Genomic DNA, 113,239 nt, shown 5'->3' with positions numbered 1-113,239 from the left:
GAGTCGGCCCGCGTCGCGGCCGGCCGCGCGTCCGATATCCGGGGAGGTTCACGGACTCCATGAGGAAGAACAAGGTCATCTCGGCGGATGAGGCGATCGCGCTGATCCGCGAGAACGACGTGGTCACCACCACGGGGTTCGTTCAGAGCTGCATCCCGGAGGCGCTCCACGCCGCCCTGGAACGGCGGTTCGTCGACAGCGGCTCGCCGCGTGGGCTCACCCTGATCATGACGGCGGGCGCCGGCGACAGCAAGGGGCTCGGCACTGGGCGCCTGCATCACCAGGGCCTGCTCGCGCGCGTGATCGCGGCCAATTTCGGCCGCATGCCGAAGGTCGCCAAGGCGGCGCAGGACAATCTGATCCGCGGCTACAACCTGCCCCAGGGCGTGATCTCGCAGCTCTACCGGGCCTGCGCGGCGGGCCAGCCGGGCCTGTTCTCGAAGGTGGGGCTCAAGACCTATGTCGACCCGCGCCATGGCGGCGCCAAGGTCAACGAATTGACCACGGACGACATCGTCAAGCTGGTCGAGGTCGATGGCGAGGAGTGGCTGTTCTACACCGCCACCAAGATCGACGTGGCCTTCATCCGCGCCACCTCGGCCGATCCGTCGGGCAACCTCTCCTACGAGAAGGAGGCCCTGACCCTCGACTGCCTCGCCCAGGCCATGGCGGCCCGCAACAACGGCGGCATCGTCATCGCGCAGGTCGAGCGCATCGTCGACGACGGCTACCTCTTGCCCAAGGACGTGCGCGTGCCCGGCATCCTGGTCGACTGCGTGGTGGTCGCCGAGCCCGAGATGCACCGGATGAATTACGGCGTCATGCACGACGCCGCGCTCGCCGGCGAGATCCGCGTGCCCGTCACCGGCATCAAGCGGATGGCGCTCAACGAGCGCAAGATCATCGCCCGCCGCGCCGCGTTCGAATTGCCGCCGAACGGCGTCGTCAATCTCGGGGTCGGCGCGCCGGAGGGGATCGCGTCGGTGGCCAACGAGGAGAAGATCACCCCCTACATCACCCTGACCACCGAGGCCGGAGCCGTGGGCGGGGTCCTCGCCTCCGGATCGAGCTTCGGCGCCGCCACCAACGCCGACTGCATCATCGATCAGAACCAGATGTTCGACTTCTACGACGGCGGCGGCCTCGACATGACCTGCCTCGGCATGGCCGAGTGCGACGCCGCCGGCAACGTCAACACCTCGAAGTTCGGCGGCAAGCTTAACGGCTGCGGGGGCTTCATCAACATCTCACAGAACGCCCGCACGGTGGTGTTCGCCGGAACCTTCACGGCCGGCGGGCTGGAGATCGCCGTTCAGGACGGCCACGTCCGGATCGTGAGCGAGGGCAAGGCCCGCAAGTTCGTCACCCAGGTCCAGCAGAACACCTTCTCGGGGCCCTACGCGGTGGAGCGCGCCCAGCCGGTCCTCTACGTGACCGAACGCTGCGTCTTCCAACTGACCGCCGCCGGCCTGGAGCTGGTCGAGGTCGCGCCCGGGATCGACATCGAGCGGGACATCCTCGCCCATATGGACTTCGCCCCCGTGGTGCGGAATCCGGTGCCCATGGATCCGCGCATCTTCCGCGACGAGCCGATGGAGCTGATCTCAGACCTGCTCAACCTCGATCTGAAATCGCGTGTCAGCTACGACGGCGAGCGCAACATCCTCTTTATCAACCTCGAAGGCTGGTATTGCCGGGTGATGGGCGACATGGACGAGCTGCGCATGACCATCGTCGAGGCCTGCCGCAAGGCCGGCCAGCGGGTCAACGCCGTGATCAACCACGACGGCTTCCGGCTCAACGAGAACCTGGTCGATGATTACGCCGGGGTCCTGCAATACCTCCAGGCGAATTACTACGCGACCACGACCCGCTACGCGACGAGTGCCTTCCTGCGCCTGAAGATGGAGGAGGCGCTGACTCGGCGCGGCGTCGCCCCCCACGTGTTTGAGCGCAAGGAAGAAGCGCAGGCCTTCCTCAGCAGCACCGAGGACAAGAAGGCGCGCAAGCGGATCTCACCGGCGGTGGCGTCGGCGGCGTGAGGGTCGCGCGGCACGCCGGGATGCGGCGGATCGATCCTTCGGTATAAGCGCCCGAAACCGGCCCGGTCGCGGGCCGCGCCGACGCGTTTTGCCGGGAGCCTTCGATCTGCGCCAGCATCTGCACCGCGTCCCGTCGCCGTCCGGTTCCGAGGGCTGGGCCGAATGCGTCGCGACGCTCGCCCACGCGGCGCTGATCGACGAGTTGGAGACGTGGCCCAAGCCAGGCTTGGTAAGCTTGGTCGATTCCGGCAGCCACGACGACATGGATGCCGGCACCCTGCGCTGCAGTGCGGCGGCGATCCGGCCGTTTTTCGCCGATCTGGCCGCGGCCGGGGCCCGGGGCGCCGCCATGGCGGAGTTGCGCGCGATCGGGATCCGGGCCGAGGCGGCGATGATGCGGGCCACCGGCGGCGTCAACGCGCATCGCGGCGCCATCTTCTCCCTGGGCCTGATCTGCGCGGCGGCAGGCGTGTCCGGCGCGGCACCGGCCTCGGCCGAGGCCCACGCTGTGGCGGTGGGCGAACTCTGGGGTCCCGCGATCGCCGGGGCCCCCGCTTCGCCGATGAGCCACGGGGGGCGCGTCGCGCGGCGCTACGGGGTCGGGGGCGCCGGTGCCGAGGCGGCGGCCGGCTTCCCGACGATCCGTGACATCGGGTTACCGGCGCTGCGCCTTGGTCGGAGCCGGGCACCGGACGATCCGGAGGCTGCGCGCGTGGAGTGCTTCTTCGCCCTGCTCGCCGTGCTCGTCGATACGAACCTGCTCCATCGCGGCGGCACGGACGGGCTGGCGGCGGCGCGCGCGTCCGCCGGGGCCTTCCGGGCGGTCGGCGGGGTGGCGACCCCGGGGTGGCGCGACCGGGCGAAGCGGATCCACCACGATTTCGTGGCGGCGCGACTCAGTCCCGGAGGCTGCGCCGATCTCCTGGCCGCAACGCTCCTCCTCGACGCCCTCGCGGCCCCTGGGCCGCCGGCCGATACGGTCGCATTCCCCCGCGGCCGAGCGCTCCCTACATGCGACTGAGCTGGTATCCGCCGTGGCTTCATCGTGACTCTGATCAGGCTCGCGCTTCTCGCGCTCGTTGCCCTCTTCCTCGTGCCCGTCGCGATCTCCGCCACGCTCTACTGGCTGCGGGCCGGCGGTGACTGGCGGCTCGCCGACCGGTCGAGCGCGGGTCTGCTCCCGCCGGCCGAGGCCGAGCCGGGCGCGGTCGTGCGCATCTTCTCCGCCCGCACGGTGAGCTGGCGCGGCATTGTCGCGACACACAGCTGGATCGTCATCAAGGACCGCGGCGCGCGCGCCTACCGGCGCTTCGACTACACGGCTTGGGGGCAGCCGATCTGGGTCGACCGCTTCGTGCCGGATGGGCGCTGGTTCGGAAACGCCCCCGAAATCGTCTTCGCGGCGGATGGTCCGGAGGCCGAAGCGATGCTCCCGCGGATCCGGACGGCGGTGGCCGAGTATCGCTTCGCCCGCCCCGGCGACTACGTGGTCTGGCCGGGGCCGAACTCGAACACCTTCGTGGCCGCGATCATGGCCGCGGTCCCGGAGATCCGGGCCAGCCTGCCGACCACGGCGATCGGCAAGGATTTTCCCTATGACGGCCGTTGGGTCGGCTGGACGCCGTCCGGCACCGGCATCCGCATCAACCTGGGCGGCTATGCGGGGCTGACCCTTGGCTGGGTCGAGGGCCTGGAACTGAACCTGCTCGGCGGCGTCGCCGGTCTCGACCTGCGCCGCCCGGGAATCAAGCTGCCGGCTCTCGGACGGGTCGGTTTCTAGGGCATCGTTCCGGTCCCGAAGTCCCGGACGATGCGCTGGCGCGGTCGCCGGTCGCTCAGGGCGCGAGGTCGTGAACGGGCTCTGCCACCGGCGTGGCGCTGCTGTTCAGGACGGTGCCGCTGACCGGGACCGGCTTCAGAACGGAGCGGTCGATCCGGGGCGGCGTCGGAAGCTGAAGCGCGGCGCTGGTGGCGGCCCATTCCTGCGCGACGCGCTCGGGATCCTCGTTGAGCTTCGTGCCGTAGCTCGGGACGATCTCGCGGATCTTGGCCTGCCATTCCGGTGTCGCGACGTTCTTGGGGAACACCTTCTCCAGCACCTGTAGCATGATCGGCGCCGCCGTGGACGCGCCGGGCGAGGCGCCGAGCAGCGCCGCGATGCTCCCGTCCCGGGCATTGACGATCTCCGTGCCGAGCTTCAGCACGCCGCCCTTGTCCGCGTCACGCTTGATGATCTGCACGCGCTGCCCGGCCTGCCAGAGGCGCCACTCGTCCTTCTTCGCCTTCGGGAAATATTCCCGCAGCGCGGCGATCCGGTCGTCGTCCGACAGCATCAGCTGCCCGGCGAGGTATTCCACCAGCGGGAACTCGTCGATGCCGACGCGGACCATCGGCCAGACGTTGCTGCTCGTGGTCGAGCTGAGGAGGTCGAGATACGATCCCTGCTTCAGGAACTTGGTCGAGAAGGTCGCGAACGGCCCGAACAGGATCACCCGCTTGCCGCCGATCACCCGCGTGTCGAGGTGCGGTACGGACATCGGCGGTGACCCCACCGACGCCTTGCCGTAGGCCTTGGCAAGGTGCAGCGTGGCGACGTCCGGGTTGTCGTTGATCAGGAACGAGCCGCCCACGGGGAAGCCGCCGTAATCGTCGCCCTCGGGGATACCGGACTTCTGCAGTAGGTGCAGCGCGCCGCCGCCAGCCCCGATGAAGACGAACTTGGCGTCGACGCTCTGCCGGGATCCGTCCTTGAGGTTCTTGGAGGTCACCCGCCAGGAGCCGTCCGGGTTCTTGGCGATGCCCTCAACCTCGGTCGAGAGGCGCAGCTTGAAGTGCGGCTGCTTCTGCAGATAGGCGACGTATTGCCGGGTGACCTCGCCCCATTCGCAATCGGTCCCGAGCGGCGACCACGTGGCGGCGATCTTCTGCTTCGGATCGCGCCCGTCCATCATCAGCGGCACCCATTTGCGCAGCTGTTCCGGATCCTCCGAATATTCCATGCCGGCGAAGAGGGGACTGGCCTTCAGCGCCTCCCAGCGCCGCTTCAGATAGGCGATGTTGTCGTCACCCCAGACGAAGCTCATGTGCGGCGTGTAGTTGAGGAAGGTCTGCGGATCCTTCATCACGCCGGTCCTGACCTGATGGGCCAGGAACTGCCGGGTGACCTGGAACGCCTCGTTGATCTCCACCGCCTTGGCGATCTCGACCTTGCCGTTCTTCTCCGGGGTGTAGTTCAGCTCCGCGAGGGCCGAGTGGCCCGTGCCGGCATTGTTCCAGCCGTTTGAGCTCTCCATCGCGACCTGATCCAGGCGCTCCATCATCTGGATCGACCAGTCGGGCTGGAGCGCGTCCAGCCAGACGCCCAAAGTGGCGCTCATGATGCCGCCGCCGATCAGCAGCACGTCGACCTTGCCGTCCGCAGAATCGGCCATCGCCAGGGAGGTCGGCAGCGCAGCCGCCGCGAGACCGACCGCGGCTGTGCCGAGGATCTGCCTCCGGCTTAGCGGCAGCGCGGCCTGGGGGTGCCGGTGGTGGAAGCGCGCGGTCTCATCGTCGGCAGGCATGGTCGGATCCCGTATGTGCGAATCGGACGTGCCCGGCGAGCACCTCCGAGGTCTAGGAGACGTTTCCTCGCGGCGAGCGGGATTACCCCCTCACCGGCTTCCAGGATCGTTTCCTCGGGACCTTCACGGGGCGGCCGGACCGGGCCCGAATCGCACGCGAGACACACAACGTTACGCGCTCAGGCTCCCGTGCCTGCAAGAGCAGGGCAAGCATTGAACGACGGTCGGCGCATGTTGGATGGAATAACTTTGTTATTGCCCGTCGCAGACCGAAGTACCGGCGCCGTGGAGGCTGCCGGATCCGGTCCGAACGGTCGCACCACAACTGGCGACCATTGCGGGAGTGCGGGCGCTGGCCGGAACGGCTCAGCTCCTCGACACCGATCTCATAGAGGATGATGTGCCGCAGGACAATCACCAGAAGCCCGGGAAGTGGGCAGTCGCGGCCGGTCCTGTGCAAAGCCGCAATCGGTGCGGGCGAGGCGCCCCGCTCGGCGATCGGATGATTGGTTCGGCGCTTGGGACCGGCCGACGCTTCAAAGCCGGAACGCGGGCTGGTTCCGCAATGCTTTTAAAGACAAGCGCGACGACGTCCGACCTTGCCAGCAGCGTGGCAAGCCCATCCGAACGGACGCGCGCGTCGCAGGCTCAGTTGCCAGCGCGAGCCAGACGGGTGCGGCCGCCATCCGCCATCGTCGGCAACGAGTCCTGCGTGCCGGAGACGACGACGAGGCGCTGGACCTCGCCGCGGAGGAAGGCCTGGAGGAACCGGTCGTAATCGCGGAACGACACGCAGCCGTTCGAATCGCCCCGCGGTCCCAGCATGAAGGTATGGGCTAGCAACCCGACTCGCCCGTAGACCGCATCGCTGCCCCCGATCGGCGTGAGCCGGATCGCGCGCACGCCGTGAAACAGTTGCTCGCGCTCGGTCAGATCGTAGGTCCCGGGCGGCGTCGGCCCCCGCATCCGCACGTTGACGAGCCGCGGGTCGTCCAGACCCTCGCCGAGGCCGGAATGCGCCTCCAGGCGCTCGCCGCTCGGCAGGGTCACGGTCCGGGTGGCGATGTTGTAGACGGCGACGCCCGTCGTCGCGCTCGGCTCGCGCGTCATCGCCAGCGGCGGCGAGATCCGCCGTTGCGGCGCGACGTCGGCAGGCTTGCTCTCCAGGGCCGCGTAGGCCAGGGCCGGCGCACGCTCGATCCCGAAGAACTTTTCGAGGAACGACCGGTCATCCGCCGGCGGTGCCGCCGGCTGGACCGGTGGGAGGTCGCGTCGCGCCACGCGTCTCTCGGCCCGGCGGGTGAGCGCCGAGGCGCCGAGGCCCCGCAATTCCGGCGGCCGCGGGATCGGCAGCGGAACCGTGACGGCTACGCGCGGCGGCTCGCCGGTTCCGACCGTGGGGGCCGTCTCCGGGTTCGGTGCGGAGTCGAGCGGCGCGATCCGGGTCCAGGCCCAGCGCGACGGGCCGCCACCGGGGATGTCGCCCCAGGATCCCCCCGGTGCGGGCTCACCCGCCAGCGCGTCGGCGGGCGCAGGCTCCGCGCCCGAGGCCTCGGCGTTCCGATCGACGGCTCGTCCCTCGATTGTCGGCGTCATCGCGGCGCTGCGCGCTGCGGAATACCCGGTCGGGGCGGATAATTGCGGATCGCGGGTCAGGACACCGCTGCCGAGGAGCGCCATGGCCGCGGCCCCGGTCAGCACTGCGAGCGGTGCCAGGCAGGAACGCCGCGCCCGCCCGATCTCGATGTGGTCCAGCGGCGTAGAATCGATCGCCATGCGGGTGCCCATGCTCCTCGTCGCGGAACGGGCGTTCGTCCGACGTCAGCCTCCGGTGATCCGGAAACCGCACGACGGACCGATCTGCCCCGCTCATCCTGAGACAGCGGGGCCCGGCGGGCTTTTCTGGGGCGGCTCCATGGTCAATCTTGGATCGATCGGGACCATTTTCGGGCGCGGGGAAGCCAATTCCTCAAGTCTTCGGCATTCGTCTGTTTGTCGAAGACTGTGGATCCGGCCCGCAACGCCTCCGCGCCCGCCGATGCTGTTGCGCGTCCGCAGCCGATTCGGACGCGTCGCCCGCGGCCGGGCGCGCCCTACTCGTTGTCGATCTGACGCCCGAGCTGAGCGATGGCCCGCTCGTAGACGGACGCGGCGTTCCAACCCTGGATCGCGGCGAAGTTCGGCTCGCCGGGCTGATAGCCCGCACCGGCGCGCCATCCATGCGCCTTGAGGAAGTTGGCGGTGGACGACAGGGCGGCGCCGACGTTGTTGAGATCGCCGGTGCCGTAGGTCAGCACGTTCTTCGGCAGGAACTGCGTGTGTCCGACTTCGCCATGCGCGGCGCCGCGGGTATTCGCGGTGAGCAGGCCGCGATCGACGAGGGTCAGTGCCGCGTAGAGCTGGTCCGTGAAATACTCGGACCGGCGGCAATCGTAGGCGAGCGTCGCCACCGCCGAGAGGGTGTTGACGTTGCCGCGCACGGCACCGAATCCGGTCTCCATGCCCCAGATCGCCAGGAGCGGGCCGGGCGGCACCCCGTAGCGCTGCTCGATGGATTCGAACAGGGCGGCGTTGGTACGCTTGAGCGCCCGTCCCCGCGAGACGATCGCCGGGCCGCCGCGCTTCGCCAGGAACTGGTCCAGCGACAGCTTGAAGCTGTGCTGGCCCCGGTCGGCCGAGATCGTGGCCGTGGAGTAGGTGGTGCCCTGCAGGGCCGCGAGGCTCGCCGCGCTGGCCCGGCCGCGCGCTTCCTCGGCGAATTGGTGCTTCCACGTCTCGAAGCCGGCAGCATTGTTCCCGCATTGCGCGGCTCCGGCCTGGCCGGCGCTCAAGGCAAGCCCGGCGAGTGCCACCACCGCGAGGGTCTGGGGCCGCATCATGTCGATCACGCGAAACACTCCTCCGGCGCGTCCGCGCGCCTCATCCGCTTGGCGATACCCCGCCACATCTCGTCGATATCAGGGCGAGAAGATGTCGAAGAGGCGAACCCGGGTTTCGCGTCTTCACATCATCGCGCGTTCGCCGACCGGCCGCGGACCGGCACAGGTCGGTCGCCCGCCACCGGGGCGACCGATCCCCGTCGATACCGCCGTGGCATCCGGGATCGGAGCTGGGAGAGCGGCCTGGCTTTGCACGCCCCACCGCACCCGGAGTATTTCGACGGCGGCCGGTCCCTAGTGACGGGAAGATCAATGCGACTTTGATGCGTCGGCTAATCAGTATCGCTGCGTCGAGACGGACGCGAGAGAATTGATTTGCCAACGAAATTATCGCGTCGGAACGCTTCTTTCTGCCGTCACAACGTTGTCAAATGATGGTCATAGCTTTGCCGGCGGAAAAAGATCTCCGGAGAAGCGGTGTGGGACTCATGACGTACAGGGCGGTTCGACGTCCTCCGCTGTTCCGCGTCGCTTGATCACGTTTGGCGTCCTGTGATGTCGGCGATCGCATTGGCAGCCGGCCGGCCCACCTCGGCCGCTGGCGCGCGTGATGAACGGACCTCCTTCGCCGTTCTCGCGCAGCCGATTCGGTCGAATCGCTCCGTGTCCGGCGCAGACGCAGCGTTTCCGTGGCTCTCCGGCCGATGGTCCCGTCACACACGCCGGTAGGTCCGAACCGGATCGAACGTCCGACGCCGGTGACCGCGCGGAGACGCTGTCTCTCATCAACCTTCGACCTGACACAGAGCGAGACCGAACACCCATGGCCCTTGGAATGCACGGCACCGGCTCATCGCGCGCAGGCGCGCTCGGCCCCGACCTCGACCGCGACGGCGTCGCCAAGGCCTACGGGCGCTGGGCGCCGGTCTACGATCTGGTGTTCGGGCCGGTCTTCGCCCAGGGACGCACCCTGGCGGCGGCGGCCGCGGAGCGGATCGGCGGTCGCATCCTCGAAGTCGGCGTCGGGACCGGCTTGTCCCTGCCGGCCTATCGCCGCGCCCGCAGCATCGTGGGCATCGATATCTCGGCGCCGATGCTGGAGAAGGCGCGTCAGCGCGTGGCGCGGCTCGGCCTGCGCAACGTCGAGCGCCTCGCGGTGATGGACGCGGAACATCTCGACTTCCCGGACGCCTCCTTCGACGTGATCGTCGCGCAATACGTCGTCACCGCGGTGCCGAATCCCGAGGCGGCGCTCGACGAGTTCGCCCGGGTCCTTCGCCCCGGCGGCGAGATCGTCATCACCACGCGGGTCGGCGCCGAGGACGGCCTGCGCCGCACCGTCGAGCACGCCCTGGCGCCGATCACGAGCCGGCTGGGCTGGCGGACCGAGTTCGCCTGGAACCGCTACACCGCCTGGGCGGCCGGAGCCCCGGTGGAGATCGTCGAGCGCCGGGCGCTGCCGCCCCTCGGACATTTCTCCCTCGTCCGCCTGCGCAAGCACGACGCCTGAACCCCCGCCCCGTCTCTCTCAAACCCGCAATTCGACGAGGAAGCACATCATGGCGAGCTTTCTGGAAGCTCTGCGCGTCCAGCGCTGGGACGATCACCGGTACTACCACCACAACCGCGTCAATCAGAGCCTGCACGTCGTCAGTGCGATCAGCTTCCTGGTGGCCTATGCCCTGGCCTTCAAGGACCCGGCGACGGCGGCGCTCATCGGCTGGCTGATCGCCATGACTTCGCGGCAGGCCGGTCACCTGTTCTTCGAGCCGAAGGGCTATGACCACGTCAACGACGCCAGCCACGAGCACAAGGAAGAGATCAAGGTCGGCTACAACCTTCAGCGGAAGATCGTGCTTCTGGCGATCTGGGCCCTGTCGCCCCTGCCGCTCTACTTCGATCCGAGCCTGTTCGGGCTGATCTCACCGCACCAGACGACGGCGGACCTGATCCGCAACATCGGCTGGATCTGGCTGTGGCTGGCGGTGGCGGGCCTGCTGTTCCGCATGGTGCAGCTGTTCGTCCAGCGCGATGTCCAGACCGGCTTCGTCTGGGCCGCCAAGATCCTCACGGACCCGTTCCACGACATCAAGCTCTACCACAAGGCGCCGCTCGCCCTGCTGCACGGCGAGTTGGTCGAGGAGCATGAGCCGCACGAGCACGGCGCCTGAGATCGACGCGGGCGCCGGGCCGCGACGTGCCCGGCGCCTGCCGCCGGATCAGGCCCGGTCCGGCGCGTGCATGCCGAGCCGGGCGCCGAAGGCGCCGAGGCGAACCGCCGCCACTTCCCGGAGGATCGCGCGGCGGATCGCCTTGTTGCTCGGCGCCGCCGCATCCCACCAGCCATCGGCCCGCATGGCCTCGGCCGCCGCGATGAACCGCGTGGCCACCGCCTCGAAGGCCGCGTCGTCGTAGGCGAGGCTGAAGATCAGGCGGCCGGTCCCGACCCAGGACAGGGCCAGCCCCTCAGCGCGCAGGTAGAATTGCAGCATCCAATTGTAGCGCGACGGCTTGGTGTACAGGACCGTCCAGACGGTGGACATGTTGGCCACCCGGACGGGCAGGCCGGCCTGCGCGAGCAGGGCGTTGAGCCGCGCCGCGCGCCCGTCCCAGGTGGCGTCCAGGCTCGCGTAGAGGGCAGCGACCTCCGGCGTGTCCAGCCGGTCGAGGAACGCGCTCATGGCGCCCATCACGTAGGGATGGGCGTTGAAGGTCCCCCGGGCGAAGCAGATATCGACGGGCCGGTCGTCCCGATAGCGTCGCATCAGGTCGGCGCGTCCGCACAGGACGCCCACCGGCAGGCCGCCGCCCAGCGTCTTGCCGTAGGTGACCATATCGGCCCGCAAGCCAAAATACGCTTGCGCGCCGCCGCGGGCGAGGCGGAAGCCGAGGAAGACCTCGTCGAGGATCAGCACGATGCCCCGGGCGCTGCACACCGCCCGCAGCGCGTGCAGCCATCTCGTGTAGGCCGCACGGTCGAAGGCGGCCTTGCGGCCGCTATCGACCAGGGCCGAATCGGCCGGCGCCCCGGCATTGGGGTGCATGGCCTGGAGCGGGTTGACGAGGACGCAGGCCACGTCCTTCCGCCGCGACAGGACTCGCAGCGTCCGCTCGGACATGTCGGCCAGGGTGAGCGTGTCGCGGGTCGGCACCGGGTTGCCGATGCCGGGCTGCACCTCGCCCCACCAGCCGTGATAGGCGCCGCACAGGCGCACGATCCGGCGGCGTCCGGTGTGGTAGCGGGCCAGGCGCACCGCCTGCATCACCGCCTCGGTGCCGGACATGTGGAACGAGACCTCGTCGAGGCCGGAGAGCGCCTTCAGCCGCGCCACGTTGCCGGCGACCACCGGGTGCAGGGGGCCGAGCACCGGGCCGAGGGCGGAGACCCGCGCGCTCCCCTCCTCCAGGCAGGCCCGGTAGAAATCCACGCCGAACAGGTTCACCCCGTAGGACCCGGCGAGATCGTAGGCGACGTTGCCGTCGAGGTCCGTGACGGTGACGCCCTCCGCTGCGGTCGCCAGGGCGCCCGTCCCGAGATGCGCGCGGACGTGCCGGGCGTACTGGAACGGCACCCGGTAGAGCCCGGTGAATTGCAGGTCCGACAGGCCGTCGCGCATCGCCTCGGTCTCGGCGCGGGTGCGCGCGTACCGGGCCTGGAACAGCGCGGAGAGCCGCGCGAAGGCCGCCTCGCGCCGCAGCGCCACCGCCTCGTCCGGATCGTCGGAGCGGAAGAAGGCGCGCTCGGAATAGGCATAGCTCGGGATCAGCCCGGCGACTCGCCGCGCCATCCGGGCATGGCCGGTGAGCGAGCGGTGCTTCGCCCGGGACAGTTCCAGGCGCTGCGCGGCGCGCGGCAGAGCGAAGACCGCGGCGGCGGCGGTGGCGGACAGGGCGACGAGGAGTGCGGACATCGTCCCACGTCCTATCGGAGGCACTTCACGGCATGATGACGATTCCCGGAACGCCCCTGCGACGGGCCCTGGCGCGGGTCGGTGCTCAGGAAGACCTCAACTTCCTGCTGACCAACCGCCTGCCGCGCCGGCTCGCGACCCGGTTCATGGGCTGGTTCAGCCGGATCGAGCAGCCGCAGATCCGCGACCTGTCGATCGCGACCTGGCGCCTGTTCTGCGATGTCGACCTCAGCGACGCGCGCGAGACGCGCTTTTCGAGCCTCCATGCGGCCTTCGTGCGGGCGCTCCAGCCCGGCGCCCGGCCGGTCGAGGCCGATCCCGCGATCCTGACGAGCCCGAGCGATGCGATCCTCGGGGCGCATGGCCGGATCGAGGCAGGGCGTCTGTTCCAGATCAAGGGCCTGTCCTACCGGCTCGCCGATCTGTTGGGGGGCGACGCGGCTCTCGCGCACGCGCATGAGGGCGGCGCCTACGCCACCCTGCGGCTGACGGCGGGGATGTATCACCGCTTCCACGCGCCGCACGACCTGCGGGTCGAGTCGGTGCGGCACATCTGGGGCGATACCTGGAACGTCAATCCGATCGCCCTGAAGCGCGTCGAGGCCCTGTTCTGCCGCAACGAGCGCGCCGTGCTGCGCCTGCGGCTGGCGGAGGGCGGCCACGCGGTCACGCTGGTGCCGGTGGCGGCGATCCTGGTGGCGGGTCTGCGCCTCGGCTTCCTTCCGGAGGGCGCAGCCCTGCGCGGGACGGGGGGGCGGACGCTGCCGTGTTCCGCCACGCTCGCCAAGGGTGACGAGATGGGCTGGTTCGAGCACGGCTCGACCATCGTGGTCCTGGCGCCGCCGGGCTTCGGGCTCTGCCCGACGCTGCGCGAGGGCGACCGCCTGCGCATGGGCGAGCCGCTGATGCGGCTTCCCGCACCGTTGGTTGTCGTGGGGTAACGAAGCGCGGGTTCGGGCGGATCCCCACCTTCGGCGTCACGGCGAGGCTGTCAAACACCGCCCGTACGCGCGCGTAGCCCGGGATCGGCCGATCGCGACGCCGATCCAGTCGGACGAGGTGTCACTCTTTCTCGATGACGGACACCTTGCCGTCCCGCTCGACAATGGCGACGGCGACTTTGTCGAGGTCGTCGAGGCCCTGCTGACGCGCGGCCGTGCGTACGTCGGCCTGCTGCATGCGCAGGCGCCGCATGTTGATCTCGTCCCAGTCGCCGTCGCGGTAGACCACGATGGGGGTGCCATCGACGATACGTTCGAACCAGACGACGCGCAGCTTCAGCCACGACACCGAGACGTGCATGAGCCCAACGGTGAACAAGGCGCTCATCGCCCCGGTGAACGAGTGGTCGTCGCCCAGGATCGCGCTGACGCTCAGGCCGCCGAACAGGAAGAGCACCACCATGTCGATGGGCGCCTGCTGGCTGGCCGTGCGCCGGCCGATCAGGCGGATGACGAATAGGACGACGAGATAGGCCGACGCGGCCTTGAGGACGGTGTTCATGCTCAAGGCACCGCGTATTGCGACCAGGACAGGGTCTCGCCGGCGTCGAGGCGGGCGGTGAGGTTCACCCCGCCGCGGAACGCCGGAGACCCCGTGAAGCGGATCAGGGCATGGCTCTCGCCGGCCTGGACCGGGAAGACGAGGCGGATGTTGCCGCCGGCGATCTCCCAGGTGGCCGGCCGCGGCGTGATGCTCTCAAGGCCGAACTGGTCGACGAGGTCCTTGGCGATGGTCACCGCCACCTTGTCGCCGCCCGGCGGAACCTTGGTGTCGAAGCGGATGATCGTCGGGGCACCGAAGCGCACCACCGGCTCGTAGCGGATGCCGATCGACCCATCGGCATTGGTCAGGCCGTGCTCGCTGAACGGCCCATGTCCGAGCAGACCGCAGGCGCAGACCAGCACGAAGCCGAGCATGACGAGACGCCCCGCGACCTCGGCCTTCCGCCATCGGTCCTCGAAGACCGGGTAGAACCCGTTCGCGATCTCCTCCGGCATCGGCGGGTCGTCGTGGATGACGTCCAAGGCGGTGGTGCTCCCTTCTCGTCGCTCAAGCTCCGGCCCCGGCGAGGCGCGGCATCGGAAAGCCAAGGTCGGGTGCCGCGTCCGGTTCCGCCGGGGTGAAATACGCCATGGCTTCCGCCCGGCCGCGCAGGGGGGCGCGGCTGACCTCGCGCCAGTGACCCGCATCGCTTCCGGCCGCATGGCGGGCGGCGTCCGACACCAGGATCGGCACGCCATGCGCCTTCGTCGCCTGTTCCAGGCGGGCCGCGACGTTCACCGTGTCGCCCAGCACGGTGAACTCCAGCCGCATGTCCTCGCCGATGATGCCGCAGAACAGGTCGCCGTAGTGGATGCCGACCCCGATGCGGATTGCGGGATGCCCTTCCTCCTTGACGTTCCAGCGGGCGATGACCTCGACGAGATCCTTGGCGAAGGCGAGCGCCCGGGCGGCATCGTCCGGCCGCGGCTCGGGTAGGCCGAATACGACGAGGGCGCCGTCGCCCAGGAACTTGTCGACCACGCCGCCCCTCAGGCGAGCGATGCGCATCACCCGGCGCCGAAACGCGGTGAGGAAGAGCGACAAGTCGTGCGGATCGAGGTTCTCGGCCAGCGTCGTCGACCCCCGCATGTCGACGAACGCCACGGCCGCGTGCTGCCGTCGGCCGGCCCGGAGGGTGTCGTCCTCGTTGGCGAGCCGGTCGGACAATTCCTCCGGCAGGAAGCGGGCGAGGCTGGCCCGCCGCCCGGCCTCCCGGACGGCCGTGGTCGCGAGGACGGCGAGGAGGGTCACGACGCCGGCGACCGCCGCCCAGACGGCCAGGGCGATCCGCGAGACCGCCGCCTGCCGCTCGTCGAGCAGGCTCGCCTCATGCTCCTCCATCTCGCGGATCAGGCCGCGGATGGCATCCATGGTCGGCTTGCCCCGGCCCTCGGTGATGAGCCGCGCGCTGCCGGCCACGTCACCTGCGCGGCGCAGGACAATACTCCTGTCGAGTTCGTCGTCGAACCGCATCGCGAGCGCCCGCAGGCGCGACAGCTGGGCGAGCTGCTCCGGGTTGTCGACCACCAGCTCACGCAGCCGATCGAAGTGGCGGTCGAAGGCGTCCCGGCTGGCGAGGTACGGCGCCAGGAAGTCTTCCTGACCGCTGATGACGAAGCCGCGTTGACCGGTCTCGGCGTCCTGCAATGCGGACAGGACCCGGGAGAGGCGGGCATCGACCTCCACCGTGTGGCGCACCGCGTCGCTGCCGTGCTGACGGTAGAGGAAACCGGCGATCGCGAGCGCGGTCATCACGATGAGGGCGGCGAAGCCGGCGCTCATCCACGTGACGGTCCTGGACCGCACGATGGTGAAACGAAGCATGGTCTCCCAGAAACCTCTCATACCCGTCGGCCGCCTGTATCCGTCCGCCGCCTCAACGAAGTGGCCTGCCCGAAGCTCCACGATGGGGCATCACGTTGAGCGCCTGCGCTCGCCCTTCGGTCCGAAGTCCTCGCGGAAAAGTACCACCTCCCCTCGACAACGAGGCGATGGCCGAAGGGGGGCAGACGGTGACCGAGAGGTCCGACGTCTCCGTCATGTCAGGTGGTTCTCCTCAGGAATAGGAAGCGGGGCCGCAATTTGCTGCGCGGTCCCGGCAGATCCGGCATCTGCGGGCGTCGGACGGCCTCTGAATCGACAGCTTGTCGAGGCGTTGCAGGCAGATGTCAGCGCAGGCCTTCCAAGGGCGCGCGCAGCGCGCGAACCGACAGCATTGTTTTTTTTGGAAAGCCGAAGGCCCCTTCTCGGGATGAAGCCCTAGGCCCCGTCGGATAATCCGCCCTGAACCGCGCCGTTCAGCCCCGGATAGGAAAAATGCCGGGCCCAGGCAGCCGTTTATCCTTGCGCGGTGGTGCCTCAGATCGGTGAAGGGCTGTGTTGGTAGGGGCTCGGCCACCTTCGGCAGGCCGTCGCCGAAGCGGATGGACCGTCTCCGGCCAGGTTCGGTCGGCGGCTCCGCGCCGATTGCCGCCGCACTGCCGCACCCGGCCGCATCTCGGAGGCGAACGCCGGACCCGCCGGTTCGGTTCTGGCGCCGGCGAGCCCGATGCCGCCGTCACGCCTGGTCAACGTGGCCTCGCAATCGCCCCGGCCGCCGCCCGGCGAAGCGCGATTCTGGCCCCACGCCCCTTCGACGCCCCGGTGACGATCGCCGCCCTTCCTTCAAGCTTGCTCATTTCGTCCACCGACGTCACGTCGCGAGACCTGACGTGCTTCAGCCGTCCCACCTCGACAGCGCGGTCCCGTTGCGCATTCGGGGCGGACATCACCGTGAAGCTCGCGCAGCTGTTCTCAGGAGCGGCCCATCCTTCGAGGACGCCCCCTCCCGCCGTGACCATCGCCACTAGCTCGCCGGGTTGGAGCACGCGTCCGCCCGATATGATTTACGGTATCCGCTGGTCCGTCCGCGGTACGTGCATCGCGTACGAGAGCGCGCGGTCAAAGCGGCTCTCGGACACCGGTCCAACATCGACCTTCGCCACCACCGCCTCGAACTGTCCGTTTCGGGTTCGGCAAGACAGTGGGGCAGGCAATCAGGCCGCTTTGCCCCCGAGCACGAGACGGAGCGACCGGGCGAGTTCATCGCGCCGATAGGGCTTGCTGAGGACGGGAAGCTCTCCGCGTCCGATGACTTGGCCCTCGTCGAGGTCGGCGACATAGCCGGAGGTCAGGAGCACTTTCAGGCCGGGGCGGAGTTGCTGCGCCTCGACAGCGAGTTGCGAGCCGTTCATGCCGCCCGGCATCATCACGTCCGAGAACAGGATGTCGATGCGTTCGACGCCCTTCAGATGGGCGAGGGCTTCGGCGGCGTTCCGGGCGACGATGACCCTGTAGTGAAGCTCCTCTAGGCTTTCCACCGCCATGCTCAGCACTTGCTCGTCGTCCTCGACGAGGAGTACGGTGTCGCCCTCGGCGGCGCGACGCAGGGGGAGCGATCCCTCCCGGCCCGTGCCCGTCTCTTCCCCCGCCGGGTCGGCCGAACGCGGGACGAGGATGCGGAACGTCGTGCCTTCCCCCACCTTGGAGTCGATGCCGACAAACCCGCCGGCGCTCCGGGTGAAGCCGTAGACCTGGGACAGGCCGAGGCCGGTGCCCTTGCCGACCTCCTTCGTCGTGAAGAAAGGCTCGAACACCCGTGCCAGGTTCTCCGGCGCGATCCCGCTCCCGAGGTCGGTGATCGACACCTCGACGAACGCGCCCGGTGAGATGCCGCGGTCGGCCACCGCGGCCGTGTCGAGATGAACGTTTCGGCTGCGTATGACGATGCGGTTGCCATGGCCGTCCCCGTCCATCGCATCGCGGGCGTTGACCACGAGGTTCAGCACGGCGGCCTCGAACTGCGCCGGATCGATCCGGATGGGGTCGAGCGCGGGATCGAGGTCGAAGACGAGTTCGATGGCACCGCCCGCGGCCCGCTCAGCCAGAGACCGGAAATCCAGGAGGAGGCGGTTCGGATTGAGCGTCTGCGGTCGCAGCATCTGTCGCCGCGAGAAGGCCAGGAGTTGCTGGGTGAGCTGCTCGCCCCGGCGCGCCGCTCCCATCGCCGCCTCCGCCAGGCGCAGGACGCGCTCGGTGTTCTCGGGCCTGCGGATGACCATGTCGAGACCGCCGACGATGACCGTCAGGAGGTTGTTGAAATCGTGCGCGACGCCGCCGGTCAACTGGCCGATGGCCTCCATTTTCTGGGCTTGGCGCAACGCCTCTTCGGTATTCCGCTGATCGGTCGTGTCGAGGACGACGCCGGCCATGCGGACGGGCTTGCCGTCGGGGCGATACTCGGCTCGGCCCTTGGCCGCGATCCAGCGGACCGCGCCATCCGGACGCAGGATCCGGCATTCGAGATCCAGGGTGCCGATGTCCATCGCCGCGGCGAAGGTCGCCTCGACTGCTGACCGATCCTCGGGCACCACGCGGGACAGGAAGTCGGCCTGGCCCCAGGATGGAAGGGGTCGGTCGTATCCGAAGATGGCGTCGTGACGGCGGGACCGCCGTGCGGTGTCCTGGACCAGGTCGAGGTCCCAGGATCCCATCCCGGCGGAGTCGAGGGCGAACGCCAGGGTCTCGCGCGCGGCCTCGACCTCACGGGTGCGTTCCGCGACGCGGCGCTCCAGTGTCTCGTTGGCGATCCGCAACCGCTCCTGAGCTTCCTCGCGTTCCAGGATGTGCTCGCGGGCCTGGTACTGGCGCCGACGGACGCGGAGCGCCGATCCGACCGCGCTGACCAGGGTCTCGGCGTTGATCGGCCGTTCCAGCAGAACGACGTTGCCGAGCCGCTCGATCATGGCCGCGGCCCTGCCGGTTCTCCGTCCGGCCTGGCGGGTGGCCAGCACTATGAAGGGGAAATCCGACCAGGGGGGCTGGGCATCGACCCAGGCAGCGAGATCGGCGGCGCCGACGTCGAGGAGCGCTTCCTCGGTGACGATGGACGTGCCGGCGGCCGCCTTCAGGCTGTCCAGCCACGCCGTGACATCGGTGCAGATCGCGGAGGCGGTGCCGGCCTTGTCCAGCAGCGAGGCCATCACGGACGCGTCGCGGCCGCGCGGGGCCAGGATCAGGACGCAATCCTCGTCATTTTCCGGCCTCGCCATCACGCGGTCCCCGCGCCGGCCGGGCCATTTTCAAGCATCGCCACCGCGCCCCCGTAAGTCGGCAGGCCGGACAGGACGCCCTGAAAATCCGTCAGGGCTTCGCCGACCTGAACCCCGATCGGCGAGAGCTTCAGTTCCCGGATGGTTCGCTCATGGGCGTTGATCCGGCTCTTGACCATGGACAGTGCCGTCCTGACTTCGCCCTTCGCCTCGAAATATCGGAACAGGAGGATGGCATCGCTCAGGTAACTCAGGTCGACATCGGACCGCACGTCGCCGATGACACCGTGCTGACCCAGGATCAGGAGCGTCAGGATACCCCGCTGGTTCAGGTAGTTCAGGAGTTCGTGCATCTGCAGCACGAGGTATTCCTCGCCCGGCATCGCATGGATGTATGCGTTCAGGCTGTCGAGGACGACGAAGCCCGAGCCGCGTCCCTCGACCGCCTCGCGCACCCGGCAGGCGAATTCCCCCGGCGACAGGGCCGCCGGATCGATCTGGACGATGGTGAGGCGTCCGCTGTCCAGATGGGGCTGCAGGTCCATGCCGAGTCGGGATGCGCGGATCAGCATCGTCGCCTGACCCTCGTCGAATAGGAAGTACGTAGCGCGGCCGCCGCGCTCGAGGTCCGCCAGCATGCACCGGACGGCCGTGGTGGTCTTCCCAACGCCGGAAGGGCCGAGAAGCAGCGTATTGGTGCCGGGCACCAATCCACCGCCGATCAGAAGATCGAGTTCCTGCGACCCTGTGGAGGCGGACTGCGTATCGAAGGCGGCATGGTGTTCGGCCGCCACGAGGCTGGGGAAGACTTTGATACCCCCGGTGTCCAGGACGAAGTCGTGATAACCGCCGCGGAATTTCACGCCGCGCATCTTCAGGATGTTGAGGCGCCGACGCTCGGCACCGAATTCCCGCTGCGACTGCTCCAGCAGGATCACGCCGTGGGCGATGCTGTGCAGCTGCACGTCCGAGGTGCCGTCATCGAGCAGGAAGACCGTGCAGTTGCGCGCGGCGAACATCTGTTTCAGAGCCAAAATCTGACGGCGATACCGCAGCGGGTTCTGCGCGAGCAGACGAAGCTCTGACAGGCTGTCGAACACGACGCGATCCGGCTTGAGATCGTCGACCCGGTCGATGACTTCCCGCACTGTCTCGCCGAGTTCGACCTCGGAGGGGTGCAGGACCGATTGTTCGCTGTCCGGGTCGAGGCCGAGTTCGTTGACGAGTTCGTAGACCTCGATGCCGTCGAGGGACCAACCATGCGAAGCGGCCGCTGAATCGAGCTCGTCGGCATTTTCGGACAGCGTGATATAGAGGCCCTTCTCCCCGCGCCGCACGCCGTCGCGCAGGAACTGGAGAGCCAGCGTCGTCTTGCCGGTGCCGGGGGTGCCTTCGAGGAGGTAGAGGCGTCCGCGGGTGAGCCCCCCGGAGAGGACGTCGTCCAATCCTTCCAAGCCGGTCGACAGGATCGTCCGAACGAACGGGGCGGCGGGCGTCGGTCGATCAGTAGCCATAGCACCACGATGGGAAAACGGCCTCCGGCCGCCAAGTTGTCGGCTTCGCGACACCAGTGAAGCATGATCCGACCGATAACGCGGCACGCTCGGTTTGGTCCCATCGCCTGTCGATCAGGGTGCATCGCCCAGGATGGTCGTCACCCGGCTCCGCGACTTCGTATCACGAGGGTGCGCGGGGTTCCGGGATCGGTCCAGTCATTCCGTTATCCGGAGCGCTTCGCGGTCAGCGTAAGTCGATGATATATTTATGGTCTATATTACAATTCCGGTATTTTTTTAGTGTAATCAAAACGATTACAATAATCTCAGGCGGATTTGTATCTCGGATAAGATGGATTCGCATATTTTGCGATGATTGCTGGAAATCTGAGGGGCAACAAGGAGCAAATGCTGGCCAGCCTGCATCGTCCTGAGCCGATCCGCGATCGGCATCCCTTTTTCGGTGCAAGAATGTACGACCCCATCCACGAACGCTCGCGCAAGGAGTCTTCCGGATTCCGAGGCTGAAGGCGCGTCCATGATTTGAGGCCGCAAGAGATTCTCTGACATCATCCCGGATATCGGAACCGGCTTGATGCCGCAGGTCTTTGATTCGACATCATCTATTTCCGACCGTCCGCGGCCACCTTGCGGGTTAATGCTCCCGGGAACAGATCTTGGGCTTTGTCGACGAATCCGCACGCCGTCACAAGATCGCGAAGGGATTCCTGCACCGCCGAAGCGCTAGGCCGTCCCCTGGCCGGTAGCCAACATCGCCGCCGACGCCATAAAAATGTAAGTCTAGCTTTACGTCAAGCAAGCTTTACACGCACCGCACAGTCTGCCTATCGTGCGGCTCCGGGCGAGGACACGCCCGACGGCAGCGCGGGAGAGGGCGTGATGGTCGATCGGTGTCTCTATCTGGCGGCCGCTGCGGGATTGATCCTCTTCGCGGCGCCGGCTGGCGCTTTCATCGACCACCGGATCCGGTTCGGTCGCTGGCCCTATTGAGCCCGCACGGCGCTCAAGCGTGGTCCGGATCCGCGATCCCGCAGGGATCGATCGGATTCGGTTTGGTTCTCCAAGATTCGATCGAACATGCACGGCCTCCGGGCCGCACACGGAGGCTGAAGCCTTGACCCTGAGGCAGACGACGGCAGGGCGAGCACCCGTCGGCGTCGAACGCGGATCTCGACGCAGCCGCCGAGGCTACGCGCGCAAAGCGACGTCGACGCCGAATTCGAGCAGGCGCTGGGCGAGGAGGACGGCCGTCGCCGCGTCGACCGCAGAGGCATCCGCTCCAACCCGGGCGACGAGTTCTGGATGCTCGAGGAACACCGGACCGCCGACCATGACCCCGATGGTTCTGTTGCAAGAGGCTTCGCGCACGGAGCGGATTGCCTCCGCGAGCTGGTCGAGCCGCGTCGCGTTGCTCAGCGTCAGGCCCACGACGGCGAACCATTCGGACGCCACCAGAGCGGCGATCTCCTCCGGGCTGGAGGAGAGGCCGCTCGACACGATCCAGCCCGCTCTGCGCAGGAACTGCTCGACGATCCGCACGCCGAATGTGTGCTGCTCGCCGGGAGCGCCCATCAGCAGAAGGCGCCGTTTCCCATCGAGCGGGATTGCCTCGCCGTCGATCCGGAATCGGGTCACGAGATGCTGAAGGCGGGCGACGCCCGTCGTCACCTCGATGAAATCGCACAGATCGTCGTCCCACATCCGGCCCAGCAGCGCCGCCGCAGGTGCCAGGAGATCGAGGAACAGGCGATCCAACGGATGGCCTTCCGCCAGCAGGGCCGCGAAAGCCTCGATGACCGGCGCATCTTCCCGTGCGAGCGCCAGGTCGGTGAAGGCGGCGATCTGCTCAACGTCAGGCTTGAAGACCGGCTTCGACTCAGCCGTCACGAAACCGCGATGCAGCAGCATCAATTGCGGGAGGATCTCGGCCTGGACGACCTGCCCCAGGGCCAAGCACCGCGCTCTGGCGGCGTCGGCGGCGCGTTTGCGCGCATAGACTTGACGGGCTTCCGCCTCCCGCTCGGTTTCCGGGGGAGAGCTCTCGCCCCAGTGACCTTCGGACGAAGCAAGGTTCTGCATCGTCCCCCTCCCGGTGCCAATGCGTCGGTGGCCTTGGTGGCCAATCGATCGCGGGGTTGCATCAGAACCGGCATGCGGCGGAATGTAAAGGCCGACCGAATAGGGTCGGATTGGGCCTGCGAAACGCGCGCGCCGCGCGGATGCACGGGGTGTCAGCCGACCGGTTCACCCGCAGGCGGCCGCGGATTCCGGTCGCCCCGCGCGTTCATGCCAACCGGCTGCGTCACGGCGAGGCCGCTTGCCTGCCCCGGCGATGGGAGCGCCGCTCAAGGGCTACGAACTTCGCGATGACGGCCACAGACGCCTCGATCCACGGTCTCGATATGACCGGTACCCACCCTGCCTACCGTTCTTCGTGGCACCGGTCGCCCGGTCCGGCCGGCGACAAATAGCCGTGGCGTGCCGGCTCAAACTGTCGTGAGGTGGTTTCGTCCAACGACTTTTCGCGCGGTGGTGGCGGCCCTGGCGCTCGGCGCGATCACGGCAGCGCTCTGGCACCTGCACGCGGAGACCGACGGCCTAACCATCGAGACGGTCTCGATCGACGGGACCCCGGCGACGGTCTTCCGTGAACGGGTCGGGGCCGCCGGCCCCGTCGTGGTGATCGCCCACGGCTTTGCCGGATCGCAGCAGTTGATGCTGCCCTTCGCGACCACCCTGGCGCATGCGGGGTACGTCGCGGTGACCTTCGACTTTCCCGGCCACGGCCGCAACCCGGCACCGCTGACGGGCAGCATCACCCGGGAGGACGGCGCCACCCGCAATCTGGTGGAGGTGATGGAGCGCGTCGCCGAACGGGTCCGGGCGCGCGGGGACGGGCGCCTCGCCCTGCTCGGCCACTCGATGGCCTCGGATATCGTCGTGCGCGTCGCGCAGGTGTTGCCCGGCGTGGTCGCGACCGTCGCGGTCTCGATGTTCTCGCCGGCCGTGACGCGGGAGAGCCCGCGCGATCTGCTGATCATTGTCGGCGGCTGGGAAGGGGACCTGCGCCGGGAGGCCCTGCGGGCGGTCGGACTGGTCTCGGACCCGGAGCCACCGCGCGAGAACGTCACCTACGGTGACCCCCGCCTCGGCACGGCGCGGCGCGCGGCGGTCTCGGAGGGCGTCGAGCATATCGGCGTGCTGTATGCCCGCACGAGCCTCGAGGCGGCCGTCGCCTGGCTCGATGGGGCCTTCGATAGGTCGTCCGCGCCGAAGCCGCCCGATCGGCGTGGTCCCTGGATCCTGGTCCTGCTCGCGGGCGTCATGGCGCTGGCATGGCCGATCGCGCAATATCTGCCCGTGGTCAGCCCGACGCCCCGCGGCGCTGGCCTCGGCTGGGTGCGCCTGTGGCCGGCGCTCGTCGTCCCCGCCGTCGCCACACCGCTGATCCTGCGCATCCTGCCGACCCATGTCCTGCCGGTCCTCGTCGCGGATTACCTCGCGGCGCATTTCGCGGTGTACGGCCTGCTGACGGCCGGCTGCCTCTGGTGGCGGCGACAGCGATCCGCCCCGATGCCGGCCACCGCGCGACCCGTGGCGATCGGGGCGCTGACGGCCGGAGCGATGGCCGTCACCCTCTACGGCTTCGTCGGACTGGTGCTGCCGATCGATGCCTACGTGACGTCCTTCGTGCCGGGGTCGAACCGGGTCATTCTCATCCTGGCGATGCTCATCGGCACCATCCCGTTCTTTCTCGCCGACGAATGGCTGACGCACGGGCCGGGCGCCGGGCGCGGCGCCTACGCCGCCTCGAAGCTCGCCTTCCTGCTGTCGCTGGGGCTCGCCGTCGGGCTCGATTTCAGCCGCCTTTTCTTCCTCGTCATCATCGTGCCGGTGATCCTGCTGTTCTTCCTGGTCTATGGCACGATCGGCACTTGGGCTTACCGGCGCACCGGCCATCCCTGGGTCGCCGGGATCGCCAACGCGATCGCCTTCGCCTGGGCGATCGGCGTCACGTTCCCGTTGCTGGCCGGGTGACGGAGAGGGGCCGTTCTCGGGCCAGCCGCCGACCCGGCCTGTAAATCGGATCCGCTTCCGGACGATCCGGACCGCCCCCGTCCCTCCACCGCCCCGGAACGTGAGGAACGGCAGCCCGTGCCTCGAAGGCGAAGCTGTGAGCGAGGGTTTCCGCGTGGTATCGGCTGAGGATGGCCGTCCGTGAAACCCTCACCGCCGCGATATCCCCCGCGCCGCAGGCATGCCCGGGGAAATGGGCACAGTCCGGCCGAAGCGGCAGCGACGTGGCCAGATCGACCCGCCGGATGCGCGAACAGAACGCGTCGGACATCCTGAGGACGGAATGGATCCGACGCGCCGCCGCCGTATGCAAGGGCCGCTGACCCCATGCGACAGGCATCACGTTTCCCGATCGGCGGTGGAGCCATGGGTGATGCCATCCGCTCGCACGACTGGTCGGCGACCCCGCTCGGGCCGGTCGAGGGATGGCCGGCGGCGCTGACCGTCGCGCTGGAGATCATGCTGAACTCTGCGCAGAGCATGTACCTCGTCTGGGGTCCGGACCTGACGTTCCTCTTCAACGACGCCTACCGGACGATCCTCGGAGCATCCCGCGGCGACGCGCTCGGCCACCCGCTTCCGGCGGTTCAGCCGGATATGTGGGCCGTCGTCCGAGGCTCCGTGGAACGGGCCCTCACCGGCGAGGCCACCCGTCTCGTCGACGAACCGGTCGCGACGCAGCGGCACGAGGAGGGAGCGACCCACCGGTCTTATTCCTTCGCGCCGGTTCATGACGGGGCTGTCGTATCCGGCGTCCTCTGCCTCGCCACCGAAGCCACGGACCGCGTGCCCGCCCGGGGGGGCGGGCCCGCCCTTTATATTCCTACCGATCCGGCATCGGCCAGCGGCGCCGAGCGTCTCGAAGCCGCCCGAGCGGCCACCCGAGCAAGCCAGGCTCGCCTATCCCTGGCCGTCGATATCGCCCGCCTCGGCATCTTCGAATGGGACACCGTCACCGGCGGCGTCGAGATGGATGCGAGAAGCCGCGAGATCTTCGCACTGGCCCCTGACGGACCCGTCCATCAGGACGCGGTGTTCGCCCGGCTGGAGAAGGTGGACGTCGAGCGTGCCTATGCCTTGACGGAGGAGGCCCGCTCGCATGGTGCCGAGGTCGTGGCGGATTATCGTGTCATGCGCCCCGACGGCACGACCCGGACGATCCGGAGCTCCAATCAGCCGGTTCAGGAAAACGGTGGCCACCTGCGGATGGTCGGCGTCTTCCACGATGTCACCGGGCTGAGGCAGGTGGAGGCCGACCTGCGTGCCCTGAACGCGGATTTGGAGCGCAGGGTTATCGAGCGCACGCAGGCGCGGGGACGAACCTGGGCGGTCGCGCCCGACCTGATGGGGGCCCTGAACGAGCGCGGCTATTTCGAGACGTCGAACCCCGCCTGGGAGACGCTGCTCGGATGGTCGGAAGCCGACATCGCGCGCATTCCGATCTGGGATCTCCTCCACCCGGACGACGTGGAGCGCACAAGAACCAATTTTCGCGAGGTCTTCCAAGATCAGAGGCTCGCCAGGGAAGCGAACCGCTACCGGTGCAAGGACGGCTCCTACCGTTGGATCTCCTGGATCGGCGTGCCCGAGGACCGGCTCGTCTACTGCACCGGCCGCGACATCACGGTCGAGCGGGAGCGGGAGGCCGAACTCGCTGCCAGGACGGCCGAGCGCAACCTGCTCGCGACCATCGTCGAGAGCACCGACGTGATGATGATGGCCTGCGATCTGGACTACGGCATCCTCGCGCTCAACAGGGCCCATGCCGACACGTTCGAGCGTGTCTACGGCATCCGGCCAAAGATCGGCGATAACTTGCTGGCTCTGCTGGCCGACCAGCCCGAACACCTCGCCCGGGTCAGGCTCGGCTGGGCGCGCGGGCTCGCCGGCGAAGAGGGCACCTTCGTCGAGGAGTTCGGCGACCCGCGTCGGGAGCGTCCCTACTACGAGATCAGCTTCCGCACGTTGCGGGATGGAAACGGCCAACGCATCGGCTGCTACCAGTTCGTCACCGACGTGACCGAGCGGTTTCGGGAACAGGCCATGCTGGCCAAGACGCAGGAACACCTCCGGCAATCCCAGAAGATGGAGGCCGTCGGGCAACTCACCGGGGGCGTCGCGCACGATTTCAACAACCTGCTGACCGTCATCAAGTCGTCCACCGACCTGCTGAAGAGGCCGAACCTCTCCGACGAGCGCCGCGCGCGATACATCGGGGCGATCTCGGACACCGTCGACCGGGCATCCCGGCTCACCGGCCAACTCCTCGCCTTCGCCCGCCGGCAAGCCCTCAGGCCGGAGGTGTTCGATGTCGGCCTGAGCGTCCAAGCCGTCGCGGATATGCTCGGGACGCTCATGGGCGCGCGCATCGCGATCACGACGGATCTTCCCGCGGAGGCGTGTTTCACTCATGCCGACCCGAGCCAGTTCGATACGGCCATGGTAAACATGGCGGTCAACGCGCGCGATGCCATGGACGGCGAGGGGCGCCTTACCATCCGCATCCAGGCGGCCGATGGGATGCCGGGCGGCGGCCCGCATCCCGCGATCCCGGGTCCGTTCGTCGCCGTGTCTGTCACCGACACCGGCACCGGCATCCCGGCCGAGCGCCTGGAACAGATCTTCGAGCCGTTCTTCACCACGAAGGGCGTGGGCCAGGGTACGGGCCTGGGGTTGTCGCAGGTTTTCGGCTTCGCCAAGCAATCCGGCGGCGAGGTCAGGGTCGACAGCGAGGTGGGCGGCGGTGCGACCTTCACCCTGTACCTGCCGCGGGTGGAAGGGCAGGCGCGGCTCGTGGACACGGGAGAGCCCGAGCCCTTGGTCGACGGTCATGGCACCCGCGTGCTCGTGGTCGAGGACAATGTTGCCGTCGGGACCTTCGCGACCCAGACCCTTGCCGAATTGGGCTACGACACCGTCTGGGCGTCGGACGCCGACCAGGCCTTGGCCGAGTTGGGGAAGGACGCCGACCGGTTCGACGTGGTTTTCTCGGACGTGGTCATGCCCGGCATGGACGGAATCGAGCTGGCGAGCGAGATCCGCCGACGGCACCGCGACCTGCCGGTGCTCCTGGCGTCCGGATACAGCCACGTGCTCGCCGAGAAAGGCACGAGCGGGTTCGAGCTCCTCCACAAGCCGTATTCGGTGGAGGCCCTGTCCCGCGCCCTCCGGAAGGTCGTGCGACGGCGGGGTGCACAGCAGCCGTCGATGGCGAAATCACCCCGGGCGACCCCCGCGCGTTAGGATGCGCACGCCCGCCTCGAAGCGGTCGGTTCGTCGATCGGCAGCGACCGAAGCCAAGCCGGTCGCGAGGTCTCGGTGACACGACAGATCCGGCCGATCAAACGTCGAGGTTGGCCACGCTCAGGGCGTTGTCCTGGATGAACTCCCGCCGCGGCTCCACGACGTCGCCCATCAGCTTGACGAAGAGGTCGTCGGCGTCGGTGACGTCCTTCACCTTCACCTGCAGCAGCGAGCGCACGTCGCGGTCGAGGGTGGTCTCCCAGAGCTGCTGGGCGGTCATCTCGCCAAGACCCTTGTAGCGCTGGAGCTGGAGCCCCTTGCGGCCGAAGGCCATGACCGCCTCGAACAGCGCCACCGGGCCGTGCAGGACGGTCTCGTCGGATTTGCGCATCAAGGTCGCGGGCTCGCCGTAGATCTCCCGGAAGGCGTCGGCCCGCTCGGAGAGGCGACGGGCCTCCTGCGAGGTGATCAGCCCCAGATCGAGGGTCGCCACCTGCCGGACGCCGCGCAGGGTCCGGCTGAGGCGGTAGCCGCCCTCGAAGGATTCCCCCTCCCAGCCCTGCTCGATCTCGTCCGCGATGGCGTCGAGGCGGCGCGCGGTCGTGTCGGCCAGCACCTCGGCCTCGCCCGGCCGGGAGGCAGCCTCGGGTTCGAGGGCCCCGGCCAGCACCGCCTGCTCGACCACCGAGCGGTCATAGCGGGTGTGCAGGCCCTGAAGGATGTTCCGGAACGTACGCGCCTCCTCGACGAGGCTCTTGAGCTGGGCGCCGGCGAATTCCGCACCCGTGGACAACCGGAGGATCGCCCCGTCGGTGCCCTGGTCGATGAGGTAATCCTCCAGTGCGCGCTCGTCCTTGAGGTAGAGCGCCCGCCGGCCGCGCTCGGCTTTGTAAAGCGGCGGCTGCGCGATGTAGAGGTGGCCGCGGTCGATCAGCTCCGGCATCTGCCGGAAGAAGAACGTCAGCAGCAGCGTCCGGATGTGCGACCCGTCGACATCGGCATCGGTCATGATGATGATGCGGTGGTAGCGCAGCTTCTCCGGGTTGAAACCCTCGCGATCGGTGGAGGAGCGGCCGATCCCGGCGCCGAGGGCCGTGATGAGCGTGCCGATCTCCGCCGAGGACAGCATCCGGTCGGCGCGCACGCGCTCGACGTTGAGGATCTTGCCGCGCAGCGGCAGCACAGCCTGGAAGGTCCGGTCGCGCCCCTGCTTGGCCGAGCCGCCGGCGGAATCACCCTCGACCAACAGGATCTCGCACTTCGACGGATCGCGCTCCTGGCAGTCAGCGAGCTTGCCGGGGAGCGAGGCGATATCGAGGGCGCCCTTCCGGGTGACGGTCTCGCGGGCCTTGCGGGCGGCCTCGCGGGCGGAGGCGGCGAGCACGACCTTGCTCATCACGGAGCGTGCCTGCTGGGGATTCTCCTCCAGCCAGGTCGAGAGGCCCTCGTTGAGCACGTTCTCGACCGCCGGGCGGACTTCGGACGAGACCAGCTTGTCCTTGGTCTGCGACGAGAATTTCGGGTCCGGCACCTGCACGGAGATCACCGCGGTGAGGCCCTCGCGGCAATCCTCGCCGGTGAGCGAGACCTTCTCGCGCTTCGATACGCCCGAGGAATCGGCGTAGCCGGTGATCTGGCGGGTCAGGGCGGCGCGGAAGCCCGCCATGTGGGTGCCGCCGTCGCGCTGCGGGATGTTGTTGGTGAAGGGCAGGACCGTCTCATTGAACGAGTCGTTCCACCAGAGCGCGACCTCGACCCGGATGCCATCGCGCTCGGCGCGGACGACCACCGGACTCGCCATGCCCTCGATCGGCTTGCGCGAGCGGTCGAGGTAGCGGACGAAGGCCTCGATCCCACCCTCGTAGTAGAGTTCCTCGCGCTTCTTCTCGGCGTGGCGCGCGTCGGTCAGCACGATGTGCACGCCGGAATTGAGGAAGGCGAGTTCGCGCAGACGCTTCTCCAGCGTGCCGTAGTCGAACTCGATCATGGTGAAGGTCAGCGTCGAGGGCAGGAAGGTCACTTCCGTGCCGCGCCGGCCATTGCCGGGGCCGACGACGTCGAGGGGCGCCACGGCATCGCCGTGGCGGAACTCCATGGCGTGCTCCTTGTCGTTGCGCCAGACGCGGAGCTTGAGCCAGGCCGACAGGGCGTTGACCACCGAGACGCCGACGCCGTGCAGGCCGCCGGAGACCTTGTAGGAATTCTGGTCGAACTTACCGCCCGCGTGCAGCTGGGTCATGATGACCTCGGCCGCGGAGACGCCCTCCTCCTTGTGGATGTCCACCGGGATGCCGCGGCCGTTGTCCGAGACCGTGCAGGATCCGTCGGCGTTGAGGGTGACGGTCACGAGGTCGGCGTGACCCGCCAGGGCCTCGTCGATGGCGTTGTCCACCACCTCGTAGACCATGTGGTGGAGGCCCGAGCCGTCGTCTGTATCGCCGATGTACATGCCAGGACGCTTGCGGACGGCGTCGAGGCCTTTCAGCACGCGGATCGATTCCGCGCCGTATTCGGCGTGCTCGCTCTGGGGGGTGTCGGCCATGTAATTCCTCGGGCAGGCGGGCCTTCACGCGGCGGAGGGGCTCGCGCCGTCAGGCGCCCACGCCTGAACTCTCACTCAATCTGCCTGATATAAGGGTTCCACCTTGAGATTGCACGATTTTTGCGCGGTCGCGGCAGACCCGATCCGCCCCTTTCTGACGCTCCCTCCTTAACGCGGCGTTAGCCCTCGATACCGTCCGCGCTGGCCCTGTCCAGCCGGTCGATCGCCTCCGCCGACAGGGTCAGCCGGGCGGCGCCGAGCAATTCGTCGAGCTGCGCCACGGAGGTCGCGCTGGCGATCGGTGCGGTGATCCCCGGGCGGGCGATCACCCAGGCCAAGGCCACCTGGGCCGGGCTCGCCCCATGCGCCGCGGCGACCGCGTCGAGGGCGTCGAGCAGGGCGAGGCCGCGGGGATTGATGTACTTGGCGACGCGGTTCTCCCGCGCCCGTCCGGCGGCGTCCTCCGCGGACCGGTACTTGCCGGTCAGGAACCCCGCGGCGAGGGAGAAGTAGCCGATGACGCCGACCTGCTCGGCCCGGCACAGCGGCTCCAGTTCGGCCTCGTAGCCGCGGGCGGCGAGGCTGTAATCCGGCTGCAGGCAGTCGTAGCGCGGCAGCCCCGCGGTGGCCGAGAGGGCCAGCGCCTCGGCGAGCCGCGGCGCGCCGTAATTCGAGGCGCCGATGGCGCGGACCTTCCCGGCCACGATCAATCGCTCGTAGGCCCGCAGCGTCTCGTCAAGGGGCACGTCGCCGTCGTCGAGATGCGACTGGTAGAGGTCGATGCGGTCGGTTCGGAGACGCTGCAGCGATGCCTCGCAGGCGCGCTCGATGTGGCGCGCCGAGAGGCCCTTTCCGGCCTCGCCCAGATCCATCCCGACCTTGGTGGCGAGCACGATCTGGTCGCGGACGCCCGGGCGGGCGGCGAGCCAGCGCCCGATCACCGCCTCGGATTCACCGCCGACATGGCCGGGTGCCCAGCGCGAGTAGACATCGGCGGTGTCGATGAAGTCGAAGCCGCTCTCCACGAAGCGGTCGAGGATCGCGAAGGAGGCGGTCTCGTCGGCGGTCCAGCCGAAGACGTTGCCGCCGAGGCAGAAGGGCGCGACCGTGAGGTCGGAGCGGCCGATGCGGCGCTTGTCCATGATGTCAGCCCTGCAGGAACGGATTGGAGACGCGCTCTTCGCCGAGCGTGCCGGTCGGCCCGTGACCGGGGATGAAGGCCACGTCGTCGCCGAGCGGCAGCACCTTCTCCATGATCGCCCGGATCAGCTGGTCGTGGTTGCCCCCGGGCAGGTCGGTGCGGCCGACCGAGCCCTTGAACACGACGTCGCCGACCAGGGCGAAGCGCGCATCCCGGCTCACGAAGACCACGCTGCCGGGGGAATGGCCCGGGCAATGGAGGATATCGAATTCGAGGCCGCCGACCGTCACCGCGTCGCCGTCGTCGAGCCAGCGGTCCGGCGTCACGGCCCGGGCCTCGCCGAGCCCGTAATTGGCCGCCGTCTCGGGGAGCGAGTCGAGGAGGAACTTGTCGGCGTGGTGCGGCCCCTCGATCGGCACGCCGAGGCGTTCGCGCATCTCGTCGGCGCCGGCGGCGTGGTCGACATGGCCGTGGGTCAACAGGATCTTCTCCACCTGCACGCCGTGCTCACGGATCGCCGCCTCGATCCGGTCGAGGTCGCCGCCGGGATCGACCACGGCGCCGACCTTGGTCGCGTCGTCCCAGATCAGGGTGCAATTCTGCTGGAAGGGCGTGACGGGGATGATCCCGGCGCGGGGCGTTCCTGGCATCGCGTGACCTGTCCTGACGGCGCCCGGCGGGCGCGTTCGCGCTCCTAGTAGCGCGATCGGCGGCCGCGCACACCCTCGCGGGTGAGCGTCAGGCCGGGCGCCGCGTCAGCAGCGCGTCGAGCCCGCCGATCCGGACGAAAGGGGGACCGAAACCCTACGATGCGTTTCGTCCCGGCCCCCTGCGCGGCGCTCGCCGGCTGGTCTCGCGCAGGACGGACGGAAGCGTCGTGGAAAGCGGCGCCGTCCAGATCCGTCCTTAAATCAGCCGCGTTGTGCACGCCCTGTTCGGGCGCGCGCCGGGACGGTCCGGCCCGTCCAGTCGCGTCCCCCGAACCCGGCCCGCATGAACGCCATCCTGATCAAGCTGTTCGCGACCGCCCTGACGCTCAGCCAGGTCACGACAAAGCCCGAGGCGGTGCGGACCCGATTCGATCCGGCCACGGACGGTCCCGAGGTGGTGCGGCTGCTGCGCGACGGCTGCGCGCACATGCGCAAGTCGTTCGACATCGAGGATATCAACCTCGACGACCTGATCTCCACCGCCATGGAGGATCCGTCGACCGTCGCCGTTCCGGCCGCGCCGAAGATCCTGCACGGGCTCGACATCAATGAGCTCAACGTCAGCTACAAGCAGTTCTGCAAGGGCGAGGACCCGGCGAACTCGCCCTTCGACGCCCGGGCGGTGATCGAGTTCTACGACAACGCCACCAAGGACCTGCCCAGTGCCGAGGCCCTGCGCGACAAGGCGCTGCCCGGCATGACCCGCATCCTCGATGGCGCCGGCAAGCCCTTCGCCGAGGCTTCCGAGCCGAACGGGCGCCGCATCGTTGTCCCGATCACCTCCGTCCCGACGCTCGTCCAGAAGGCCTTCATCGCCGCCGAGGACAAGCGCTTCGAGAGCCACCACGGCATCGACGAGCGCGGGGTCATCCGCGCCTTCATCGGCAACCTGGCCTCGCCGGGCCGTCCCGCCGGCGGCTCGACCATCACCCAACAGGTCGTCAAGAATCTCTCGGTGGGTGACGACGTCACCTACGAGCGGAAGATCCGCGAGATGATCGTCGCGTCGCGGCTGGAGCGCATCCTCACCAAGCCGCAGATCCTCGGCCTCTATCTCAACGGCATCTATCTCGGCCGCGGGGCCTACGGCATCGAGATGGCGGCGGAGAGCTATTTCGGGAAGCCGGTGGCTCAGCTGACCCTGCCCGAGGCGGCGCTCCTCGCCGGCATGCCCAAGGGGCCGAATTTCTACAGCCCCGACAAGTATCCCGACCGGGCGCGGGAGCGGCGGGCCTACGTGCTGTCCCGCCTGAAGGAAGAGGGCACGATCACCGAGGCCGAGATGGCCGCGGCGATCAAGTCGGATCTCGGCCTCAAGCCGATCGAGGCGGCGCGGCGCGATTCCGGCTTCTATGTCGTCGATTTTCTCAACCGGGAGGCGCGCACCTTCGCGGGGGTGGATTCGCTCACCGCCGGCTCGCTCACGGTCCGCTCGACGATCAATGCCGGCCTGCAGCGAGGCGTCGAGGAGGCGCTGCAGGACGGGCTCGCCGCCTACGAGCGCTCGACCGGGCGCCAGACCTTTTCGGGGGCCGAGCTCAACCTCGCCGACAGCGTCCGCCGCATCCAGGCCGCGACGCCGGCGCCGGAGGCATCCCCGCAGGCGGCCCCTTCCGTCACGGGGGCCCGGGCGGATGCCGTGAAGCCGCCGGCCCGGGCGCTTCCGGGTAACGCGGCGACACCGCAGCGCAAGCCGGCCTGGCTGCTGGCCCTGGAGAACGTGCGGCCGGTCCTCTACGACGTGCGCTGGCCGATGGCGGTCGTCCTGGAGACAGGGCGGGCCGGTATCAAGGTCGGGCTGGCGGACGGCCGCACGGCCTTCCTCGATCCCGGCATCGCCCGCGGGCGGCTGCAGCCCTACGACGTGGTGCGCGTGAAGCTGATTCCCGGAAAGGGCGGCCCGCGCGCCCAGATTCGCGTCCGCCCGACCGTTCAGGGCGCGGCCCTCGTCGTAGAGAACCAGACCGGCCGGATCCTCGCCATGACCGGCGGCTTCTCCTACCCGTTGAGCCAGCTCAACCGGGTCACCCAGACGGTGCGCCAGCCGGGCTCGACCCTGAAGCCGCTGACCTATCTCGCGGCCCTGAACGCCGGGCTGCAGCCGAACACCCTCGTGCTCGATTCGCCCGTCACGCTGCCGCCGATCGGCGGGACCGGCGATTCCTGGTCGCCCAAGAACTACGAGGGCGGCGGCTCGGGGCCGACGACGCTGCGGCGCGGCCTCGAATTCTCGAAGAACCTCGTCACCGCCCGCCTGCTCCAGGGGGGCATCGCACCGAAGGCCCCCGCGAGCCTGAAGCGGGTCTGCGACATCGCCCTCGAAGTGCAGATCTACGCCGAATGCGAGCCCTATTATCCGTTCGTGCTCGGCGCCCAGCCGGTGCGGATGCTCGACCTGGCCGGATTCTATGCGGCGGTGGCCAACGAGGGCGCGCGGCCGGCGCCCTACGCGCTCGAATCGGTGGAGCGGGACGGCAAGCCGCTCTACACGCACGCCCCCCGGGAGCCCGTCCGGATCGGCTCGGCCGACCGGGTCGCGTTCTACCAGCTCAAGACCATGCTCCAGGGTGTGACCCAGCACGGCACCGCGGCGGCCCTGGCGAAGGTCTCGGCCTACGTGGCCGGCAAGACCGGCACATCGGAGAACGAGAACGACGCCTGGTTCGCGGGCCTGACCAACGAGATCACCGTGGTGGTGTGGGTCGGCTACGACAATGCCGATGGCAGCCGGAAAACCCTCGGCCGCGGCCAGACCGGCGGCCACGTCTCGGTCCCGATCGCCTCTGCGATCCTGCAGGCGGCCTGGGCCAACGGCGTGCCGAAGACGCCGCTGCGCGGCCCCTCCCCCGAGGCGCGGCCGTTCATCGCTGACTTGCCCGTCGACCCGCACAGCGGCGTGCGTGTCGCGGGCGGCGGCTTCCTCGAGCATTTCCGCACCAGCGGCGACGGCCGCATGGCCGATACCCAGTATCGCCTGGTACCCCGCGAGACGCTCTACGCCATGCGGCCGGACGCCCAGGACGGCGACCTGACCGCGCCCGACAATGGCGCGAGCGTCGCGGGGGACTACGACGGCAACATGACCGGCGCGCGGCCGCCCGCCGACCCGCTCGATCCGTTCGGCGACCGCCCGCCACCGCGCAGCCGCCGTGCACAGGGGGACCTGGATCCGACGGGCCAGGACCCCTACAGGCCCTGGCCGGGCCAATCCGCGCGCTCGCCGTTCGGGGATGACGGGTCGCGCCGGCCCCGCCGCCGCGACCCGGACTACCTGTTCGGCGAAGAATCCGGCTTCTGACCGCCCGCCCCGAGAGATGAGACACCCGTTGCGAACGCAGCTTCCCGCCGCCCTCGCCCTCGTGCTGACGGCCGCGATCCCGGTCGGCGCCCAGACGCCCGCCGCCAACACCGCCCCGGCCCCGGCGACCGAGCGGATCCGGGAGGTGCCGTCGGTCGCGGCCGTCGATCCGGCCACGATCAAGCCGGGCCAGATCCTGTTCACCGATCACCGCGACAAGCCCGCGACCCCGGAGAATGGACTGATCCCGTATCTCGACTGGCAGAAGGCGCGGCCGGCCGAGGCCGCCGTGCTCGCGCCCTATCCCGGGTACAAGGAGCCGGACTACACCGTCACGGTGAACGGCGTGTCCAAGCCCCGGCACGAAACCCTGAAGATCTACGTGGCCGAAGGGCGCTTCGTGGTGCCGCGTCCGGCCGAGACGATCGACGTCGCGTCCTTCGCCAACCTCGCCTTCGTCCAGACGATGGATCCGGCGATCAAGCACCGCGCGGTCTCGGTCGCCGACGTGACCCCCAACAAGGACCCGGCGGCCGCCTTCGCCAAGCGGCCGGATCGACCCTGGTGCCAGGGGGCGGGCGCCTGCATCGAGTCCCGCTACGACCTCGAAGGCAAGCTGCCGCTGGGCGTCAAGCTCGCCAACAAGCTGGAGGAGGGCTCGTCGAAGAAGATCGCCGAATACGTGTCGTTCCAGAGCGAGCTGCGCGTGCTCGGGCCCGATCAGGGGGCGCCGCTCGGTGCGCTGACGAAGATCGACACGCCGGTGGTCGGCGGGCTGGAGCAGACGATCTTCTGGGTCAACCAGATCCTGCGCTTCGGCAAATTCCTGGCCGTATTTCAGCCGATGCCGAACGATCCGGGCAAGACGGTGGTGACCGCCTACATGGCCCTGGCGATCAAGGGTGACGTCCTCGACCGCAAGGCTGAGTACGCCCGGGTCCCGGTCCTGAAGAACCTCCTGCCCGCGCAGGTGCTGATGGGCAATTCGAGCTTCAACACCGGCACCTCGATCAGCGCCGGCCTGCCCGTCTACGCCCGGAACCGGATCACGACCTTCGCGGATGCCCTGACGAAGCGCTGAGCGCGCTGGCTCACATCCCGCGATTGCCGATCGTCGGCAGGGTCGGCTGCGTGTAGGCGCGGTTCACGTCCCGCCGCGACTGCGTCCCGTTGGTGTTGGCGGAGGCCCGGTAATTGTCGAGGTTGAAGCTCTCGGCGAGGCCGCTGCGGGAGTCCGGACCGTCGGTGGCGCAGGCGCCCAGGCCGCCGACCGTCAGCGCGGAGAGGACGAGAAGGGTTAAACGCATGACATGTCCTGGCGGCGATCGAATCCGGCCGGTGACTGGGTCTTGGCCGTCGGTGATCGAACGAACGATGGGCAAGACATGGTCAGAGCCGCGAAGGTCCCGTCAAGGGCGCGCGAGCCGCGTAAACCCGTTCCGCCGCCTCCGATGCACGGCCGCCACGGAAAATCCACCACACCCCCGGTTTGCCGCGGATAGGGCCGGGCAATGGTGTTGAGCGCGGCCGATACCCCCTGGCGCATGCGGGAGTTTTCGGGCGACAACGATCGGCGATGAGCAACGTCTTGCCCTTCCGTCCGCGCCCGACGGTTCCACGCCTCGCCCGCTGCGAAGTCGTGACCGTGGCCGGCGATATTCTGGCCCTGCTGGAGCAGCTCGAGGATGTGAGCGCGCGCGCCGCCGCGATGGGCCGTCCCGCCCGCGAAGTCGAGCAGACGGTGCAGCACCTCCTCGACGCGGTGAGCGCGGTCGAGCGCGCCCTCGACTGCATCGGCGAGGGTGAGCAGTCCGCGCCGGCCTGACGAGGGTCCGCGATCGCGGCGCGACGTTCCGGCGCCGGGGGTTTCCAACCCGACCCCCTCCATCCCGCGGCGCCCGTGTCAGCGCGTCCCCGACGAACCCTTCGGCAAAGACTGCAATCCGTGGTGCCCTCCTTTGACGGCGCCGGTCCGCACCCGTTCCTCGGAATGCGCGGGTCCGATGCCCTGCCTTGCCGTGCCTCGGGTATGGCCTCGGGGGAACCAGTTTTGCGCAATCTAATCTTCCTGCTCCGCGGCGAATAAGGCACATCTCGGTGGAGATCCGAATCGGCACTGCACAGCCGCACTATTTCGGAACCCAATCCCGCAGCTTGCGGTTAAGGGTCGGATGCTCGCTCTGGGCGTCGGTTCCGGAGGGCATTATGAGGCTTCGCACGGGCGGCATCGCGACTGTCGTCGCCGCCGGTTTGGTCATCGGGATCGGTGCCCGCGCCGAAGCGGCCGAACTGGGCTTCCTCGAGATGCTCTTCGGCGCCCGGCCGGCACCGCAGCAGGTCCAGCCGACGCCAGCCCCCGCCCTCAACAGCCAATCCGTACGCCGTGACAGGCCGCGCCTCGGGGCGGCCCGTCGGCGTCTCCAGACCCGCTACGCGGCTCTCCCGCTCAAGATCCATGTGAAGGAATCGGAGGTCGGCCCGCGCCAGACCCCTCTCGACATGAAGGATGGCGCCGCTTCGGCGCTCCTGAAGGACGAGACGCTGAAGCCGGGCGACATCGTCGTGCTCAATTCCGGCGCGCGGGTCTTCACCGGGAATCCTGATACGCGGCATGCGCCGCGCGATTTCGCGCCGGTGCAGGGCTCGCGCTACGTCAGCAACGGCACCCGCAAGGTACTGGCCGGCCTGTTCACGCCGATCGGCCCGCGGCCGGGGCAGGAGGCGCGCCGCATGATGGCGCGCGCGAGCGTTCCCGTGGCGCCGATCGCGACGCCCATCCCCGCTCAGAAGACCGCCATGCGGATCATCAACCCCTGGCTGAGCGGGCAGTGACGCGCCCGAAACTCAGAAGAACCGCTCCTTGATCACGATCGTGTCGCCGGGCCGGACCGAGTAGGTCATCGGCACGATGCCGGAGATTAGGTTCCCGCCTGTGTCGCGGGTGAGGACGGCGTAGTCACGGGCGGCGCGCGGGCCGAAGCCGGCCGCGATGGCCACGGCGGTCTCCACCGTCATGCCGTTCACGAACGGGTACTGGCCCGAGGTCGTCACCTCCCCGAGGATGTAGAACGGCCGGTAGGCGTCCACCTCCACCGTGACGTGCGGTTCGCGCACGAAGCCGGAGGCGAGCTTGGCCTCGATCGAGCGGGCCGCTTGCCCGGTCGTCTGGCCGCCGACTTGGACGACGCCAATCAGCGGCATCGCGATCCGCCCGGCCCCATCGACCGCGTAAATGTTCGACAGGTTGTCCTGGCCGAAGACGATCACCCGCAGCTTGTCACCCGCCGCGAGGGTGTAGCGCGCGGCGATCGAGCCGGTGCCGGTGGCATCGAGCTGGTCGGTTCGGAAGGTCGGACGCAGGCATCCGCCGAGCGCCAGAGTCGTGCCGAGGGAGAGGAGAAGAGCGCGCCGGTTCATCACCATCGCCGTCATGGATGCGGTTGACGGCTGGTCTAGGCTGTTAAGGTTAACGAAATCTGATCACCATCGCGGCGTCCGACGCGTTTGCTGAGACGCGAGCGTCTTAACTCTTGAGCAACCTTAATATCCGCTAATAGCAGCCGGGCGGCTTTACGTGCTGCCGGTCTGCCCCCGCGCTCAGAGCGTCCGCATGTCCCGTATTCGTCAACGCTCGAACGAAGCCCTGCCCGGCGCCCAGGACGGCCTCGGCCTCGCGCAGGTGCCGCGCATCCTGCGGCGCTCGCTGGGCTGGATCATCGGGCCGACCCTGGTCGTCGCCCTGGGTGCGAGCGTCTTCGTCAACGTGGTCAGCCCCCGCTACACCGGCGAGTCGAAGCTCCTCCTTGAGAGCCGGGATCCGGCCTTCGCCCGAACCGCGCAGGAACGGGGCGACCAGCTCGCGCCGATCGACGAGCAGGCGGTGGCGAGCCAGGTGCAGGTCGTCATGTCGCGCGATCTCGCCCGGGAGGCGATCCGCCGCCTCAAGCTCGTGGGCAATCCCGAATTCGATCCCGGCGCGGGCAGCATCGGCCCCGTCCAGCGCGTGCTGATGATGCTCGGGATCGGGGCCAATCCCCTCGACCGCCCGGCCGAGGATCGCGTCCTCGACGCCTATTTCGACCATCTGCTGGTTTACCCGGCCGGCAAATCGCGCATCCTGGCGATCGAGTTCCGCGCGAAGGATGCGGTGCTGGCCGCCGAGGCCGCCAACACGATCGCGCGGCTCTACATCTCGTCCCTGGAAGCCGACAAGGTCGACACGGCGCGCTACGCCTCGACCTGGCTCGGCGGCAACATCGACGGGCTGCGCAAGCGCGTCGCCGAGGCCGAGGCGAAGGTCGAAGTTTTCCGCGCCAAGAACGGCCTGGTCGGCAGCGCCGGGGCCACCGGGCGCCCGCTCAACGCCCAGCAGCTGGGCGAGCTGTCCAGCCAGCTCTCCTCCGCCCGCATCCTGAAGGCCGACCTGACCGGCAAGGTGAAGGCCATCCGCGACCTGATCAAGGACGGGCGGGCCTTCGAGATCCCGGATGTGGCCAACAACGAGGTGATCCGGCGCATCGTCGAGAACCGCATTTCCGTGCGAGCCCAGCTCGCCCTCGAATCGCGGACGCTCCTGCCGGCTCATCCCCGCATCAAGGAGCTCAACGCCCAGCTCGAGGATCTGGACGCCCAGATCAAGGTCTCCGCCGAGCGCGTGGTCCGCACGATGGAGAACGACGCCAAGATCGCCGGCGCCCGGGTCGAGAGCCTCCAGGCGGCGGTTGACGGCCAGCAGGACGTGGTCGTCCGCGGCAATTCCAGCGAGATCCAGCTGCGCGCCCTCGAACGCGAGGCCAAGGCGCAGCGCGAGCAGCTCGAATCCTATCTCTCGCGCTACCGCGAGGCCGCGGCCCGCGACGGCGAGGCCGCGACCCCGGCCGATGCCCGCATCGTGTCCCGGGCAGTGACCCCGGAGGTGCCGTCCTTCCCGAAGAAACTGCCGATCGTGGCCTTCGCCACGCTGCTGACGCTGATGCTCACGGCCGGCGCCGCCATCGCCCGCGCCCTGCTGGCGGACTCCGCCCGGAACGCGGCGGACCGGGACGGCGCCTTCGATCCGGCGCAGGACCGTCAGCGCCGCGAACCGGTTCTGGAGCGGCCGCTCTTCGCCTTCCCGGAGGCCATGCCGCCCGCCGGCTGGACGCAGGCGTCCGATGCCGAAGCCGCCGTGCAGCCGCGACCGGCGGAGGCCCCCGTGGCTGCCCCGGAAGACTTCGATCTGGCACCGCTGATCGCGCGGATCAGCTCCGGCCCCCGGGCCGAGGATGCGCCCGCCGGCCGTCGGGTCCTGATCATGGAGACCGACGCGACCAACGGCGTGCCGGGCCTGTCCGCCGCCCTGATCCGCGCCCTCGGCCAGGCCGGGACCCTCGTCTCCGTCGCTCTGAACGCCGGGCGTCCCGGTGACACGCTCGGCTTCACCGATCTGGTCGCCGGCGAGGCCGCCTTCCTCGACGTGATCCAGGCCGAGCGCGACAGCGGCCTGCACCGGATCGAAGCCGGACGGCGCGCGACTGCGGTGCTGTTCGACGAGGCTGATGCGCTGACGCTGACCTTCGAGGCGATGGCGGAGGCCTACGATTGGGTGGTCTGCTGCCTCCGCGCCGCCCCGGGCGCCGTCGATCTCCTCGAACTGACCGCCGGCTACATGGACACGGTTGTGATCGCCTCGAACGCCTCGGCGGAGGACCCGGCCCTGGCCGACCTCTACGCCATTGCCCAGGGCGCGGGCGCCGGACAGATCGTGGTGGCGCAGGACCGGCCGGCCTCGGCCGCGCGCGGCTTGGGCGGCGCCATGCTTCACCGCGACGCTGCGTGACGCTCGGCGCGTCGTCCCGGAGATGGGACGACGCGCCGAGTGGCGACCGCTGGCGTCCCGCGAGTGGGAACCGATCGTCCGGGATGGGGCGTCAGGCCCCGCGCATCCGCCGCAGCCGTTGAAGGGCGGCGTACAGGCGCGGATCCCGCTTGATCCGGCGCTTGGCCCGAGTGAGTCCTTGCCGGACAGCCCCGTAGGTTCGTCCCGCCAGGGTGACCGGTACGATCGCCTCCACGAGCCCGATCGTCTCGTCGCAGATGCTGGCCTTGTAGCGGGCCTCGCCGACCCCGAGGTCGAAGCCGAGCCGTCCCCGTGCCGCCTGATCGCGCACGAGATGCTGCAGCAGGAGATCGCCGGGGCTGAAGCGGGCGATCTCGGGATCCGGGTCGAACGCGGTCATCATGCCGCTGTACCGCCGCGCGCTCACCGCGCCGCCGAAGGTCGCCAGGACCCGCCCGCTCTCGGCGAGGCACAGGGCGTGGATCTCCAGCGCCGGATCCGGGCCGGCGGCGGCGCTGGCCAGGAACGCGCGGATCGCGGGATCGGCATAGGGATCGGCCACGCCCATTCCGGCGAACCGCGCCGCCTTCTGCGCGTAGAACGCCGCCAGGAACTGCTCGGACTCGGCTTGCGTCTCGGCCCGGCGATAGGCGACCGAGCCCTTTGCCTCCACGAGACGCTTCTCCTTGGAGCGGAGCTTCTTCCGTGCATCGGCACTGAAGACCCGGCGGAGGGTGGCCTCCGGATCGGGGCCGAGCATCAACCCGTAGCCGTCGCTCGCCTCGGGCTCGCCGCCCGCCGCGAACGGATTGACCGAACCCTCCCAGGTCCGGGGCTGATGCTGCAGGGCATAGACATCGATGCCGGCCGAACGGCCGGCACCGACCAGAGCCGCCGTGATGTCGCCGACCGATATCGCCGCCGCATCGCGGCTCGCGAACAGCGGCATGTGATAATTCGCGTGTGTCTCGCCCACGGTGCGGGCGACGCGCAGTCCGAATTCCCGCTCCAGCGTCAGCGGCAGGAGGATCCGGGCGCGGCCGTCCCGGTCGCGCAGGACCACGATCCGGGTCCTGTCCATCTGTCCGCGTGCCCGCAGATAGGCCATCGTCCAGTCGAAGCGCTGATAGGGGGTCTGAAGGCTCGCAGGATCACCCTCGATCCGGCGCCAGACGGCTTCGGCCGCCGCCGGATCGTCGATGATCTCCGCGGTGAGCATCACCCCCGACGGAGCATCGATCATGTCCGTACCCGTCGCCTGGACGCCGAGCGCCATCGTCCGAAACCCCTGCTGGACCACGTGCGGTCGCCTATCGAGCAGCGATGTTCGACGCTATCCACTGAACAGGCAGTGACTTCCGAGCGCCGCCAGGCAAATGCGGTCCGTCCGATACGATCAAACCGGTGCCGTGGCTAATACAACCTTCCTGAACTTTCGTCCCGCCATCGACTCTTTCAAGTTTGTTTACCGCGCTGGACACAGGGTGGCGGTCTTGGGCCGATCGGCCCGGTCGGTCCGAGGCCATGCTGTCGTCGCGCACCAAACATCGGGTCTTCGCGACCGGGTTCCGCGCGATCCAGGCCGTCGGGGCGGATCGGTGGTTGACCCCGGCCTCACGCGGGCTCGGCGTCATCCTCACCTTCCACCATGTCAGCCCGGAGCCGCTACCCGCCTTCGCCCCGAACCGGCTCCTGTCCATCACCCCGGACTTCCTCGACCTCACCTTGCGTGAGCTCGATGCCCGCGGCTTCGAGGTGATCGGTCTCGATGCCGTGCCGGAACGCCTGGCGGAGCCGGATTACGGGCCGCCCTTCGCGGTGCTCACCTTCGACGACGGCTACCGGGACAACGTCGCGCACGCGCGGCCGGTGCTGGCGCGCCACAACGCGCCGTGGACGCTGTTCGTCACCAGCGCCTTCGCGGACCAGACCGGCCGCCTGTGGTGGATCGAGCTGGAACGCGCGATCGCGCAGCTGGACCGTGTGCGGGTCGGCATCGGATCCCGGAGCGTCGATCTGCCGGCCCGTAGCCCGCAGGAGAAGGCGCTCGCCTTCGACGCGCTTTATCGCGACCTGCGCGGCGGCGGTGAGGCGGAGATGCTCGCCCGGATCGCCGATCTCTGCCGCCAGGCCGGGCTGGCGCCGGGCCAGGTCGCGTCCGAATTGTGCCTGTCCTGGGCTGAGCTGCGCGCCCTGGCGGATGATCGCGCGGTCACCATCGGCGCGCACACGGTGAGCCATCCGATGCTCGCCAAGCACCCCGCGGCGATCGCGGCTTTCGAGATGGCGGAGGGGCGTGCGCGGATCGAGGCGGAACTGGGCCGGCCCGTGCGGCACGTCTCCTATCCGGTGGGCGATCCGGGCTCGGCGGGGCCTCGGGAATTCGCGCTGGCGCAGGAATTGGGCTTCGCGACCGCGGTGACGACCCGGCCCGGCCACCTGTTCGCCGGTCATGCCGGCCACCTGCACGCCCTCCCCCGGGTGTCGGTGAACGGCTGCCACCAATCGCGGGCGGCTTTGGCCGGGCTGCTCTCCGGTGTGCCGTTCCTGGCCTGGAACCGGGGCCGGCGCCTCAACGTCGCCTGACCGGTTTCACGCCGGGGATGGGACGCCGCGTCGGGTCCGTGGCGCGTCGGAGACCCGGCCGCGAGCAGCCTTCTGGCCTTTACCGCCGCCGCCGGTGCCGGTAGCCCGTCGAGAACGACGCGTATTGCCGGCCGCGATGCGACCGGTAGCGCCGCCGGCCGCTGGAGGCGGTATCGGCCGCATCCTCAACCTGCGGGATCGCCTCGGCCATCGCGGCCGCCGGTGAGGGCGACGTATCGGCGGACGCGTAGCCGCCGGCCACGTTCTTCGCCGCGGGCCCGAACATGGCCAAGCATTGGTTGTAGGCGAGATCGTTCTTCAACCGCTCGCACTCGCCGATCGACCGCGGGGTTCCCTGGGCCAGGGCCGGCAGGGGTGCGAGCAGCACGATGAGGACGGCCAGGGGCGTGAGGCGCATGGAGGAGAGGAGCACGACGCGGGGTGTCTCGGAAGCGGACGCCGGGCTTGTGAACCCCGAGTGCGGCGAAATCGAGAGGTCGCCTCAGCGGTCGGGCCGCTCCATCCACCGGATCAGCGGCATCAGCGGGATGATCCAGGCGATGCCCAGGATCGAGTAGAGCACGGCCTGCACCGCTGCCGGCGTTTCCGCGATGCGGCTGTCGGCCAGGGCCATCGCCAAGGGGCCGTAGAGGCAGACGAAGGCCAGGATCGCGATCGTGCCGATCAGGGTTCGTGTGCGACGGCGCATGGCGTCCCGAGATGGTGATAGGGCGGGCCCCATCCACGGGCTATCGACCCGGCCTGCGCTTGGCAACGTCCAGGCTGCCGCGGCCTGCGGCGCCGCCGACGTTGCTGCGGTGAGACGCATATCCTAACCCCGGCATGGGGTTCGGGGTATGCCGGCCCGGGCGAAGGGATGCGGATGGTCATGCGAGTCGGGGGCGGACGGCGATCGGGCGCGGTGCGCACATGGCTTTACGTGATCGCCGCGCTGGTGGTGGCCATGGTGGCGGTTGGCGGCGCGACCCGGCTGACGGGCTCGGGCCTGTCGATCACCGAGTGGCGGCCGGTCACGGGGGCGATCCCGCCCCTGTCCGAGGCGGATTGGGCCACCGAGTTCGCCAAGTACAAGGACACGCCGCAATACAGCATCCTCAACCAGGGGATGGGATTGTCCGCCTTCAAGGTCCTCTATGGCTGGGAATGGGGGCACCGCCTCCTCGGCCGGCTGATCGGCCTCGTGTTCTTCCTGCCCTTGATCGTGTTCTGGTGGCAGGGTCGGATCAGCCGCCGCCTCGGAGTGGGTCTCCTCGGCCTCGGCGTGCTCGGCGGCCTGCAGGGCGGTATCGGCTGGATCATGGTCGCCTCCGGTCTCCAGCCCGGAATGACCGCGGTGGCGCCGCTCAAGCTCGCCCTGCACCTCACCACGGCCAGCCTGATCCTCGCCGGTCTGGTCTGGCTGGCGGCGGGCGAGCGCGGGGCGATGCCGGAGCCGGCACCCGCGCGCCTGCGCGCGACCGCGATGCTCCTGCCGGCCCTGATCCTCGTGCAGATCTTCCTGGGCGGTCTCGTCGCCGGCTCGCATGCGGGCCTCGTCTACAACACCTGGCCCACCATGGACGGGGCCCTCGTGCCGCCCGCGGACGCCCTGTTCGCCATTCGCCCCTGGATTGAGAACTTCGTGGACAATCACGCCCTGGTGCAGTTCGACCACCGGGTGACCGCCTACCTCGTGATCCTGGTGGCGATCCTGCACGCGGTAGATGCGCGCCTCGCGGGTCCGTCGGGCGTGTTCGGACGCGCCGCCGGTATCACCGCCCTGGCTCTGGCACAGGCGATGCTGGGGATCGCCACGCTGCTCCTCGCGGTCCCGCTCTGGGCAGCGCTCGCCCATCAGGTCATGGCCATGGCGGTCCTGACCATGGCGACCGTTCACGCCCGGCTCAGCCGCGGATGGCGCCGGGAGGTCGGCCGGGTTCAGGCCGGGGCGGCCGAGGCGCCTGTCGGGTTCGAGGGCCTTGTGGGACGCAGAATCTAGGCATTCGTGCAGTGCGGCAGCGGCGCTGCATTGCACGATATCTACAACCACCCATCATTTTCCTTGGGACAACTCCACGTCGGTACTCTGCACGGGGAACGATCAAGACGTCTCATGCTTTAGACTGCAAGCGTTGCAGGAGGCCTTCGGATGTCTCTCGCGGAAGATGGCCGCCCGTTGTCCCTGACGTGGCATTACACGCCCCGGGAGATCGTGGCGGACGGCGTGATCCACGGGCTCGGCGTCGTGCTCGGTCTGGCCGGTGCCGTGGCCCTGGTGGCGACGGCGCTGACGGCGCATCTCGGCATCGGCGAGCGGGTCGCCGTCGTCGTCTACGCGACAGCGCTGGTGCTGATGCTCGGGGTCTCGGCCCTCTACAACCTGTATCCGGTGAGCCCCCGGAAATGGCTGCTGCGCCGGGCCGACCACGCCCTGATCTACCTGATGATCGCCGGCACCTACACGCCGCTCGTCGCCCTCGTCGGGTCCGGACCGCGCGCCTATGCACTGCTGGCGTTGATCTGGGCCGTGGCCTCGGTCGGGATCGCCGTCAAGCTGCTCCTGCCCGGGCGCTTCGACCGGCTCTCCATCGCGCTCTACCTGATGCTCGGATGGAGCGGTCTCTTCGCCTATGAGTCCGTGATCGCGAGCCTCCAGCCGACCGCATTGTGGCTGCTTGCCATCGGCGGGGCGCTCTACTCGATCGGCGTCCTATTCCACATCTGGCGGACGCTGCCGTTTCAGAATGCGATCTGGCACGGCTTCGTTCTCGCCGCCACGGCCTGCCATTACGGGACGATCTGGGCCAGCCTCAACGGCCCGCCGATGACATGACTTGTTTTCGGCCATGTAAAACTCTGCTTACCTTCTCGATGAAAAGCATGCGGCCAACGAGCCGCCCTTAAGAGCCCCGCGACCACCGGTGCTTCACTAATCCCGGGACTGTTTTCACCGGGAGCATTGCCGTGGTCGGCAAGTCGAATGACGATCGTATCGTCCAGCGTTATCGGATCCTGCACGTTTTCCGGGCCCCGGTCGGCGGTCTGTTCCGCCATGTGGTGGACCTCGCCCGCCTCCAGGCCGCGGCCGGACACGCCGTGGGCATCGTTTGCGACTCCACGACCGGCGGCGAGCGTGGTGAGCGGGCCCTGGCGGACCTGATGCCCAGCCTGGAACTCGGCCTCGTGCGGATCCCGATGCGGCGGAACCCGCACCGGTCCGATTGGACCTGCCTGAAGGCGGTGGGGCGGCGGGCCGCCGCGGTGGGCGCCGAGGTGCTCCATGGGCACGGGGCGAAGGGCGGCGCCTTTGCCAGGCTCGCCCCGGGCAGCACGGCGATCCGTACCTACACGCCGCATGGCGGCAGCTACAATTACCGGCCGGGCACGCCGATCCATCGTCTCTACATGGGGGCCGAGGCGGTTCTCGCCCGCCGGACCGACGCCTTCCTGTTCGAGAGCGAATACGTCGCCGGACGGCACCGGACCTTCGTCGGCGGTCCCGAGCGCGTGACCCGCATCGTCCACAACGGCATCGCGGAGGCGGAATTCGCCCCGATCGACCGCGTCGATGAACCCTTCGATCTCCTCTATGTCGGCGAGCTGCGCGAGGCCAAGGGTCTTCCGTACCTGCTCGATGCCCTTGTCCAGCTCCGGACCGAGGGGCGGTCCCTGCGCCTGCTGATGGTCGGCTCCGGGCCGGATGCCGACATCCTGCGTCAGAACGTCGAGCGCCTCGGCCTGGGCAGCGCGGTATCCTTCGAACCGCCGCAGGCGATCCGCACCGTGCTGGCACGGGGACGCATCCTGGTCGTCCCCTCGCTGGCGGAATCCCTGCCCTACGTGGTCCTGGAGGCCGCAGCCGCGGCGCAGCCCCTTGTGGCCACGCGGGTCGGTGGGATCCCCGAGATCTTCGGTGACGCTGCCGGCGATCTGGTCCCGCCACGAGATCCCGCTTCCCTCGCCGCCGGCATCCGGCGGGTGCTCGACGACGCGCCCGCGGTGCTCGACGCCCGCGTCAACGCGCTCAGCGCCGCGATCCGGCAGCGCTTCTCCCTGGAGCGGATGGGCAGCGAGGTCATCTCCGGTTACGCCGCGGCGTTCCAGGCCCGCGCGGATCGGCGCAATGTCGAAGCCCGGGAGATCGCCGGCGCGCGGACGGCCTGATCCGCCGAGGCGCGCATCGCTCCGTCGCCGTATGCCGGAGCGATGCGCGACGACGGAACGACCGGCGGACCGGGTCCGACGGTAAAATCGCCGCGGGCCGATCGCCTTTAAGTCTTCAGACAACGCCCCGTGCCACGCTGCGATTGAGAAGCCGCAGGCCGCTACGGGAGGAGCCGATCGATGAGTGCCTTCGACATCCGGGATCTCCTCGAAGCCGCCGGCCCTCTCCAGGCGCAGCCATCGCCCCGTGACGATGGCCCGGTACCGCTTGCCGAGATTTCCATACCGGGCGCGACGGCGGTGTCGCCGGTCGTGGTGGCAGGGCTGGTGCGGGCGGCGGAATGCGCCCTGATCTTCGGCCTCGGCGCGCTCCTGCACCTGCTGATGCTGCGCGGGCGGGTCCCGTTCGGCCTGACCTATGCCGGGGCGATCGGGCTCGTCGCGCTCCTCACGGTTGCGCTGGTCCAGGCCGCCGGCGGCTATCGGATCTCCGCCTTCCGCGCCTTCTCCAAGAGCGCGATCCGGCTGATCGCCGCCTGGTCGCTGACCTTCCTGATCGTTGCCGCCGGGTTGGTCCTCGCCAAGGTGGCCGATCACTACTCGCGCCTGTGGCTCGCGACCTTCTACGGCACCGGCCTGACCGCTCTCCTGACCGGGCGCTTCCTCCTGTTCCGCGTGATCGAAGCGCAGACCCGGGCCGGACGCTTCGACCGGCGCACGGCGATCGTCGGTGGCGGCAAGCCGGCGGAAGATCTGATCGCCGCCCTGGAGACGCAGAGCGAGAGCGGCATCCGGATCGTCGGGGTGTTCGACGATCGCAACACCGACCGCTCGTCCGACGTGGTGGCGGGGCATCCGAAGCTCGGCAACGTCGACGATCTCGTCGCCTATGCCCGGCACGCCCGCCTCGACCTGATCGTCTTCACCATCCCGATCACCGCCGAGAACCGCATCCTGCAGATGCTGGCCAAGCTCTGGGTGTTGCCGATCGACATCCGCCTGTCGGCGCATGCGGCCAAGCTGCGCCTGCGGCCGCGCAGCTACTCGTATCTCGGCTCGGTCCCGGTGCTCGACGTTTTCGACAAGCCGATCGCCGACTGGGACGTCGTGGTGAAGGCGCTGTTCGACCGCTGCGTCGGATTGGTGATGCTTCTCGCCCTAGCGCCGATCCTGGTCGCCGTGGCGCTCGCGGTGCGCCTGACCTCGCGGGGGCCGATCCTGTTCCGCCAGAAGCGCCACGGCTTCAACAACGAGCTGATTGAGGTCTACAAGTTCCGGTCGATGTATGTCGACCAGTGCGACGCCGGTGCGGCCAGGATGGTCACCCGCGGCGACCCGCGCGTGACGCCGGTTGGGCGCTTCATCCGCAAGACCTCGCTGGACGAGCTGCCGCAATTGTTCAACGTGCTGAAGGGCGACCTCTCGCTGGTCGGTCCGCGTCCGCATGCGCTCCAGGCCAAGGCCGCCAATACCCTGTACGACCAGGTGGTCGACGGCTATTTCGCCCGGCACAAGGTCAAGCCCGGCATCACCGGCTGGGCGCAGGTGAACGGCTGGCGCGGCGAGACCGATACGTCGGAGAAGCTCCAGCGCCGTGTCGAGCACGACCTCTACTATATCGAGAACTGGTCGGTCCTGCTCGACTTGCAGATCCTGCTGACAACCCCGTTCGCGCTGCTCAAGACCGAGAACGCCTACTGAGATCCCGGCGGCCGGTCTGTCGCCGGCCGCCAGATCTTTTCACCCTACGGTAGAGCGCCGGCCTTCTCCTTGGCCTTCATGATCGTGTCGCGACAGCCCTCAGCGTTACCGGCCTTGTCCTGCTGGCGCGCCTGGGCGACCAGCTTCTTGGCGTCCTCGACGCCCGCCGCGGTCGGCTTGACGCTGGCATCCGACGGGGTCAGGGCCGGCGGCTTGTCGAGCGCCTTCGGGGAATTCGACGACGTCGTGCCGCCGGGCGGGGTCGTGCCGGTCACGGAGGCCGCGCCGGCGCTGTCGAGGCGCCGCTGAAGGGTATCGACCTCGTCAGAACATGACGTCGCGAGGGCGGGTGTGGCTACGGCAAGCGCCAGGGCTGTGACGGCGAAACGAAACATCATCGATGGGGGTCTCCAAAGTGTCCGGACGCCACTGACACGCAACCGCGACAGGGGGCGGGGATCGCGCGTCAGAGCGATTCACCGAGGAGACGCCGGGCGCATCGGCCCGTTCCCGAGACAGGAGGCCGCACGCGCCTCAGAACAGGGACGGGTGCCCCGGGCAAACTCACGATTGCCGGCGCCGTCACCCCCGGCGGTCCCGCCGACGGGTTCGACGGCATGCGTCCCGACGGAAACGCGGAGCCGTTCCCGATGGCAGGGTGATCGGGAACGGCTCCAGTAAGGCCGTCAGCGTATCAGTACTTGCGGATGATCGGCTCCGGCGCCATCGCGACCGGCTCGGGGCCGAAGCGATAGGTCAGACCCGCATAGATCGACAGGGGCTGCGCCAGCGTCGTCGTCCGCGGATCGTTGATCGACAGGTTGCCGGCGATCGCGCCCGGCTCCGCGAAGGTACCGAATGTCGCGTAGCGGTTATTGGTGAGGTTGGTGATCAACCCGAAGATCTCCAGGTTCTTGGTCACCTGGTATTTCGTGGTCAGGTTCATCACGTAATAGGCCGGCAGCTTGCGGTTCAGGTTCGAATCGTCACCCCGGAAGTAAGAGGACGAGAAGGCCGAAACGTTGAGGCCGAAGCGCCAATTCGGGGTGATGTTGTACTCAAACCCAGCCTTGATCTGGTGATCCGGGATCAACGGGATCTTGTTGCCCTTGTGGACGAAGATGGCCCCGTCGTCGGAGAGTGGGTTGTTGGGCGACGAGAGCGTTTGGTCAAACTGGTACGTGGCGTCGATCAACGCGTAGTTGGCGTAGACCAGCAGATCGGGGTTGACGACGTACTCGGCGCTGACCTCGATGCCCTGCCGCCGGGTCGCCGGCACGTTGGTGTAGTAGGCGCGCGCCGCGTTGCCGGCGACGGCGATCTGGATGATGTCGTTCTTCAGGTCGGTGCGGAAGACGCCGGCCTTGTAGGTCAGGTTGCCGCCCGAGAGGAAGTTCGGGATCACGCCCCGGAAACCGACTTCATAGGTCTGGCCGGTGACCTGCTTGAGCGGCGGATCGGCGACCAGCGAATTCGGCAGCAGGCACGGCTGGTTCGGGTTGGCGCAGGCGAGTTCCAGCGGTGTCGGCGCGCGGTTCGACTCCGAGTAGCTGCCGTAAAGGTTGAGCGCCGGGTCGAACTGGTAGGTCAGGCCCGCGAGCGGGTTGACCTTGGTGTATTCGTGGGTGCCCGTGACGTCCGGCGAGAACCCCGTCTGATCGACCGAGCGGATATGCGCGTAGTTGAGCCGGAAGCCTGCGGTGAGCGACAGGCGGTCGGTGACGTCGAGCGTGTCGGTGGCGTAGAGGCCGAGATACAGGTTCGAACCCGCGACCGAGCTCGGGGCGATGCCGAGGGCGCCCAGCGTGCGGAGGTACGGGGTGCCGAGGCCCGGAATGTTTCCATAGTACGGATTGCTCGGATCCGTGGAGATCAGGAGATTCGGGTTGATCACGCCGAGGGTGCTCGACGACTTGAATGAGTAATCGGCCGCGTCGACACTGCCGCCGATGACGAAGCTGTTGGGCAGACCGAAGACCCGGTCACGGTTGGCCGCCTGCAGCGAGCCACCGTAGCCCTGCGACTCCGTCTGCGTCGTGTCGATCGTCCCGTAGGGCACGTTCCGCGTGAAGGGGATGCGCTGGTTCTGCTGGCCGAGGAGCAGGAACTGGTTACGGAAGGCGTTCTGCGACTGGCCGGCCGACGGGCTGAACCCGTCATCCTGGTAGCAGAGGGAGCCGCGGAAGCTCGAGCGCGAGCTGCACTGCTCGAAATTGCCGTCGTTGCCGTCCACGTACCGCTCGCTGAAGCGGCGGAAATAGGCGTTGCCGGCGAGGTCCCAGGTCGGCGAGATGTCCACCCGGCCGGTCAGCTGAATCGTGCCGACCTCGGTCGTCTGCGTCTGCGGATAGGTGAAGATCGCCCGCGGATCGACATGGGTGAAGTCCACCGGGGTCGCGGCCGCCGCGCCGTAGAAACTGCGCGCGGCGAGCCCGATCAGGTGGAACTCCGAATCCTGAGCGCGGTAGCCGAGGTCGGCGTAGAGCCGGCCGATGGTACTCGGGTTCTCGTAGCGCCAGCCGCGGTCGTTCAGCCCGTCGCCGGTGAAGTAGAAGCTCCAGTTGTCGGAGACCTTGCCGTATTCGAGGTACCCGGCCGTGCGGCCGTCGGAGCCGCCGAACGCGCTGATCTCGGTGCCCTGCCAGGTGAAGCCGTTCTTCATCTGGATGTTGACCGCGCCGCCGATCGCGTTGAGGCCGAAGACCGGGTTGCCGGTGACGACATCGATCCGCTGGACCGCCTGCGATGGGATCAGGTCGAAATTGACGACGTCGCCGAAGGCCTCGTTGATGCGGATGCCGTTCTGGTAGACGGCTAGGCCCTGCGGCACGCCCTGCACGGGCGATGCGGTGAAACCGCGGTAATTGAGATCGACGCGGTTGCTGTTGCCCTGCGAGTCGCTGAGGTTCACGCCGGGCGTCTCGCGCGCGAAGGTGGCGAGGATATTGTCGGTGCCGCGGTCGACGTCGATCTGGCGCGTCGTGATGGTTTCGACGGTGCTGGGGATCTTGTTCAGCGGCTGCTCGGAGCCGCGCAGACGCACGGTGCCGGGCGCCACCGGGACGGTCGGCGCAATCTGCGCCGCCCGGTCGAGGTTCAGGGACTGGCTGGAATTGCCGCCGCCGGCACCGACCGGCGAGGTCGAAACGACGCTGATCTCACCCAGCGTGACCGATTGCTGCGCTCGCGCCGCGCCTGGAGCAATCGAGAGCGCCAAGACTGAGGCAGACGCGAGCATGCTGCCCCGCAGCGTCCGACGTGACATTCCAATTCCCCTGCCTTGAGACCAGCGTCCGGTTGTTCCGGGCTTGGCGAGACTTTTGGCGGGTGGAGTTAAAGTTCACAATCGGGCTCCGCGGCGGGCGAGAGCTTTTGGGGGCTGTTTCGCGCAAAGAACGGTCAAACGCTCCCCCGCGTGGCGTTATCGCAACAGTTATGCTTGCAAATTCAACGACTTGCGGAGCTTTAGGCAAAACCGTTCGGGAAGATTCGGCAAGCGGTTGGCGCCTGGATCGCCGCGCTCACAACCGTGCCTGAATCAACCGCGCGATCTCGCCCAACCGTTGCTCGAGGAGTTGCGGCACCTCGCAGACATAGGTGAGCGACTGGCTGCGCTCCTGGAAGATGCGCCGGTCCCAGGCGAACTTGGTTTCGAGATCGGACTGGTCCTTGGGCAGTTCGGTGGCGTCCGTGGCGCTCGGCGCGTCCTTGGTCTGGCTGATCTTGTCGGCCTCATCGCGGATGCGCTCCGCCATGCGCCGCTGGCCCTGGGCGTAGCGGCCGATGCCGCCCACGACCTTGTCGCGCTCGCCGTTGATCACCTCGAAGACGCCCGCATAGACGCGGGTCAGGGCCTTGTCCTTCCCGTCCTTGTCGGTGCCGAACTTGCCGGCGAACTCGTCGAGGAGCGGGCCGACCTGCGGCAGCTCGGTGCGGCGGGAGGCGATTTTCTGGGCCAGCACCGCGGCGTCGTTGTCGCTGCCCCAGTCTCCGGCCGCCGCGATGTCCGGTCCGGTCCAGAACTGGCCGGGGCTGAGCGTGGCGACCTTGCGCTGGACGCAGGGCCAGTCCGGATCCTGTCGGGGCTGCGCGGATGCCGGTGCGGCCAGGAGCACCAGGCCGAGGACGGCATTGCGGGCGAGTCGGTTCATCGGGCGGGCTCCGTCAGGTGTTGTCGCCGGCCGGGCCACCGCGCCGGGCCATGATACCCCGGCCGGGATCGTAGGCGATCACCGCCATGCCGAAGAACGCGAGGGTCACGCCCACCACGACCGCGCAGGCGAGCGGCTCGAACTGGACGTAGAGGGCGAAGCGGACGAGTTGGACCGCGTGGCTGAACGGGTTCAGCTCGCAGATCCAGTACAGCGTCTCCGAGGATTCCCGGATCCGCCACAGGGGGTAAAGGGCCGAGGAGGCGAAGAACATCGGAAAGATCACGAAGTTCATCACGCTGGCGAAGTTTTCGAGTTGGCGGACCAGCGAGGACAGGAACAGGCCGATCGCCCCGAGCATCAGCCCCGAGGCCAAGAAGGCCGGGAGCGCCGTGAGATAGCCGAGCGGCGGGATGTCCGTCTCCCAGAAATAGGCCACCGCCAGGAACGCATAGGCCTGCACGATCGAGACCGAGACGCCCGCGATCAGCTTGGCGAGCAGCAGCAGCCAGCGCGGATAGGGCGAGGTCAGCAGTACCTTCATGGACCCAACCTCGCGGTCGTAGACCATCGAGAGCGAGGATTGCATGCCGTTGAACAGCTGGATCATCACGGCCAGCCCCGGCACCACGTAGACCTCGTAGAGCACGTAGGTCTGGTAGGGCGGCTCGATGGAGACGCCGAGTGTGTTGCGGAAACCCGCCGCGAAGATGAACAGCCAGACCAGCGGCCGGACCAGGGCCGAGAAGAACCGCTCTTTCTGATTAAAGAAGCGCAGCAATTCCCGCCGGACGATGCCGCCGAGGCAGATCAGGTAGCCGACGGTGTCGAGCCGACCGATGCGGGCCGACGCGCTGTGGGCGGATGCAGCAGCGACCGGCGTCGACAGGCGTGTCGGAGCGCTCATGGGTGCTGCCCTCGATCGTACGATGATGCGCCGTTCGACGCCGTCATGCCGCCGCCCGCCCCGGCTCGGCCACGATGCGGCGGAACGCGTCCGCCAGGGCCTCCCCCGGGGCGCCGATATCGCCGGCCCGTCCCCGCGCTACGATCCGGCCGCGATGCAGCACGACCGCGTCGTCCTCCGGGGAGATCTCCTCGAAGATATGGGTGGCCCAGAGGACCGACAGCCCCTCCTCGCGCACCAGCGCGCGGACGATCGCCACGATGTCGGTCCGCGATTCGAGGTCGAGGCCGACCGTCGGCTCGTCCAGCAGCAGCAGGTCTGGACGGTGGATCAGCGACCGGGCGATCTCGATGCGGCGCGACTGGCCGCCCGAGAGCGTGCGGACCTTGTCGTGGCGCCGGTCCGTGAGCCCGACCCGATCGAGGAGCAGCCCGACGCGGTCCTTTCCGGCGCGACGGGTGATCCCGTGCAGGCTCGCGTGATACAGGAGGTTCTGCTCGACGGTGAGATCGGTATCCAGCGTCCGGGCCTGGAACACCACGCCGAGCCGGGCAAGTGCCCGGGAGGGCTCGCGGTCGAGGGCGTGGCCGAAGATCGAGACCCGTCCGGTCTGGTTGGTGTAGAGCCGGGTGATCACCGAGAACAGGGTGGTCTTGCCGGCGCCGTTGGGTCCGAGCAGCGCCGCAAAGCGTCCGCGGCCGACATCGAGCGAGACGTCGTCGAGCGCCGCGCGCGTGCCGAAGCGGTGGCCGACATGCTCGACCCGGAGCGCCGCCTCGCCGGTCATCGGCCGAGCGCTTTCCGGGCGTCGGCGACGGCATCGAGACACTCGTCGAACTCGCCCTCTTTCTGCTCCCGCTCCGCGACCCGAAGGGCCTTCTTGAGCTTGGGCAGCGCGGCCTCGGACGGGTTCGCCGCGAGGGCGTCGCGGATCATGGCGATGCCCGCGGCGCAGGCGGAGGCATCGTCCGCCGCGAGGGCCGGGCCGGAGAGGACGAGGCACGAGGCCAGGAAGAACGCGCGCATCACTTCACCGTCAAAGTACCGGTCATGCCCTTGGCCTCGAGGCCGCGCGCCTCCCACTTGTAGCTGCCTGGCTTGATCGCAACGAACTCGATGGCGATCTCGCCGGGATCGTCGAATTCAAGGTGGTCGGGCGGGCCGCCGCCGTGGATCTCCTTGTGCTCGATCACGATCTGGTTGAACCAGATGTAGCGGAAGAACTCCGGCGCGTAGAACTTGTATTCCTGGTGACCCTTGGCGACGATGCGCAGCCGATAGGCCTTGCCGGATTCGAGCGTGATGTCCCTGTTCTCCACCGTGAAGTCGTTGCCCTGATCGTCGCCCAGGACGAGGTCGGGCAGGTTCTCCCGCTTCTTGGTGAGGTCCAGCGCCAGTGCCGGGCCGGCCGCGAACAGCGCCGCGCCGGCGAGAGCGGCCCATCGAAACATCCGCATCCTGTCGTTTCCCCCTGTGCCGCGTGATCCGCGGTCCTGGTTCATTCGAGCGGCCCCGCCGCCCGGCTCAGTTCGGCGAGATCGCCACGCCCCAGGGCAACAGGCCGACCGGGATGCTCTTGACCACCTTCTCGGCGGCCACATCGATCACCGAGATGTCGTTGGACGTGCCGTTCGTGGTGAACAGCTGCTTCTGGTCGGGCGTGAAGGCCAGCTGCCAGACGCGCTGGCCGACGGGGAGGTATTTCTCCACCGCGAACGTCTTGGCATCGATCACCGCGACGCGGTTGGCCGGGCCCAGCGCCACGAAGGCCTTGCTTCCGTCCTTCGTGATCCGGATGCCCACGGGCTGGATCGCCTCGTCGTTCACGCTCGGGATCTTGAATGTGATCTTCTTGATCACCCGGCGCTGGGCCACATCGATGACGCTGACCGTGCCGCCGACCTCCGCGGACACCCACAGGAACTTGCCGTCGGCGGTGAATTCGGCGAAGCGCGGCCTTGCATCCACCAGCACGTTGTCGATGACCTGGAAGGTCTTCGTGTCGATGAAATGGGCCATGTTGGTCGTCTCGGAGGTGTTGACCAGGACCTTCCCGTCCGGCGACAGGCCCATGCCCTCCGGCTCGACGCCCACCGGCACCTCGGCGAGGACCTTGTTCTTCTCGATGTCGATAATCGTGACCTGGCTGTCGTCCTCGTTGGCGACGTAGAGCGGGTTGCCCGACGCGTCGAGGATGAACTGCTCCGGATCCGGACCCGAGCGCAGGGAGCGGACGACCTTGCCGGAGGCCGTGTCGAGCACGTCGATCCGGTCGTCGTCGCTGGCGCAGACGAACAGTTCCTTGCCGTCCTTGGACACGGTCACGCCGCGCGGGCGCCGGCCGACCTTCCAGGTACCGGTCACCGCCATCGTGTTCGTGTCGATGACGCTGACCGAATTGCCCTTCTCGTTGGTGACGTAGGCGGTGAAGGCGGCGGCCGGCCCGATGAGGGCGAACCAGGCGCCGAGGGCGACCACACTCAGACCTGCCTCGACGCGGCGGCTCATCAAAACTCCTCCCTGGTGCGCTATTCGGCACTCTGTCGACGCACAATAGTGCGATTCTTGCGCGGAGCGAGGGGATGCGGCATTCGGATCCGGTTCGGAGGCCCTCGCACGGCTATTTCCACAGGTAGGCCTACTCGTAAACGCGCAACTCCGTAAAGTGCAACGCGCCATTCGACCGCTCTATCGCAGCGGCGTGGAGATTGCCGTCCTCGGTTATCAGCAACTTGTCCGGGCCGAGACACGTCAATTTCGAGGCGTCGTTAAGACCCAACCAGAGGTAAGTCTTGTCCGACGCTGCGCTGACGGCAGTGGGTTGCATTTCGTTCGCGTGGAGAATGAAAAGCTTGAAGAACGCCGCAATCTCCGTTCTGATCGGATCTCGAACCTGGCGCAGCAAATTCGCTGTTTCGGATAGAATTTGAGCTGTCGTGACGAGACCGGCCGACACCGTTAGGTGTCGCAGCAAAGCATTATAATCGCTTAATGAAAATTGTGAACAGTTTTTGTGAACGCGAATATAATCCGGGTCGGTACCCCCAACCATGAATAGAACAAGCAGATTGGTATCGAGGAGAGCATATTTAGCCATCAGGAATCGCCGGTGCGATTTCTCATTGCAATGATTTCACCGGTGACCTCGTCGACCGTGATGACTTTGTACGTCCTGCGCATGATGACCGCCCCGCTCAGAACGGTGACCGCATTACGTGCCTCGTCCCAGGGCCGCGAAAACCCGAGCGTGATGTTCCAGTAGCCCGGACAATGCTCGACCTCCTCAAGACCCAGATTTGTTATATTTTCATCAGACATCGTCGCGAGCAGCCATGTCCTCGCGCGCGCAACTGCATCGTTGAGACTAATCGCCGATGTGCTGGCCTCTTGATCTGACGGCGCATCTTGTACGGTTTGACCCATCGGAAGTCCCGATCCTTGCGCGTGACCTGTCGCAGGCGAATCCGTCCGTCTGGATGTGGGCCCCCGACGCAGTCAGCGTCAATGGGTTCGGCGTCGATGCCGAGCGCGACGTTGGCCATCCCCATGACGTCTCACTGGAACTTGCAGGTGGTCTCCGGGAGATCCACCCCCAGTGTGTCCAGGGGCGTGCGCTGGTGCAGGAAACCCTGTTCCGGCGCCACCGAGACCAGCGCCTTCGGCTGCACCACGATGATCGCCTGGCGCAGCTGGTGATCCCAGGGGCGGAAGCTCAGGGGCACGCCCTTGTAGGCCGGGAGGGTGAAGCCCGGCTCGACCAGATAGGCGCCGATCACCGCCGGATCGTTGGTCTTCTTGGCGGTCACGGCCTCGCCCACCGTCCGCACCGCAGCCCAGACCTGATAGTCCAGGGGGCGCATCAGCCGGGAGGCCAATCGCCGGAACCGGTTCTGGGCCTGCGCGGCGCCCCAGGTCTCCAGCACCGGGGACCACGTGGTCGGTGTCAGCGCCTGCGTCCCGCCGACCGGGCGGGGATCCACCGTGCGGTAGGGAACGTAGTCGCCCCAATCGCCCTCCTCGTCGGCGACAACCGCCATGTCGTAGTCGAGCCCCCGGGTGAAGACCATCGCCTCCGCGCGGGTCGGCGTGTCGCCCCGCGCCTTGGCTAGGGGGCCGAAGGTCCAGGGCTTCTCAGCGGTGACCTTCAGCGCGAATTTCCGCGCCGAGTTGCGCATCGCGTCCGCGTAGGCCTTGTCGGCCTCGGTCGGGCCGACGATCAGAAAGATCTTCCGCCAGCGCATGACCGTGAGGTACTGCGCCAGGGCGTCGGTGAGCATCGCCCGGGACGGCAGGATGTGAAACACGTTGGCCCGGCAATCGGCACCGCGCAGCCGGTCGTCGGAGGCGCCGGCGTTCAGCACCACGACGCCCGTGTCCTTCACCGCATCCGCCACCGCCAGGACGGCGTCGGCGGGCAGCGCCAGGATGAGATAGCGCACGCCCTTGGCGATCAGGTCCTTCGCGGCTGCCACCGGGTCGGGCTTGTCGTCGGTCAGAGCCACGTCGTCGAGGGCGTAGGTCTGCTTGGTGAAGCGGCCGGTGGTGTTGTTGTCGGCGATGCCCATCCGGGCCCCGGCCAGCCCCTCATCCTCGGGGGCCGCCTCGGCGTCGTAGGAGGACGGGGCGGGCTGTGGCCGGTAGATCAGGCCGATATGGGTGTCGATGGCCTGCGGTGCGGGCTGCTGCGCCCGGGCCGCCATCGGCATGAGCGCCGCCAGGACGAGGGCCGCGCGCAGCCACTTCGGACGCGCCGGCCGCGGAAGAAGGGTCTGGGGTGCGGGATCGTGCATGTGCGCGGCCTCTACCAGTTTCCACCCCCGCCGCTCAATCGCGGCGCGTTGATCCGGTGTTCACGTTCCCGACGATGCACAGCCGGGCTTCGAAGATGGCTGCCGGCCCTCACGGCAGGTTGGAAACTTCTGCAGGCACGGCACCTTGGGACGAGGACGCGGTTCGGAGTACGGTCTGTCGAGCGGGATGACCGGGACTTCGACGGCGCTAGATCCGTCGTGCGACGGCCGGGGCGCGAAGTACATTGCCAAAGTGTCCCGTCGCCCGACCTATGGCCGGAGAGGAGTCGCCCGTCGAGGCGGCCGCACCATGGAGAGGAACGTTCCGCCCATGCGCCACCTGTCCCTGCAAGCGGCGACCGCGCGCGGTCTCGTCGCCCTCGGAATCGCCCTGCCCGGCGCGGCTTTGGCCGCCGAGAAGGCGGCGGTGTTCCCCGTGGAGCTGTTCGAGCCCGGCGCGTCCTACGGGGCCAGGGCGCGCCCCGCCGATACCCGGAAGCTGACGCTCGTCACCGACGAATTGCGGAAGGCCCTCCACGACCAAGCCGGGCTGGAGATCGTCGACACGGCGCCGAAGGCCGACACCGTGGCCAAGGAAGGCCCCCTCTACAAGTGCGACGGCTGCGCGGCGGGCATCGGCAAGAGCCTGGGTGCGGACCTTGTCGTGACAGGCTATGTGGAGAAAGGGTCCGGTCAGATCTTCAACCTAAACGTCGCGATCGCCGATGCCGAGTCCGGCAAGGTCGTGCGCGGCGGGCAGGTGACGATCCGGGCCGACACCGACGAGACCTGGGCTCACGCCATGCGCTGGGTGGTGAAGAACCGCCTGCTCGCCGAGCCGCTGCCCGGGAAGTCCTGAGGCGTTCCATCGAGTCCCGAGTGTTCCGTGTCCTCCTCCTCCGTTCCGCGCCGAGCCCCGCCCCGCCTCCTCGTCAGCGTCCGTGATCCCGCCGAGGCCGAAGCGGCGCGGCTCGCGGGTGCCGACCTGATCGACGCCAAGGACCCGGAGCGCGGGGCCCTCGGCGCCCTCGAACCGGGCGTTGTGTGCGAGATCGTCGCCCGCGTCTCCGGCGGGGCCGAGACCAGTGCTGTCGCAGACCCGAATCCGGCGGCTCTGGCCGCGATGGCCGCAACCGGCGTGGCCTGGGTGAAGACCGGGCTCGATGCCGGGCGCCGGGGCGACATCGCAGGCTGCGCGGCGCTCGCCGCGGCGGCGCCCGGGCGGGTGATCGCCGTGCTGTTCGCCGAGGACGGGCCTGCGGCCGAACTCGTGCCCGCCCTGGCGAAGGCGGGATTCGCCGGTGCGATGATCGATACGGCGGGCAAAACCGGCGCCCGCCTGCCCGATCTCGCTGCGTCGGATGAACTGGCGGCTTTTACGGCGGCCTGCCGCGCCCACGGCCTGATGAGCGGGCTCGCCGGCTCGCTCCGGGTGATCGATATCATGGCCCTGGGGGCGCACGAGCCCGATTATCTCGGTTTCCGCGGCGGTCTCTGCCGCGACTTCGACCGGCGCAACGGCATCGATCCCCTGCGCATCGCCGAGGTGCTGCGCGCCCTGCGACCGCACCACCGGGACGCCGCGTGATCGCCGTCGTGAAGGTCGGCGGCAGCCTGGAGACCGATCCGCATCGGCGGCGCGCCCTGCTGGCGTCGCTCGCGGACGGCGCGCTCGGCCGCTGCATCGTCGTGCCGGGCGGGGGCACCTTGGCCAGCGCGGTGCGGGCCGCGCAGGTCCGGGAACGGTTCAGCGATGCCGAGGCCCATCGCCGGGCCCTCGACGCCATGAGTGATGCGGCCGATATCTTCCGCGCGATCGAGCCGCGCCTCGTGCAGAGCCTGGACCCCTGGTCCGAGACCGCGCCGGCCCGGGCGCGGGTATGGAATCCGCGGCGGTTGCGCGCCGGCCATCCGGACATTCCCGAGACCTGGGACGTCACCTCCGACAGCCTCGCCCTGTGGCTGGCGCGCCAGGTCGGGGCGGAGCGCTGCGTGCTGGTGAAGTCCCGCGACCCCGCGCCGGGGCAGGATGCCGCCGCCCTGGCGCAGGACGGGCTGGTCGACGCCGCCTTCCCTGTCTTCGCCGAGCGCTTCGCGGGTCGGATCGAGATCTGGGGACCGGCTCAGCGCGTCGCGGTCGCGCCGAGGGTCATGGCGTGAGCGCTTCCGAGCACATCGTGTTCGTCACCGGGCGCCTCGCCCGGGCACGGCTGGAGAAGGTCGCCGCCGGCCTGCCCGAAACATTTCGCTGGAGCATCGTGGATGCCGGCGTGAAGGTCGCGGCGCTCATGACCGAGGAGATCATCCGCCGCCGGGTCGAATTGCCCCCGGGCGCCACCCGTATCATCCTGCCGGGCCGCTGCCGGGCTGATCCCGAACGCCTCGCCGGGCATTTCGGCCTGCCGGTGGAGCGGGGTCCCGACGAGGTCGTCGATCTGCCGGCCTGGCTCGGCCTGGCCGCCCGCAAGGTCGATCTCTCCCGGCACGACCTGCGGATCTTCTCGGAGATCGTCGATGCCTCTAAGATGAGCGTCGCGGAGATTCTGGCCAAGGGTCTCGACCTCGCCCGCCGGGGCGCGGACGTCATCGACCTGGGCGGCCTGCCCGACACGACGTTCCCGCATCTGGAGGATGCCGTGCGGGCCCTGAAGGGGGCTGGCCTGACGGTCAGCGTCGATTCCTTCTCCCGCGAGGAACTGGCCCGGGGCGCGGCCGCCGGCGCCGATTACCTGCTGAGCCTGAACGAGGATACCCTCGACCTCGCCTTCGAGACGGACGCGGTGCCGATCCTGGTCCCGACGCGGCCCGACGACCTGCCATCCCTCGACCGGGCGATCGAACGCATGCAGAAGGCCGGGCGGCCGTTCCTTGCGGATCCGATCCTCGAGCCGATCCACCACGGCTTCGTGGATTCCATCGCCCGCTACCGCGAGACCCGCGCCCGCTGGCCCGACATCGCCATGATGATGGGGACCGGCAACCTCACCGAGTTGACCGAGGCGGATTCGCTGGGCATCACCGCCCTCCTCGTGGGCATGTGCTCGGAACTGGCGATCGGCAACGTGCTGATCGTCCAGGTCTCGAACCACACCCGCCGCACCGTCGAGGAGCACGACGCCGCACGGCGGGTGATGTACGCCGCCAAGGCCGATTCCGCCCTGCCCAAGGGCTACGGCCGGGCGCTGCTCGCCCTCCACGACAAGCGCCCCTTCGTGCAGAGTTCCGAAGAGATCGCCCAGGCCGCCGCCGAAGTGCGCGATCCGAACTACCGGATCGCGGTCGCGGAGGACGGGATCCACGTCTACAACCGCGACATCCACAGGGTCGGCACCGACGCGATGGCCTTCTTTCCCGATCTCGCCGTGGCGAGCGACGGCGCCCACGCCTTCTATCTCGGGGCGGAACTCGCGAAGGCCGAGACTGCCTGGCGGCTCGGAAAGCGCTACGTGCAGGACGAGCCCCTCGACTGGGGTTGCGCGGCCGATGCCGAGATCGAAGACGCGACCGCCTTCAAGAAGGCCGGCCACACCCGGCATTCCGGCCCGGACGCCCCCCCGCCCGGTACGCGCGACGCCCGCCTGGTGAGGCCCGAGGCCGACGCGCGTCCCCCCGAGACCGTGTCCGCCGCCGCCGCCCGTTCCGGGACGGAGCCGGAGCACCGGCAGGATCCGCCCGCGCAGCTGGTCTGCGGTCGGCTCGTCCCATCGGACCGGACCTGAGCCGATGCCGCTGATCCTGGAGACCATCGTGACGACGCTCTCGCCGGCGGGCGAGGTCCACCTCGTCCCGTTCGGGTTGATCGGCGAGGCGGACGGCTACGTGCTGGCGCCGTTCCGGCCGTCGCCGACCATCGCCAATCTGGAGGCGAGCCCCTATTTCGCGGCCTCAAGCCCCCGGGACATCCGGGTGATCGCGGGCGCGGTGACCGGCCGGCGCGACTGGCCGACCGTGGCCTGCGACGCCATTCCCGGTCGCCGTCTCGCCGACAGCTTCGGCCACGCCGAGTTCGCGGTGGCTTCGGTCGAGGATCACGCGACCCGCCCACGCTTTCGCGGACAGATGGTCCACAGCGCCGCGCACGCGCCGTTCATCGGCTATAACCGCGCCCAGGCGGCGGTTCTGGAGGGCGCGATACTCTCGACCCGGCTCCACATGCTGGAGCCCGACAAGGTGTTGACGGAGATGGCCTACCTCGCCATCGCCATCGGCAAGACCGCGGGCCCGCGCGAACGCGAGGCCTGGGACTGGATCGAGGACAAGGTCGCGGAGGCGCTCGGCCCCGCGGCGCGGATCCTCGGTCGGGACGACCGCTGAGGGCGGGAGGAGAAGGACACGATGAAGGCAATCACCCTGGCCTTGGCGGCCACCGCAGCGCTCGTCGCCGTGACGGCTCAGGCCCATGGCCCGACCCGGCGCAAGATTTCCGAGTCGATCGAGATCAACGCCCCGGCCGACAAGGTCTGGGCGGTGCTCGGCGACGTGAAGAACGCCGACTGGGTGCAGAACGTCACCAAGACCGAACTCACCGGCGACCCGGCGGGCAAATTCAAGCGCGTTCTGACGCTGAAGAACGGCGATCAGATCCAGGAGACCAGCAACAAGTACAAGCCCGAGGACAAGCTGTTCTCGTACTACATCGACAAGGTCGACGTGAAGGACCTTCCGGCGAACGACTATTCGGCGACGATCACGGTCGAGCCCGAGGGCGACGCCAAGTCGAAGGTCGAATGGAAGGCGGCCTTCTACCGCGGCTACATGAACAACGATCCGCCGCCCGAGCTGAGCGACGAGGCCTCGGAGAAGGGCGTCGGCGACTGGATCAAGGCGAGCCTCGCGAACCTGAAGGCCAAGGTCGAGACGGGCTCGTGAGCCCGGCCCGGGGCCGATTGGCTTTCGCCGCCGGCCTCGCCCTCGTGGCGACCGTCGCCCGCGCCGAGCCGGCGCGGGAGGCGATCGTCACGGCGCAGCTCGGCGGTGCCGTCGAGATCATCGACTTGAACGCGGGCACGCTGGTCCGCCGCATCCCCGTGGACGGGGCGCCGGCCGGTATCGCCCTGTCGGCGGATCGCACGCTTGCCTACGTGACCCGCCCGGAGGGTCACGGGATTGCGGTGATCGACCTCGATGCCGGCCGCATCCTGTCCGAGGTGTCCCTGCCCGGCGGACCACTCGGCATCGCGGCGGACCCGCGGGGCGGCACAGTCTACGTGGCCGACTGGTACGGCCACCGCCTGTTCGTCTTGGCCGAGCGCGACGGCACGCTGCAGCCGGACGGCGAGATCGCCGTCGGGGCCTCGCCCTCCGGCATCGCCGTCAGCCCGGACGGGGCGACACTCTACGTGGCCAATCGCGAGGCCGATACGGTCTCGGTGGTGGATGCCGCCGGACGGCGTGAGACCAAGGTCATCCCGGTGGGCCAGCACCCGTTCGGCATCACCCTTGATGCCGCGGCGGGCCGGGCCTACACGGCCAACGTGACCAGCGACGACGTGTCGGTGATCGACCTGGCAGCGGGTCGTGAGATCGGACGGATCCCCACCGGCCGCCGCCCCTACGTGATCGCCCTGACGCAGGGCCGCGGCTTCGTCACCGATCAATATGCCGGCAGCGTCACAGTGTTCGACCTCAATACGCTCAAGCCGATCACCGACATCGATGTGGGCGACCACCCCGAGGGGATTGCAGCCGACGCCGACGGCCGCCTCTGCGTGGCCAACTGGGGCGACAACACCCTGAGCCTCATCGATGCAGGCACACTCAAGGTGATCAAAACCGTACCGACAGGCAACGGCCCACGCGCGTTCGGCACCTTCCTGCGTTGAAAGTCGGCACGCTTCGGGACGTCTCAAATCCGGGATGCCCCGAGATGCGCACGCCGCCCTCGGCGCAGCGCATCCCGTGTGCTTCGGCACGATCGCGGATGCCACGTCGTGGTTTCCCCAAAGATGGAGCGCCCGCCAGAGGGGGGTAAGACGCCTCGACCGGTCCGCGCCTGTCAGATCGCCGTCAGAAGGTCCCGCGGTGCGGGGATCGCCGGTACGCGATGCGGGCCACCACCAGCGCGCCGCCCAACTGCAGAAATCCCGTTTCGCCCAGGTCGGGGTGGCCGAGATGGGCCTGGATCAGCATCCGCGTGAGTGCGTTCAGGGCGAGCAGGGTCAGGCAGAAGGCCGCTGCGGCCAGCAGGCTGGCGACGAACTCGGGCATACGATCGCTCCCGTTCCGAACGGGATCAGCCTAGCAAACCGTGAGCCAGGGCCAAGCTGCGCGTCCGGGATCGTCAGCGCCTTCGGGCGGGCGTCGCGGGCGCCTTGGCCTGCGCCGACGGGTCCTTCGCCGGTGCAGCGGGCATTTTGGCCTGCGCGGCCGGCGCCTGACGGGGCGTCTCGACGGCGAGCCGCTTGACCGGCCAGCCATCGCTCCAGCGCTCCATGTCGGCCAGGCGCGGATTGGCCTTGAGGGTCGTCGCGTCGGAGCCGGCGAAGGCCGCGGCGGCGGCGAGGTCGAAGGTCTTCCAGAATCCCAGGTAGTCGAGCGCGTCCACCCGCGCGAGATTCACCTGCGCCACCAGCGTCTGCTGTTCGCCCGTCAGCGCCATATCGGCGGACCAGCGGAAGGGCGGCGGCTTCGGATCGTCCTTGGTCGCATCCTTCGGCTCCGGGGCGGCCTTGATCGCGCCGCCGTCGTAGGCCGTATCCAGACCGGCCGGGGCCGCCAGCGTCGCCGTGAGGGCCGGGAAGCCGTGATCGTCCGAGAGGATCCGAACGAACAGCTTCCGCTCGAACGGCACCGCACTCGCCTCGCGCAGCAGGCGTCGGGCGGCCATGTCGGCGGCTCGCGTGTCCTTGTCGCCGACCATGGTGACGATGAGCGTGGACGGATCGATGGCCGACAGGTCGCCGAGGGCGATGCCCCGCGATTTCGGTCCGCTGGCGATCCCACCGGGCGTCACGGCGAAGATCAGCTTCAGGACGGGCAGACCGCGCGCCTTGGCCTCGGCGGCGAGATCCAGGGCCAGGGGCGCGCCCGCCAGATGGCCGATCATCGCGACGCGCCCGAGGTCGGGCTTGGCCTCGCTGTCACCGGCGAGGTCGGCGAGGGCGGCCTTCACGAGTGAACCGGCGAGAGCGGGCGCGTCAGCCGGGCGGGTGCGGTTCACGTCCTGGAACCGCGGCAGGATGACGAGCCATCCCTGCCGGGCGAGGTGGTCGATCCAGGCCCCGTAGCTCTGCGGGTTCACGACCCCCCAGCCGTGCAGGAACACCGCGACCGGGCGGCCCACGTCCGGCGCGGCGCCCGCCGTATAGAACGCGAAGCTGCCGGCTGCGCCGCGCCCGAGGAGGCGCTTGGTCACCGCGGCCTTCCGGTCTCCGAAGCTCCCGGGCCCGTCTGCGGGCTGAGGCGGCGGCGTTGCCGCCCGGGCCGATATCGAACCGGCCAGGGTCATGATCGCGACCGCGACGAGCGATTCGCGAAGAGCGGTGAAACGCATGAAAGGCTCGATTGAGAAACGCGCTGCGCCGGCAGGACTGTCAGCGCTGAATAGCAGATTCTCTCCTGTTGGCGACTCGGTACGGCTCTTGTCGAGGCGGTAAGGCTTTAACCAACCGGACTTGTCTACGCGACTGCGCTCGCAGGGGTAGGCGGGAGCGCCTGTGAGGCGCGATGATTTTTGATAGATCCTCTCGACGGTGCGCGGGATGACGCAAGCACAGTGAGAAAGATGGCCGACCTACACTTCCGCGCGGCGCGGAACGGGGAAAGGTCGCTTCCCGAGCGACGAGCCGATTCTAAGGCACGCTAGGGCGGCGTCAGGCCACGTGATGATCGCCCGGCCCCATACCGGAGCCCTCCAGGCGCCGGGCGAGGTCCGCCAGTTCCAGAGGCAGCACCTGATCGGCCGCGCCGTAGAAACTGCGCAGTTCCTCGCCGAGGAATTCGAGAACCGTGGTCTCGGCCGTATCCCAGTCCCCGGAACGGCGGAGGGAATCAGCGTGATTGGCAGCGACGATCTTCATGGCGACGCTCGATCTGCGGTCTTTGGCGGGGGGGGGGGCGGCGCCGCACGTCAGGAGTGGCGTACAACGACGCCCCTGCTTCAAGTTTCCAAGCCGGGACTGATAATTTTGCCGCCGGGACCGATGATGGATGGACCACCGGTGCTGGGCGCGCGGCCCGCGGCCTGCTCGACCCAGGCCAGGATATCCTCGGCGCGCCAGGGCTTCGGAATGAAGGTCGCGGAAACCCGCAGGTCGCTCGGCTGATCGCCCGCGTCGCCTGACGTCAGGAGCACCCTGACCCGCGGCCAGGTCACGCCGATGATCCGCGCCAGTTCGAAGCCGCCGATCGGTCCGGGCGTTCGCACGTCCGAGAAGACGACGCTGACCTCGTCGCCCCGGTCGTTGAGGATGGCAAGTGCCCGATCCGCGGTCTCGGCTTCGATCACGGTGAAGCCCGTATCCTCCAGGAGCGTGGCCGCGAGGAAGCGCTCGTCGGGTTGGTCCTCCACGACGAGAATCACGGGTTTCTGGCCGGTCTGTACCGAATCGCTCATGGGCCAGGACACTCTACAAGGGCTGAACGGCGACCGCCGCGATCGGTTCAACACCGCATCGCGGTATCGAACCGGATCCGCGCGGACACGGAGCCTCCTGTGATCCTGGCATAATCGAGAAGTTCTGGTTGTGTCTTGAGTAACACAGCCTTCGACCAACGCCGGGATACCTGTGCCGACATGGTCCAAAGACCTGCCGCCGATCGCGATAGGTCAGTTCCAGGGAGCGATCGGCAAAGGCGGTTCATCCGGGACGGCGAAGGCGTCACCACATCCCGATCGAACGCCGCAGTCCCGCACGGACTACCGCTCAGCCGACATCGTGCGCCTTGAGAAAGGCCAGCGCGCGCTGCCATCCGTCCTCCGCGGCCTCGCGCCGATAGCTCGGGCGGTAATCCGCATGGAAGCCGTGCGGCGCATCCGGATAGACCACCAATTCGACGCTCTTGCCCGCAGCCTCTGCCCGGTCGCGCGCCTCCTCCGCCGAGGCGACGGGAATGCCCGTATCGGCCCCGCCGTAGAGGGCGAGCAGCGGCGCGTTGATCGCCGCAGCGACATCGCCGGCCGTGCGCGGCTGGATGTCGGTCCGCTCGCCGCCGATGGGCCCGTACCAGGCGACCGCCGCCTTCAGGTCGCGGCGATGCGCGGCGTAGAGCCACACGTCGCGCCCGCCGCGGCACCATCCCATGACCGCCAGCCGGTGGAGGTCGCCCTTCGCGGCCGAGCCGGCCCAGGCCGCCGTGGCATCGAGGTCGTTGATCCACTGGGCATCCGGCGTCTTCGCGATGACGTCCCGGATGATGATCTTGGGATCGGTCATGGTCGAGAGATCGCCCTGCCGGGCATAGAGCTCGGGCGCGACGGCACAATATCCGACCTTGGCCAAGCGACGGCAGATGTCCTTGATGTACTCGTGGACGCCGAAGATCTCCTCGATCACCAGAACGATCGGGAACGGCCCCTCCCCCTCCGGGACGGCCCGGTAGGCGGGCATCGGCCCGTCCGCGGCCGGGATCTTCACTTCGCCGGCCTCGATGCCGGTGGCGTCGGTGTGGATCACCTGCGCTTCGACCCGCGTCGTGGCGAGAGTCAGGCCGCTCATCAGGCTGGTCATCACGAAGCTGCGCCGCGACAGCGGCGGCACGATCAGGCCATCGAGACCCGCCGCGCGCCCTGCCGTGTCCTGATCCGCCATGGTGGGGTCTCCGTTGGTGCCCGGGAAGGGGTAGCGCGTTTGGCGACCGGCGTCTCCCAGGGGCCCGAAACTCCGGCGCGGATCGCCCTCGGCTCGACCAAAACTCCTTGGACGAAAAACGGTCGGGCGCCCGCCAGGGCCACCGACATCGTCGCCCCTCGTATGAGGCGTTACGCCCCCGCGGCGGTGAGCGCGCGGATGGCGGGCCGTGCCGTCGTCCAGACCCTGGCCGGCATCTCCCGCGGCTGCAGCATGTCGGACAGCGTGACGAAGGTCTCCGCGGCCGGCGCGACCACGGCCCGGATCCCGTAGCCCAGCGCGAAGGACCGGATCAGCTCGGCGTCCCGGGCGATGCCGAAACACTCGAGGGCGGCGAGAAACGCCTCCCGGAACAGGCTCGGCCGGCACCAGCGCTTCTCGGCCATCTGCAGCGGCCAGTCCCAGAGGCCCTCGGCCCGGCGCCTCGCGAGCGCGTCACGCGCGATGAAATAGCCGGTGTCCCGGTGCTCGATCCCCTCCGCCTGCACGGACCACTCATCATTGCCGTACAGCTCGGCCTCGGCCACGTCGTTCATCGGGTCCTCCGCGCTGGCTCGGCGTTCCGAAGCACCGGAACATTGCCGGAACACTGGCGCGGTTCGGCGCGTTGGTCAAGGTGATTGTTCCCGATGCGTTCGCTCAGAGGGGACCCACCTCAGCGGCTTCGGAACAGCGCGTGCTCGACCCGGTCGCCGGGCTGGATACCGAGCTTGGCGGCCGTGCCGGCATTGAGTTCCAGAACAGCGACGACCGGGCTCCCTGACGGGATGATCGCGGTGGAAAGCGGCTCGGTGTCGGCGGCGATCCGGCTGATGGTTCCGTCCGGCCGGATGAAGACCATGTCCAGCGGCAGATAGGTGTTCTTCATCCACATGGTGACGGGCTCGTCACGCTCGAAGTCGAACAGCATTCCGTGATCGGCCGCCATATGCCGGCGGAACATGAGACCGCGGGACCGGCCGGCATCGTCGCGCATCACCTCGACGTCGAAGCGCTTCGGCCCCGCCTTCGTGACGATCGTCAGCGATTCCGCCTTGGGCGTCGCGGCCTGGGCCGGCGCCTGCGCGCGGACCGCCGGGACCGGAATAAGGGTCGTCAGGCCAAAGCCGGCGATGGCCAGGGCCGTCGCGAGGCGGGACAGAACGTTCACGGGCTGGTGCCTCTCAGAAAATGGTGCGCGGTTTCAGCGCCGCTCCGCGCTGAAATAGTCCAAGACATCCGCGGGGGGAATCCGCGTCAGGATCACCGGCGTCGGAACGGGATATGCGGCGCGGGGCCAGAAAGCGCCGCCTTGGCGCATCCTCCCGGGGGTCGGGATCGCGGCGGCGCGCTAATGCGAGGCCGGGAGCGCCCCGTCGATCAGTCGGACCTCGGCGGCCATGACGCCCTTCGAGCCGTCCCCGTAGCGGACCAGCACCGCCTCGCCGGGCTTGAGTTCGGCGATCCCGTACCGGCGCAGGGTTTCCATGTGCACGAAGATGTCGGGGGTGCCGTCGCCCCGGGTCAGGAAGCCGAACCCCCGCAGGCGGTTGAACCATTTCACGACGGCGGTCTCGAGGCCGCTCGTCGGCGTCACGGTCACGTGGGTCCGCGGTAGCGGCATCTCCGAGGGATGCACCGCCGTCGCCTGATCCAGGGAGACCACCCGGAAGGCCTGCCAGCCGCGCGGCCGCTCCACGGCCTCCACGACGATGCGCGCCCCCTCGCTCGCCGCCTGATAGCCGTCCCGACGCAGACAGGTGACGTGGAGGAGGATGTCGGGGGCCCCGTCATCCGGCACGATGAAGCCGAATCCCTTGGAGACGTCGAACCACTTGATGTGGCCGGCCACCTTGACGAGGTCCAGAACCTCGTCCTCGCGCTGCATCGTCTCGCCGCCTCGGAGGTCGGCTGCCCGATCGAGGTTCTCCGGCCCGGATCCGCGTTCGTCAGACATGGCCGAGCAACCTACCCTGAATCACGCCGCGCGCTCTCCCGGCAAGATTAACGAAGTCCTGACTCCCGGGAAGCCCGTTTCGTCGGCAGGCGAGCTTGGCCGAGTTGCAATCTCGATGCTTGTATGCGCGGCGGCAACAGTCGATCGGTCGCAGGTCGTGGACCGATAGGTCTAAACGCACAGCGTCGTAAGGCGAATCTTCCGTTTGGCGGTCCCCGAAGTCGGCCGGAAGATCGAACCCCGGCACCGGTCACGTTTTTGAGAGGGTCCGTCGATCGCGGCACGCCGTTCCGGGTCGGCGCGGCGAGGCCTTGGCACCCACCGTACCCGCGTGGTTTGGGTTCGACATCATGTCCGTCGACCCCGCCATCGATCTGCCCCCGACCGCCCCGACCCCCGGGGCACGGCGGCGATTGCCGATCATAGATGCGGCGCGCGCCACGGCCCTCGTCGCCATGGCGAGCTACCACGGGCTCTGGGACCTCGGATATCTCCGGCTGACCACCGAGAACTACGCCCTGACGCCGGCCGGCCACCGCGCCGCCGAAACCATCGCCGGCAGCTTCCTGATCCTGGTCGGGGTCGGGCTCGTCCTGATGAACGGCCGGGGCCTCCGCCTCCGGCCGACCCTGATGCGGCTCGCGCGCATCGGCGGTGCGGCCGCCCTGGTGACCCTCGGGACCTGGATCGCGTTCCCCGACGCCTACGTGTTCTTCGGCATCCTGCACTGCATCGCGTTGTCGAGCGTGCTGGCGCTGCCCTTCCTGTTCGTGCCCGTACCGATCACCGCCCTGGCGGCAGCCCTGGTGCTCGCCGCACCGCTTCTCGTGCGTGCGGCGGTGCTGGATGCGCCCGCGCTGTTCTTCCTGGGCCTCGGATCGGTGACGCCGCGGACCAACGATTACGTCCCGCTGTTCCCCTGGTTCGGCCTGGTGCTCGCCGGGATCGTCCTCGGCCGGGTCGGCCTGCCCAGGCTCGCGGGCTCGCGTCTCGGCGCCTGGTCACCGCGCTCGGCCCTCGGTCGCTGCGCGACCTTCGCGGGGCGCCACAGTCTCGTGGTCTACCTGATCCACCAGCCGGTTCTGCTCGCCCTGCTCACCGGCGTGGTGGCGGTTACCGGTTCGAACCCGCGTGCCGGTCTCCGCTCGTTCCGCGCCGATTACGTGACGATCTGCACCCGCACCGGCGGCGAGCCGCCGCTCTGCCGGATCGCCGCCCGCTGCACGTCGGACGCGCTCCTCAAGGAGGATCTCTTCCGGGAGGACGGCAGGCCGTTCAGCGTGCCGGAGCGGCTGCGGGCTCAGGCGCTGTCGCAGGGGTGCTACAGCACCATCGAGAACGCCGCGCACGCGCCGCACTGACGCGCGCTGCGACAGACGCCGGCTCAATCCTTGGCGCGTTCCACGTAAGCCCCGTCGGCGGTCATGACGACGACGCGGGTCCCGGCCGCGATATGCGGCGGCACGGTGGTGCGCACGCCGTTCGATAGCGTGGCGGGCTTGTAGGACGAGGAGGCAGTCTGCCCCTTCAGCACCGGCTCAGTCTCGGTGACCTCCAGGGTCACGCGCTGCGGCAGCTCGATCGTCAGTGGCACGTCGTTATGGACGGACAGCATGACCGCCATACCCTCCTGGAGATACGGGGCGGCGTCACCGACCACGTCCGCCGGCACCGCGACCTGCTCGTAGCTCTCGGGGTTCATGAAGTGGAACCCCTCGGCGTCGCTGTACAGGAAGGTGTGCTCGCGATCCTCCACGAAGGCGCGCTCGACCTGCTCCGTGGTCCGGTACCGCTCGGACACCTTCACGCCGTCCGTGATGCGGCGCATGTCGAGCTGGGTCACCGGCGTGCCCTTGCCGGGATGGATGTTCTCGGCGAACAGGATCACGTAGAGCTTGCCGTCCTTATCGACGACGTTGCCCTTACGGAGCGTTGAGGCGATCACCTTCACGGAATGGCGTCCTGCATTGACATGGGGAGCGGCACGCGCCAAGCGCGGGCTCTGCGTTTCGGACCCTCGCCACTATCGCATCTGCGTCCCGGTTGCCAGCGGGCGCCGAACCGTCGACGCGAGCCGACACCGGGTCCGTCGCGAACGCGTCGGCCCTGCGGCCGGACGGGGCCGAGGATGAGCCTGTGCCGAACCCAGCCGACCCCCGCCCGGCCCTGACCGTCTCGCCGCCCCGATGGTGGACTCCGGACCGCCATGCCGACCGCCGTCCGGCGCTGATCCTGCGCAACAGGCTCCTGGCGGCGATCCGGGCGTGGTTCGCCGCGGGCGACTTCGTCGAGGTGGAGGCGGCCTGCCTCCAGGTCTCGCCGGGCAACGAGGCGCATCTCTCGGCCTTCGCCACCGAGGCCGTCGGCGCGAGCGGCGCGCGCACGCCGCTCTATCTCCACACCTCGCCGGAATTCGCCTGCAAGAAGCTGCTGGCCGCCGGCGAGACGCGGCTGTTCAACGTCGCCCGCGTGTTCCGCAACCGCGAGCGCGGGCCGCTGCACCATCCGGAATTCACGATGCTGGAATGGTATCGGGCCGGCGCGCCCTACACGGCGCTGATGGCGGATTGCATCGCATTGATTCGGCAGTCTGCCGCCACCGCGGAACTGCGCCGCTTCGTCTTTCGCGGCCGGGAGGCCGATCCCTACGCGGAGCCCGAGCGGCTGACCCTGGCCGAGGCCTTCGAGCGCTTCGCGGGGATCGACCTGCTCGCCACCGTCTCGCGCACCGGCGAGACCGATCGGGACGCCCTCGCCCGCATGGTCGCCGGTGCGGACCTGCGGGTCGCGTCGGACGATACCTGGGCCGACCTGTTCTCCCGGGTCCTCGTGGCGCGCATCGAGCCGCATCTCGGCATCGGGCGGCCGACGATCCTGTGCGAGTATCCGGTGAGCGAGGCGGCGCTTGCCCGACCGGCGCCGCACGATCGCCGGGTGGCCGAGCGTTTCGAGCTCTATGTCTGCGGGGTCGAACTCGCCAACGCGTTCGGCGAATTGACCGACCCAGAGGAACAGCGCCGCCGCTTCGAGATCGAGATGGCGGAGAAGGTCCGCGTCTACGGCGAACGCTATCCGATCGACGAGGAGTTCCTCGCTGCGCTGGCGACGATGCCGGACGCGTCAGGGATCGCCCTGGGCTTCGACCGGCTGGCGATGCTCGCCTGCGGCGCCGGCCGCATCGAGGATGTCATCTGGACCCCCGTCGCGGAGACCCTGGCGTGACCGATACCCTGCGCAGCACCGACGACTTGGCCGCCGCCGGCCTGATCTCCGGCGTCGAGGCCGAGGTGCTGCGCACGGTGCTGGCCCGCTACGCCGTGGCGTTGACACCCGACATGGCCGAGCTGATCGATCCGACCGACCCGGACGACCCCATCGCCCGCCAATTCGTGCCCACCGCGGAGGAAGTCCGGATCGCGCCGGAGGAGCGGGCCGACCCGATCGGCGACGCCGCCCACGCGCCGGTGACCGGGATCGTCCACCGCTACCCCGACCGCGTGCTGCTCAAGCCGCTGCACGTCTGCCCCGTCTATTGCCGCTTCTGCTTCCGCCGGGAAATGGTCGGGCCGAACGGCCTCGGGACGCTGAGCGAGGACGAGCTGGAGGCCGCCATGGCCTACATCGCCGGCGATCCGCGGATCTGGGAGGTGGTGCTCACCGGCGGCGACCCGTTCGCGCTCTCGGCAAGACGCCTCGGAATCATCGCGGGGCGGCTGTCGGCCATCGACCACGTGCGCGTGCTGCGGATCCACACCCGCGTCCCCGTGGTCCGGCCCGACAGCGTGACGGATCCGCTCGTGCGCGCCCTGCGGACGTTCGGAGGCGCGGTCTTCGTCGCCCTGCACGCCAACCACCCGCGCGAGTTCACGCCGGGCGCCCGTGCTGCCTGCGCCCGTCTGATCGATGCCGGGATCCCGATGGTGAGCCAGTCCGTGCTCCTGCGCGGCGTCAACGACGATGCGGCGACGCTGGAGGCCCTAATGCGGACGTTCGTCGAGAACCGGATCAAGCCCTACTATCTGCACCACGGCGATCTCGCCCCGGGCACCGCCCACCTCCGCACCGGTCTCGCGGAGGGACAGACGCTGATGCGGGCCCTGCGCGGGCGGCTCTCGGGGCTCGCACAGCCCACCTACGTGCTCGACATTCCCGGCGGCTACGGCAAGGTGCCGGTCGGGCCCGGCTACCTGCGCGACACCGCCGACGGGCAGCGGGTGACCGATCCGGACGGGCGCGAGCATCCCTATCCGCCCGAGGCATGAGGAAGACGCGTGACGCAGCGCAGGCTCTGGGGACGGCTCACCTCGGTGAACGTCCAGAAGGCGGTCTGGGGGCTCGACGAGGCCGGACTGGCCTACGAGCAAATCGCGGCCGGCGGCGCCTACGGAATCGTCGCTGATCCCGCGTACCGCGCCCTGAACCCGAACGGCCTGGTCCCGACGCTGGAGGAGGACGGCTTCGTCCTCTGGGAGTCGAACGCGATCCTCCGCTATCTCGCGGCGATCAGTCCGGCCCTCGCGCTGCCGGATGATCCCCGCGCCCGCGCGCACGTCGAGCAGTGGCTCGATTGGCAGGCCACCAGCTTCACGCCCGCCATGCGCGACGCCTTCTGGCAACTCTATCGGTCGTCGGCGCCCGACCGCAGCGTCATCGCGGCTTCGGTCGCCAAGACCGAGGCCATGGCGGCGATCCTCGACGCGCATCTCGCGGTACGCGACTACGTGGTCGGGGACCGGTTCGGCATCGCCGATATCGCCCTCGGCTGCGCGGCGCATCGCTGGCTGAACCTCCCCACCGACCGCGTCGAGCGCCCGGCGCTGCGGCGATGGTACGCGCGCGTCGCCGCGCGGCCGGCGGCGGCCCGGGCACTCGGCGAGCCCATCGCCTGAGGGCTTGGCGGCCCAGGTCTCGGCCCTGACAGGTGGCGCCGGTGCTCGGACAGGCGCCGCTGCGGCCCCTGGACAGGATCACACCGTGGCGCCGATCTGCCAGGGGGCGAATTCCGAGGACCCGAAATCGAACTGCTCGCTCTTGGTCCGCTCGCCGCCCGCGACGCGCAGGATCTGCTCGAAGATCTGGCGCCCGGCCTGCTCGACGCTCTCCGCCCCGTCGAGGATCGTGCCGCAATTCACGTCCATGTCCTCCTCCAGCCGGCGATACATGGCCGAGTTCGTGGCGATCTTGATCGAGGGGGCCGGCTTGCAGCCGAACACGCTGCCGCGGCCGGTTGTGAAGCAGACGAGATTCGCGCCGCCCGCCACCTGCCCGGTCGCCGCGACCGGGTCGTAGCCGGGCGTGTCCATGAACACGAAGCCCTTGGCGGTCACGGGGTCGGCGTAGCGCAGGACGTCGACGAGGTTGGTGCTCCCGGCCTTGGCCATGGCGCCCAGGGATTTCTCCAGGATCGTTGTGAGGCCCCCGGCCTTGTTGCCGGGCGACGGGTTGGCGTCGATCTCCGATCCCTCTTTGCGGGTGTAGTCCTCCCACCAGCGCATCAGGTCGACGAGCTTCTGGCCGATCTCGGGGCTCACGGCACGGCGGGTGAACAGATGCTCCGCCCCATAGGTCTCGGTGGTCTCCGAGAGGATCACCGTGCCGCCGTTCCGGACCACGAGGTCGCTGGCGATCCCGAGCGCGGGATTGGCCGAGACCCCCGAATAGCCGTCCGAACCGCCGCATTGCAGGGCGACGATCAGCTCGCCCGCCGGCACCGGTTCGCGGCGGACCACGTCGGCCTCGGCCAGGATGCCCTTCACGAAGTCGATTCCGGCCTCGACGGTCCTGCGGGTGCCGCCCAGCGCCTGGATGTTCATGCTGCGGATCCGGTCGCCGAGCCCCTGCTCGTCCAGGAAGGCACCGATCTGGTTCACCTCGCAGCCGAGCCCGATCATCACGATGTGCGAGAAGTTGACGTGCCGGGCATAGCCGGCGAGCGTCCGGCGCAGGAGCCGCAGGGGCTCGCCCATCGCCATGCCGCAGCCGGTCTTGTGGGTCAGCGCCACGACGCCGTCGACGTTCGGATAGGCGGCGAGCGGATCGAGGCCGAGGATCGGGTGCCGCCGGAACGCGTCGGCGATGAGATCCGCCACGTGGGCGCTGCAATTCACCGAGGTCAGGATGCCGACGTAATTGCGGGTCGCCACGCGCCCGTCGGGGCGACGGATGCCCTGGAAGGTCGCTTGCGGCGTGATGCTCTGCGTCGGTCGGACATCAACCCCGAACGCGTAGTCGCGGGCGAATGCGCCCATGCCGAGATTGTGGACGTGGACATGCTGTCCGGCGGCGATGTCGGCCTTCGCGAAGCCGATGATCTGGCCGTACTTGAGCACCGGCGCGCCGCTGCGATGCGGGCGCACCGCCACCTTGTGGCCCGCCGGGATCCGCTCGGCCGCGGTCACGCCGTCCGCGACCGGCGTGCCGGGCTCGATCGCGGCCCGGGCGACGACGACGCCGTCGTCGGGGCGCAGGGCGATGACGGGAAAAGCGGACATGGGGCTCTCCTCGGGATGCGTCACGGTGGCGTCGCTCATCGGGCCGGCTCGGGACGGAGCGCCGGGGCGCGGGCGTCCCGGACCGGCAGCGGCGCGATCTCGCCGACCACGAACAGGTAGATGAAGGCGCCGAGCAGGCAGAAGCCGCCGGCCACCATCAGCGGGATGGCGAACGAGCCCTGCGTGACGGTGAGCATGATTCCGGTGAAGGTCGTCGTCACGATGCCGGCGACGTTCGAGGCGAAGTTCTGGATCCCGCCGATCGAGGCCACGTGGGCCGGCGTCGGCGCCACGTCGCCGGGCAGCGCCCAGATCGACGCGGCCGTGAAGGCGAGGCTGCCATAGGCCACGGCGAAGCACAGCAGGGCGACGTAGACGTTGGGCGCGATGATCGACAGCGTGATCACCGAGGACATCAGCATGCCGCCGACCAGGCAGGTCTTGCGGGCGGCGGTGAGGCTCCAGCCCCGGCGATAGAGAGCGTCCGAAGCGAAGCCGCCGAGCCAGCCCGCGGGGATCGAGGCGAGGGCCGGCAGAGTACCCAGGGTGCCGAGTTCCGCCAGCGAGAAGCCCCGGGCCTTGATCAGGTAGGTCGGGAACCACGTGATGAAGAAGTAGATCACGAAGTTCAGGCAGAAGAACCCGGCCATCATCCCCCAGACGGTGCGGTACCGGAACAGGGACAGCCACGGCACCTGAGTCTGCGCCTCGGCGGCATCGACGGCCTTCGGCCGCTCCTGCGCGGCGCGGAGCCGGGCGAGGTCCTCCGGCGCGACGGCGGGGTGGTTCTCGGGCTCGCGGTAGAGCCACATCCAGAACACGGCCCAGACGAAGCCGAGCAGCCCGGTGACAATGAACGATTCGCGCCAGCCCAGCGTCGCGATCACCCAGGAGACCAGGGGGATCGCCAGCGCCGATCCGACCCGCGAGCCGCTGTCGAAGATGCTGCTGGCAAAGCTGCGCTCGCTCCGCGGGAACCACGAGGCCGCGACCTTGGCGAAGGACGGGTAGGCCCCGGCCTCGCCGACGCCGAGCAGCATGCGCAGGCCGAGCAGCGACAGGAAGCCCCGGCCGGCGGCGGTCAGCGCCGTGCAGGCCGACCACCAGACCACCGCCGCCACCAGCGACAGCCGTGCCCCGACCCGGTCGGCGACGTAGCCGAAGGGCAGCTGCATGATCGCGTAGGTCCAGAAGAAGCCCGACAGGATCAGGCCCAGGTCAGTGGTGTTCAGCCCGAGCTCCTTGGCCATGGAGGGGGCCGCGACCGCGAGGTTGGCGCGGTCGATGTAGTTGATCGCGTTGGCGGCCATGCACAGGCCGATCATGAGCCAGCGTAAGCGGGGCATCGTGCTCCTCCCGAAACGCGGGGATGGCGTCCCCGTCTGGAGCGGCGCCCCCGTTTTGGCCGGGGGTCGCCGCGGTCTCGTCCGATCAGATCCGCTTCCGCGGACCCGGCTCAGTCACGGTAGGCGTCCCCGTCGAGCCCGTGCGGCCGGCCCGCGGCCAGGAGCGTCTCCCAGACCGGCTCCGGCAACGGGACCCCCTCGGCGAGGCGCTGGGCGCGCATGCGGCGCTCCGGCTCGCCGGGCAGCAGCACCTCGGCGCCCGGCATCGGCCGGGCGCTCTTGAAGAAGTCGAGATAGGTCCGCGCCTCGGTGGCGAGGGCGTCCTCGGCCCCGAAGGCTTCGGGCCTCACGTAGATCGACAGCATGCCGTTGCAGATCCGCCGCCGGCCCGGCCCCGCCGTGCCGGAACCGGTGAGCGCCCCGGCGAGCAGCTCGCACATCAGGGCGAGGCCCGAGCCCTTGTGCTCGCCGAAGGCGCGGATCGCACCGGTGCCGCGCTGGTTGTCGCGGGCGTCCCCGTCGAGGGGGCCGAACAGCGTCGCGGGATCGGCGCTGAGGCGACCGTCCGGTTCGATCAGCGCGCCCGCCGGCAGCGGCTTGCCGCCCCGGGACGCGACCAGCACCTTGCCCTCGGCTACGGCCGAGGTGGCGAAATCGAGGATGACCGGCTCGGAATCCGGCACCGGGAAGCCGGCCGCGAAGGGGGCCGTGGAGAACCTCCGCTCGACGGAGCCGAAGGGCGCCACCAGCAGGCTCCCCGACACGTTGACGAAATGGACCGAGACCAGCCCCGACGCGGCGGCGCGCTCCGCCCATTCGCCGATCCGGCCGAGATGCCCGGCATGCCGGAGCGCGACGATCGCCACGCCGTTCGCCTGCGCCTTGGCGATCCCGAGATCGGTGGCGAAGGGCCCGGCGGTCTGCCCGAACCCGTAATGCGCGTCGACCAGGGCGAAGCACGGGGCGTCGCTGACGATCTCAGGGGCCCGGCCCGCCTCGACTTCGCCCGCGCGCAGCCACTCCACGTAGCGGGTGACCCGGACGACGCCGTGGCTGTCGTGGCCGGTGAGGTTGGCGGCGACCAGGAAACGGCCGATCCGCTCGGCCTCCGCCTCGGCGCAACCCTCGCGGACGAAGATGTCCCGCACATAGGCGGACAGCCTATCGGCCGAGATCCGCATGCCGTTACCTCCCTGGCCGCGCCTCGCCGGGCGCGTGCGGGATGAAGCTAGCGCTCAAGGACGTGCCGCGCGAGCACCGGCGGTGACGTCCGAGCGGACCTGTCGTCCGATCGAAACACCGTCGGCGCGGGGCCCGTCACGAGATCTCGCGGATCAGCTTGGCGATGATTGCGCGCCCGAACGCCTCGAAGCCCTCGGCGGTCATCACGAACGCCCCCTCGCCGCCGATCACGAGGTTCCGGTAATAAGCCGCGAGGCCGCCGGCCGGGTTGGTGTGCTCCTTCAGGAAACCGGGCATTCCGTCCGGATCGGTGAGGATCACGATGCCGTTCACCGTGATCCCGGCCGTTACGGCGGCGTCCCGGGCCTCCGTGATCGAGCGGCCGGCATTGCCGGTACCGTCACCCGAGACGTCGATCACCTTCCGGTCGGTCCGGAACGGTGCCCGCGCCAGCAGGTCGGCGGCGAAACCGATGGCCGATCCGATCGCGGTCCGGCCGTAGAAGGGGCGCTCCGCTGCGGCGAGCCGCGCCGCGAAGAGGCCCGCATCCTGCGCGGAGGCGATCACCATCCAGTCGACCGCGACGCGCTGCTCCCCGGGCCCGGCCCAGTCGAACAGGGCGACGCCGATGCGCCCGGCCGGCCCGTCGCCGATGGCCCGCAGGATCCGGGGATCGGCGAAGGCCTCGGCATAGCCGCGCCGTTCCAGGTCGAAGCGCGCCTCGCTGATGCTCAGGGACACGTCCACCGCAAGCGCCAGCAGCACGTCCACGTCCAGGTCGGCCGCGGCGGCGCGGCCACCGGGGAGGGACAGTGTCGCGAGCATTCCGGACAGGAGCTGGCGTCGCCGCATGGCCGACACTCAAGGGGAGGCGCCGCGCGCGGGGGCGGACGGCCGCATCCCAGGCAACGGACCTGCCGCCCCGCCAGTTCGATCCGTCGCCCGCCCGTCTCGAAATGGTTCCGCGCCGGGCCCTCGGCACCGTGCCGCTTTTGGCCCCATCCCGTGCCTGCCCGACGCCGCTAACTGGGCCTCACGAAGGCGCGTTGTGCGCTGCAGAAACCGGAAAACATCCTATGCGCATCGTCCACCGGATCGGACGCGGTCTCGAGAGCTTGATCGTGGCGGCCCTCATCGGGACCGTGGCCCTGTTAAGCCGAGCGATCGACGCCATGATCGGCTTCGTCGGCCGCCAATCCGATCGCCTCGAGGCCGGACTCGGGGAACTCGCTCGCCAATCCAAGGAACGGCACAGGCAGCAGGGCCGGCGGCTGATCGATCCGATCAGCCTGAAATAGGTCGATGGCCGGGGCCTCCGTTTCGGGACGACGCGCTACAGTCCCGGCCCCTTGGCGGCCCCGAAGATGCGGCCGGGCCGATTATCGGCACCACCCTGCAGCAGCACGACCCAGCTGTCGGCTTCGGCGATCGCGGCCTGCGTGTCGGGCACGTCGAAGCTGACCGCTTGGCCGGTCCAGTGACCGAGATGCTGCAGCCCCCGCACCACGTTGACGTAGGTCGCGGTCCGGCCGCCATTCTCGCCGGCCTGGATCGCGATCACCCGGCTGCGCAGCACGGGGACCAGCCACACCTCGCCGCGCAGATCGGCCGCGAGGTCCGGCGCCGCCCCGATCTCCACCTGGATCCGGTCGCCGCGGATCTCGCCGCGCACCGGCACCGGCAGGCCGCCGCGCTGAGACGCATCGCGCATCAGCCGGTCGAGACCGGCTCTGTCGGAGCCCACCACCACGCCGCTGCCATCGATGACCGCCTGCGGGGTGAAGACCTGCCGGGCGCCGCGCGTCCGCGCATACGCCCGCTGACGCTCGGTGATGGGCCGCGAGGCCAGGGTGTCCTTCCAGCCGAGGTAATCCCAATAGGTCACCGGCAGGGTCAGGGCGATCACCCCGGGTTGGCGGGCGAGGTCGCGCAGCACCGGATCGGCCGTGCGGCAGGCCCCGCAGCCCTGGCTGGTGAACAGTTCCACGACCGCGCGAACCGGCTCGGCCCGCGCCGCGGAGGCAGCCACGGCGGTGCCGAGCAGCACGGCCGCGCGGAGCGCGCGACGGTCGCGGATCGGGGCGCGGTGCCGGGGATTCATGGGGACATCAGAGCGTCTGGTCCGCGTTCTGTGAAATCACGTTGGCTTGAGAAGCCTCGACCGGCGGGCGGGACGCCGCCGATGCCATCCGCGGTTCGGGCAGCATGTCGGGTCGCCACCGGCGGTGCATCCAGAGCCACTGACCGGGATTCTCACGCACCCAGCCCTCGACCACGGCGGTCATCGCCTGCATGGCGCCGGTCACGTCGATGGTCCCGTCCGCGGCCCGCGGCAGAATGAGCGGCGGCGTCAGTTCCAGGCGGAAGCGGCCCTCCGGCAACCGCACGACCCGGACGCCGTGGACGGGGCACTCGTAGTGACGGACGAGCTTGGCGAGCAGCGGGTTGGCGAGGCAGGGCCGGCCGAGGAACTCCACCACGACGCCGCGGGTGAAGTGCTGATCGATCAGCTGACCGAGATGGCCGCCATTCTCCACCACGTCGCGCATGGCGAAGACGGCGCCCGGCTTCGATGCGGCCAGGCCGCCCATGGAGCGGCGGCGGACCTCCTGCACGAGGCGTGCGGCGGCCGGATTGTTGGGCGGCCGGAATACGGCGGTGGCATCGAGGCCGAACCGGGCGGCGCAGATCGCCGGCAATTCCCAGTTGGCCAGGTGAGCGGAGAAGATCAGGCCCGGCGCGCCGTCGTCGCGCAGGGCGAAGAAATGCTCGATGCCCGAGACCTCGGTCCGCGATGGGCCCGTGGCCGCCGGATCGTAATCGAACAGGCTGTCGAGATGGGCGTATTCGGCGCCCGTCCGCCCGAGATTGTCCCAGGCCTCCAGGGCGATTGTTCGCCGCTCAGCCTCCGGCATCTCGGGAAAGGCCGCCCGCAGGTTCTGCAGGGCGGTCCGGTGGGCCGGCAAGAGGGGCCCGATCCGGCGCAGCAGCCCGGCGCCCAACGCGGTCGAGCGCGCCGGCCCGAGGCTGCGGGCGAGCCAGACCAGGGCGCGGATCAGGGGTATCGTGGCGTAGCCCAGGAGGCGCGGGTACGACCGTTTCAGCAGAAGGGCGAGACGCAGCACTTTCGTTTCCCGGGCTCGATCCGGGCCGCCCCCCAAGACACCCGTGCGGCACCGTTTACGCCAGGTTTGCCGCAGCGCGAAACACGCTCCGACGCGCAGGCTCCGCGCCCGCGCGTGCCGCCCTACAGGCTGACGAGGATCTTGCCGAAGACGCGGCGCGATTCGAGGCGCTCCAGACCCTGCGCGAAATCCGCGAGGGGATAGACGGTATCCACGACCGGCCGGATGCCGGCTTCCATCTTATCGAGGGACTGGCGGATATTCGCCAGCGCGCAGCCGAACGAGCCGGTGATCCGATATTGCTGCTGGAAGAGCTGCATCAGGTTCATCGTTGCCGAGACGCCCGAGGTCGACCCGCAGGTCACCAGACGCCCGCCGCGCTTGAGGCACAGCAGTGAGCCGTTCCACGTGTCGGCGCCGACATGCTCGAACACCACGTCGACGCCCTTGCGCTTGGTCAGTCGCCGGACCTCGCCCTCGAAGCGCTCGGTTCTGTAGTTGATGACTTGGTCGGCGCCGAGCTCCGCGGCTTTGCGGCCCTTCTCGTCATCGCCGACCGTCGTGTAGACGGTGCAGCCGATGGCCTTGGCCATGCGGATCGCCCCGGTGCCGATCCCCGAGCCGCCGGCATGCACCAGCACGCTCTCGCCGGGTTCCAGCCTGGCGTTGTCGAACAGCATGTGCTGGACGGTCCCGAAGGCGATACCCGCGCAGGCGGCATCGGTGTCGCTGACGCCCTCCGGCACCCGCACGACAAGGCGCGCCGGCAGGGTCACCAACTCCCGGGCGAACCCGTCGCGGTGGAAGCCCATCACGCCGGAGACATCCTCGCAGAGGTTGTCCCGGCCCTCGCGGCAGGCCCGGCACTGACCGCAGGTCATCGCCCCGTAGGGCACGACCGGATCGCCGGCCGCGAGGTCCGTGACGCCCTCCCCCACCGATTCGATGACGCCCGACGCTTCCGCGCCGACGACGAGGGGCAGCTTACGCTTGGCGAAGGCCATCCCGCGAAAACCCCAGACATCGATGAAGTTGAGCCCCACGGCACGGATGCGGATCCGCACCTCGCCCGGACCGGGGGCGGGCGGCGCCGCGATCTCGGTCAGGCGCAGGTCGCGGTCGCCGAAGAGCTGGAGGGCTTGCATGATCATCGTCTTTTTGTAGTCGACGCCGTACCGTCATCGGCCAGGGCCCAGTGCCGCATCAAGCGTGTAGGATCGCTGCGAAATGGGCCGCCAGTCGTGTGCGATCCGCCAGGCCCAGATGTCCGATCCGGCGACCGATCTGACCATTCGGCAGCGTGAACACTTTACAGCGGACCACCGAGGGGTGCCGGAGGCCGGCCGCGGCGAGATCGACGATCGCGTGATCGCTCGGCCAGTGGCTGCCGGCGCCCGTTGTGATCATCGCGGTCACGACATGTCCGTTCGTATCGTTGAAGCCGGTGTTCGAGAGGACCATGACCGGTCGCGGTTCGCGGACCGGGACGTCGATGAACGGAAATAGAGCCGTCAAAACATCGAACCGCTCATAGGCCGTCATAGGCTGCGGCATCGTCCGGACTGTTCCACTCCGTCAGCGTCGCGCCGAGCGACAGAAGATAGGGATCGGGCATCGGCCGCTCGGCCTCGACCGTGATCATCGAACCGCGACGGGACTGCAAGTCATGCCAGGTCTCCGCATCGGCCGGCTCGGGCCCGACGCCGTCGGTGGCGTGGCCGGTGTCGCCGTCGAGGACCTTCCGAAAGCGCATGGGCCTGCCGTCGATCCGCAGGACAAGGCGCTGGTCCGGCCGTAGCGCGCGGATCGTCAGCGCCAGATCCGGATCGCCCTCCACGTGCCGCGCCCGGAGCACCACGTCGCGCAGGATCATCGTCGCCATCAAAGCACCTCCCGCCGAGAGCTACGCGCCGCCCAGCCGCAGATCAACACGGACTCCGCGACCTTACCCCGGAGCTTGGAGCCGGTGTTCGGGAGGGCGCCTATTCCGGCGCCAGGTAGCGCCGCCGCGCCCAACCTAGGGTTCGGCCGGCCTTGACCCGACACCATGTGGTCCGGCTCGGCGTATCGTTGGTGCAGCCGAAGACCAGGGCGCGGACACGGATCTCACCGACCTGCTCGGCGGCGGGATCAGGCTCCGCCCGGATGCTCAGGGCTTCGCCCGGCGGCAGGCCCGAGATGCGGTAGGGCTCGGGTTCGGCCCACGCGGGACCGGAAGCGAGCGTCGCCGAGAGGCTCAGGGCGGCGGCGAGGGCGAGGCTGACGCGCATCGGTGGGATCGTCCGGTTCGGTGGGTCACCGGTCACGTCCGGTGGATGCCCATCATCGCGGTCAGGCCGCCATCCACCGGCAGCACCGCCCCGGTGATGTAGGACGCCCCCTCGCCCATCAGGAAGGCCACGAGCGCCGCGACATCCTCGGGCTTGGCGAACCGTCCGGCGGGAATCTGCCGCTCCATGCCGTCGCGGTGGGCGGCGTAGCGCGCCAGCATGGCGGTGTCGACGAAGCCGGGCGCGACGACGTTGACGGTGACGCCGCGCCGGGCCGTTTCGATCGCCAGGGTGCGGCAATAGGCGATGAGTGCCCCCTTGGTGGCGGCGTAGGCGGCATTGCCGGCATTCGCCCGCAGGGCGGCGACGGAGCCGATCGCCACGATGCGCCCGGACCGGCCCCGGGTCATCGCCCGCACCAGCGCCTTGGACATGCGGGTCAGCGAGAAGAAGTTGACCTGCATGGCCGCCTCGGCCTGCGCCTGATCGAGCATGGCGGCCAGCGCGTCGCTGGATTGGCCGGCATTGTGGACGAGGCCGTAATAGGCCGTTTCCTCCGCGGCCGCGCAGAACCCGTCGAGGGCGGCCCGGTCGGCGAGGTCGAGTTGGTGGGCCGCGAAGGCGCGGTCCGGATGGTCGGCGTGCAACGCGGCGAGCAGCGCCTGGGCCGCGTCAGCCGAGGACCGATAGGTGAAATCGACCACGAAGCCCGCGCCAGCCAGGGCTCGGACGGTCGCCGCACCGATCCCGGACGCGCCGCCGGTGACGAGGACGCGGCGGTGGTGATCCGTGCCGCTCACGCCGGCTCCGCGCCGAGGACCAGACAGGTGTTCTGGCCGCCGAATCCGAAGGCGTTCGACAGCACCGTTCGCACCGGCAGATCGCGGGCCGTCTCGACGATGTCGAGGGCGATGGTCGGATCGGGGACGCGATGGTTGATGGTCGGCGGGATGCGGCCGTGGCGGATGGTCAGCAGCGACACCGCCGCCTCGATGGCGCCGGCGGCCGTGAGCGTGTGGCCGATCATCGATTTGTTCGAGGTCACCGGCAGGGCGGATGCCCGGGCCCCGAAGACGGCCGCGAGCCCGAACGCCTCCATCTTGTCGTTCTCCGGCGTCGAGGTTCCATGGGCGTTGACCGTGTCGATCCCGTCGGGTTCGAGTCCGGCATCCTCCAGGCTCGCCCGGATCGCCGCGATGACAGGTGCCCCGTCCGGGCTGGAGCGGGTGCGATGGAAGCCGTCGCCCTTCTCGCCGCAGCCGAGGACGTAGCCGAGGATCGTGGCGCCCCGGGCTCTCGCAGCGTCGGCGTCCTCCAGGACCAGGGCTGCGGCGCCCTCCCCCATGACGAAGCCGTCCCGGTCCTTGGAAAACGGTTTCGAGGCCGCCTCCGGATCGTCGTTGCGGGTGGAGAGCGCCGAGAGCAGCGAGAACCGGATCAGCGATTCCGGGTTCACCGAGCCGTCGGTGCCGATGCAGAGCGCCGCCGCGGTCTCCCCGCGCCGGATCGCCTCGACGCCGAGCTGGATGGCGGTGGCGCCGGACGAGCAGGCGGTGGAGAGCGAGATCGGTGAGCCCTTTGTGCCGAAGCGGTCTGCGATCCGGTCGGCGACGGTGCCGAAGATGAACAGGTCGTGCCAGGCATCGAACCGGCGAGTCGCCGCGGCCCGGAGAAGGCCGGCATAATCAACCGGACCGTCGCCGCCGACGGCCTCCGCCAGGGCCTGCCGCTGCGGCCATTCCATCTCAACTGGCGGCACCGCGATGAACAGCGCCCCCGGGAAGTCGCCGGCTTTGCCGATCCCGGCCTGGGCCACCGCCTCCTCGGCGGCCGCCGCGGCGAAGCGCTCGGACAGGAGGGGCGCCACCAGCGGCTCCGTATCGAGGAAATCCACGGTGCCGGCGATGCACGTGCGCAGGCCCTCGGTTGGGAACCGCGCGATGGCGTGGATGCCGGACCGGCCCGCCACCATGGCGGCCCAGGTCTCGGCCTGCCCCTGGCCGAGGGAGGAAACGACGCCGATGCCGGTGACCGCGACGAGGGGCCGGCCCCGGGCGTCGCGGTGGGATCGCGCGCTCATGGTGCGGTCCTTACGGGATTTTCCGCGCCGGTACACCACCATGCCTTCCGAACCGCCGCCGCGATCCCGCGTCGGGGCGCGACGGCTCCTGGCTCGCGTCGGCAGACCGAGCCGCCGTCATTCGGCAGCGGAGGGGCCGCGTCCATCCGGGCGGGGTGCGTTGGCCAGACGAAGCACGGTCTGGAGCAGGACATCGGCGCCGGCCGCGCAATCGCCCTGGGTGGCGGATTCCGATTCGTTGTGGCTGATCCCGTCCTTGCACGGCACGAAGATCATCGCGGCCGGCACCCTGGCGGCGAGGTTGCAGGCATCGTGGCCGGCCCCCGAGATGATCCGGCGGCGGGCGTGGCCGAGGCTCTCGGCGGCCGCGTCGATCGCCGCCACGATGGCGGGGTCGAACGGGACCGGTTCCTTGCGCCAGATCCGCGTCAGGGCGATCTCGAGGTGCCGGCGGCCGGCGATGGCCTCGGCCGCTTCGCCCAGGGCGGCCTCCATGGCGTCGAGGGCCTCCGAGCGCGGGTCGCGCACGTCCACCGTGAAGGCGACCCGCCCGGGCACGACGTTGCGGGAGGGCGCCAGGATCTTGGCCTCGCCGATCGTGGCCACCGCCGAGGGGGCGTGCGCCAGGGCGATCCGCTCGGCGGCCAGCGCGAACTCCGACAGCGCCAGCAGCGCGTCCCGGCGGCGCGGCATCGGCGTGGTGCCGGCATGGCTCTCAAAGCCGGTGATCACCCCGTCGAACCACATGATGCCCTGGCCGCCCTCGACCACCCCGATGGTCTTGCCCTCGGCTTCCAGGATCGGGCCCTGCTCGATGTGCAGCTCCACGAAGGCGCCGATCTCCCGCGTGCCGACCGCCTCGACCCCACGATAGCCGATGGCGTCCAGCGCCTCCGCCACCGTGGTCCCGGCGGCGTCGCGCTTGGCCAGGATCTCGTCCGTGGTGAAGTCGCCGGCATAGGCGGCCGAGGCCATCATGGCGGGGGCGAAGCGGGAGCCCTCCTCGTTGGTCCAGTTGACCACCATCAGCGGCGCCTCGGTCTCGATGCCGGCATCGTTGAGGCTGCGCATGACCTCGAGACCGGCCAGCACGCCGAGCACGCCGTCGAACTTGCCGCCGGTGGGCTGGGTATCGAGATGCGAGCCGAAGGCGACCGGCGGCCGGCTCACGTCGCGGCCCGGCCGGAGGGCGTATTGCGTCCCGAGCGCGTCCACGGAGACTTCGAGCCCGGCCGCCGCGCAGGCGTCCCGGAACCAGTCGCGGACGTGTCCATCCTCGGCCGAGAGCGTGAGGCGGTTGATGCCCCCGGCGGGCGTACCGCCGAACGCGGCGGTCTCCAGGATCGTCGCCCAAAGGCGCGCGCTGTTCGCGCGCAGATTGTGGGTCTTGCTCGGGTTCGTCTCGGCCATGCCGGTTCCTCTGACGGCGGAGCGCCGTGCCACACGTCCCTCATCGGGCAGCGCGCGCCACCGGAGCAACGCCGGTGCCAACCGGCGCCATCAGGCCGGGCGCCGCCGCACCGGATTGGCCCGGAGGAGCTCGACCCCGTCGACCTGCAGGGCGGCGGCGATCGCGCCGAGGGCGCTCGCCTCGATGTTGCTGATCCCGTCCTGATCGGCCACATCGGCGGCGATCAGGAAGACGTTCTCGCGCTGGCTCGCGGGCCGCTCCGCTACCGCCGTCACGTGGCGCAGATTCTCCGTCCGCCCGAGGCGGGTCCGTGCCCGGGCGATCCCCTCGTAGAGTTCGGTCTCGAGCATCAGCGCGTCGTAGCCCTTCATCAGGACGGGATCGGCGATCAACCCGTGCAGGGCGGCGTCGAACTCCTGGCCGGCCACCTCCCCGTCGGCCACGATGACGTTGGCCGCGGCCGAGACCGCGGCGAGCATCAGCGCCTTGTCGCCGACATAGGCGGTGACGGTGCGGCTCACTTGGCCGAGCAGATCGCGCAGGACGTTCATGAAGACTTTGCCGGGGGCCGGTCGGGGGCGGAGACGCGGCAGGGATAGCAGAGGACGGCGCGGAAGGAAGCCGGCATGGCCCGACCGGTCAACGCGACGCGGGTTATTGGCCGGCCACGCCGCCCGTTCACGGGGATGTTACAACTTCTGCGGATTTACTGGCGACCAGACACGCTTGGGCAACATCGCCATGCAAAGTCTTGCATCAGCTGCGCTGATGCGCGGTCGACGGAAGGCGGACCAAGTCCCCCCAGCGCAATCCGCCTCCGTCGCGACGCCGCCGGGACGATGTTCGGGTGCCCCCCAGGCCCGACCTTCGTGCCGGCGGCGGCCCCTCCCGCCGCCGGCTGCCCGATCCGCGCGTTCCACCGGCCTCCGGAATACGGCGCGGCCGAGGTTCACCGCCAGAACGGCTTCACGTCGAGGAGATCGGCCCGCGCCTCGGCGGCGGCCTTGAGCAGGTCCCGCGTCCCCGGATCGTCGGAACCGGGCATGGGCGGCCCCGACAGGCTTTCGGTCATCGTCCGCGCCGTTTCCAGGTCGTTGAGCGCGCCGAGATGATCCTGGAGATCCGACAGCGCGTCGCCGAACTTAGCCTGTCGGCGCAGATCCTTCTCCCGCTGATAGAGGCCCGCGAAGAACTCCGCCCCGTAGCGGAGCTTCTTGGCGGCGATCCGCGCACGGTGCCGGGTATGCGGGTCGAGGCGCTTGAGGCCGCGGCCGCGCTTCTTGAGCCTGAGACGCGCGCTGTCGAGCACCCGGGCGGCGAAATCGCGCCCGTCCTCGGCGGCGGACGGCTGCGCGGCCCAGGCACCCGCCTCGATCCATCCGGCGAGATCGATGATCAGGCCGCGCCATTGCGGGCTCTGCAGGGTCGCCAGAACCACGTCGTAAGCGCGCTCCCGCTCCGCCTCGGCCCGGGCGCGGAGATCGTCGAGCCCGGTCTCGTCCGGGCGTGCCTTGGCCAGCTCCGGCAGGGTGTGACCCAGGAACACGTCGAGGTTCCGGGCGTAGCCGAAGGGCTCGGTGACACGCTTGATCTCGTCGTTGAAGCCGCCTGCCCGGGGGTCGCCGTCCAGCATCGGGGCGAACAGCGACAGCGCCGAGCGGAGACGGCGCAGGGACACGCGCATCTGGTGCAGGGCCTCGGGCGGCCGTCCGGCTTCGAGGAACGCGTCCTCGTTGAGGCGCATGTGGCGGAGGCAGGCGCGCGCCACCCGGCGGAACACCGCGCCGGCGGTCGCACCCTTCGGCAGCTCGGTCGGCCCGGCCTTGACCACGCCGCGGCCGGTCCCATCGATTAGCGCGAAGCCCACGGCGCTCTTGGCGTAGACGCCCAGCCGCAGCGGTACCGTTTCGGCCAAGGCCTGCGCGAGCTGGAACAGGTCGGCCGGGTCGCCATCCTGCAACTCCAATTCGAGCTCGCAAAGCGGAGCGTCGCCGACCGGGCTCTCGACCCGGCCCTCGTCGAGGGTGACCAGGATCCGCGAGCCGTTCTGTGTCACCGGGATTTCCCGGCGCATGACGACGGTCGAGAACAGCCGCTCCAGCGGCGCTTCGGCCACGCGCAGGACCGGTTCGGCCGCCGTGCCGGCCCAGGCAGCCGGATCGGGGGCCTCACCGGCGATCTCGGTCTCCCACTCGGCCCGGTCGAACAATCCGACAGCGCCGGACCCGGCCTTCACGGTCTGGATGTGGCGGCCGCCCTTCGCGCGGACGCGCAGGGTCAGGCCGGCCGCCCGGAGATCGCGCTTCGCCGTATCGAAGTAAGCGGTGACCAGATGTTCGGGCTCGACGGCTGCGGCGCCCTGGAGCCGCGGATGGGCGGCGAGTGCCGTCAGGTCGGGTCCGGCACAGTCGAGCTTCAGCTCGATCTCGCGCGGCTCCACCGCGCTGCCGCTTTCGCTCTCGCTCATGCTCTCCTCTTCGTGACCCAGCCAACCCGAGCGGGTGTACGCCCATCGGGTTGCACCGAACTGTCGATCCGGTCGCGGCCCCGCGCACCATCAACGGCCGCCAGTCTAGCAAAAACCGACGCCGCGCGCGGGCGCAACGGCGATGCATCAGGGATCGTTGCGGCTCGAGATGCTGCACTGCGTTAAAATCGCCCTTTCACAATTCGTAAACGCGTGGCAAGACAAATTGTCCACAATCCATCTGCCGCGCATGCCCCGGCCCCGACCGTCCGGCGGCCCATGGCTCGACGAAGAGCCGGCGCGGCGGGATTCCCTACGACGAGATGTGTGCGCTCCGCGTGGACGGCGGCGCCGTAGCGATGGTCGGGTCGGTGACTGCGTTGAAGACACTTCTCGTAGGCGTGGTTGGCCATGTGGATCACGGCAAGACCGCGCTGGTGCGCGCCCTTACCGGGATCGAGACGGACAGGCTGAAGGAGGAGCGGGCCCGCGGCGTCTCCATCGTCCCGGGCTTCGCCCTGCTGCCTTCGGCGCGGGGGGAGATCGACCTCGTCGACCTGCCGGGCCACGAGCGATTCGTGCGCGCCATGGTCTCGGGAGCGACCGGCATGCGCGCCGTTCTGCTGGCGGTGGATGCCCATGAAGGCATCAAGCCGCAGACCGTCGAGCACCTGGAGATCGCCCGGCTGATCGGCGTACGCCGCGGCGTCCTTGCCCTGACCAAATCCGATCTCGCCACGCCCGAGACCCTCGCGGCGCGGACAGCCGAGATCGCCGCCGCGGCGGCCCGCGCCGGGCTCGAGGCGGGCCCGGTCATCCCGACATCGACGGTCACGGGCGCCGGGATCGCCGACCTCACGGCGTCCCTCGCCGCGCTGCTGGCGGAGGCGGAACCCGGGAGCGACGACGGCTTCCCCTACCTGCCGGTGGACCGGGTCTTCTCCCGGGCGGGCTTCGGCACCGTGGTGACCGGGACCCTCAGGCGCGGGGCGCTGGCGGTCGGCGACACGGTCGAGATCGTGCCCGGCGGTCGAAGCGCGGTGGTGCGCGGTCTCCAGATCCACGGACGCCCGGTGGACCGGGCCGAGCCCGGGCGGCGCACCGCCGTCGCCCTGCGGGGAGTCGGCCTCGACGAGATCGCCCGGGGACAGGCCCTGGCGCTGCCGGGCCTGCTCGCCCCGAGCGCGTGGCTCGATGTCGCGATCACGGCCGCCGCCAGCGCCACCGACGCCCTCGGCAGCGGCACCGCCTGCCGGCTCCTGTTCGGGACGACCGAGGTCGAGGCCCGGCTGCGCCTGCTCGACCGGGACGCCCTGGAGCCGGGGGCGAGCGCGCAGGCGCAGCTGCACCTGGCCGAGTCGGTCGCTGTGCCGGCGCGGGAGCCGTTCGTGCTCCGGCTCGATTCGCCGGCCGCGACGGTCGCCGGCGGGCGCGTCCTCGATCCGGGGAGCCGCCGCCGCCGCCGCCACGATCCGCGCGTCCTGGCCGACCTCGCCGCCCTGGCCGCGGGGCAGCCCGCGAAGGCGATCGCGGTGCGCCTCGGACAGGCCGGCGCGGCCGGTGCCCCGCTGGTGGACCTCGCCCGGCTCGCCGGGGCGGCCCCGGCCCGGGTCCGCGCGATGCTGAGCGAGGCGGGGGCCCTGGAGATCGGTGACCGGTTCGTCGGCGCCGGGGCCTTCGAGGCGCTGCGCACCGGGATCCTGGCGACGCTCGCGCAGCATCACCGGGACAATCCGATGGAGCACGGGATCGCGCTCGAACGCCTGTCCCGATCCCTGGCACTCCCGGACGCGCTCACCGGCACGGCCCTGCGTACCCTCGCGGCGGCGGGTACGGTGGTCCAGGCCGGTACCCTGTGGCGGCGCGCCGATTTCGACCCTGCCCGCAATGAGAGCGAAGCAGCCCGGAAGCTGGAGCAGATCTTCCGGCGCGCCGGCCTCAACCCGCCCGACGAGACCGAGGCCGTGGGTCGCGACGTGCGCCGGCGCGAAGCGCTGACCTATCTGGTCGGGGCCGGGACGGTGATCCGGGCCGTCGACCGGGTCCAGCGCCGCGCGGTCCTGTTCCACCGGGAGGCGGTGGCGAGTGCCCGCACGCGCCTCGTCGACGCCTTCCCGCAGGCGGCGACGCCGGAGACCGGCTTCCTGGCCCGGGAGGCCGGCGCGGCGCTGGGAATCTCCCGCAAATTCTCGATCCCGCTCCTGGAGCACCTCGATGCGACGGGGTTCACCCGCCGGGCGGGGGATCGGCGGGTGATCGTCGCCCTCGAACCGGCCCCCGGCGGTCCGGCGGTGTAGGGCGTCGACCGCCCGGGCGGCCCGAGGGTCTGCCGAGGTCCCTCCCGGACCCGTTTCTGAGACTGCCGCGGCTTGGTCGGGGCCATGAGCCCGCACAGCGTCCGGACGCGAAACCGCGGCCCAACCTGAAGAAAGCGGCTCAGAAATCCTCGCCCGGCCAGTCCCCGGCCCCGGGCTCGTAGCAGGTGTAGCCGATCAGGCAGTTCGGGTTGTCCCGGGTCGGGCGGAAGGCGCGCTTGGCGATTTCGGTCGCCTCGCAGAAGGAGCGGTCGCGCACGAATCGGTCATAGGTCATGCCGCCGGTGCCCAGGACCAGGGCACCCCGCGCCTGGATCAGCCGCTCGGCCTGCTGGCAGGTCATCGCGGTGCTCGACGGCCGCGTCTGCGCGACCGCCGGCATGGCGGCGAGAACGAGGACCGTCGCAATCCGGATCACAACCGCGTTCATCAGCTTCCCCACCCGGACATGGCGACAACCCGGGGCGCGCCCGTTTCCGTCCCGGGGCGAATCGTCCCGGCGCAGGCCGTCACTCCTCGAAGGATTCCACGTGGACGGTCCCCGCCCCCTGGCGGCAAGCGGCCGCCTCGATCCGGGCCAGCTGCGCTTGAGCCCGCCCGCAGGGGAAGCCGTAGCGGATGCGGACCCGCTCGCTGGCGATCCCGAGGGCCAGCCGGCTCAGGCTGACGAACTCGTCGACGGGATAGTCTTGACCGACCGCGAGATGATCCTTGATGACCAGGGAGGGGGAATAGCAGGCCTCACGGGATCCGTCCGGCCAGCGGATGTGGAAGCGCATCTCAGGCATCGGTGGGCATCCGCGTCGTGTTCCAGGCTGCCGAGCCGGTGGCGGCCGGCACCGCCGGCCCGGCACCTGGAAGGAGCGCCGCGTAGGTCGGCAGGTGCCGCGCCGCGCAGGCCGCCCAGGCATGGGCCCGGGCGACATCGCCACCGGCCGCGCGCAACCGCGCCCGCCGCTCCGGCTCCAGACTCGCCCGCATCGCCGCCGCCAGGGCTTCGATATCCTCCGGATTCACCGACAGGGCTTCGCCGGGGGCGAGGTACTCGGTGAAGGGCGGGCGCGCGGAGACGATCACCGGGGTGCCGCAGGCCATGGCCTCCAGCACGCACAGGCCGTAGCCCTCCGTCAGGGACGGGGAGACCAGCGTCGAACACAGCCGGTAGAGGGCCGGCATGTCGGCCTGGGCGATCGGTCCGGTCTGAACGACCGGGCAGCCCGGACCGACCGGCAGACCCGCATCCTCCAGCGCGGCATGGCACAGGGCCTCGTATCCGGGCGGTTCGAGGATCGACGCCTGTCCCGCCACCACGAGCTGCGCCGTCGGACTGCGTCTGTGGAGCGCCGCGAAGGCCGCGATGACCGCGCGGGTGTTCTTGCGCGCCGCAAATCCGCCGACGCTCAGGAAGACCGGGCCGGCGCCGAGACCAAGTCGCCGACGCAGAGCCTCGTCGCCGGGCTCCGGTTCGGGCCGGTAGAACGCCGCGTCGACGCCGCTGCCCACCACCTCGGCCTGTGCGCCGTACTCGGCCGCGAGCGTCGCCGCCCAGGTACGGCTGATGCAGAGCAGGCGGCCGGCATCGACGATCGCCCGATCCTGCCATCGGGCCAGCTGCGAGTCCGCGAAGGCGTCGATGCGGTGGACCGTGCGCGCGAACCCGGAGACAAGTCGCCGCCGCGTGAGCGTCGCCAGGGCATTGCCGCCGATGCTGCATTGGGCGTGGAACACGTCGAAATCGCAGGCGGCCGGCATCGAGAAATGGGCGAGGTAATCCGCGATCCGCGCCCCGACCACCGCCGCGGCGGATCCGTGGATGGGCTTGGCCGCCACGGAGATCACCGGGCAGCGCGCGTCGCGGAAGAAGCCGCGCCCGGTCGGATCCGGGGCGTGGACGACGGCCTCGTGACCGAGCCCGCACAGGGCTTCGCCGAGCGCCAGGGCATGGACCCCGGTGCCGCTGGGCTCGGTGGAGGAGGTGAGGATCGCGATGCGCAAGCGGTCGACCCAGGGACGGCGCGACGCGGCTCGCGGCCCGTCCGGACGTGGCGCCCGATGCGACGAACCACGGTCTCCGCCGCCCTCCCGGAGATCCGCACGAGCCCGGACGCATCGTCCGTGCCGTGTTGCCCTGAGCGGTGCCGCAAGCGGGCAGACCCGTTGACGAAGTCTGAATCCGCGCCGGCCAGCCTTGGGCACTTAATTTTGTGTTACGAATTCATCTGACTTTCAAGCGGTCCGAAAAACGGCACTTTCCGAACCCATGTGACAGATTGTATCCGTCATTCAGGAGCGCTGGAGCCGTCGATCCCGTGTCAAAATTCACTACCGCCCTGACGCCTGCGCGGCCGGTCCGCCGAATGCTGCGCCGCCTCGGCGTGCTCTGCGGTCTCCTCGTTCTGCCCACGGCGGTCCTCGCCTATGCGGATCTCCTGCCCGAATCCCTGGATCTCTTCGGCATCGATCTTCAGGAAAGCCCGGACCTGCCGCACGTCGCCCGCCAGATCGCCATCGGCGCGCCGTTGAAGATCGTGGCCTTTGGCTCGTCGTCCACCGAGGGTATCGGCGCGTCGAGCCCGGCCAACGCGTATCCCGCCCGCCTTCAGATCGACCTGCGCAAGACGCTGCGCGGGATCAACGTGTCGGTGGTCAATCGCGGCATCGGCGGTGAGCACGTCGACGACATGCTTGCGCGCCTGGACCGCGACGTCATCGCGGCCGAACCCCAGCTCGTCATCTGGCAGACCGGCAGCAACGACCCGCTGCGCGGGGTCTCGATCGCGCATTTCCGCGAGGCCACTGTGGCGGCGATCCGCCGGATCCGCGATGCCGGCATCGATGTCGTGCTGATGGAGCCGCAATGGTGTCCGAAGCTCGAGGCGACCCCGGGCGCATCGCGGTTCCTCGAAGCGGTGCGCAGCATCGGCGACGAACTCGATGTGCCGGTGATCCGGCGTGCCGACCTGATGCACGGCTGGGTGCGCGAGGGGAAACTCACGACCAAGCAGCTCTTCGCCTCCGACGGCCTGCACATGGCGGATCGCGGTTATGCCCTTCTGGCCGAGGCCGCGGCCCGCTCGATCCTCGCGGATGCCGGATCGGTGCAGACCCCCGAGGCGGTCGCCGAATAAGATCCGTCGGACCGCGCGGGGTCGCCGGCCGATCCCGAACCAACGGCTGGACGGCGCCCTCAAGACTCCCCATCTCGACGCGGTCGAGATCGGAGCCGAACCTTGAGCCAGGACGCCTACAGGCAGGACGACCGGGGCGCCGTGCCTCAGATGCATGCGACCACGATTCTGATGGTCCGCAAGGGTGGTCGCGTCGTCCTCGGCGGCGACGGGCAGGTCAGCCTCGGCCAGACCATCGTGAAGGGCAACGCCCGCAAGCTCCGGCGGCTGGCCAAGGGGGCGGTCATCGGCGGCTTCGCCGGCGCCACGGCCGACGCCTTCACCCTGTTCGAGCGGCTCGAAGCCAAGCTGGAGCAATATCCCGGGCAACTGACCCGGGCCTGCGTCGAACTCACGAAGGACTGGCGTACCGACCGGTACCTGCGCCGCCTCGAGGCGATGATGCTGGTCGCCGACCGCGACGTGAGCCTGCTCCTGTCGGGGTCCGGCGACGTGCTGGAGCCCGAAAGCGGCGTCATGGCGATCGGCTCGGGCGGCAACTACGCGCTGGCGGCGGCCAGGGCCCTGGAGGACGGCGATCTCGACGCCGAGGCGATCGTGCGCCGGGCCATGGCCATCGCCGCCGAGATCTGTGTTTATACGAACGGTAATTTGGTCATCGAGGCGCTGGATGCCGCCTAGACGCCTGAGCTCTCCGTGACCTCCGGCGAATGAGCCGACAATAAACCGCGGATACCAATAGCGAGCGCCTTTGCTCAGTTAACCGCCTTTTGAACAATTGACGATATTTTGCATCCAATCAAACCTGCAGGGTTGGAAGAGCATGCATATCGGCGGGAAACTCCTGGGCTTCGTCGGCGCCTGCAGCCTGACGACGCTGATCGTCGCCGGCGTCAGCGTGGCAACGCTGAACAGCTTCGAACAGGCGCTCATCAGCGTCGAGGGTGCATCCATCCGGGCGCTCGACGCGGCGAACTTCAACCGCCTCGCCGCCGAGGTCACGATGGATTCCCGCGGTATCTACGCCTCCGCCGACCGCACCGAGGCCGCGAAATACGCGGCCCGTCTCCGGCAGGGTTTGGCCGAGATGGACGCCCTGCGCGCCGAATGGGCGCCGAAAGTCGCGCCGTCCGAGCGCCCGCTCTTCGACGTGATGGCGCGCAATGCCGATTCCTTCCGGACCCTGCGGATGGCCCTCGCCGAAGCCGGCGAGACCGTGAGCCCGCGCGCCGCCGCGGATCTCGGCTTCAACGATGCCAATCAGGCCAACCGCAAGGCGTTCCAGACCAGCATCAACGCCCTGGTGAGCCAGGGCCGCACCGAGATGGCGGCGGTCAAGGGCGACACCCAGGCGTTGTTCCAAGGGCGGACGCTCCTCCTCCTCGGCCTCGCGCTCGCCGGCACGCTGATCTGCTGCGCCCTCGGCCTCCTGGTGGGACAGCGCCAGATCGCCCGGCCGCTGCGGGCGGTCGCGGAGGCGATCGAGCGCCTCGCGCGGGGCGATCACGCGCTCCCGGCGGTGACGCCGCGCCGGGACGAGATCGGCGCGATCTGGACCAGCACCAAGATCCTCAACGAGACCCTGCTCGAAGCCGAATCCCTCCGCCAGGAGCATCAGCGGCAGGATATCGATGCGGCCACGCGCAAGCAGGTCGAGATGGCCGGTCTCGCCGATCAGTTCCAGGGCAGCATCGGCAGCCTCGTCTCGCACCTCGCCGGCGCGGCGTCGGGCATGGAGCGGGCGGCGGCCGCGATGGCGGGCAACGCCGAGCATGCCGGTGTCCAGTCCCAGGCGGTCACGCGCGCCGCCGAGACCACCGCGCACAATGTCGAGGCGGTGGCGGCCGCGACCGAGGAACTCGCCGCGACCGCGAGCGAGATCGGCGTTCAGGTGTCCCAGACTTCGAACGCGGCCGAGAGCGCGGTCGAGGCGACCCGGCGGACACGCACCAGCGTCCAGGCCTTGGCCCGAAGCGCCGACGGGATCGGGCAGGTGGTGTCCCTCATCTCGACCATCGCCGGGCAGACCAATCTGCTGGCCCTGAACGCCACGATCGAGGCCGCCCGCGCCGGCGAGGCCGGCCGTGGCTTCGCCGTGGTGGCGACCGAAGTGAAGGAGCTGGCGACGCAGACCGCCAAGGCCACCGAGGAGATCGCCGCCCAGATCGCCGCCATGCGGGCCGCGACGCACGAGGCCGTCTCCGCGATCGAGGAGATCGGCGGCACGATCGAGCAGGTGCACGGCATCGCCATCGGCGTGGCCGCCGCGGTGGAGGAGCAGCAGCTCGCCACGCAGGAGATCGCCCGCAGCATCTCAGAGGCGGCGAGCGGGACCCGCTCGGTCACCGAGACGATGGCCCTGGTCCTCAACGCGGCGCACGAGACCGGCGTCAGTGCCGCGCAGGTCCTGGAGGCGGCCGCCGACATCGCCCGGCGCTCGAACGGGCTGGGCGGCGAGGTCTCCGGCTTCGTGGCCCAGGTGCGGGCGGCCTGAAACCGCCCCGACGCCAGGGCGCCGTTGCGTTGCCGCGCGGAGCACCGTAGGACCGGTGCATTCGCAAGGACCCGGCGAAAGCCCGGGTGGCTCTTCCGGCCGCCGATCCGCCGGACCACGCATCCGAGATGCCCTCCCGTCCGCCGAGCGCGCGGACGCGCGTCTCGTGCGGAATGTTCATCACATGCAGCCCAGTACCTCCGCGACCCGCGGCCTCCCCGGCCCGTGGCTCGGCACGATCCGCGGCGACACCCTCTCCGGCATCGTCGTCGCCCTCGCCCTGATCCCGGAAGCGATCGGATTCTCGGTGATCGCCGGGGTCGACCCGAAGGTCGGCCTCTACGCCTCGGTGGTCATCGCCTGCACGATCGCCTTCGCGGGCGGGCGGCCCGCGATGATCTCCGCCGCCACGGCCGCCACGGCGGTGGTGATGATCGACCTCGTGCGCGAGCACGGCGTACAGTACCTCTTCGCCGCGACCATCCTGATGGGCGTCCTGCAGATCCTGGCCGGGCTGCTCAGGCTCGGCCGGCTGATGCGGTTCGTCTCGCGCTCGGTGATGACCGGCTTCGTCAACGCGCTGGCGATCCTGATCTTCCTGGCGCAGCTCCCCGAACTCACCGGCGTGACGCCCGCGACCTACGGGTTGATCGCCCTCGGGCTGGCGATCATCTACGGGTTTCCGCGGGTCACCCGGGTCGTCCCCTCGCCCCTTGTGGCGATCGCCGTGCTCACCGCGGTCACGGCGCTTTTCCACCTCGACGTGCGCACGGTCTCGCATCTGGGCGCCCTTCCGTCGTCGCTGCCGCGCTTCGCCCTGCCGGACGTGCCCCCGACCCTGGAGACCCTGCGCATCATCCTGCCCTATGCGGTGACGCTCGCCGCCGTCGGCCTGCTGGAGAGCCTGCTGACCGCGCAGATCGTCGACGACATGACCGACACCGCCAGCGACAAGAACCGTGAGTGCATGGGCCAGGGCGTCGCCAACATGGCCTCCGCCGTGTTCGGCGGCATGGGCGGCTGCGCGATGATCGGCCAGTCGGTGATCAACGTCTCCTCGGGCGCGCGGGGCCGGCTCTCCACTCTGGTGGCGGGGGCCTTCCTGCTCCTGCTCCTCGTGGCGCTCCAGGATCTGCTCGCCGTCGTGCCGGTGGCGGCACTGACGGCCGTGATGATCATGGTCTCGCTCAACACGTTCTCCTGGCGCTCCCTCCTGCAACTGCGCACGAACCCGCTGCCATCCTCGGCGGTGATGCTGGCGACGGTCGTGGTGGTGGTGGCCACCAAGGACCTCGCCCTCGGCGTCCTCGCCGGCGTGCTCCTGTCGGGCGTGTTCTTCGCCGGGAAGGTCTCGCGGCTCAGCCGGGTCACCTCCGAACGCTCAGGCGACGGGCGGACCCGGACCTACCGGGTCACCGGGCAGGTCTTCTTTGCCTCCGCCGGGACGTTCTCGGAGGCGATCGACGTGCTCGAACCCGTCGAGCGCTTGATCATCGACGTGACGGCCGCGCATTTCTGGGACATCTCGGCGGTCGCCGCCCTGGACCGCGTCGTCCTCAAGGCCCGGGCGCGGGGGCGCACCGTCGAGGTCGTGGGGCTCAACGCGGCGAGCGCGACTCTGGTCGAACGGTTCGGGACGCACGACAAGGCCAACCCCAACACCGCACCCGCGGGGCACTGAGGCGATCTTACGCCCCCGCGCGGCCCCTTGCGCGGGGGCGCGCGGGACCCCATTCCCGGCGCAGGGTTCGGGCGATCCGGCCGGGAACAGGGATGGACCAGCGGTGACGACGTTCTCTCCGCGCGAGATCGTGTCCGAACTCGATCGCTTCATCGTCGGGCAACACGACGCCAAGCGCGCCGTCGCGATTGCGCTGCGCAATCGCTGGCGCCGCCAGCAGCTCACCGGCCCGCTCCGCGAGGAGGTGGCGCCGAAGAACATCCTGATGATCGGGCCGACGGGCTGCGGCAAGACCGAGATCGCCCGTCGCCTCGCGCGGCTTGCCAACGCGCCGTTCCTCAAGATCGAGGCCACGAAGTTCACCGAGGTCGGCTATGTCGGCCGCGACGTCGAGCAGATCGTGCGCGACCTCGTGGAGGTGGCGATCGGCCTGACCCGCCAGACCAAGCGCGAGGGCGTGAAGGCCAAGGCCGAGGCGGCCGCGGAGAACCGGATCCTCGACGCCCTGGTCGGTGCCACGGCCAGCCAGGCCACGCGCGACAGCTTCCGGCGCAGGCTCCGCAACAGCGAACTCGATGACAAGGAAGTGGAGCTGGAACTGACATCCGGCGCCCCCGCGGGCCTGCCGATGTTCGACATCCCCGGAATGCCGGGGGCGTCCATGGGGGCGATCAACATCGGCGACATGCTCGGCAAGGCGCTGGGCGGCCAGCGCGGCAAGCCACGGCGGATCCTCGTGCGGGACGCCTACGCGCCGCTGATCGCCGAGGAATCGGACAAGCTCGTCGACGACGAAGCGCTCGTGCGCGAATCGATTCGCGAGGTCGAGAACAACGGCATCGTGTTCCTCGACGAGATCGACAAGATCTGCGCCCGCGAGGGCCGCTCCTCCGGCGACGTCTCCCGGGAGGGCGTCCAGCGCGATCTGCTGCCCCTGATCGAGGGCACGACGGTCGCCACCAAGCACGGTCCGGTGAAGACCGACCACATCCTGTTCATCGCGTCGGGCGCCTTCCATGTCTCGAAGCCGGCCGATCTTTTGCCGGAGTTGCAGGGCCGGCTGCCGATCCGGGTCGAATTGCAGCCCCTGACGGTGGACGATTTCCGGCAGATCCTGACCAGCACGGAGGCGAGCCTGCTCAAGCAGACCGTCGCCCTGATGGAGACCGAGGGCGTGACCCTCACCTTCACCGAGGATGCCGTCGATGCGCTTGCCCGGGTCGCCGTCGAGGTGAATGCGTCGGTGGAGAATATCGGCGCCCGCCGGCTTCAGACGGTGTTGGAACGGGTGATCGACGAGATCTCGTTCACCGCCACTGACCGGTCGGGTGAGACGGTGCCGATCGATGCCGCGTATGTGCGCGACCGGGTCGCCGACCTGGCGGCCAATGCGGATCTGAGCCGGTTCATTCTGTGAGGGCTGCCGGACGGGTTCTCCCGTCTCCGGCGATGCGTCGATTGAACTGCGCAATCGACGCATGTTATGCGTTGATTGATGTACATCTACAACCGGCCGGAGTGGCCACATTTCCGCTGGGACGACGCGGCGTTGCTCGCTCCACTGGGGGCTGTTCGCTACAGGCAGGGCCGCCTGCTCGGCCGGATGGAAGGACTCGGCTTCAACGTCCGCGAGGAAGCCGTCCTGGAGACGCTCACCCGGGACGCCGTCGAGACGAGCCAGATCGAAGGCGAGAGCTTGGCTCGCGACCAGGTTCGATCGTCCCTGGCGCGACAGCTCGGGATCGAAACCGCTGGACTCGTCCCGGCGGGACGGCAGGTCGAGGGGATCGCCACCGTGGTCCTCGACGCGACGCAGCGGTTCGCGGAGCCTCTGACGTCCGCGCGCCTGTTCACGTGGCATTCGGCCCTGTTTCCGGATCGTGACGTCGGGCTACAGCCGATCACTGTGGGTGCTTGGCGAACCGATGCACTGGGACCGATGCGCGTCGTGTCGGGTTCATGGCGACGCGAGCGGGTGCACTTTGAGGCCCCTCCCGCCGCCCAGGTGGCCGCGGAGATGGAACGCTTCCTGAACTGGTTCGAGGACGCCGACGATACGACCGACGCCGTTCTCAGGGCGGCCATCGCGCACATCTGGTTCGTAACGATCCATCCGTTCGATGACGGCAACGGCCGCATCGCCAGAGCCATCGCCGACATGGCCCTCGCCCGGGCCGAGGGGACGGGACGCCGATTCTACAGCATGTCGGCGCGTCTGCGCACCGAGCGGAACGCCTATTACGAGACGCTTGAGGCGACCCAGAAGGGCGATCTCGAGATCACGGCGCGGCTCACCTGGTTCCTCGGCGTGCTCGATTCGGCGATCGCCGATGCGGAGACCATGCTCGATGCGGTGCTGCGCAAGGAGCGTTTCTGGCGGGCCCTGGATGCCAAGCCGGTGAATCCGCGTCAGAGGGCGATGCTCACGCGTCTCCTCGACGGTTTCGAAGGAAACCTGACCTCGTCCAAATGGGCGCAGATCGCGAAATGCTCGCACGACACGGCGCTCCGCGATATCGACGATCTCCTCGTCCGGGGACTGCTGGTTCGCGGTCCGGCCGGCGGACGTAGCACCCGCTACATCCTGGTCGAACCGCAATCCTGAAGGGCTAGCCCGCGTGTCCCGCAACAGCTTCGGCGTCGGCGATCCGGCCCTCTCGGTCGCAGCCCTCGTCGCCGGCATGGTCTCCCTGCAATGCGGCGCGACCTTCGCCAAGAGCCTGTTCCCGGCCGTGGGTGCGGCCGGGACCGCTTCCCTGCGGGTCGGCTTCTCGGCGCTGATCCTCATTGCGCTCTGGCGGCCGTGGCGGCGGAGCCTGCCGTTGCGGGAGGCGGGTTGGATCGCGCTGTACGGCGCCGCGCTGGGGCTGATGAACCTGCTCTTCTACCTCGCCCTGGCGCGCCTGCCCCTCGGGCCGGCGGTGGCGATCGAATTCGCCGGACCGCTCGCCGTCGCGCTTGTCGCCTCGCGCCGCCGCTCCGATTTCCTGTGGATCGGTGTCGCCGTCCTGGGCCTGACGCTGCTCTTGCCGATCGGCACGGGGGACGGGCTCGATCCCCTCGGCATCGCCCTGGATCTCGGCGCGGCCCTGGCCTGGGCGCTCTATATCCTGTTCGGCCAGCGCGCCGGGCGGGCCGATGGCGGTCAGGCGGTGTCGCTGGGGATGCTGACCGCCGCCCTCGTGGTCGCGCCCTTCGGCGTGGCCGAGGCCGGTGCCGGGCTGCTCGCCCCCGGCATCCTGACGGCCGGTCTCGCTGTGGCGCTGATGACGAGCGCCCTGCCCTATTCCCTCGAGATGGTCGCGCTCCGGCGCCTCGACCGGAAGAGTTTCGGCGTGCTGATGAGCCTGGAGCCCGCGGTCGCGACCTGCGCGGGGCTGGCGCTGCTTGGCGAGCGAATCAGCGCTGTGCAGGGGATCGCGATCGGCTTGGTGATCGCGGCATCGGTCGGGATCACCGCGCGCTCCCGACAGCCGGCGCCCGCAGCGACGATCCTGGGACCGGAGGGGCCGTCTACTTCCCCGCGAGAACCCGCGAGGCGACGTTGATATATTTGCGCCCGGCCTCCTGGGCGTGCAGCACCGCGTCGCCGAGGTTCTCCTCGTCGCGGACACTGGCTAGCTTGATCAGCATCGGCAGATTGATGCCCGCCACCACTTCCACCGAGCCGCCGTTCATACAGGACAGGGCAAGATTGGAGGGCGTGCCCCCGAACATGTCGGTGAGCACCACGACGCCCTCGCCGCTATTCACGCGACAGACCGCGGACATGATGTCCCGTCGTCGCAGCTCCATATCGTCCTCCGGCCCGATCGTGATCGTCTCGATCTGATCCTGCGGGCCGACCACGTGCTCCAAGGCGGCCTTGAACTCGGTCGCCAGCAGCCCGTGGGTGACGAGCACCATGCCAATCATCGACACGTGTTCCAACGTCCTGTGTGTGCCGCCATGTTGTGCATCGCACAGACCCCCACAAGGCAAACGCGACTTTTTTGCCTGGACATCAACCGGATCATGCCACGGCCGCCTCTGACACGCCATGGGGCAACACCACCGCTGCGCGACTCGGGCCGGCTGTGCGGCTGCGAAGTCACGGCCGATGCTTTCGCAGCGCCGCACGGACGAGGAGCGTCGCCAGACCGGCGGCGCGGACCTGCGCATCGAGGACGAGGCGCGGGAGCACGATCCCGAGGAGGTCGGCGGGCTCGGGCGGCTCCGGGAGGCGCGGCGACGAGGTCACGAGGTCAACCACGAGGTGAAGCTCCGTCTCTGTCCTGATCGCCAGCCCGAGATCGGAGACCGGCAGGATCCCCTGCCCCCGGACCTCGACCCGGCCGGCGAGTTCGCCATGGGGGCGAGCAACGAGGCGCCCGTCCCGGACCGCGCAGATGACCCGATCGTCGGCCACGAAGGCGCCGTCCGTCCCGGCAGCCAGGAGAAGGGCGAGACTCGATTTCCCGGAGCCGGCCTCGCCGCGGATGAGGATGCCGCCGCCGCCGAGGGCGCAGCAGGCGCCGTGGAGCGTGGTCGTCACGCGTGGAGCTGGCGCGGTGCGGCCGGCAGACGGACGATGAAGCGCGCGCCGCGAACGGTCGGCTCGCCATCCTCGTCGGGGGCGCCGGGCCGGTTCTCGGCCCGGATCGTGCCGCGGTGGGCCTGCACGATCTGGCGCGAGATCGACAGGCCGAGCCCGGAATTCTGGCCGAAGCCCTGCTCCGGGCGGTCGGTGTAGAAGCGCTCGAAGATGCGCTCCAGGGCATGCTCGGGAATGCCCGGCCCCTCGTCCTCGCAGATCAGCTCGACCTCGCTCCGGACCCGGCGCAGCACGACGCGGACCTTCGCGTCGGTGGGGGAGAACGAGCGGGCGTTGTCGAGGAGATTGTTCACCACCTGACCGAGCCGGCTGTCGTGGCCGACGATCGTGAACGGCGCATCGTGGTCCGACGCATTGGCCTCGACATCGAGATGGATCAGGCAGTCCTTGGGGCGGCGCCGCTCGTTGGCCACGGATACCACGGTGGTCAACAGCCGCCGGAGATCGACCCGCCGGGCCTCCGCCCGGGCGAGTTCAGCATCGAGGCGCGAGGCATCGGCGATGTCGCTGATCAACCGGTCGAGGCGCTTCACGTCGTGCTGGATGATCGCCATCAGCCGACCGCGCGAATCGTCGTTCCGGGCGAGCGGCAGCGTCTCGACGGCGCTGCGCAGGGAGGTCAGCGGGTTCTTCAACTCGTGGCTGACATCGGCGGCGAAGCTCTCGATGGCGTCGATGCGCCGGTAGAGCGCCTGGGTCATGTCGCGGAGCGCCCCCGACAGGTGGCCGATCTCGTCGGTGCGCTCGGTGAAATCGGGGATCTCCTCGCGGGTCTTGATGCCCATCCGGACCTTCTCGGCGGCCTCCGCGAGGCGGCGCACCGGCCCCGCGATGGCGCCGGCGAGCAGGAACGACAGCACCACCATCACGGCCGAGGCCACGAGGAATACCTGCAGTAGCCCGAACCGCTCCGAGGCGATCACCCGGTCGATGGCGTCACCCTGGGTCGAGATCAGGAGCGCGCCGCGGACCGACCCGGCCCGGTGGATCGGCACCGCCACCGACACGGTGGTCTCGCCGATCTGGTTGCGGCGCACGAGGCTGCCGCGGTTGCCGCCGAGCGCCGCCTGCACTTCCCGGAGCGAGTGGCCGTTGACCGGCCCCGTCTCCTCCGCCGGCTCGGCCCGGCTGCCGAACAGGCCGCTCAGCTTCGTCTGAACCGTCTGGAAGGCCGATTCGAGCATCCCGGGCTTGTGCGGCCGGGGCTGCAGCGGATCCTGGCGGCCGGCGTCGCCGCGCTTGAACAGCGTCCGGGTGTCGAACAGGAGGCCGCCCTCCTGATCGTAGACCCGGGCCCGGTTGCCCGTGGGCGTCACCAGGCGCGAGAGCAAAGGCGCCACCTTCTCGGGATTGAGCGAGAAGGCGAGCGGCTGCGACTCCTCCTCCGCGGACTCCCCGGCCTGCTGCTGGAGCAGCCGGTCGGGATCGATGCGGATCGTGTCCGTGTCCACCGACGCGGAGGCGGCGATCGCGCCCGCGATGATCTCGCCCTGGATGGCGAGGCTCTGGATCCGCGCCTGGATCAGGCCCTGGCGGAATTGGTTGAGGTACAGGAACCCGACGAGCAGGGCGATCAGCCCGACGAGGTTGAGGACGACGATGCGGCGCGTCAGGCTCGACGAGGCGCGCTGGCCGATCGCGTCCCAGAGGGCGCGGGGCCAGGCGAGCGGGCGGGACAGGGCCTGGGCCAGGGAGGTGCGCGGCTCGGCATCCTCGGTCTGGGCTGGTGTGCGCGTGGACATGCGGCGGATCTTGGGGATCACGCCTCCTTGAACCGGTAGCCGACGCCGTAGAGCGTCTCGATCATGTCGAAGCTCTGATCGGTCACCTTGAACTTCTTGCGCAGGCGCTTGATGTGGCTGTCGATGGTGCGATCGTCGACATATACCTGATCGTCGTAGGCCGCGTCCATGAGGGCGTTGCGGCTCTTGACCACGCCCGGGCGCTGGGCGAGCGCCTGGAGGATCAGGAACTCGGTGACCGTCAGGGTCACCGCCTCGCCCTTCCACGTGCAGGTGTGGCGCTCCGGATCCATCATCAGCGCGCCGCGCTCGAGGGAGCGGGCCGCCACCTCGGCCTCGCTGCGGGGGGGCGAGCCGGGCGCCTCCTTGGCGAAGCGGCGGAGCACCGCCTTCACGCGCTCCACCAGGAGGCGCTGCGAGAACGGCTTATGGATGAAGTCGTCCGCGCCCATCTTGAGGCCGAACAGTTCGTCGATCTCCTCGTCCTTCGAGGTCAGGAAGATCACGGGCAGGTCGGATTTCTGCCGCAGGCGCCGGAGCAGCTCCATGCCGTCCATGCGCGGCATCTTGATATCGAAGATCGCCAGATCCGGCGGAGAGTGGCGCAGGCCGTCGAGGGCGGAGGCGCCGTCCGTGTAGGTCTGGATGCGGTAGCCTTCGGTCTCAAGAGCGATCGACACGGAGGTGAGAATGTTCCGGTCGTCGTCGACGAGGGCGATGGTCGGCATGCGCGGTCCCTGACTGAACGGGTTCGGGCGCGGTCCCGGCTTACGCACAGGCCGCGCCGCGCCCGGCCCCCGTGGGGCAGACGAGTGCACGAACCGGGCGGTTTCGGCGCAGCCCGGCGCGCGCAAAGGGACAGGTCCTTTAGTACGGCCGATCGGAAAAAGCGAGCGGCGGTCATAGCTTGGCCGTAACGGCCGATCTGACGCGGGCCGGGCGCCTCGCGCGCCGACCGTCGCGGGGCTAACGTGGCGCAGGAATATGGCGGCCATTCGACAGGGGGAGGATGGGCTTATGGGCGAGACGACCGAGACCGCGCCGGGGCCGCGGGGACCGGCCCGGCCCCTGCCGGCGGATCAGGCGCCGTTCGACGCGATCGGCCTGGCGCGGACCCTGCTGCGCGGCATCCGCTCCGGCGCGCTCGCGACCCTCGACCCGGACGGCACCCCCTTCGCGTCGCTCGTCACGATCGCCACCGACGTGGACGGGACGCCGCTGATGCTGCTGTCGCGACTCTCGGCCCATACCCGCAACCTGCTGGCCCGGCCGCGCTGCTCGCTGCTGTTTTCGCAGGGGGGCAAGGGCGATCCCCTGGCCCATCCCCGACTCACCGTGGTCGGCCACGCCGTGCAGACCCCGGAGGCGCGGGCCCGGGAGCGGTTCCTCGCCCGGCACCCCAAGGCCAAGCTCTATGCCGACTTCCCGGATTTCGGCTTCTTCGCCCTCGATGCAGAGGCCGGCCATCTCAACGGCGGCTTCGCCAAGGCCGCGACGCTGACGCGCACGCAATTGCTCCTCGACCTCGCCGGCGCCGAGGCGATCGTGGCTGGCGAGCGCGGGGCCGTGGAGCACATGAACGCCGACCACGCGGACGCGCTGGCGCTCTATGCCGCGGGTACCGGGGGCGAGGCAGGGGTGCCCTGGCGACTCACCGGTCTCGATCCCGAGGGGATGGACCTGATGGCCGGCGACCGCACCGCCCGGGTCACCTATCCCGAGCGCGTCACCGACATGGGGACGTTGCGCAAGAGCCTCGTCGCCATGGCCGCGCGGGCGCGCGCGACGGGCGCGGACACGTGAGTGTGCAAGGACATCACGATGGGGCATGGCGAAAAGTCGCTGGATGCCCCATATCGGCCCCATGAGCGACACCCAGACAGACACCTACCCCTTCAGCCTCGACGTGGAGCCCGTCGGCGACAGCGGCTCCCTGTACCAGTGGAGCATCCGCAAGCACGGCAAGCTGCACCAGCGCTCGGACCGGAAGCATCCGACCGAGGCCAAGGCGCGCTCCCACGGCGAGGCCGAGATCGAGCGCCTGATCCGCGACCGCGGCCGCTGAGCCGCAGGCCCGGATCTCGGCGACGGACTTGTCCTGCGGCGGGGGCCGGATCATTCCGGCCCCCGCCGTTCGTGCGCCGGTCCGATGACCGGTGACGGGATGACCCGCGGGACGTCCCTGCGCTTGGCGCGTCCCCGCCGCGCTGCTATCCCGCGCGTGAACCGATCCATCCGAACACGCCCCGACGTCAGACGGTGCGCGCCGTCGCGCGCCCGAACGGAATGCCGATGACAGCCCCGATCGAATTCATCCGCAACTTCTCGATCGTCGCGCATATCGACCACGGCAAATCGACGCTCGCGGACCGGCTGATCCAGGCCACCGGCACCGTGGCGCTGCGCGACATGAGCGAGCAGATGCTCGACTCGATGGATATCGAGAAGGAGCGCGGCATCACCATCAAGGCGCAGACCGTGCGCCTGGAATACAAGGCGCAGGACGGCCAGGACTACGTCCTGAACCTGATGGACACCCCCGGCCACGTGGACTTCGCCTACGAGGTCTCCCGGTCGCTCGCCGCCTGCGAGGGCTCGCTGCTGGTGGTCGACGCCTCGCAGGGCGTGGAGGCGCAGACGCTGGCCAACGTCTACCAGGCCCTCGACGCCAACCACGAGATCGTGCCCGTCCTCAACAAGGTCGACCTGCCGGCCGCCGAGCCCGAGCGGGTCAAGGAGCAGATCGAGGAGGTGATCGGCCTCGACGCCTCCCAGGCCGTGGCGATCTCGGCCAAGACCGGGCTCAACATCGAGGCGGTGCTGGAGGCGATCGTCACCCGCCTGCCGGCGCCGAAGGGCGACCGTGACGCGCCCCTGAAGGCCCTCCTCGTGGACAGCTGGTACGACGCCTATCTCGGCGTCGTCGTGCTGGTGCGGGTCGTCGACGGCGTGCTCAAGAAGGGCATGACCATCCGCATGATGGGGGCCGACGCGGTCCACGGCGTCGACCGGATCGGCGTGTTCCGGCCGAAGATGGCCGAGATCGACGCGCTGGGCCCCGGCGAGGTCGGCTTCTTCACCGGCTCGATCAAGGAGGTGGCCGACACCCGCGTCGGCGATACCATCACCGAGGACAAGCGCCAGACCATTGCGATGCTGCCGGGCTTCAAGGAGGTCCAGGCGGTGGTGTTCTGCGGCCTGTTCCCGGTGGACGCCGCCGAGTTCGAGAACCTGCGCTCGGCCATGGGCCGGCTCCGGCTGAACGACGCCTCGTTCTCCTACGAGATGGAGAGTTCGGCCGCGCTCGGCTTCGGCTTCCGCTGCGGCTTCCTGGGGCTCCTCCACCTGGAGATCATCCAGGAGCGGCTGGAGCGCGAGTTCAACCTCGATCTGATCTCGACCGCGCCCTCGGTGGTCTACCGACTGAAGATGCGCGACGGCACGGTCAAGGAGCTGCACAACCCGGCCGACATGCCGGACGTCATGAAGATCGAGCTGATCGAGGAGCCCTGGATCCGCGCCACGATCCTGACCCCGGACGAGTATCTCGGCGGCGTGCTGAAGTTGTGCCAGGACCGCCGCGGCGTCCAGATCGACCTCAACTACGTCGGCAAGCGCGCGATGGTGGTCTACGACCTGCCGCTGAACGAGGTCGTGTTCGATTTCTACGACCGGCTGAAATCGATCTCGAAGGGCTACGCGTCGTTCGACTACCACGTCTCCGACTACCGCGAGGGCGACCTCGTGAAGATGTCGCTGCTGGTCAACGCCGAACCGGTGGACGCGCTCTCGATGCTGGTCCACCGCACCCGCGCCGAGTCGCGCGGCCGGGCCATGTGCGAGAAGCTGAAGGACCTGATCCCCCGCCACCTGTTCCAAATCCCGGTCCAGGCGGCGATCGGCGGCAAGATCATCGCCCGCGAGACGATCAAGGCCCTGTCCAAAGACGTCACCGCCAAGTGCTACGGCGGCGACATCTCGCGCAAGCGCAAGCTGCTGGACAAGCAGAAGGAAGGTAAGAAGAAGATGCGCCAGTTCGGGCGCGTGGAGATCCCGCAGGAGGCGTTCATTGCGGCGCTGAAGATGGACGATTGAACCATCCCCCTTTTTCCCTCCCCCGCAGAGTTACGGGCGACGCGGGTTCAAGGCACGCGGCTCATGACGTAGCGCGACAGGCCCCCTCTTCCGTACGGGACAGGGGACCCGAGCCCCGCCGATCTGGCCGGCGAACTCGCTGAGACCTCAAACTTGTGTCGCCCGTAGCCCGCAGAGGGGGGAGGGAGACGCGCTGGTCATCCCGGCGGCAGCACGTCGATCTGGATGCTTGAGTAATACGCGGCTAGGTTCGCGATATCGGCGTCCGTCAGCTCCTTGGCGACCACGTTCATGATCTCGTTCTGCCGCTTGCCGTCGCGGTACTCGGTGAGCTGCTTCACCAGATAGGGCTTGACCTGCCCGGCGAGGTTCGGCGCCTCGGGCAGCTTCGAGAGCCCATCCATCCCGTGGCAGGTCTGGCAGGCGCTGGCCTTCTTGCGCCCGAGGGCCGCGTCGCCGGCCTGGGCCGAGAGCGGAACGAGGGTCGCGGCGAGAAGGAGAAGCGGACGGATCATCAGCGGGGCTCGGGAGGGGGCTGGGTGACGCTTGCACGAACGGGCGACGGCGGTGGCGCGGGTCCCCTCTCCCGTGCGGGAGAGGGAGCGCGTCGCGCACGTCCGCGAAGGGGGCGCCTCTCTGGCGGAGAAGCGCCCACTCGCAAAAAACTACTTCTCGTAGGAGATCCGGTAGATCGCCCCGGCGGAATCGTCGGAGACCAGCAGGGAGCCGTCGAGCATCACCGCCACGTCCACCGGGCGGCCGAGATACTCGCCGTCGCCGGTGAGCCAGCCTTCCGCGAATGGCTTGACCGCACCAAGCTTCCCGTCCGCCCCCATGGGGGCGAACATCACCCGGGCACCGACCGGCTCGGTGCGGTTCCAGGAGCCGTGCTCGGCGATGAAGATCCCGCCCTTGTACGAGGCCGGGAACTGCTTGCCGTTGTAGAAGGTCATGCCGAGATCGGCCGCGTGCGGCGGCAATTCGGCCACCGGGGCGACCGCGTCGGCCGGCGGGGTCTGATCCTTGTACTCCACCGTGCGCACGGCGCCGCCGCCGAACCACGGGAAGCCGAAAGTCTCGCCCGCCTTGGTGGCATGGTTCAATTCGCCCGGCGGCTTGTCGTCGCCCATGCCGTCAACCTGGTTGTCGGTGAACCAGAGCGACTTGTCGGCGGCGAAGTCCAGCCCGACCGAATTCCGGATGCCCGTCGCAAAAACTTCGCGGTTCTTGCCGTCGGCGTCGATCCGGATGATGCCGCCGATGCCCATCGTCTTGTACAGGTCGAGCTTCTCGGCCGGGGGCACGTTGTAGGGCTGCCCCAGCGCGATGTAGGTCTTGCCGTCGGGTCCGACCCGGCAGACCCGGGCGGTGTGGTTGAAGCTCTCCTCCGCGGCCGGGATCAGGGCGCCTTCCTTCACG

General features: G+C 69.4%; 103 protein-coding genes and 1 other annotated feature (1 of these 104 running past the window's edge). Of the genes, 41 read left to right on the top strand and 62 right to left on the bottom strand.

Annotated features, from left to right (window positions below; all coding sequences use genetic code 11):
• Positions 1 to 59 precede the first annotated feature (59 nt).
• The 3 genes from AC3IF1_RS11025 (at position 60) to AC3IF1_RS11015 (ending at position 3,822) form a co-directional block, all read left to right on the top strand.
• On the top strand, positions 60 to 2,042 hold the full coding sequence (locus AC3IF1_RS11025; RefSeq protein WP_489217564.1) for an acyl CoA:acetate/3-ketoacid CoA transferase: 1,983 nt from the start codon (positions 60 to 62) through the stop codon (positions 2,040 to 2,042).
• A gap of 106 nt (positions 2,043 to 2,148) precedes the next feature.
• Complete coding sequence (gene mdcB / locus AC3IF1_RS11020; RefSeq protein WP_489220374.1) at positions 2,149 to 3,063, top strand: triphosphoribosyl-dephospho-CoA synthase MdcB; 915 nt, start codon at positions 2,149 to 2,151, stop codon at positions 3,061 to 3,063.
• 24 nt (positions 3,064 to 3,087) lie between these two features.
• The gene (locus tag AC3IF1_RS11015) at positions 3,088 to 3,822 is read left to right on the top strand and encodes a DUF3750 domain-containing protein (protein ID WP_489217563.1); all 735 of its coding nucleotides are present in this window, start codon (positions 3,088 to 3,090) and stop codon (positions 3,820 to 3,822) included.
• A gap of 55 nt (positions 3,823 to 3,877) precedes the next feature.
• Here the strand turns inward: AC3IF1_RS11015 and mqo are convergent, their stop codons facing one another.
• From mqo to AC3IF1_RS11000, 3 genes are all read right to left on the bottom strand, one after another.
• Positions 3,878 to 5,605, bottom strand: a complete 1,728-nt coding sequence (gene mqo, locus AC3IF1_RS11010; protein WP_489217562.1) for a malate dehydrogenase (quinone) — start codon at positions 5,603 to 5,605, stop codon at positions 3,878 to 3,880.
• 648 nt (positions 5,606 to 6,253) lie between these two features.
• Entirely contained in the window at positions 6,254 to 7,381 is a 1,128-nt protein-coding gene (locus tag AC3IF1_RS11005) for a DUF2778 domain-containing protein (protein WP_489217561.1), read from the bottom strand.
• Between the two features lie 317 nt (positions 7,382 to 7,698).
• On the bottom strand, positions 7,699 to 8,484 hold the full coding sequence (locus AC3IF1_RS11000; RefSeq protein WP_243972030.1) for a lytic murein transglycosylase: 786 nt from the start codon (positions 8,482 to 8,484) through the stop codon (positions 7,699 to 7,701).
• An 823-nt stretch (positions 8,485 to 9,307) separates the two neighbouring features.
• On the opposite strand from AC3IF1_RS11000, the gene AC3IF1_RS10995 reads away from it, so the two are divergent.
• Together AC3IF1_RS10995 and AC3IF1_RS10990 are read left to right on the top strand one after the other, a co-directional pair.
• On the top strand, positions 9,308 to 9,994 hold the full coding sequence (locus AC3IF1_RS10995; RefSeq protein ID WP_489217560.1) for a class I SAM-dependent methyltransferase: 687 nt from the start codon (positions 9,308 to 9,310) through the stop codon (positions 9,992 to 9,994).
• Positions 9,995 to 10,043: 49 nt separating this feature from the next.
• The gene (locus tag AC3IF1_RS10990) at positions 10,044 to 10,655 is read left to right on the top strand and encodes a hypothetical protein (RefSeq protein WP_243972008.1); all 612 of its coding nucleotides are present in this window, start codon (positions 10,044 to 10,046) and stop codon (positions 10,653 to 10,655) included.
• Positions 10,656 to 10,703: 48 nt separating this feature from the next.
• Here AC3IF1_RS10990 and AC3IF1_RS10985 read toward each other — a convergent pair whose 3' ends face one another.
• The gene (locus tag AC3IF1_RS10985) at positions 10,704 to 12,395 is read right to left on the bottom strand and encodes an aminotransferase class III-fold pyridoxal phosphate-dependent enzyme (RefSeq protein WP_489217559.1); all 1,692 of its coding nucleotides are present in this window, start codon (positions 12,393 to 12,395) and stop codon (positions 10,704 to 10,706) included.
• Positions 12,396 to 12,427: 32 nt separating this feature from the next.
• Here AC3IF1_RS10985 and asd point away from each other — a divergent pair, with 32 nt between their 5' ends.
• Positions 12,428 to 13,336 (top strand): archaetidylserine decarboxylase, encoded by a 909-nt coding sequence (asd, locus tag AC3IF1_RS10980; protein WP_489217558.1) that lies wholly within the window; start codon positions 12,428 to 12,430, stop codon positions 13,334 to 13,336.
• 121 nt (positions 13,337 to 13,457) lie between these two features.
• On the opposite strand, the gene AC3IF1_RS10975 is transcribed toward asd, so the two are convergent.
• The 6 genes from AC3IF1_RS10975 to AC3IF1_RS10950 all read right to left on the bottom strand — a co-directional run bounded on the left by AC3IF1_RS10975 (position 13,458) and on the right by AC3IF1_RS10950 (position 22,626).
• Positions 13,458 to 13,898 carry a DUF421 domain-containing protein gene (locus tag AC3IF1_RS10975; protein ID WP_243972014.1) on the bottom strand — a complete coding sequence of 147 codons (441 nt, stop codon included), beginning with the start codon at positions 13,896 to 13,898 and terminating at the stop codon, positions 13,458 to 13,460.
• A 2-nt stretch (positions 13,899 to 13,900) separates the two neighbouring features.
• Positions 13,901 to 14,422: a hypothetical protein gene (locus AC3IF1_RS10970; RefSeq protein ID WP_489217557.1), complete on the bottom strand. Its 522-nt coding sequence runs from the start codon at positions 14,420 to 14,422 to the stop codon at positions 13,901 to 13,903.
• Between the two features lie 25 nt (positions 14,423 to 14,447).
• Positions 14,448 to 15,764 (bottom strand): adenylate/guanylate cyclase domain-containing protein, encoded by a 1,317-nt coding sequence (locus AC3IF1_RS10965; RefSeq protein WP_489217556.1) that lies wholly within the window; start codon positions 15,762 to 15,764, stop codon positions 14,448 to 14,450.
• 1,211 nt (positions 15,765 to 16,975) lie between these two features.
• The gene (locus AC3IF1_RS10960; RefSeq protein WP_489217555.1) at positions 16,976 to 19,030 is read right to left on the bottom strand and encodes an ATP-binding protein; all 2,055 of its coding nucleotides are present in this window, start codon (positions 19,028 to 19,030) and stop codon (positions 16,976 to 16,978) included.
• Positions 19,030 to 20,544: an ATPase domain-containing protein gene (locus tag AC3IF1_RS10955; protein WP_489220373.1), complete on the bottom strand. Its 1,515-nt coding sequence runs from the start codon at positions 20,542 to 20,544 to the stop codon at positions 19,030 to 19,032. Before AC3IF1_RS10955 ends, AC3IF1_RS10960 begins: the two co-directional genes overlap by 1 nt.
• Before the next feature lie 1,191 nt (positions 20,545 to 21,735).
• Positions 21,736 to 22,626, bottom strand: a complete 891-nt coding sequence (locus AC3IF1_RS10950; RefSeq protein ID WP_489217554.1) for a cobalamin B12-binding domain-containing protein — start codon at positions 22,624 to 22,626, stop codon at positions 21,736 to 21,738.
• A gap of 417 nt (positions 22,627 to 23,043) precedes the next feature.
• On the opposite strand from AC3IF1_RS10950, the gene AC3IF1_RS10945 reads away from it, so the two are divergent.
• Positions 23,044 to 24,585 (top strand): alpha/beta hydrolase, encoded by a 1,542-nt coding sequence (locus AC3IF1_RS10945; protein WP_489217553.1) that lies wholly within the window; start codon positions 23,044 to 23,046, stop codon positions 24,583 to 24,585.
• Between the two features lie 405 nt (positions 24,586 to 24,990).
• A complete protein-coding gene (locus AC3IF1_RS10940) occupies positions 24,991 to 27,867 on the top strand; it encodes a PAS domain S-box protein (RefSeq protein ID WP_489217552.1) in 2,877 nt (958 codons plus the stop codon).
• A 97-nt stretch (positions 27,868 to 27,964) separates the two neighbouring features.
• On the opposite strand, the gene gyrB is transcribed toward AC3IF1_RS10940, so the two are convergent.
• The 3 genes from gyrB to AC3IF1_RS10925 all read right to left on the bottom strand — a co-directional run bounded on the left by gyrB (position 27,965) and on the right by AC3IF1_RS10925 (position 32,200).
• Positions 27,965 to 30,409, bottom strand: coding sequence for a DNA topoisomerase (ATP-hydrolyzing) subunit B (gyrB, locus tag AC3IF1_RS10935; RefSeq protein WP_243973729.1), 2,445 nt, complete (start codon positions 30,407 to 30,409; stop codon positions 27,965 to 27,967).
• 179 nt (positions 30,410 to 30,588) lie between these two features.
• On the bottom strand, positions 30,589 to 31,551 hold the full coding sequence (locus AC3IF1_RS10930) for an aldo/keto reductase (RefSeq protein ID WP_489217551.1): 963 nt from the start codon (positions 31,549 to 31,551) through the stop codon (positions 30,589 to 30,591).
• 4 nt (positions 31,552 to 31,555) lie between these two features.
• Positions 31,556 to 32,200 carry an MBL fold metallo-hydrolase gene (locus AC3IF1_RS10925; RefSeq protein ID WP_489217550.1) on the bottom strand — a complete coding sequence of 215 codons (645 nt, stop codon included), beginning with the start codon at positions 32,198 to 32,200 and terminating at the stop codon, positions 31,556 to 31,558.
• Between the two features lie 343 nt (positions 32,201 to 32,543).
• Here AC3IF1_RS10925 and AC3IF1_RS10920 point away from each other — a divergent pair, with 343 nt between their 5' ends.
• Together AC3IF1_RS10920 and AC3IF1_RS10915 are read left to right on the top strand one after the other, a co-directional pair.
• A complete protein-coding gene (locus AC3IF1_RS10920) occupies positions 32,544 to 35,558 on the top strand; it encodes a penicillin-binding protein 1A (protein ID WP_489217549.1) in 3,015 nt (1,004 codons plus the stop codon).
• A 28-nt stretch (positions 35,559 to 35,586) separates the two neighbouring features.
• Entirely contained in the window at positions 35,587 to 36,639 is a 1,053-nt protein-coding gene (locus AC3IF1_RS10915; protein ID WP_489217548.1) for a hypothetical protein, read from the top strand.
• A gap of 10 nt (positions 36,640 to 36,649) precedes the next feature.
• On the opposite strand, the gene AC3IF1_RS10910 is transcribed toward AC3IF1_RS10915, so the two are convergent.
• Positions 36,650 to 36,865, bottom strand: a complete 216-nt coding sequence (locus AC3IF1_RS10910; RefSeq protein WP_243973734.1) for a hypothetical protein — start codon at positions 36,863 to 36,865, stop codon at positions 36,650 to 36,652.
• Between the two features lie 269 nt (positions 36,866 to 37,134).
• Here AC3IF1_RS10910 and AC3IF1_RS10905 point away from each other — a divergent pair, with 269 nt between their 5' ends.
• Complete coding sequence (locus tag AC3IF1_RS10905) at positions 37,135 to 37,383, top strand: hypothetical protein (protein ID WP_489217547.1); 249 nt, start codon at positions 37,135 to 37,137, stop codon at positions 37,381 to 37,383.
• A gap of 380 nt (positions 37,384 to 37,763) precedes the next feature.
• Positions 37,764 to 38,390: a hypothetical protein gene (locus tag AC3IF1_RS10900; RefSeq protein ID WP_489217546.1), complete on the top strand. Its 627-nt coding sequence runs from the start codon at positions 37,764 to 37,766 to the stop codon at positions 38,388 to 38,390.
• Between the two features lie 12 nt (positions 38,391 to 38,402).
• Here AC3IF1_RS10900 and AC3IF1_RS10895 read toward each other — a convergent pair whose 3' ends face one another.
• Complete coding sequence (locus AC3IF1_RS10895) at positions 38,403 to 38,981, bottom strand: polysaccharide biosynthesis/export family protein (protein ID WP_243973819.1); 579 nt, start codon at positions 38,979 to 38,981, stop codon at positions 38,403 to 38,405.
• A 187-nt stretch (positions 38,982 to 39,168) separates the two neighbouring features.
• Between AC3IF1_RS10895 and AC3IF1_RS10890 the strand changes: the two genes are divergently transcribed.
• Positions 39,169 to 41,376 carry a GumC family protein gene (locus tag AC3IF1_RS10890; RefSeq protein ID WP_489217545.1) on the top strand — a complete coding sequence of 736 codons (2,208 nt, stop codon included), beginning with the start codon at positions 39,169 to 39,171 and terminating at the stop codon, positions 41,374 to 41,376.
• A gap of 91 nt (positions 41,377 to 41,467) precedes the next feature.
• Here the strand turns inward: AC3IF1_RS10890 and AC3IF1_RS10885 are convergent, their stop codons facing one another.
• The gene (locus AC3IF1_RS10885; RefSeq protein ID WP_489217544.1) at positions 41,468 to 42,652 is read right to left on the bottom strand and encodes a GNAT family N-acetyltransferase; all 1,185 of its coding nucleotides are present in this window, start codon (positions 42,650 to 42,652) and stop codon (positions 41,468 to 41,470) included.
• Positions 42,653 to 42,900: 248 nt separating this feature from the next.
• Between AC3IF1_RS10885 and AC3IF1_RS10880 the strand changes: the two genes are divergently transcribed.
• On the top strand, positions 42,901 to 43,962 hold the full coding sequence (locus AC3IF1_RS10880; protein WP_489217543.1) for a polysaccharide deacetylase family protein: 1,062 nt from the start codon (positions 42,901 to 42,903) through the stop codon (positions 43,960 to 43,962).
• Between the two features lie 79 nt (positions 43,963 to 44,041).
• On the opposite strand, the gene AC3IF1_RS10875 is transcribed toward AC3IF1_RS10880, so the two are convergent.
• Positions 44,042 to 44,380, bottom strand: coding sequence for a hypothetical protein (locus AC3IF1_RS10875; protein WP_279598700.1), 339 nt, complete (start codon positions 44,378 to 44,380; stop codon positions 44,042 to 44,044).
• Between the two features lie 84 nt (positions 44,381 to 44,464).
• Complete coding sequence (locus tag AC3IF1_RS10870; protein ID WP_489217542.1) at positions 44,465 to 44,671, bottom strand: DUF2842 domain-containing protein; 207 nt, start codon at positions 44,669 to 44,671, stop codon at positions 44,465 to 44,467.
• Between the two features lie 168 nt (positions 44,672 to 44,839).
• On the opposite strand from AC3IF1_RS10870, the gene AC3IF1_RS10865 reads away from it, so the two are divergent.
• The 4 genes from AC3IF1_RS10865 (at position 44,840) to AC3IF1_RS10850 (ending at position 49,827) form a co-directional block, all read left to right on the top strand.
• Positions 44,840 to 45,961, top strand: a complete 1,122-nt coding sequence (locus tag AC3IF1_RS10865) for a COX15/CtaA family protein (protein ID WP_489217541.1) — start codon at positions 44,840 to 44,842, stop codon at positions 45,959 to 45,961.
• 150 nt (positions 45,962 to 46,111) lie between these two features.
• Entirely contained in the window at positions 46,112 to 46,795 is a 684-nt protein-coding gene (gene trhA, locus AC3IF1_RS10860) for a PAQR family membrane homeostasis protein TrhA (protein ID WP_489217540.1), read from the top strand.
• A gap of 131 nt (positions 46,796 to 46,926) precedes the next feature.
• Positions 46,927 to 48,126, top strand: coding sequence for a glycosyltransferase family 4 protein (locus AC3IF1_RS10855; RefSeq protein ID WP_489217539.1), 1,200 nt, complete (start codon positions 46,927 to 46,929; stop codon positions 48,124 to 48,126).
• Positions 48,127 to 48,306: 180 nt separating this feature from the next.
• Entirely contained in the window at positions 48,307 to 49,827 is a 1,521-nt protein-coding gene (locus AC3IF1_RS10850; protein WP_489217538.1) for an undecaprenyl-phosphate glucose phosphotransferase, read from the top strand.
• Positions 49,828 to 49,871: 44 nt separating this feature from the next.
• On the opposite strand, the gene AC3IF1_RS10845 is transcribed toward AC3IF1_RS10850, so the two are convergent.
• From AC3IF1_RS10845 to AC3IF1_RS10795, 11 genes are all read right to left on the bottom strand, one after another.
• Positions 49,872 to 50,225, bottom strand: coding sequence for a hypothetical protein (locus AC3IF1_RS10845; protein WP_489217537.1), 354 nt, complete (start codon positions 50,223 to 50,225; stop codon positions 49,872 to 49,874).
• Between the two features lie 296 nt (positions 50,226 to 50,521).
• Positions 50,522 to 53,092: a TonB-dependent receptor gene (locus AC3IF1_RS10840; RefSeq protein ID WP_489217536.1), complete on the bottom strand. Its 2,571-nt coding sequence runs from the start codon at positions 53,090 to 53,092 to the stop codon at positions 50,522 to 50,524.
• Positions 53,093 to 53,348: 256 nt separating this feature from the next.
• On the bottom strand, positions 53,349 to 53,978 hold the full coding sequence (locus tag AC3IF1_RS10835; protein WP_243973748.1) for a hypothetical protein: 630 nt from the start codon (positions 53,976 to 53,978) through the stop codon (positions 53,349 to 53,351).
• Positions 53,979 to 53,991: 13 nt separating this feature from the next.
• Positions 53,992 to 54,885 carry an ABC transporter permease gene (locus AC3IF1_RS10830; RefSeq protein ID WP_489217535.1) on the bottom strand — a complete coding sequence of 298 codons (894 nt, stop codon included), beginning with the start codon at positions 54,883 to 54,885 and terminating at the stop codon, positions 53,992 to 53,994.
• 43 nt (positions 54,886 to 54,928) lie between these two features.
• Positions 54,929 to 55,672, bottom strand: coding sequence for an ABC transporter ATP-binding protein (locus AC3IF1_RS10825; RefSeq protein ID WP_489217534.1), 744 nt, complete (start codon positions 55,670 to 55,672; stop codon positions 54,929 to 54,931).
• Positions 55,669 to 55,911 carry a hypothetical protein gene (locus tag AC3IF1_RS10820; RefSeq protein ID WP_243973750.1) on the bottom strand — a complete coding sequence of 81 codons (243 nt, stop codon included), beginning with the start codon at positions 55,909 to 55,911 and terminating at the stop codon, positions 55,669 to 55,671. Before AC3IF1_RS10820 ends, AC3IF1_RS10825 begins: the two co-directional genes overlap by 4 nt.
• Complete coding sequence (locus AC3IF1_RS10815) at positions 55,911 to 56,336, bottom strand: cupredoxin domain-containing protein (RefSeq protein ID WP_489220372.1); 426 nt, start codon at positions 56,334 to 56,336, stop codon at positions 55,911 to 55,913. Before AC3IF1_RS10815 ends, AC3IF1_RS10820 begins: the two co-directional genes overlap by 1 nt.
• 73 nt (positions 56,337 to 56,409) lie before the next feature.
• A complete protein-coding gene (locus tag AC3IF1_RS10810; protein ID WP_243973752.1) occupies positions 56,410 to 57,393 on the bottom strand; it encodes a YVTN family beta-propeller repeat protein in 984 nt (327 codons plus the stop codon).
• A gap of 130 nt (positions 57,394 to 57,523) precedes the next feature.
• Complete coding sequence (locus AC3IF1_RS10805) at positions 57,524 to 57,982, bottom strand: PIN domain-containing protein (protein WP_489217533.1); 459 nt, start codon at positions 57,980 to 57,982, stop codon at positions 57,524 to 57,526.
• Positions 57,982 to 58,308 carry a hypothetical protein gene (locus AC3IF1_RS10800; RefSeq protein ID WP_489217532.1) on the bottom strand — a complete coding sequence of 109 codons (327 nt, stop codon included), beginning with the start codon at positions 58,306 to 58,308 and terminating at the stop codon, positions 57,982 to 57,984. The genes AC3IF1_RS10805 and AC3IF1_RS10800 overlap by 1 nt, the downstream gene beginning before the upstream one ends.
• Positions 58,309 to 58,439: 131 nt before the next feature.
• Complete coding sequence (locus tag AC3IF1_RS10795; RefSeq protein WP_489217531.1) at positions 58,440 to 59,675, bottom strand: ABC transporter substrate-binding protein; 1,236 nt, start codon at positions 59,673 to 59,675, stop codon at positions 58,440 to 58,442.
• Positions 59,676 to 60,006: 331 nt separating this feature from the next.
• Here AC3IF1_RS10795 and AC3IF1_RS10790 point away from each other — a divergent pair, with 331 nt between their 5' ends.
• Genes AC3IF1_RS10790 through AC3IF1_RS10760 form a run of 7 tightly spaced genes read left to right on the top strand, consistent with a single transcriptional unit; the run spans position 60,007 to position 65,497 of the window.
• Positions 60,007 to 60,534, top strand: a complete 528-nt coding sequence (locus AC3IF1_RS10790; protein ID WP_489217530.1) for a DUF3280 domain-containing protein — start codon at positions 60,007 to 60,009, stop codon at positions 60,532 to 60,534.
• 27 nt (positions 60,535 to 60,561) lie between these two features.
• Positions 60,562 to 61,263, top strand: coding sequence for a (5-formylfuran-3-yl)methyl phosphate synthase (locus AC3IF1_RS10785; RefSeq protein ID WP_489217529.1), 702 nt, complete (start codon positions 60,562 to 60,564; stop codon positions 61,261 to 61,263).
• On the top strand, positions 61,260 to 61,835 hold the full coding sequence (locus tag AC3IF1_RS10780; protein ID WP_489217528.1) for an amino acid kinase family protein: 576 nt from the start codon (positions 61,260 to 61,262) through the stop codon (positions 61,833 to 61,835). Before AC3IF1_RS10785 ends, AC3IF1_RS10780 begins: the two co-directional genes overlap by 4 nt.
• Positions 61,832 to 63,394, top strand: coding sequence for a DUF6513 domain-containing protein (locus tag AC3IF1_RS10775; RefSeq protein ID WP_489217527.1), 1,563 nt, complete (start codon positions 61,832 to 61,834; stop codon positions 63,392 to 63,394). The genes AC3IF1_RS10780 and AC3IF1_RS10775 overlap by 4 nt, the downstream gene beginning before the upstream one ends.
• Positions 63,395 to 63,398: 4 nt before the next feature.
• Positions 63,399 to 63,989: a DUF447 domain-containing protein gene (locus AC3IF1_RS10770; RefSeq protein ID WP_243973760.1), complete on the top strand. Its 591-nt coding sequence runs from the start codon at positions 63,399 to 63,401 to the stop codon at positions 63,987 to 63,989.
• Positions 63,990 to 64,010: 21 nt separating this feature from the next.
• Positions 64,011 to 64,544 (top strand): SRPBCC family protein, encoded by a 534-nt coding sequence (locus tag AC3IF1_RS10765; RefSeq protein ID WP_243973761.1) that lies wholly within the window; start codon positions 64,011 to 64,013, stop codon positions 64,542 to 64,544.
• The gene (locus tag AC3IF1_RS10760) at positions 64,541 to 65,497 is read left to right on the top strand and encodes a YncE family protein (protein ID WP_243973762.1); all 957 of its coding nucleotides are present in this window, start codon (positions 64,541 to 64,543) and stop codon (positions 65,495 to 65,497) included. Before AC3IF1_RS10765 ends, AC3IF1_RS10760 begins: the two co-directional genes overlap by 4 nt.
• Before the next feature lie 184 nt (positions 65,498 to 65,681).
• Here AC3IF1_RS10760 and AC3IF1_RS10755 read toward each other — a convergent pair whose 3' ends face one another.
• From AC3IF1_RS10755 to AC3IF1_RS10720, 8 genes are all read right to left on the bottom strand, one after another.
• Positions 65,682 to 65,882: a hypothetical protein gene (locus AC3IF1_RS10755; RefSeq protein ID WP_489217526.1), complete on the bottom strand. Its 201-nt coding sequence runs from the start codon at positions 65,880 to 65,882 to the stop codon at positions 65,682 to 65,684.
• Positions 65,883 to 65,955: 73 nt separating this feature from the next.
• The gene (locus tag AC3IF1_RS10750; RefSeq protein WP_489217525.1) at positions 65,956 to 67,167 is read right to left on the bottom strand and encodes an alpha/beta hydrolase; all 1,212 of its coding nucleotides are present in this window, start codon (positions 67,165 to 67,167) and stop codon (positions 65,956 to 65,958) included.
• Positions 67,168 to 67,486: 319 nt separating this feature from the next.
• Entirely contained in the window at positions 67,487 to 67,693 is a 207-nt protein-coding gene (locus AC3IF1_RS10745; RefSeq protein WP_489217524.1) for a hypothetical protein, read from the bottom strand.
• A gap of 80 nt (positions 67,694 to 67,773) precedes the next feature.
• Positions 67,774 to 68,229, bottom strand: coding sequence for a response regulator (locus tag AC3IF1_RS10740; RefSeq protein WP_243973766.1), 456 nt, complete (start codon positions 68,227 to 68,229; stop codon positions 67,774 to 67,776).
• 310 nt (positions 68,230 to 68,539) lie between these two features.
• Complete coding sequence (locus tag AC3IF1_RS10735) at positions 68,540 to 69,424, bottom strand: dienelactone hydrolase family protein (RefSeq protein WP_489217523.1); 885 nt, start codon at positions 69,422 to 69,424, stop codon at positions 68,540 to 68,542.
• A gap of 170 nt (positions 69,425 to 69,594) precedes the next feature.
• A complete protein-coding gene (locus tag AC3IF1_RS10730; RefSeq protein ID WP_489217522.1) occupies positions 69,595 to 69,999 on the bottom strand; it encodes a hypothetical protein in 405 nt (134 codons plus the stop codon).
• Positions 70,000 to 70,118: 119 nt separating this feature from the next.
• On the bottom strand, positions 70,119 to 70,613 hold the full coding sequence (locus tag AC3IF1_RS10725; protein ID WP_489217521.1) for a DUF192 domain-containing protein: 495 nt from the start codon (positions 70,611 to 70,613) through the stop codon (positions 70,119 to 70,121).
• A gap of 180 nt (positions 70,614 to 70,793) precedes the next feature.
• Entirely contained in the window at positions 70,794 to 71,399 is a 606-nt protein-coding gene (locus tag AC3IF1_RS10720; RefSeq protein ID WP_489217520.1) for a cold-shock protein, read from the bottom strand.
• 350 nt (positions 71,400 to 71,749) lie between these two features.
• Between AC3IF1_RS10720 and AC3IF1_RS10715 the strand changes: the two genes are divergently transcribed.
• Positions 71,750 to 72,760: a heparan-alpha-glucosaminide N-acetyltransferase gene (locus AC3IF1_RS10715; RefSeq protein WP_489217519.1), complete on the top strand. Its 1,011-nt coding sequence runs from the start codon at positions 71,750 to 71,752 to the stop codon at positions 72,758 to 72,760.
• A 23-nt stretch (positions 72,761 to 72,783) separates the two neighbouring features.
• On the opposite strand, the gene efp is transcribed toward AC3IF1_RS10715, so the two are convergent.
• Complete coding sequence (gene efp, locus AC3IF1_RS10710; RefSeq protein WP_243973770.1) at positions 72,784 to 73,350, bottom strand: elongation factor P; 567 nt, start codon at positions 73,348 to 73,350, stop codon at positions 72,784 to 72,786.
• 185 nt (positions 73,351 to 73,535) lie between these two features.
• Between efp and epmA the strand changes: the two genes are divergently transcribed.
• From epmA to AC3IF1_RS10695, 3 genes are read left to right on the top strand one after another with little or no spacing between them, the layout of a single operon-like run.
• Positions 73,536 to 74,621, top strand: a complete 1,086-nt coding sequence (gene epmA / locus AC3IF1_RS10705) for an EF-P lysine aminoacylase EpmA (protein WP_489217518.1) — start codon at positions 73,536 to 73,538, stop codon at positions 74,619 to 74,621.
• Positions 74,618 to 75,661, top strand: coding sequence for a lysine-2,3-aminomutase-like protein (locus AC3IF1_RS10700; RefSeq protein ID WP_489217517.1), 1,044 nt, complete (start codon positions 74,618 to 74,620; stop codon positions 75,659 to 75,661). Before epmA ends, AC3IF1_RS10700 begins: the two co-directional genes overlap by 4 nt.
• A 9-nt stretch (positions 75,662 to 75,670) precedes the next feature.
• A complete protein-coding gene (locus AC3IF1_RS10695; RefSeq protein WP_489217516.1) occupies positions 75,671 to 76,288 on the top strand; it encodes a glutathione S-transferase family protein in 618 nt (205 codons plus the stop codon).
• Positions 76,289 to 76,366: 78 nt separating this feature from the next.
• Here the strand turns inward: AC3IF1_RS10695 and AC3IF1_RS10690 are convergent, their stop codons facing one another.
• The 4 genes from AC3IF1_RS10690 to AC3IF1_RS10675 all read right to left on the bottom strand — a co-directional run bounded on the left by AC3IF1_RS10690 (position 76,367) and on the right by AC3IF1_RS10675 (position 81,270).
• On the bottom strand, positions 76,367 to 77,890 hold the full coding sequence (locus AC3IF1_RS10690) for a UxaA family hydrolase (RefSeq protein WP_489217515.1): 1,524 nt from the start codon (positions 77,888 to 77,890) through the stop codon (positions 76,367 to 76,369).
• A gap of 35 nt (positions 77,891 to 77,925) precedes the next feature.
• The gene (locus AC3IF1_RS10685; protein ID WP_243973774.1) at positions 77,926 to 79,236 is read right to left on the bottom strand and encodes an MFS transporter; all 1,311 of its coding nucleotides are present in this window, start codon (positions 79,234 to 79,236) and stop codon (positions 77,926 to 77,928) included.
• A gap of 110 nt (positions 79,237 to 79,346) precedes the next feature.
• Positions 79,347 to 80,417 (bottom strand): malate/lactate/ureidoglycolate dehydrogenase, encoded by a 1,071-nt coding sequence (locus AC3IF1_RS10680; protein ID WP_489217514.1) that lies wholly within the window; start codon positions 80,415 to 80,417, stop codon positions 79,347 to 79,349.
• Positions 80,418 to 80,553: 136 nt separating this feature from the next.
• Positions 80,554 to 81,270, bottom strand: a complete 717-nt coding sequence (locus AC3IF1_RS10675; protein WP_489217513.1) for a DUF1194 domain-containing protein — start codon at positions 81,268 to 81,270, stop codon at positions 80,554 to 80,556.
• Between the two features lie 224 nt (positions 81,271 to 81,494).
• On the opposite strand from AC3IF1_RS10675, the gene AC3IF1_RS10670 reads away from it, so the two are divergent.
• Positions 81,495 to 81,716, top strand: coding sequence for a hypothetical protein (locus AC3IF1_RS10670; RefSeq protein ID WP_489217512.1), 222 nt, complete (start codon positions 81,495 to 81,497; stop codon positions 81,714 to 81,716).
• A 35-nt stretch (positions 81,717 to 81,751) separates the two neighbouring features.
• Here the strand turns inward: AC3IF1_RS10670 and AC3IF1_RS10665 are convergent, their stop codons facing one another.
• From AC3IF1_RS10665 to AC3IF1_RS10615, 11 genes are all read right to left on the bottom strand, one after another.
• On the bottom strand, positions 81,752 to 82,519 hold the full coding sequence (locus AC3IF1_RS10665) for a DUF1223 domain-containing protein (protein WP_489217511.1): 768 nt from the start codon (positions 82,517 to 82,519) through the stop codon (positions 81,752 to 81,754).
• 7 nt (positions 82,520 to 82,526) lie between these two features.
• Entirely contained in the window at positions 82,527 to 83,543 is a 1,017-nt protein-coding gene (locus AC3IF1_RS10660) for a lipid A biosynthesis lauroyl acyltransferase (RefSeq protein WP_489217510.1), read from the bottom strand.
• Positions 83,544 to 83,665: 122 nt separating this feature from the next.
• Entirely contained in the window at positions 83,666 to 84,688 is a 1,023-nt protein-coding gene (locus tag AC3IF1_RS10655; protein ID WP_489220371.1) for a zinc-binding dehydrogenase, read from the bottom strand.
• A gap of 58 nt (positions 84,689 to 84,746) precedes the next feature.
• A complete protein-coding gene (locus AC3IF1_RS10650) occupies positions 84,747 to 85,085 on the bottom strand; it encodes a type II toxin-antitoxin system PemK/MazF family toxin (protein ID WP_489217509.1) in 339 nt (112 codons plus the stop codon).
• Entirely contained in the window at positions 85,072 to 85,425 is a 354-nt protein-coding gene (locus tag AC3IF1_RS10645) for a hypothetical protein (protein WP_489217508.1), read from the bottom strand. Before AC3IF1_RS10645 ends, AC3IF1_RS10650 begins: the two co-directional genes overlap by 14 nt.
• Before the next feature lie 100 nt (positions 85,426 to 85,525).
• Positions 85,526 to 85,813, bottom strand: coding sequence for an SH3 domain-containing protein (locus tag AC3IF1_RS10640; RefSeq protein WP_243973782.1), 288 nt, complete (start codon positions 85,811 to 85,813; stop codon positions 85,526 to 85,528).
• 32 nt (positions 85,814 to 85,845) lie between these two features.
• The gene (locus AC3IF1_RS10635; RefSeq protein ID WP_489217507.1) at positions 85,846 to 86,613 is read right to left on the bottom strand and encodes an SDR family NAD(P)-dependent oxidoreductase; all 768 of its coding nucleotides are present in this window, start codon (positions 86,611 to 86,613) and stop codon (positions 85,846 to 85,848) included.
• Positions 86,610 to 87,893, bottom strand: a complete 1,284-nt coding sequence (locus AC3IF1_RS10630) for a beta-ketoacyl-ACP synthase (protein ID WP_489217506.1) — start codon at positions 87,891 to 87,893, stop codon at positions 86,610 to 86,612. The genes AC3IF1_RS10635 and AC3IF1_RS10630 overlap by 4 nt, the downstream gene beginning before the upstream one ends.
• A gap of 117 nt (positions 87,894 to 88,010) precedes the next feature.
• Positions 88,011 to 89,303, bottom strand: a complete 1,293-nt coding sequence (locus AC3IF1_RS10625) for a Zn-dependent hydrolase (protein ID WP_489217505.1) — start codon at positions 89,301 to 89,303, stop codon at positions 88,011 to 88,013.
• 90 nt (positions 89,304 to 89,393) lie between these two features.
• Entirely contained in the window at positions 89,394 to 89,855 is a 462-nt protein-coding gene (locus tag AC3IF1_RS10620; RefSeq protein WP_489217504.1) for a tellurite resistance TerB family protein, read from the bottom strand.
• A 398-nt stretch (positions 89,856 to 90,253) separates the two neighbouring features.
• On the bottom strand, positions 90,254 to 91,771 hold the full coding sequence (locus tag AC3IF1_RS10615; RefSeq protein WP_489217503.1) for a CYTH and CHAD domain-containing protein: 1,518 nt from the start codon (positions 91,769 to 91,771) through the stop codon (positions 90,254 to 90,256).
• A 359-nt stretch (positions 91,772 to 92,130) separates the two neighbouring features.
• On the opposite strand from AC3IF1_RS10615, the gene selB reads away from it, so the two are divergent.
• On the top strand, positions 92,131 to 94,068 hold the full coding sequence (gene selB / locus AC3IF1_RS10610) for a selenocysteine-specific translation elongation factor (RefSeq protein ID WP_489220370.1): 1,938 nt from the start codon (positions 92,131 to 92,133) through the stop codon (positions 94,066 to 94,068).
• Positions 94,069 to 94,207: 139 nt separating this feature from the next.
• Here selB and AC3IF1_RS10605 read toward each other — a convergent pair whose 3' ends face one another.
• The 3 genes from AC3IF1_RS10605 to AC3IF1_RS10595 all read right to left on the bottom strand — a co-directional run bounded on the left by AC3IF1_RS10605 (position 94,208) and on the right by AC3IF1_RS10595 (position 96,081).
• Entirely contained in the window at positions 94,208 to 94,516 is a 309-nt protein-coding gene (locus AC3IF1_RS10605; protein ID WP_489217502.1) for a hypothetical protein, read from the bottom strand.
• A gap of 79 nt (positions 94,517 to 94,595) precedes the next feature.
• The gene (locus tag AC3IF1_RS10600; RefSeq protein WP_243973789.1) at positions 94,596 to 94,874 is read right to left on the bottom strand and encodes an MSMEG_0570 family nitrogen starvation response protein; all 279 of its coding nucleotides are present in this window, start codon (positions 94,872 to 94,874) and stop codon (positions 94,596 to 94,598) included.
• Positions 94,867 to 96,081: an MSMEG_0565 family glycosyltransferase gene (locus AC3IF1_RS10595; protein ID WP_489217501.1), complete on the bottom strand. Its 1,215-nt coding sequence runs from the start codon at positions 96,079 to 96,081 to the stop codon at positions 94,867 to 94,869. The genes AC3IF1_RS10600 and AC3IF1_RS10595 overlap by 8 nt, the downstream gene beginning before the upstream one ends.
• Before the next feature lie 362 nt (positions 96,082 to 96,443).
• On the opposite strand from AC3IF1_RS10595, the gene AC3IF1_RS10590 reads away from it, so the two are divergent.
• From AC3IF1_RS10590 to AC3IF1_RS10560, 7 genes are all read left to right on the top strand, one after another.
• Positions 96,444 to 97,214: an SGNH/GDSL hydrolase family protein gene (locus AC3IF1_RS10590; RefSeq protein ID WP_243973826.1), complete on the top strand. Its 771-nt coding sequence runs from the start codon at positions 96,444 to 96,446 to the stop codon at positions 97,212 to 97,214.
• A 150-nt stretch (positions 97,215 to 97,364) separates the two neighbouring features.
• Entirely contained in the window at positions 97,365 to 97,895 is a 531-nt protein-coding gene (hslV, locus tag AC3IF1_RS10585) for an ATP-dependent protease subunit HslV (protein WP_489220369.1), read from the top strand.
• Between the two features lie 142 nt (positions 97,896 to 98,037).
• Positions 98,038 to 99,708: a methyl-accepting chemotaxis protein gene (locus AC3IF1_RS10580; RefSeq protein WP_489217500.1), complete on the top strand. Its 1,671-nt coding sequence runs from the start codon at positions 98,038 to 98,040 to the stop codon at positions 99,706 to 99,708.
• Between the two features lie 64 nt (positions 99,709 to 99,772).
• Positions 99,773 to 99,828: a sequence feature (sul1 is cis-regulatory element that is thought to sense ions involved in sulfur or methionine metabolism; They are found in Alphaproteobacteria), on the top strand.
• A 64-nt stretch (positions 99,829 to 99,892) separates the two neighbouring features.
• Positions 99,893 to 101,389, top strand: a complete 1,497-nt coding sequence (locus AC3IF1_RS10575; RefSeq protein ID WP_489217499.1) for a SulP family inorganic anion transporter — start codon at positions 99,893 to 99,895, stop codon at positions 101,387 to 101,389.
• A 103-nt stretch (positions 101,390 to 101,492) separates the two neighbouring features.
• Positions 101,493 to 102,806 carry an ATP-dependent protease ATPase subunit HslU gene (gene hslU, locus AC3IF1_RS10570; RefSeq protein WP_243973793.1) on the top strand — a complete coding sequence of 438 codons (1,314 nt, stop codon included), beginning with the start codon at positions 101,493 to 101,495 and terminating at the stop codon, positions 102,804 to 102,806.
• Between the two features lie 78 nt (positions 102,807 to 102,884).
• A complete protein-coding gene (locus AC3IF1_RS10565) occupies positions 102,885 to 103,994 on the top strand; it encodes a Fic family protein (protein WP_489217498.1) in 1,110 nt (369 codons plus the stop codon).
• Between the two features lie 13 nt (positions 103,995 to 104,007).
• A complete protein-coding gene (locus AC3IF1_RS10560; RefSeq protein ID WP_489217497.1) occupies positions 104,008 to 104,937 on the top strand; it encodes an EamA family transporter in 930 nt (309 codons plus the stop codon).
• Here the strand turns inward: AC3IF1_RS10560 and AC3IF1_RS10555 are convergent.
• The 4 genes from AC3IF1_RS10555 to AC3IF1_RS10540 form a co-directional block, all read right to left on the bottom strand.
• The gene (locus AC3IF1_RS10555) at positions 104,903 to 105,304 is read right to left on the bottom strand and encodes a PTS sugar transporter subunit IIA (RefSeq protein ID WP_243973829.1); all 402 of its coding nucleotides are present in this window, start codon (positions 105,302 to 105,304) and stop codon (positions 104,903 to 104,905) included. The genes AC3IF1_RS10560 and AC3IF1_RS10555 overlap by 35 nt on opposite strands.
• A gap of 175 nt (positions 105,305 to 105,479) precedes the next feature.
• Positions 105,480 to 105,923: an HPr kinase/phosphorylase gene (locus AC3IF1_RS10550; protein ID WP_489217496.1), complete on the bottom strand. Its 444-nt coding sequence runs from the start codon at positions 105,921 to 105,923 to the stop codon at positions 105,480 to 105,482.
• A complete protein-coding gene (locus tag AC3IF1_RS10545; protein WP_489217495.1) occupies positions 105,920 to 107,725 on the bottom strand; it encodes a stimulus-sensing domain-containing protein in 1,806 nt (601 codons plus the stop codon). The genes AC3IF1_RS10550 and AC3IF1_RS10545 overlap by 4 nt, the downstream gene beginning before the upstream one ends.
• A 17-nt stretch (positions 107,726 to 107,742) precedes the next feature.
• The gene (locus AC3IF1_RS10540) at positions 107,743 to 108,453 is read right to left on the bottom strand and encodes a response regulator transcription factor (RefSeq protein WP_243973797.1); all 711 of its coding nucleotides are present in this window, start codon (positions 108,451 to 108,453) and stop codon (positions 107,743 to 107,745) included.
• A 289-nt stretch (positions 108,454 to 108,742) separates the two neighbouring features.
• Here AC3IF1_RS10540 and AC3IF1_RS10535 point away from each other — a divergent pair, with 289 nt between their 5' ends.
• The 3 genes from AC3IF1_RS10535 (at position 108,743) to lepA (ending at position 111,820) form a co-directional block, all read left to right on the top strand.
• Entirely contained in the window at positions 108,743 to 109,528 is a 786-nt protein-coding gene (locus AC3IF1_RS10535) for a HugZ family pyridoxamine 5'-phosphate oxidase (RefSeq protein ID WP_489217494.1), read from the top strand.
• A 25-nt stretch (positions 109,529 to 109,553) separates the two neighbouring features.
• Positions 109,554 to 109,790, top strand: a complete 237-nt coding sequence (locus AC3IF1_RS10530; protein WP_409564917.1) for a hypothetical protein — start codon at positions 109,554 to 109,556, stop codon at positions 109,788 to 109,790.
• Positions 109,791 to 110,017: 227 nt separating this feature from the next.
• Complete coding sequence (gene lepA / locus AC3IF1_RS10525) at positions 110,018 to 111,820, top strand: translation elongation factor 4 (protein ID WP_489217493.1); 1,803 nt, start codon at positions 110,018 to 110,020, stop codon at positions 111,818 to 111,820.
• Positions 111,821 to 112,017: 197 nt separating this feature from the next.
• On the opposite strand, the gene AC3IF1_RS10520 is transcribed toward lepA, so the two are convergent.
• On the bottom strand, positions 112,018 to 112,335 hold the full coding sequence (locus AC3IF1_RS10520) for a c-type cytochrome (protein ID WP_489217492.1): 318 nt from the start codon (positions 112,333 to 112,335) through the stop codon (positions 112,018 to 112,020).
• Between the two features lie 150 nt (positions 112,336 to 112,485).
• A protein-coding gene (locus AC3IF1_RS10515) for a PQQ-dependent sugar dehydrogenase (protein WP_243973801.1) crosses the window boundary here: on the bottom strand, positions 112,486 to 113,239 show its 3' portion. 515 nt of this gene lie beyond the right edge of the window; 754 of the gene's 1,269 nt are visible here — the last part of the coding sequence; its start codon lies off the right edge, out of view; its stop codon occupies positions 112,486 to 112,488.

The organism is Methylobacterium sp. E-012 (assembly GCF_057836545.1).
The sequence above is the reverse complement of the archived record's forward strand: the minus strand, read 5'-3'. Positions and strand labels throughout refer to the sequence as shown.

Coding starts and splice junctions, on each gene's coding strand:
- AC3IF1_RS11025 (WP_489217564.1), top strand. CDS start 60: ATGAGGAAGAACAAGGTCATCTCGGCGGATGAGGCGATCGCGCTGATC.
- mqo (WP_489217562.1), bottom strand. CDS start 5,605: ATGCCTGCCGACGATGAGACCGCGCGCTTCCACCACCGGCACCCCCAG.
- AC3IF1_RS11005 (WP_489217561.1), bottom strand. CDS start 7,381: ATGGCGATCGATTCTACGCCGCTGGACCACATCGAGATCGGGCGGGCG.
- AC3IF1_RS11000 (WP_243972030.1), bottom strand. CDS start 8,484: ATGATGCGGCCCCAGACCCTCGCGGTGGTGGCACTCGCCGGGCTTGCC.
- AC3IF1_RS10995 (WP_489217560.1), top strand. CDS start 9,308: ATGGCCCTTGGAATGCACGGCACCGGCTCATCGCGCGCAGGCGCGCTC.
- AC3IF1_RS10990 (WP_243972008.1), top strand. CDS start 10,044: ATGGCGAGCTTTCTGGAAGCTCTGCGCGTCCAGCGCTGGGACGATCAC.
- AC3IF1_RS10985 (WP_489217559.1), bottom strand. CDS start 12,395: ATGTCCGCACTCCTCGTCGCCCTGTCCGCCACCGCCGCCGCCGCGGTC.
- asd (WP_489217558.1), top strand. CDS start 12,428: ATGATGACGATTCCCGGAACGCCCCTGCGACGGGCCCTGGCGCGGGTC.
- AC3IF1_RS10975 (WP_243972014.1), bottom strand. CDS start 13,898: ATGAACACCGTCCTCAAGGCCGCGTCGGCCTATCTCGTCGTCCTATTC.
- AC3IF1_RS10965 (WP_489217556.1), bottom strand. CDS start 15,764: ATGCTTCGTTTCACCATCGTGCGGTCCAGGACCGTCACGTGGATGAGC.
- AC3IF1_RS10960 (WP_489217555.1), bottom strand. CDS start 19,030: ATGGCGAGGCCGGAAAATGACGAGGATTGCGTCCTGATCCTGGCCCCG.
- AC3IF1_RS10955 (WP_489220373.1), bottom strand. CDS start 20,544: ATGGCTACTGATCGACCGACGCCCGCCGCCCCGTTCGTTCGGACGATC.
- AC3IF1_RS10950 (WP_489217554.1), bottom strand. CDS start 22,626: ATGCAGAACCTTGCTTCGTCCGAAGGTCACTGGGGCGAGAGCTCTCCC.
- AC3IF1_RS10940 (WP_489217552.1), top strand. CDS start 24,991: ATGGGTGATGCCATCCGCTCGCACGACTGGTCGGCGACCCCGCTCGGG.
- gyrB (WP_243973729.1), bottom strand. CDS start 30,409: ATGGCCGACACCCCCCAGAGCGAGCACGCCGAATACGGCGCGGAATCG.
- AC3IF1_RS10930 (WP_489217551.1), bottom strand. CDS start 31,551: ATGGACAAGCGCCGCATCGGCCGCTCCGACCTCACGGTCGCGCCCTTC.
- AC3IF1_RS10925 (WP_489217550.1), bottom strand. CDS start 32,200: ATGCCAGGAACGCCCCGCGCCGGGATCATCCCCGTCACGCCCTTCCAG.
- AC3IF1_RS10920 (WP_489217549.1), top strand. CDS start 32,544: ATGAACGCCATCCTGATCAAGCTGTTCGCGACCGCCCTGACGCTCAGC.
- AC3IF1_RS10910 (WP_243973734.1), bottom strand. CDS start 36,865: ATGCGTTTAACCCTTCTCGTCCTCTCCGCGCTGACGGTCGGCGGCCTG.
- AC3IF1_RS10905 (WP_489217547.1), top strand. CDS start 37,135: ATGAGCAACGTCTTGCCCTTCCGTCCGCGCCCGACGGTTCCACGCCTC.
- AC3IF1_RS10900 (WP_489217546.1), top strand. CDS start 37,764: ATGAGGCTTCGCACGGGCGGCATCGCGACTGTCGTCGCCGCCGGTTTG.
- AC3IF1_RS10895 (WP_243973819.1), bottom strand. CDS start 38,981: ATGGTGATGAACCGGCGCGCTCTTCTCCTCTCCCTCGGCACGACTCTG.
- AC3IF1_RS10890 (WP_489217545.1), top strand. CDS start 39,169: ATGTCCCGTATTCGTCAACGCTCGAACGAAGCCCTGCCCGGCGCCCAG.
- AC3IF1_RS10885 (WP_489217544.1), bottom strand. CDS start 42,652: ATGGCGCTCGGCGTCCAGGCGACGGGTACGGACATGATCGATGCTCCG.
- AC3IF1_RS10880 (WP_489217543.1), top strand. CDS start 42,901: ATGCTGTCGTCGCGCACCAAACATCGGGTCTTCGCGACCGGGTTCCGC.
- AC3IF1_RS10875 (WP_279598700.1), bottom strand. CDS start 44,380: ATGCGCCTCACGCCCCTGGCCGTCCTCATCGTGCTGCTCGCACCCCTG.
- AC3IF1_RS10870 (WP_489217542.1), bottom strand. CDS start 44,671: ATGCGCCGTCGCACACGAACCCTGATCGGCACGATCGCGATCCTGGCC.
- AC3IF1_RS10865 (WP_489217541.1), top strand. CDS start 44,840: ATGCGGATGGTCATGCGAGTCGGGGGCGGACGGCGATCGGGCGCGGTG.
- trhA (WP_489217540.1), top strand. CDS start 46,112: ATGTCTCTCGCGGAAGATGGCCGCCCGTTGTCCCTGACGTGGCATTAC.
- AC3IF1_RS10850 (WP_489217538.1), top strand. CDS start 48,307: ATGAGTGCCTTCGACATCCGGGATCTCCTCGAAGCCGCCGGCCCTCTC.
- AC3IF1_RS10845 (WP_489217537.1), bottom strand. CDS start 50,225: ATGATGTTTCGTTTCGCCGTCACAGCCCTGGCGCTTGCCGTAGCCACA.
- AC3IF1_RS10840 (WP_489217536.1), bottom strand. CDS start 53,092: ATGTCACGTCGGACGCTGCGGGGCAGCATGCTCGCGTCTGCCTCAGTC.
- AC3IF1_RS10835 (WP_243973748.1), bottom strand. CDS start 53,978: ATGAACCGACTCGCCCGCAATGCCGTCCTCGGCCTGGTGCTCCTGGCC.
- AC3IF1_RS10830 (WP_489217535.1), bottom strand. CDS start 54,885: ATGAGCGCTCCGACACGCCTGTCGACGCCGGTCGCTGCTGCATCCGCC.
- AC3IF1_RS10825 (WP_489217534.1), bottom strand. CDS start 55,672: ATGACCGGCGAGGCGGCGCTCCGGGTCGAGCATGTCGGCCACCGCTTC.
- AC3IF1_RS10820 (WP_243973750.1), bottom strand. CDS start 55,911: ATGCGCGCGTTCTTCCTGGCCTCGTGCCTCGTCCTCTCCGGCCCGGCC.
- AC3IF1_RS10815 (WP_489220372.1), bottom strand. CDS start 56,336: ATGTTTCGATGGGCCGCTCTCGCCGGCGCGGCGCTGTTCGCGGCCGGC.
- AC3IF1_RS10810 (WP_243973752.1), bottom strand. CDS start 57,393: ATGAGCCGCCGCGTCGAGGCAGGTCTGAGTGTGGTCGCCCTCGGCGCC.
- AC3IF1_RS10805 (WP_489217533.1), bottom strand. CDS start 57,982: ATGGCTAAATATGCTCTCCTCGATACCAATCTGCTTGTTCTATTCATG.
- AC3IF1_RS10800 (WP_489217532.1), bottom strand. CDS start 58,308: ATGGGTCAAACCGTACAAGATGCGCCGTCAGATCAAGAGGCCAGCACA.
- AC3IF1_RS10795 (WP_489217531.1), bottom strand. CDS start 59,675: ATGCACGATCCCGCACCCCAGACCCTTCTTCCGCGGCCGGCGCGTCCG.
- AC3IF1_RS10790 (WP_489217530.1), top strand. CDS start 60,007: ATGCGCCACCTGTCCCTGCAAGCGGCGACCGCGCGCGGTCTCGTCGCC.
- AC3IF1_RS10770 (WP_243973760.1), top strand. CDS start 63,399: ATGCCGCTGATCCTGGAGACCATCGTGACGACGCTCTCGCCGGCGGGC.
- AC3IF1_RS10765 (WP_243973761.1), top strand. CDS start 64,011: ATGAAGGCAATCACCCTGGCCTTGGCGGCCACCGCAGCGCTCGTCGCC.
- AC3IF1_RS10755 (WP_489217526.1), bottom strand. CDS start 65,882: ATGCCCGAGTTCGTCGCCAGCCTGCTGGCCGCAGCGGCCTTCTGCCTG.
- AC3IF1_RS10750 (WP_489217525.1), bottom strand. CDS start 67,167: ATGCGTTTCACCGCTCTTCGCGAATCGCTCGTCGCGGTCGCGATCATG.
- AC3IF1_RS10745 (WP_489217524.1), bottom strand. CDS start 67,693: ATGAAGATCGTCGCTGCCAATCACGCTGATTCCCTCCGCCGTTCCGGG.
- AC3IF1_RS10740 (WP_243973766.1), bottom strand. CDS start 68,229: ATGAGCGATTCGGTACAGACCGGCCAGAAACCCGTGATTCTCGTCGTG.
- AC3IF1_RS10735 (WP_489217523.1), bottom strand. CDS start 69,424: ATGGCGGATCAGGACACGGCAGGGCGCGCGGCGGGTCTCGATGGCCTG.
- AC3IF1_RS10730 (WP_489217522.1), bottom strand. CDS start 69,999: ATGAACGACGTGGCCGAGGCCGAGCTGTACGGCAATGATGAGTGGTCC.
- AC3IF1_RS10720 (WP_489217520.1), bottom strand. CDS start 71,399: ATGTCTGACGAACGCGGATCCGGGCCGGAGAACCTCGATCGGGCAGCC.
- AC3IF1_RS10715 (WP_489217519.1), top strand. CDS start 71,750: ATGTCCGTCGACCCCGCCATCGATCTGCCCCCGACCGCCCCGACCCCC.
- AC3IF1_RS10690 (WP_489217515.1), bottom strand. CDS start 77,890: ATGTCCGCTTTTCCCGTCATCGCCCTGCGCCCCGACGACGGCGTCGTC.
- AC3IF1_RS10685 (WP_243973774.1), bottom strand. CDS start 79,236: ATGCCCCGCTTACGCTGGCTCATGATCGGCCTGTGCATGGCCGCCAAC.
- AC3IF1_RS10680 (WP_489217514.1), bottom strand. CDS start 80,417: ATGCGGATCTCGGCCGATAGGCTGTCCGCCTATGTGCGGGACATCTTC.
- AC3IF1_RS10675 (WP_489217513.1), bottom strand. CDS start 81,270: ATGCGGCGACGCCAGCTCCTGTCCGGAATGCTCGCGACACTGTCCCTC.
- AC3IF1_RS10670 (WP_489217512.1), top strand. CDS start 81,495: ATGCGCATCGTCCACCGGATCGGACGCGGTCTCGAGAGCTTGATCGTG.
- AC3IF1_RS10665 (WP_489217511.1), bottom strand. CDS start 82,519: ATGAATCCCCGGCACCGCGCCCCGATCCGCGACCGTCGCGCGCTCCGC.
- AC3IF1_RS10655 (WP_489220371.1), bottom strand. CDS start 84,688: ATGCAAGCCCTCCAGCTCTTCGGCGACCGCGACCTGCGCCTGACCGAG.
- AC3IF1_RS10650 (WP_489217509.1), bottom strand. CDS start 85,085: ATGACGGCCTATGAGCGGTTCGATGTTTTGACGGCTCTATTTCCGTTC.
- AC3IF1_RS10645 (WP_489217508.1), bottom strand. CDS start 85,425: ATGGCGACGATGATCCTGCGCGACGTGGTGCTCCGGGCGCGGCACGTG.
- AC3IF1_RS10640 (WP_243973782.1), bottom strand. CDS start 85,813: ATGCGCGTCAGCCTCGCCCTCGCCGCCGCCCTGAGCCTCTCGGCGACG.
- AC3IF1_RS10630 (WP_489217506.1), bottom strand. CDS start 87,893: ATGAGCGCGCGATCCCACCGCGACGCCCGGGGCCGGCCCCTCGTCGCG.
- AC3IF1_RS10625 (WP_489217505.1), bottom strand. CDS start 89,303: ATGGCCGAGACGAACCCGAGCAAGACCCACAATCTGCGCGCGAACAGC.
- AC3IF1_RS10620 (WP_489217504.1), bottom strand. CDS start 89,855: ATGAACGTCCTGCGCGATCTGCTCGGCCAAGTGAGCCGCACCGTCACC.
- AC3IF1_RS10615 (WP_489217503.1), bottom strand. CDS start 91,771: ATGAGCGAGAGCGAAAGCGGCAGCGCGGTGGAGCCGCGCGAGATCGAG.
- selB (WP_489220370.1), top strand. CDS start 92,131: ATGGTCGGGTCGGTGACTGCGTTGAAGACACTTCTCGTAGGCGTGGTT.
- AC3IF1_RS10605 (WP_489217502.1), bottom strand. CDS start 94,516: ATGAACGCGGTTGTGATCCGGATTGCGACGGTCCTCGTTCTCGCCGCC.
- AC3IF1_RS10600 (WP_243973789.1), bottom strand. CDS start 94,874: ATGCCTGAGATGCGCTTCCACATCCGCTGGCCGGACGGATCCCGTGAG.
- AC3IF1_RS10590 (WP_243973826.1), top strand. CDS start 96,444: ATGCTGCGCCGCCTCGGCGTGCTCTGCGGTCTCCTCGTTCTGCCCACG.
- hslV (WP_489220369.1), top strand. CDS start 97,365: ATGCATGCGACCACGATTCTGATGGTCCGCAAGGGTGGTCGCGTCGTC.
- AC3IF1_RS10580 (WP_489217500.1), top strand. CDS start 98,038: ATGCATATCGGCGGGAAACTCCTGGGCTTCGTCGGCGCCTGCAGCCTG.
- AC3IF1_RS10575 (WP_489217499.1), top strand. CDS start 99,893: ATGCAGCCCAGTACCTCCGCGACCCGCGGCCTCCCCGGCCCGTGGCTC.
- AC3IF1_RS10565 (WP_489217498.1), top strand. CDS start 102,885: ATGTACATCTACAACCGGCCGGAGTGGCCACATTTCCGCTGGGACGAC.
- AC3IF1_RS10555 (WP_243973829.1), bottom strand. CDS start 105,304: ATGATTGGCATGGTGCTCGTCACCCACGGGCTGCTGGCGACCGAGTTC.
- AC3IF1_RS10545 (WP_489217495.1), bottom strand. CDS start 107,725: ATGTCCACGCGCACACCAGCCCAGACCGAGGATGCCGAGCCGCGCACC.
- AC3IF1_RS10540 (WP_243973797.1), bottom strand. CDS start 108,453: ATGCCGACCATCGCCCTCGTCGACGACGACCGGAACATTCTCACCTCC.
- AC3IF1_RS10535 (WP_489217494.1), top strand. CDS start 108,743: ATGGGCGAGACGACCGAGACCGCGCCGGGGCCGCGGGGACCGGCCCGG.
- AC3IF1_RS10530 (WP_409564917.1), top strand. CDS start 109,554: ATGGCGAAAAGTCGCTGGATGCCCCATATCGGCCCCATGAGCGACACC.
- lepA (WP_489217493.1), top strand. CDS start 110,018: ATGACAGCCCCGATCGAATTCATCCGCAACTTCTCGATCGTCGCGCAT.
- AC3IF1_RS10520 (WP_489217492.1), bottom strand. CDS start 112,335: ATGATCCGTCCGCTTCTCCTTCTCGCCGCGACCCTCGTTCCGCTCTCG.